This is a genomic window from Candidatus Poriferisocius sp. (genome assembly GCF_965204145.1).
In the GTDB taxonomy this organism is placed as follows: Bacteria; Actinomycetota; Acidimicrobiia; order Acidimicrobiales; family Bin134; genus Poriferisocius.
Window position 1 is genome coordinate 2,337,026 of the sequence record NZ_OZ241977.1, and the last position, 115,343, is coordinate 2,452,368.

100 protein-coding genes and 1 pseudogene (2 of these 101 running past the window's edge) are annotated in these 115,343 nt (G+C 63.1%); 38 read left to right on the forward strand and 63 right to left on the reverse strand.

Features of this window, described 5'->3' with window-relative positions:
- The 3 genes in view from ACOGI7_RS10815 to ACOGI7_RS10825 are tightly spaced (at most 36 nt apart) and all read right to left on the reverse strand, a layout consistent with a single transcriptional unit that may run on beyond the window.
- Positions 1–283, reverse strand: partial view of an acyl-CoA dehydrogenase family protein gene (locus tag ACOGI7_RS10815; protein ID WP_419848770.1) — the beginning only. Its footprint begins 950 nt before the window's first position; only the first 283 of its 1,233 coding nucleotides appear in the window; the start codon lies at positions 281–283; its stop codon lies beyond the left edge, outside the window.
- An 11-nt stretch (positions 284–294) separates the two neighbouring features.
- Positions 295–1,446 (reverse strand): acyl-CoA dehydrogenase family protein, encoded by a 1,152-nt coding sequence (locus tag ACOGI7_RS10820; protein WP_419848771.1) that lies wholly within the window; start codon positions 1,444–1,446, stop codon positions 295–297.
- Between the two features lie 36 nt (positions 1,447–1,482).
- Complete coding sequence (locus tag ACOGI7_RS10825; protein ID WP_419848772.1) at positions 1,483–2,658, reverse strand: steroid 3-ketoacyl-CoA thiolase; 1,176 nt, start codon at positions 2,656–2,658, stop codon at positions 1,483–1,485.
- Between the two features lie 80 nt (positions 2,659–2,738).
- On the opposite strand from ACOGI7_RS10825, the gene ACOGI7_RS10830 reads away from it, so the two are divergent.
- Complete coding sequence (locus tag ACOGI7_RS10830; protein ID WP_419848773.1) at positions 2,739–4,406, forward strand: class I adenylate-forming enzyme family protein; 1,668 nt, start codon at positions 2,739–2,741, stop codon at positions 4,404–4,406.
- A gap of 12 nt (positions 4,407–4,418) precedes the next feature.
- On the opposite strand, the gene ACOGI7_RS10835 is transcribed toward ACOGI7_RS10830, so the two are convergent.
- Genes ACOGI7_RS10835 through ACOGI7_RS10865 form a run of 7 tightly spaced genes read right to left on the reverse strand, consistent with a single transcriptional unit; the run spans position 4,419 to position 12,750 of the window.
- Positions 4,419–5,807, reverse strand: coding sequence for an amidohydrolase family protein (locus ACOGI7_RS10835; protein WP_419848774.1), 1,389 nt, complete (start codon positions 5,805–5,807; stop codon positions 4,419–4,421).
- Positions 5,804–6,916, reverse strand: a complete 1,113-nt coding sequence (locus ACOGI7_RS10840; protein WP_419848775.1) for a methyltransferase — start codon at positions 6,914–6,916, stop codon at positions 5,804–5,806. The genes ACOGI7_RS10835 and ACOGI7_RS10840 overlap by 4 nt, the downstream gene beginning before the upstream one ends.
- 20 nt (positions 6,917–6,936) lie before the next feature.
- The gene (locus tag ACOGI7_RS10845) at positions 6,937–7,971 is read right to left on the reverse strand and encodes a zinc-binding dehydrogenase (RefSeq protein ID WP_419848776.1); all 1,035 of its coding nucleotides are present in this window, start codon (positions 7,969–7,971) and stop codon (positions 6,937–6,939) included.
- A gap of 26 nt (positions 7,972–7,997) precedes the next feature.
- Positions 7,998–8,936 carry an ABC transporter permease gene (locus ACOGI7_RS10850; protein ID WP_419848777.1) on the reverse strand — a complete coding sequence of 313 codons (939 nt, stop codon included), beginning with the start codon at positions 8,934–8,936 and terminating at the stop codon, positions 7,998–8,000.
- A gap of 51 nt (positions 8,937–8,987) precedes the next feature.
- Entirely contained in the window at positions 8,988–10,079 is a 1,092-nt protein-coding gene (locus ACOGI7_RS10855) for an ABC transporter permease (protein WP_419848778.1), read from the reverse strand.
- Complete coding sequence (locus tag ACOGI7_RS10860) at positions 10,076–11,686, reverse strand: ABC transporter ATP-binding protein (protein ID WP_419848779.1); 1,611 nt, start codon at positions 11,684–11,686, stop codon at positions 10,076–10,078. The genes ACOGI7_RS10855 and ACOGI7_RS10860 overlap by 4 nt, the downstream gene beginning before the upstream one ends.
- The gene (locus tag ACOGI7_RS10865; RefSeq protein WP_419848780.1) at positions 11,683–12,750 is read right to left on the reverse strand and encodes a BMP family ABC transporter substrate-binding protein; all 1,068 of its coding nucleotides are present in this window, start codon (positions 12,748–12,750) and stop codon (positions 11,683–11,685) included. The genes ACOGI7_RS10860 and ACOGI7_RS10865 overlap by 4 nt, the downstream gene beginning before the upstream one ends.
- Before the next feature lie 179 nt (positions 12,751–12,929).
- On the opposite strand from ACOGI7_RS10865, the gene ACOGI7_RS10870 reads away from it, so the two are divergent.
- On the forward strand, positions 12,930–13,196 hold the full coding sequence (locus tag ACOGI7_RS10870; protein ID WP_419848781.1) for a hypothetical protein: 267 nt from the start codon (positions 12,930–12,932) through the stop codon (positions 13,194–13,196).
- Between the two features lie 35 nt (positions 13,197–13,231).
- On the opposite strand, the gene ACOGI7_RS10875 is transcribed toward ACOGI7_RS10870, so the two are convergent.
- From ACOGI7_RS10875 to ACOGI7_RS10900, 6 genes are read right to left on the reverse strand one after another with little or no spacing between them, the layout of a single operon-like run.
- Complete coding sequence (locus ACOGI7_RS10875) at positions 13,232–14,401, reverse strand: aromatic ring-hydroxylating oxygenase subunit alpha (RefSeq protein ID WP_419848782.1); 1,170 nt, start codon at positions 14,399–14,401, stop codon at positions 13,232–13,234.
- A 4-nt stretch (positions 14,402–14,405) separates the two neighbouring features.
- On the reverse strand, positions 14,406–15,905 hold the full coding sequence (locus ACOGI7_RS10880; RefSeq protein ID WP_419848783.1) for a class I adenylate-forming enzyme family protein: 1,500 nt from the start codon (positions 15,903–15,905) through the stop codon (positions 14,406–14,408).
- Positions 15,898–17,493: a hydantoinase B/oxoprolinase family protein gene (locus tag ACOGI7_RS10885; RefSeq protein WP_419848784.1), complete on the reverse strand. Its 1,596-nt coding sequence runs from the start codon at positions 17,491–17,493 to the stop codon at positions 15,898–15,900. The genes ACOGI7_RS10880 and ACOGI7_RS10885 overlap by 8 nt, the downstream gene beginning before the upstream one ends.
- Positions 17,490–19,577, reverse strand: a complete 2,088-nt coding sequence (locus tag ACOGI7_RS10890; RefSeq protein WP_419848785.1) for a hydantoinase/oxoprolinase family protein — start codon at positions 19,575–19,577, stop codon at positions 17,490–17,492. Before ACOGI7_RS10890 ends, ACOGI7_RS10885 begins: the two co-directional genes overlap by 4 nt.
- A 42-nt stretch (positions 19,578–19,619) precedes the next feature.
- A complete protein-coding gene (locus ACOGI7_RS10895; RefSeq protein ID WP_419848786.1) occupies positions 19,620–20,003 on the reverse strand; it encodes a cupin domain-containing protein in 384 nt (127 codons plus the stop codon).
- Between the two features lie 14 nt (positions 20,004–20,017).
- A complete protein-coding gene (locus tag ACOGI7_RS10900; RefSeq protein WP_419848787.1) occupies positions 20,018–20,500 on the reverse strand; it encodes a VOC family protein in 483 nt (160 codons plus the stop codon).
- 156 nt (positions 20,501–20,656) lie between these two features.
- Here ACOGI7_RS10900 and ACOGI7_RS10905 point away from each other — a divergent pair, with 156 nt between their 5' ends.
- Positions 20,657–20,863: a type II toxin-antitoxin system VapB family antitoxin gene (locus ACOGI7_RS10905; RefSeq protein ID WP_419848788.1), complete on the forward strand. Its 207-nt coding sequence runs from the start codon at positions 20,657–20,659 to the stop codon at positions 20,861–20,863.
- Positions 20,854–21,273 carry a PIN domain nuclease gene (locus tag ACOGI7_RS10910; RefSeq protein ID WP_419848789.1) on the forward strand — a complete coding sequence of 140 codons (420 nt, stop codon included), beginning with the start codon at positions 20,854–20,856 and terminating at the stop codon, positions 21,271–21,273. The genes ACOGI7_RS10905 and ACOGI7_RS10910 overlap by 10 nt, the downstream gene beginning before the upstream one ends.
- 58 nt (positions 21,274–21,331) lie before the next feature.
- Here ACOGI7_RS10910 and ACOGI7_RS10915 read toward each other — a convergent pair whose 3' ends face one another.
- From ACOGI7_RS10915 to ACOGI7_RS10925, 3 genes are all read right to left on the reverse strand, one after another.
- Entirely contained in the window at positions 21,332–21,760 is a 429-nt protein-coding gene (locus tag ACOGI7_RS10915) for a type II toxin-antitoxin system HicB family antitoxin (protein ID WP_419848790.1), read from the reverse strand.
- Between the two features lie 3 nt (positions 21,761–21,763).
- Entirely contained in the window at positions 21,764–21,988 is a 225-nt protein-coding gene (locus tag ACOGI7_RS10920) for a hypothetical protein (RefSeq protein ID WP_419848791.1), read from the reverse strand.
- A 403-nt stretch (positions 21,989–22,391) separates the two neighbouring features.
- Positions 22,392–22,724, reverse strand: coding sequence for a hypothetical protein (locus ACOGI7_RS10925; RefSeq protein ID WP_419848792.1), 333 nt, complete (start codon positions 22,722–22,724; stop codon positions 22,392–22,394).
- A gap of 834 nt (positions 22,725–23,558) precedes the next feature.
- Between ACOGI7_RS10925 and ACOGI7_RS10930 the strand changes: the two genes are divergently transcribed.
- Positions 23,559–25,403, forward strand: coding sequence for a hypothetical protein (locus ACOGI7_RS10930; protein ID WP_419848793.1), 1,845 nt, complete (start codon positions 23,559–23,561; stop codon positions 25,401–25,403).
- 134 nt (positions 25,404–25,537) lie between these two features.
- Positions 25,538–30,238, forward strand: a complete 4,701-nt coding sequence (locus ACOGI7_RS10935; RefSeq protein WP_419848794.1) for a DEAD/DEAH box helicase — start codon at positions 25,538–25,540, stop codon at positions 30,236–30,238.
- A gap of 50 nt (positions 30,239–30,288) precedes the next feature.
- On the opposite strand, the gene ACOGI7_RS10940 is transcribed toward ACOGI7_RS10935, so the two are convergent.
- From ACOGI7_RS10940 to ACOGI7_RS10960, 5 genes are read right to left on the reverse strand one after another with little or no spacing between them, the layout of a single operon-like run.
- Positions 30,289–31,554 (reverse strand): amidohydrolase family protein, encoded by a 1,266-nt coding sequence (locus tag ACOGI7_RS10940; RefSeq protein WP_419848795.1) that lies wholly within the window; start codon positions 31,552–31,554, stop codon positions 30,289–30,291.
- Between the two features lie 51 nt (positions 31,555–31,605).
- Entirely contained in the window at positions 31,606–32,562 is a 957-nt protein-coding gene (locus tag ACOGI7_RS10945; RefSeq protein WP_419848796.1) for an SDR family NAD(P)-dependent oxidoreductase, read from the reverse strand.
- Between the two features lie 44 nt (positions 32,563–32,606).
- Positions 32,607–33,011, reverse strand: a complete 405-nt coding sequence (locus ACOGI7_RS10950; protein ID WP_419848797.1) for a cupin domain-containing protein — start codon at positions 33,009–33,011, stop codon at positions 32,607–32,609.
- Positions 33,012–33,021: 10 nt separating this feature from the next.
- Positions 33,022–33,999 (reverse strand): carbon-nitrogen hydrolase family protein, encoded by a 978-nt coding sequence (locus ACOGI7_RS10955; RefSeq protein ID WP_419848798.1) that lies wholly within the window; start codon positions 33,997–33,999, stop codon positions 33,022–33,024.
- Between the two features lie 28 nt (positions 34,000–34,027).
- Positions 34,028–34,948 carry an enoyl-CoA hydratase gene (locus ACOGI7_RS10960; RefSeq protein WP_419848799.1) on the reverse strand — a complete coding sequence of 307 codons (921 nt, stop codon included), beginning with the start codon at positions 34,946–34,948 and terminating at the stop codon, positions 34,028–34,030.
- An 86-nt stretch (positions 34,949–35,034) separates the two neighbouring features.
- Between ACOGI7_RS10960 and ACOGI7_RS10965 the strand changes: the two genes are divergently transcribed.
- Positions 35,035–36,114, forward strand: a complete 1,080-nt coding sequence (locus tag ACOGI7_RS10965) for an alpha/beta fold hydrolase (RefSeq protein WP_419848800.1) — start codon at positions 35,035–35,037, stop codon at positions 36,112–36,114.
- An 11-nt stretch (positions 36,115–36,125) separates the two neighbouring features.
- Here ACOGI7_RS10965 and ACOGI7_RS10970 read toward each other — a convergent pair whose 3' ends face one another.
- Genes ACOGI7_RS10970 through ACOGI7_RS10985 form a run of 4 tightly spaced genes read right to left on the reverse strand, consistent with a single transcriptional unit; the run spans position 36,126 to position 40,416 of the window.
- On the reverse strand, positions 36,126–38,255 hold the full coding sequence (locus ACOGI7_RS10970; protein WP_419848801.1) for a heavy metal translocating P-type ATPase: 2,130 nt from the start codon (positions 38,253–38,255) through the stop codon (positions 36,126–36,128).
- Positions 38,256–38,284: 29 nt separating this feature from the next.
- Positions 38,285–38,686, reverse strand: a complete 402-nt coding sequence (gene mce / locus ACOGI7_RS10975; protein WP_419848802.1) for a methylmalonyl-CoA epimerase — start codon at positions 38,684–38,686, stop codon at positions 38,285–38,287.
- Positions 38,687–38,741: 55 nt separating this feature from the next.
- Complete coding sequence (locus ACOGI7_RS10980) at positions 38,742–39,140, reverse strand: hypothetical protein (RefSeq protein ID WP_419848803.1); 399 nt, start codon at positions 39,138–39,140, stop codon at positions 38,742–38,744.
- 43 nt (positions 39,141–39,183) lie between these two features.
- Positions 39,184–40,416: an MFS transporter gene (locus ACOGI7_RS10985; protein WP_419848804.1), complete on the reverse strand. Its 1,233-nt coding sequence runs from the start codon at positions 40,414–40,416 to the stop codon at positions 39,184–39,186.
- Positions 40,417–40,453: 37 nt separating this feature from the next.
- On the opposite strand from ACOGI7_RS10985, the gene ACOGI7_RS10990 reads away from it, so the two are divergent.
- The gene (locus tag ACOGI7_RS10990; protein WP_419848805.1) at positions 40,454–41,212 is read left to right on the forward strand and encodes an enoyl-CoA hydratase-related protein; all 759 of its coding nucleotides are present in this window, start codon (positions 40,454–40,456) and stop codon (positions 41,210–41,212) included.
- A 3-nt stretch (positions 41,213–41,215) separates the two neighbouring features.
- Here ACOGI7_RS10990 and ACOGI7_RS10995 read toward each other — a convergent pair whose 3' ends face one another.
- From ACOGI7_RS10995 to ACOGI7_RS11050, 12 genes are all read right to left on the reverse strand, one after another.
- Complete coding sequence (locus ACOGI7_RS10995; protein ID WP_419848806.1) at positions 41,216–41,782, reverse strand: GNAT family N-acetyltransferase; 567 nt, start codon at positions 41,780–41,782, stop codon at positions 41,216–41,218.
- A 103-nt stretch (positions 41,783–41,885) separates the two neighbouring features.
- Positions 41,886–42,800, reverse strand: coding sequence for an exopolyphosphatase (locus ACOGI7_RS11000; RefSeq protein WP_419848807.1), 915 nt, complete (start codon positions 42,798–42,800; stop codon positions 41,886–41,888).
- On the reverse strand, positions 42,797–43,300 hold the full coding sequence (locus ACOGI7_RS11005; RefSeq protein ID WP_419848808.1) for a DUF501 domain-containing protein: 504 nt from the start codon (positions 43,298–43,300) through the stop codon (positions 42,797–42,799). Before ACOGI7_RS11005 ends, ACOGI7_RS11000 begins: the two co-directional genes overlap by 4 nt.
- Positions 43,252–43,902, reverse strand: coding sequence for an SRPBCC family protein (locus ACOGI7_RS11010; RefSeq protein ID WP_419848809.1), 651 nt, complete (start codon positions 43,900–43,902; stop codon positions 43,252–43,254). The genes ACOGI7_RS11005 and ACOGI7_RS11010 overlap by 49 nt, the downstream gene beginning before the upstream one ends.
- On the reverse strand, positions 43,893–44,450 hold the full coding sequence (locus tag ACOGI7_RS11015; RefSeq protein ID WP_419848810.1) for a nucleotidyltransferase family protein: 558 nt from the start codon (positions 44,448–44,450) through the stop codon (positions 43,893–43,895). The genes ACOGI7_RS11010 and ACOGI7_RS11015 overlap by 10 nt, the downstream gene beginning before the upstream one ends.
- A 34-nt stretch (positions 44,451–44,484) precedes the next feature.
- The gene (locus ACOGI7_RS11020) at positions 44,485–45,639 is read right to left on the reverse strand and encodes a DUF3179 domain-containing protein (protein ID WP_419848811.1); all 1,155 of its coding nucleotides are present in this window, start codon (positions 45,637–45,639) and stop codon (positions 44,485–44,487) included.
- Positions 45,636–46,436, reverse strand: a complete 801-nt coding sequence (locus tag ACOGI7_RS11025; RefSeq protein WP_419848812.1) for an XdhC family protein — start codon at positions 46,434–46,436, stop codon at positions 45,636–45,638. The genes ACOGI7_RS11020 and ACOGI7_RS11025 overlap by 4 nt, the downstream gene beginning before the upstream one ends.
- Before the next feature lie 2 nt (positions 46,437–46,438).
- Complete coding sequence (locus ACOGI7_RS11030) at positions 46,439–46,753, reverse strand: XdhC family protein (RefSeq protein ID WP_419848813.1); 315 nt, start codon at positions 46,751–46,753, stop codon at positions 46,439–46,441.
- Entirely contained in the window at positions 46,750–47,907 is a 1,158-nt protein-coding gene (locus ACOGI7_RS11035) for a vWA domain-containing protein (RefSeq protein ID WP_419848814.1), read from the reverse strand. The genes ACOGI7_RS11030 and ACOGI7_RS11035 overlap by 4 nt, the downstream gene beginning before the upstream one ends.
- Positions 47,897–48,781 (reverse strand): AAA family ATPase, encoded by an 885-nt coding sequence (locus ACOGI7_RS11040; RefSeq protein WP_419848815.1) that lies wholly within the window; start codon positions 48,779–48,781, stop codon positions 47,897–47,899. Before ACOGI7_RS11040 ends, ACOGI7_RS11035 begins: the two co-directional genes overlap by 11 nt.
- A 40-nt stretch (positions 48,782–48,821) precedes the next feature.
- On the reverse strand, positions 48,822–49,646 hold the full coding sequence (locus ACOGI7_RS11045) for an FAD binding domain-containing protein (RefSeq protein WP_419848816.1): 825 nt from the start codon (positions 49,644–49,646) through the stop codon (positions 48,822–48,824).
- Positions 49,643–50,104: a (2Fe-2S)-binding protein gene (locus ACOGI7_RS11050; protein WP_419847487.1), complete on the reverse strand. Its 462-nt coding sequence runs from the start codon at positions 50,102–50,104 to the stop codon at positions 49,643–49,645. Before ACOGI7_RS11050 ends, ACOGI7_RS11045 begins: the two co-directional genes overlap by 4 nt.
- 282 nt (positions 50,105–50,386) lie before the next feature.
- On the opposite strand from ACOGI7_RS11050, the gene ACOGI7_RS11055 reads away from it, so the two are divergent.
- The 3 genes from ACOGI7_RS11055 to ACOGI7_RS11065 all read left to right on the forward strand — a co-directional run bounded on the left by ACOGI7_RS11055 (position 50,387) and on the right by ACOGI7_RS11065 (position 59,515).
- Positions 50,387–52,114 (forward strand): hypothetical protein, encoded by a 1,728-nt coding sequence (locus tag ACOGI7_RS11055; protein ID WP_419848817.1) that lies wholly within the window; start codon positions 50,387–50,389, stop codon positions 52,112–52,114.
- Between the two features lie 70 nt (positions 52,115–52,184).
- The gene (drmD, locus tag ACOGI7_RS11060) at positions 52,185–55,388 is read left to right on the forward strand and encodes a DISARM system SNF2-like helicase DrmD (RefSeq protein ID WP_419848818.1); all 3,204 of its coding nucleotides are present in this window, start codon (positions 52,185–52,187) and stop codon (positions 55,386–55,388) included.
- A complete protein-coding gene (locus tag ACOGI7_RS11065; protein WP_419848819.1) occupies positions 55,388–59,515 on the forward strand; it encodes an Eco57I restriction-modification methylase domain-containing protein in 4,128 nt (1,375 codons plus the stop codon). The genes drmD and ACOGI7_RS11065 overlap by 1 nt, the downstream gene beginning before the upstream one ends.
- Positions 59,516–59,559: 44 nt before the next feature.
- Here the strand turns inward: ACOGI7_RS11065 and ACOGI7_RS11070 are convergent, their stop codons facing one another.
- The 8 genes from ACOGI7_RS11070 to ACOGI7_RS11105 all read right to left on the reverse strand — a co-directional run bounded on the left by ACOGI7_RS11070 (position 59,560) and on the right by ACOGI7_RS11105 (position 67,595).
- Positions 59,560–59,979: a DUF6527 family protein gene (locus tag ACOGI7_RS11070; protein WP_419848820.1), complete on the reverse strand. Its 420-nt coding sequence runs from the start codon at positions 59,977–59,979 to the stop codon at positions 59,560–59,562.
- On the reverse strand, positions 59,976–61,205 hold the full coding sequence (locus ACOGI7_RS11075) for a ThiF family adenylyltransferase (protein WP_419848821.1): 1,230 nt from the start codon (positions 61,203–61,205) through the stop codon (positions 59,976–59,978). The genes ACOGI7_RS11070 and ACOGI7_RS11075 overlap by 4 nt, the downstream gene beginning before the upstream one ends.
- Positions 61,180–61,464 carry a multiubiquitin domain-containing protein gene (locus ACOGI7_RS11080; RefSeq protein WP_419848822.1) on the reverse strand — a complete coding sequence of 95 codons (285 nt, stop codon included), beginning with the start codon at positions 61,462–61,464 and terminating at the stop codon, positions 61,180–61,182. The genes ACOGI7_RS11075 and ACOGI7_RS11080 overlap by 26 nt, the downstream gene beginning before the upstream one ends.
- An 81-nt stretch (positions 61,465–61,545) precedes the next feature.
- Complete coding sequence (locus tag ACOGI7_RS11085) at positions 61,546–62,544, reverse strand: ImmA/IrrE family metallo-endopeptidase (RefSeq protein WP_419848823.1); 999 nt, start codon at positions 62,542–62,544, stop codon at positions 61,546–61,548.
- Positions 62,534–63,415, reverse strand: coding sequence for a helix-turn-helix domain-containing protein (locus ACOGI7_RS11090; protein WP_419848824.1), 882 nt, complete (start codon positions 63,413–63,415; stop codon positions 62,534–62,536). Before ACOGI7_RS11090 ends, ACOGI7_RS11085 begins: the two co-directional genes overlap by 11 nt.
- A 40-nt stretch (positions 63,416–63,455) precedes the next feature.
- The gene (locus ACOGI7_RS11095) at positions 63,456–64,430 is read right to left on the reverse strand and encodes a hypothetical protein (RefSeq protein ID WP_419848825.1); all 975 of its coding nucleotides are present in this window, start codon (positions 64,428–64,430) and stop codon (positions 63,456–63,458) included.
- 16 nt (positions 64,431–64,446) lie between these two features.
- Positions 64,447–65,934, reverse strand: coding sequence for a S8 family peptidase (locus ACOGI7_RS11100; RefSeq protein ID WP_419848826.1), 1,488 nt, complete (start codon positions 65,932–65,934; stop codon positions 64,447–64,449).
- Between the two features lie 830 nt (positions 65,935–66,764).
- Positions 66,765–67,595: an AAA family ATPase gene (locus ACOGI7_RS11105; protein WP_419848827.1), complete on the reverse strand. Its 831-nt coding sequence runs from the start codon at positions 67,593–67,595 to the stop codon at positions 66,765–66,767.
- 652 nt (positions 67,596–68,247) lie between these two features.
- On the opposite strand from ACOGI7_RS11105, the gene ACOGI7_RS11110 reads away from it, so the two are divergent.
- From ACOGI7_RS11110 to ACOGI7_RS11125, 4 genes are all read left to right on the forward strand, one after another.
- Entirely contained in the window at positions 68,248–68,529 is a 282-nt protein-coding gene (locus ACOGI7_RS11110; RefSeq protein ID WP_419848828.1) for a hypothetical protein, read from the forward strand.
- Positions 68,530–68,562: 33 nt separating this feature from the next.
- Positions 68,563–72,198, forward strand: a complete 3,636-nt coding sequence (gene drmA, locus ACOGI7_RS11115) for a DISARM system helicase DrmA (protein WP_419848829.1) — start codon at positions 68,563–68,565, stop codon at positions 72,196–72,198.
- Positions 72,195–74,084 (forward strand): DrmB family protein, encoded by a 1,890-nt coding sequence (gene drmB / locus ACOGI7_RS11120; protein WP_419848830.1) that lies wholly within the window; start codon positions 72,195–72,197, stop codon positions 74,082–74,084. Before drmA ends, drmB begins: the two co-directional genes overlap by 4 nt.
- 68 nt (positions 74,085–74,152) lie before the next feature.
- The gene (locus ACOGI7_RS11125; protein ID WP_419848831.1) at positions 74,153–74,749 is read left to right on the forward strand and encodes a TMEM165/GDT1 family protein; all 597 of its coding nucleotides are present in this window, start codon (positions 74,153–74,155) and stop codon (positions 74,747–74,749) included.
- A gap of 80 nt (positions 74,750–74,829) precedes the next feature.
- Here ACOGI7_RS11125 and ACOGI7_RS11130 read toward each other — a convergent pair whose 3' ends face one another.
- The gene (locus ACOGI7_RS11130) at positions 74,830–75,261 is read right to left on the reverse strand and encodes a Zn-ribbon domain-containing OB-fold protein (RefSeq protein WP_419848832.1); all 432 of its coding nucleotides are present in this window, start codon (positions 75,259–75,261) and stop codon (positions 74,830–74,832) included.
- Between the two features lie 123 nt (positions 75,262–75,384).
- Between ACOGI7_RS11130 and ACOGI7_RS11135 the strand changes: the two genes are divergently transcribed.
- Entirely contained in the window at positions 75,385–76,641 is a 1,257-nt protein-coding gene (locus ACOGI7_RS11135) for an MFS transporter (protein WP_419848833.1), read from the forward strand.
- Positions 76,642–76,664: 23 nt separating this feature from the next.
- Here the strand turns inward: ACOGI7_RS11135 and ACOGI7_RS11140 are convergent, their stop codons facing one another.
- The gene (locus ACOGI7_RS11140) at positions 76,665–77,834 is read right to left on the reverse strand and encodes a thiolase C-terminal domain-containing protein (RefSeq protein WP_419848834.1); all 1,170 of its coding nucleotides are present in this window, start codon (positions 77,832–77,834) and stop codon (positions 76,665–76,667) included.
- 38 nt (positions 77,835–77,872) lie between these two features.
- Here ACOGI7_RS11140 and ACOGI7_RS11145 point away from each other — a divergent pair, with 38 nt between their 5' ends.
- Complete coding sequence (locus ACOGI7_RS11145) at positions 77,873–78,667, forward strand: hypothetical protein (protein ID WP_419848835.1); 795 nt, start codon at positions 77,873–77,875, stop codon at positions 78,665–78,667.
- A gap of 5 nt (positions 78,668–78,672) precedes the next feature.
- Here ACOGI7_RS11145 and ACOGI7_RS11150 read toward each other — a convergent pair whose 3' ends face one another.
- From ACOGI7_RS11150 to rpmB, 4 genes are all read right to left on the reverse strand, one after another.
- Positions 78,673–79,983 (reverse strand): hypothetical protein, encoded by a 1,311-nt coding sequence (locus ACOGI7_RS11150; protein ID WP_419848836.1) that lies wholly within the window; start codon positions 79,981–79,983, stop codon positions 78,673–78,675.
- A gap of 440 nt (positions 79,984–80,423) precedes the next feature.
- Positions 80,424–81,155 (reverse strand): HDIG domain-containing metalloprotein, encoded by a 732-nt coding sequence (locus ACOGI7_RS11155; RefSeq protein WP_419848837.1) that lies wholly within the window; start codon positions 81,153–81,155, stop codon positions 80,424–80,426.
- Positions 81,156–81,199: 44 nt separating this feature from the next.
- Complete coding sequence (gene rpmG / locus ACOGI7_RS11160; RefSeq protein ID WP_419847506.1) at positions 81,200–81,361, reverse strand: 50S ribosomal protein L33; 162 nt, start codon at positions 81,359–81,361, stop codon at positions 81,200–81,202.
- A gap of 64 nt (positions 81,362–81,425) precedes the next feature.
- A complete protein-coding gene (rpmB, locus tag ACOGI7_RS11165) occupies positions 81,426–81,662 on the reverse strand; it encodes a 50S ribosomal protein L28 (protein ID WP_419848838.1) in 237 nt (78 codons plus the stop codon).
- A gap of 107 nt (positions 81,663–81,769) precedes the next feature.
- Here rpmB and ACOGI7_RS11170 point away from each other — a divergent pair, with 107 nt between their 5' ends.
- From ACOGI7_RS11170 to ACOGI7_RS11195, 6 genes and pseudogenes are all read left to right on the forward strand, one after another.
- Positions 81,770–82,792 (forward strand): LLM class F420-dependent oxidoreductase, encoded by a 1,023-nt coding sequence (locus ACOGI7_RS11170; protein ID WP_419848839.1) that lies wholly within the window; start codon positions 81,770–81,772, stop codon positions 82,790–82,792.
- Positions 82,793–82,856: 64 nt separating this feature from the next.
- A pseudogene (locus ACOGI7_RS11175) lies at positions 82,857–83,447 on the forward strand (hypothetical protein); the annotation flags it as partial.
- Positions 83,431–83,937 (forward strand): hypothetical protein, encoded by a 507-nt coding sequence (locus ACOGI7_RS11180; RefSeq protein ID WP_419848840.1) that lies wholly within the window; start codon positions 83,431–83,433, stop codon positions 83,935–83,937. The pseudogene ACOGI7_RS11175 and the gene ACOGI7_RS11180, both read left to right, overlap by 17 nt.
- Positions 83,934–85,016 carry an HTTM domain-containing protein gene (locus tag ACOGI7_RS11185; protein WP_419848841.1) on the forward strand — a complete coding sequence of 361 codons (1,083 nt, stop codon included), beginning with the start codon at positions 83,934–83,936 and terminating at the stop codon, positions 85,014–85,016. The genes ACOGI7_RS11180 and ACOGI7_RS11185 overlap by 4 nt, the downstream gene beginning before the upstream one ends.
- Positions 85,013–86,197: a hypothetical protein gene (locus ACOGI7_RS11190; RefSeq protein ID WP_419848842.1), complete on the forward strand. Its 1,185-nt coding sequence runs from the start codon at positions 85,013–85,015 to the stop codon at positions 86,195–86,197. Before ACOGI7_RS11185 ends, ACOGI7_RS11190 begins: the two co-directional genes overlap by 4 nt.
- Positions 86,198–86,210: 13 nt before the next feature.
- The gene (locus ACOGI7_RS11195; protein ID WP_419848843.1) at positions 86,211–86,762 is read left to right on the forward strand and encodes a hypothetical protein; all 552 of its coding nucleotides are present in this window, start codon (positions 86,211–86,213) and stop codon (positions 86,760–86,762) included.
- A 33-nt stretch (positions 86,763–86,795) separates the two neighbouring features.
- Here ACOGI7_RS11195 and ACOGI7_RS11200 read toward each other — a convergent pair whose 3' ends face one another.
- Both ACOGI7_RS11200 and ACOGI7_RS11205 read right to left on the reverse strand, forming a co-directional pair.
- Complete coding sequence (locus tag ACOGI7_RS11200; RefSeq protein ID WP_419848844.1) at positions 86,796–87,401, reverse strand: hypothetical protein; 606 nt, start codon at positions 87,399–87,401, stop codon at positions 86,796–86,798.
- Positions 87,402–87,404: 3 nt separating this feature from the next.
- Positions 87,405–87,872 (reverse strand): TIR domain-containing protein, encoded by a 468-nt coding sequence (locus ACOGI7_RS11205; RefSeq protein ID WP_419848845.1) that lies wholly within the window; start codon positions 87,870–87,872, stop codon positions 87,405–87,407.
- 72 nt (positions 87,873–87,944) lie between these two features.
- Here ACOGI7_RS11205 and ACOGI7_RS11210 point away from each other — a divergent pair, with 72 nt between their 5' ends.
- From ACOGI7_RS11210 to ACOGI7_RS11220, 3 genes are read left to right on the forward strand one after another with little or no spacing between them, the layout of a single operon-like run.
- Entirely contained in the window at positions 87,945–89,162 is a 1,218-nt protein-coding gene (locus tag ACOGI7_RS11210; protein WP_419848846.1) for a toll/interleukin-1 receptor domain-containing protein, read from the forward strand.
- Positions 89,162–90,010 carry a hypothetical protein gene (locus tag ACOGI7_RS11215; RefSeq protein WP_419848847.1) on the forward strand — a complete coding sequence of 283 codons (849 nt, stop codon included), beginning with the start codon at positions 89,162–89,164 and terminating at the stop codon, positions 90,008–90,010. Before ACOGI7_RS11210 ends, ACOGI7_RS11215 begins: the two co-directional genes overlap by 1 nt.
- Positions 90,011–90,065: 55 nt before the next feature.
- Positions 90,066–91,124: a nucleotide kinase domain-containing protein gene (locus ACOGI7_RS11220; RefSeq protein ID WP_419848848.1), complete on the forward strand. Its 1,059-nt coding sequence runs from the start codon at positions 90,066–90,068 to the stop codon at positions 91,122–91,124.
- Here the strand turns inward: ACOGI7_RS11220 and ACOGI7_RS11225 are convergent.
- Positions 91,074–91,997, reverse strand: a complete 924-nt coding sequence (locus ACOGI7_RS11225) for a MazG nucleotide pyrophosphohydrolase domain-containing protein (protein ID WP_419848849.1) — start codon at positions 91,995–91,997, stop codon at positions 91,074–91,076. The two genes, ACOGI7_RS11220 and ACOGI7_RS11225, sit on opposite strands and share 51 nt — an antisense overlap.
- A gap of 58 nt (positions 91,998–92,055) precedes the next feature.
- Entirely contained in the window at positions 92,056–95,508 is a 3,453-nt protein-coding gene (locus ACOGI7_RS11230) for a type I restriction endonuclease (RefSeq protein ID WP_419848850.1), read from the reverse strand.
- A 182-nt stretch (positions 95,509–95,690) separates the two neighbouring features.
- Here ACOGI7_RS11230 and ACOGI7_RS11235 point away from each other — a divergent pair, with 182 nt between their 5' ends.
- The 3 genes from ACOGI7_RS11235 to ACOGI7_RS11245 are packed head-to-tail and all read left to right on the forward strand — an operon-like array spanning position 95,691 to position 96,894.
- On the forward strand, positions 95,691–96,005 hold the full coding sequence (locus ACOGI7_RS11235; protein ID WP_419848851.1) for a hypothetical protein: 315 nt from the start codon (positions 95,691–95,693) through the stop codon (positions 96,003–96,005).
- 18 nt (positions 96,006–96,023) lie between these two features.
- Positions 96,024–96,413: a hypothetical protein gene (locus tag ACOGI7_RS11240; protein ID WP_419848852.1), complete on the forward strand. Its 390-nt coding sequence runs from the start codon at positions 96,024–96,026 to the stop codon at positions 96,411–96,413.
- Positions 96,400–96,894, forward strand: a complete 495-nt coding sequence (locus ACOGI7_RS11245; RefSeq protein WP_419848853.1) for a hypothetical protein — start codon at positions 96,400–96,402, stop codon at positions 96,892–96,894. Before ACOGI7_RS11240 ends, ACOGI7_RS11245 begins: the two co-directional genes overlap by 14 nt.
- Before the next feature lie 368 nt (positions 96,895–97,262).
- Here the strand turns inward: ACOGI7_RS11245 and ACOGI7_RS11250 are convergent, their stop codons facing one another.
- Positions 97,263–97,535 carry a HigA family addiction module antitoxin gene (locus tag ACOGI7_RS11250; RefSeq protein ID WP_419848854.1) on the reverse strand — a complete coding sequence of 91 codons (273 nt, stop codon included), beginning with the start codon at positions 97,533–97,535 and terminating at the stop codon, positions 97,263–97,265.
- A gap of 112 nt (positions 97,536–97,647) precedes the next feature.
- Here ACOGI7_RS11250 and ACOGI7_RS11255 point away from each other — a divergent pair, with 112 nt between their 5' ends.
- A complete protein-coding gene (locus tag ACOGI7_RS11255) occupies positions 97,648–98,055 on the forward strand; it encodes a hypothetical protein (protein ID WP_419848855.1) in 408 nt (135 codons plus the stop codon).
- 986 nt (positions 98,056–99,041) lie between these two features.
- Here ACOGI7_RS11255 and ACOGI7_RS11260 read toward each other — a convergent pair.
- The 4 genes from ACOGI7_RS11260 to ACOGI7_RS11275 form a co-directional block, all read right to left on the reverse strand.
- Positions 99,042–100,304: a restriction endonuclease subunit S gene (locus ACOGI7_RS11260; protein ID WP_419848856.1), complete on the reverse strand. Its 1,263-nt coding sequence runs from the start codon at positions 100,302–100,304 to the stop codon at positions 99,042–99,044.
- On the reverse strand, positions 100,301–102,319 hold the full coding sequence (locus tag ACOGI7_RS11265; RefSeq protein WP_419848857.1) for a type I restriction-modification system subunit M: 2,019 nt from the start codon (positions 102,317–102,319) through the stop codon (positions 100,301–100,303). The genes ACOGI7_RS11260 and ACOGI7_RS11265 overlap by 4 nt, the downstream gene beginning before the upstream one ends.
- 72 nt (positions 102,320–102,391) lie before the next feature.
- The gene (locus ACOGI7_RS11270) at positions 102,392–102,880 is read right to left on the reverse strand and encodes a pyridoxamine 5'-phosphate oxidase family protein (protein WP_419848858.1); all 489 of its coding nucleotides are present in this window, start codon (positions 102,878–102,880) and stop codon (positions 102,392–102,394) included.
- A 13-nt stretch (positions 102,881–102,893) separates the two neighbouring features.
- Complete coding sequence (locus tag ACOGI7_RS11275; protein WP_419848859.1) at positions 102,894–103,079, reverse strand: DUF433 domain-containing protein; 186 nt, start codon at positions 103,077–103,079, stop codon at positions 102,894–102,896.
- Between the two features lie 320 nt (positions 103,080–103,399).
- On the opposite strand from ACOGI7_RS11275, the gene ACOGI7_RS11280 reads away from it, so the two are divergent.
- The 8 genes in view from ACOGI7_RS11280 to ACOGI7_RS11315 are tightly spaced (at most 55 nt apart) and all read left to right on the forward strand, a layout consistent with a single transcriptional unit that may run on beyond the window.
- On the forward strand, positions 103,400–104,836 hold the full coding sequence (locus tag ACOGI7_RS11280; protein WP_419848860.1) for a DNA polymerase Y family protein: 1,437 nt from the start codon (positions 103,400–103,402) through the stop codon (positions 104,834–104,836).
- A gap of 53 nt (positions 104,837–104,889) precedes the next feature.
- A complete protein-coding gene (locus tag ACOGI7_RS11285) occupies positions 104,890–108,033 on the forward strand; it encodes a DNA polymerase III subunit alpha (RefSeq protein WP_419848861.1) in 3,144 nt (1,047 codons plus the stop codon).
- A 55-nt stretch (positions 108,034–108,088) separates the two neighbouring features.
- Positions 108,089–108,751: an SOS response-associated peptidase gene (locus ACOGI7_RS11290; RefSeq protein WP_419848862.1), complete on the forward strand. Its 663-nt coding sequence runs from the start codon at positions 108,089–108,091 to the stop codon at positions 108,749–108,751.
- Between the two features lie 27 nt (positions 108,752–108,778).
- On the forward strand, positions 108,779–109,156 hold the full coding sequence (locus ACOGI7_RS11295; protein ID WP_419848863.1) for a hypothetical protein: 378 nt from the start codon (positions 108,779–108,781) through the stop codon (positions 109,154–109,156).
- A complete protein-coding gene (locus ACOGI7_RS11300; protein ID WP_419848864.1) occupies positions 109,153–110,490 on the forward strand; it encodes a hypothetical protein in 1,338 nt (445 codons plus the stop codon). The genes ACOGI7_RS11295 and ACOGI7_RS11300 overlap by 4 nt, the downstream gene beginning before the upstream one ends.
- 26 nt (positions 110,491–110,516) lie before the next feature.
- Complete coding sequence (locus ACOGI7_RS11305) at positions 110,517–111,377, forward strand: phytanoyl-CoA dioxygenase family protein (RefSeq protein WP_419848865.1); 861 nt, start codon at positions 110,517–110,519, stop codon at positions 111,375–111,377.
- Between the two features lie 40 nt (positions 111,378–111,417).
- Positions 111,418–111,894 (forward strand): hypothetical protein, encoded by a 477-nt coding sequence (locus tag ACOGI7_RS11310; RefSeq protein ID WP_419848866.1) that lies wholly within the window; start codon positions 111,418–111,420, stop codon positions 111,892–111,894.
- A protein-coding gene (locus ACOGI7_RS11315; RefSeq protein WP_419848867.1) for an ABC transporter permease subunit crosses the window boundary here: on the forward strand, positions 111,891–115,343 show its 5' portion. It continues 414 nt past the right edge of the window; only the first 3,453 of its 3,867 coding nucleotides appear in the window; its start codon is at positions 111,891–111,893; its stop codon lies beyond the right edge, outside the window. Before ACOGI7_RS11310 ends, ACOGI7_RS11315 begins: the two co-directional genes overlap by 4 nt.

The window sequence follows — 115,343 nt, forward strand, 5'->3', positions numbered from 1 at the left end:
CGCTGCCGTGGGCCAGCACGGTGGGCGCGCCCATGCCGATGCCGATGGGGTTGACGTGCAGATCGTGCCAGTACCGACTGCCCTTGCGAAGCTCCTCGTCCACCACGGTCTGGGCCTTGGGAGACAGCCCGAGTCCCCCTTTGCCCTCGGGAAAGTCCACCCGGGAAAGGCCCCGGTCGAATTGAGCGCCCCGAAACTCGTACTGCGTTGCCTCCGCGGGATCGACGTCAGTCAGGAGACCTTGCACTTTCTGGCGAAGCTGATCCTCAGAAATCTCGGCCATCACCTGTCCTCTCAGGAATACCGATCACGCAGTTGGCGGGCGATCACCATCTTTTGGATTTCGCTGGTTCCCTCACCGATGATCATGAGGGGCGTGTCGCGGAAGTAACGCTCCACCGGGTACTCCTCGGTGTAGCCGTTGCCCCCGTGGATGCGCAGCGCGTCGGAGGCGATCTCGAAGGCGGACTCGGACGCGAACAGCTTGGCCATGCCCGCTTCCAAGTCGATGCGCTCCCCGGAGTCGTAGCGGCGGGCCGCGTCGTAGGTCATCAGGCGGGCGGCGTGGAGCTTGGTGGCCATCTCGGCCAGCTTGAACCCGATGGCCTGGTGGTCGTAGATGGGCCGGCCGAACGTTTGCCGCTCCTGGGCGTACTTCATGGCCGCCTCGAAGGCGGCTTGGGCCACCCCGACCGCCCGGGCGGCGATGTTGATCCGGCCCAGCTCCAAGGCCGACAGGGCGTAGCGCAGCCCGTGGCCCACGCCGTCGGAGCCGCCGAGCACGTTGGCGTCGGGCACCCGGAAGTCGGCATAGGCCATTTCCACGGTCTCCACACCCTTGTAGCCCAGCTTGGGGATGGTGCGCGACACGGTGAGGCCGTCGGCGCCCGATCCCGGCTCCTTCTCCACGATGAAACAGGTGATGCGGTCGTCGGGGGTTCGGGCCAACAGCATCACCATCTGGGCTCGCATGCCGTTGGTCACCCACATCTTGGTGCCGTTCACGATCCACTCATCGCCGTCGGGCACCGCTCGGCAGCGGATGTTGCGGGTGTCGCTGCCCGCGTCGGGCTCTGACAACGAGAAGGCCGATCGAAACGAGCCATCGCACATACGGGGCAAGAAGCGATCCCGCTGCTCGTCGGTGCCGTAGCGCCCGATCATGGTGGCGGCGATCTTGTGGGTGTTGAGGATGCCGGCCAGCGACATCCATCCCCGGGAGAGCTCCTCGATGATGCGGGCATAGGTGGTGGCGTCCAGTCCCAACCCGCCGTAGGCCTCGGGAATGGTGGCCCCGAACAGGCCGAACTCGCACATCTGGGCGAACATCGCCTCGGGGAACTCGTCGGCATGCTCAAGTTCGGAGGCATTGGGGATGACCTCGCGATCCACCCAAGTGCGGATCGCGCCGACCAGCTCGTCGGCTAAACCGGCATCGGTGGCCATTCGGTCAGCCTTTTCCGCAACGCGACAAGGTGGCCATCAGAGCCTTTCGATCAGGGTCCCGGTGCCCAAGCCGCCTCCGCAGCACATGGTGATCAGGCCCCACTGGCCGTCGGTGCGCTCCAGCTCGTGCAGCGCCTTGGTGACCAAGATCGACCCGGTTCCGCCGAGCGGATGGCCCAGCGCGATGGCCCCTCCGTTGGGATTCACCCGCTCCATGTCGGGTGTCAGCTCCGCGGCCCAGCACAGCACGACCGAAGCGAACGCCTCGTTGATCTCCACCACGTCTATGTCGTCTATCGCCAGCCCGGTCCGCTCCAGCAGCCTATGGGTGGCCGGGATCGGCCCCTCCAGCATGAGCACCGGATCGCACCCCACCAAGCAGGTCTCGGCTATCCGCGCCCTCGGGGTCAGCCCGAGCTGCTCAGCCCGATCCGCGGTCATCATGAGCACTGCTCCGGCGCCGTCGGATATCTGGGACGACGACCCCGCGGTGTGCACGCCGTCGGGCCGGGCCACGGGCTTGAGATTGGCCAGCCCTTCCAGAGTGGTCTCCCGGAGGCCTTCGTCGGCGCTGACGGTGGCCGTCTCATCGGTCTTCTTTCCGTCCTCGTCCAGCACCGGAGCCTCGATGGGAACGATCTGGGTCTCGAAGCGGCCCTCGGCCCAGGCCCGGGCCGCCCGCTGCTGGGAAGCCAGACCGAAGCGGTCGCAGTCTTCCCGGGTGATGCCCCATTTGTCGGCCATGCGCTCGGCACCCTCGAACTGGGAGGTGAACTCGTAGTTGGCGAAGTAGTCGCGGGTCACCGGCCGGCCCACTCCTTCGGCGGTGGCGTTCGACCCGATGGGCACGATGCTCATGCTCTCCACCCCGCAGGCCATCACCGTGTCTTCTACGCCGGACTTCACCAGGCTGTAGGCCAGGTTCACCGCATGCTGCGACGAGCCGCACTGGGAGTCCACCGTGCTGCACGCCGTTTCCTCCGGCAGGCCGGCGGTGAGCCACGCGGTGCGGGTGACGTTCATGGCCTGGGCCCCGACCTGGTCGACACAGCCGCCCACTACTTGGCCGATGACGGCGGGATCGATCCCCGACCGCTCGACCGCGGCAGACTGCACCTGGCTGAGCAGAGAAGTGGGATGGACAGGGGACAGACCGCCGTTTCGCTTGCCGACTGGGGAGCGAACGGCTTCGACGATGACGACTTCAGTCATGGCCCCACGATAGAGCCTCAACTCCCAAGTCAGCCCGTCGAAGCCGGTCCGCTCGCTGGAAATGATTAGGGTGCAGGGCCGTGGGTATTCGAGAGGATGTGATCCAAGAGCTGACCGGCCCGGGTGGGTTGTTCGAGCTGACCACCGAAGAGGTCTTGGGGCAACAGTCGGCAGTTTTTGCCGCTCGGATGCGATCACTGCGGGAGATGGTGGCCAATACCGCCAACTTCGGTGATCGGGAGTTCTTGGTCCTGGAAAAACAGCGGCACACCTTCGACGACTTCATCTCCCAGATGGCGGCGGGGGCCACCGCGTTGCGGCAGCGGGGCATCGGCCACGGCGACCGAGTGGCCATCTTCGCGGCCAACTGCCCCGAGTGGGTGGTGTCGTTCTTCGCCGCTACCAGCATCGGCGCCATCGTGTCGGCCTACAACGGCTGGTGGACCGCCGATGAGGTGGACTTCGCCAGCGCATTGAGCGAGCCCGCGCTGGTGATCGCCGACCGCCCTCGTCTGGAGCGCTCTGGTTCGGGGAGCACCGGTGCACCGTGCTTGGTGATCGAGGACGACTGGGCCGATTTCATTGCTGCTGGCGCCGGAGCGACCCTCGATGACATCGACGTCCCTCTGGCCGAGGACGACCCCGCGGTCATCCTGTTCACCAGCGGCACCACCGGGCGCCCCAAGGGGGCAGTGGGCTCGCATCGGGGGCTAATCGGCTTCGTGCAGTCCACCATGATGAACGGGGCGGTTCGGGTGTTCACCGAGATGCGCACCAACCCTCCTGTCGAAGATGGCTCGGCCCCCAGCCCGCCAACCCAGTCGGTGACCTTGGGCACTTCGCCGCTGTTCCACGTGTCGGGGCTGTACGGAACCACGCTCATCGGCATGGTCACCGGGGGCAAGATTGTGTACCGCCAGGGGCGCTTCGACCCCGAGGCGGTGCTCCAGCTCATCCAAGACGAAGGCGTCACCGCATTCGCTGCTCTGGGCAGCATCGGCTCGCGCCTGGTGAACCATCCCCGTTTCGGGGAGTTCGACACCTCCAGCGTGGTCAACGTGGGCTTCGGCGGCGCGCCGGCCAGTCCGGCCGTGCAAGACCTGATGCGCCAGGCCTTTCCCAATGCCGCGCCCGCGGTGGGCATGGGTTACGGCTCGTCGGAGTCGGTGGCGGTCATCGCGGGCATCGGCGGTGGCGAGTACCGGGAGCGTCCCACCTCGTGCGGCCAGGTGGCCATCGGCTTCGAAGCCGAGATCCGCGGTCCCGACGGCCAGCCGCTGCCCACCGGACAAGAGGGCGAGATCTGGTGTCGCAGCGCCTACACCATGCTCGAGTACTGGAACGACCCCGATGCCACCGCGGCCACCATCGATGAGGACCGGTGGCTCAACACCGGCGACATCGGCTGCTTCGACGACGACGGCTACCTCTACATCAACTCCCGGGCCCGGGACATGATCCTGCGCAACGCCGAGAACATCTACCCCATCGAGATCGAGTACCGCCTCGACGCCCACCCGGCGGTGGCCGAGTCGGCGGTGTTCGGCGTCGAACACCCTGAGATGGGCCAAGAGGTCAAGGCTGTGGTGGTACCGGCTGGCGATGCCCCGGTCGATCCCGACGATCTTGCCCAGTGGTGCCAAGAAGTGCTGGCCCCCTACAAGGTTCCCACCCTTTGGGAGATCCGCCCCTCTCCCCTGCCCCGCAATCCAGCAGGCAAAGTGGTCAAGCGGGAGTTGTACGCGTAGGCGGATCCCCTCCTACCAAATGGGGAACTTGGCCTTGTCGGGGAGGCCCGAGCGCCCCACGACGGCTTCTCCGGCTTGCTGGCAGCGGCTGTAGAAAGACTCCTCGTCGATGGTGGTCATGCGGCCATCCTCCACCACTTTCTGGCCGCCCACGAACACGGTGTGAACGCCCCTGCCGTCGGCCGACCACACCAGTTGGTTCATCACGTTGAGCAGCGGCCGCCACTCGGGGCGGTCGGTGTCGTGCAGCACCACATCGGCCAGCTTGCCGGGCTCCAGCGAGCCGATCTCGTCTTGCATCAGCATGGTACGGGCCCCGTCCAAGGTGGCCATCTCGTAGGCCTTCTCGGCGGGGAACATCTGGGGGTCCATGCGGGCGTCCTTGAACAGGCCGGCCACCAGATAGGTGGCCCGCATCAGGTCGGAGTAGTTGGAGGCGTTGTTGCCGTCGGTGCCCAGGCTCACGTTCGCCCCGGCGGTGACCATCTCGGGGATCTTGCCGATCTGAGTCACGCCGTAGCTCACCTTCAGCGCGGTGGTGGGACAGTGGACCACCGACGTTCCGGCCTCGGCCAACAGCGCGATCTCCTGGTCGTCGACGTGGACGCAGTGGGTGATGGCGGTGTCGTCGCCCAGCACGCCCAGTTCTCCCAGGTGCACCATCGGGCGCTGGCCGAACGCGGCAATGAAGGTGTCGGGGTCCAACGTGGCAGGAGACATGTGGAAGCTGAGACCCACGCCGTACTCATCGGCAGTGGCCCGAGCGGCCTGCCACAGGGGGTCGGAGCAGGTGGTGTGGCCCACCACCATCGACCATGCCCCCAACCGCCCGTCGGCGGTGCCTTGAAACCGCTCGACGGTGTCGCGCAGGTTGGCGATGGCCTCGTCGGTGTCTTGGCGGTAGACGCTGGGCTCGGGGGGCAGATCCCAGACCCACTTGCCAATCCGGCCCCGTATGCCGGACTCGACCAGGCCGTCCATCACTTTGTCGACAAATCGAATGGTGCCCGCCTCCAAGAAACAGGTGGTGCCCGACTTCAGCATCTCCACTGCGGCCAGCTGGCCAGACAGGCGCTCCTCCTCCGCGGTGTACACCGAGTAGAGGGGGCACAGCCACTGGAACACGTTCTCCTCAAACGGGGTGTCGTCGGGCACGTAGCCCCGGGTGAGGGGCTCGCCGGTGATGTGAATGTGGGTGTTGACCAGGCCGGGTGTGACCACAAAACGGTCGCCGCCCACCGTCTCCGCGGCCTGGTAGCGGGACTCGAGGTCGGACGCTTTGCCCACGTCGACGATCTGATTGCCTCGGATGGCTACTGCGCCGTGGCGAATGATGTCGCGGGTCGGGTTCATGGTGACGACGTACCAGCCCTTGATCAGCGTGTCGATCTGTTCGGTCATTGTTCTCCTCCTGGTGAATTTCGAGGCTTCGTTGCGGTGTAGGCGTATTGGTGGCCTATGGGTTCTATTAGGCGGAGGTGCTCGAAGCCGGCTTCTTGGAGCCAATCGGCGACCTGCGAGGCGGTGATTCCGAATCCGTTTGTGGTGCTGGCCATCATGGTCATGCCCATGAGCGTGCTGTGGGGGCTCCATTGGGGTTCGGGGGCTATGAAGTAGTCGGCGAGTAGGAGGCGGCCTTCGGGGCGTAGGGCCTTGTGGGCTCGGGCGATGAGGTGTTGGGAGCCTTCGGGGCCTTCGGTGCGGCAGACGTGGCCCAGCACTGCGATGTCGTAGGCCTCGGACTCGATGTCGATGGCGTGGAAGTTGCCGGGGCGGAACTCGCAGCGATCGGCTACGCCGTGCTCGACGGTGGTGCGCTGGGCCACTTCGATTACGCCGTCGAGGTCGTTGATCACTGCGGTGGCTTCGGGGCAGGCCTTGAGCACGGCGATGGCCCAGGGGGCTCCGCCAGCTCCCAGGTCAAGTACTCGGGGGGCGGTCATGGCGCTGTAGCGCAGCTGGAGGTCGGCCCGGGTGGCGGCTCGGAGCATGGTGGTGAAGGTGCCCTCGACCAGAGGGCGGTAGAACTCGGCCGGGTCGTCGTCAATGGGCTCGGCGGGCCGCCCGGCCCGAATGGTGTCGGCCAGTCGCGACCAGTTGTCCAGCGGACCGGGGGCCACCGGCACTAGCGAGGCCATCGACGCCGCCCCGTCGGTGGTGAGATAGCGGGCTGCGGTGTCGTTCAGGCCGTAGCGACCACCCACTCGCTCTAGCAGCCCGAGTACCGCCAGGGAGTCGAGCAGCGCCCCCAGGTGGGGAGCCGATACCCCGAGCCCGTCAGCCAGGTCTGCGGCTGTCGCTTCTGGGGGGATGCCAGGGTTGGCGCCTCGCTTGGCTAGGGCGTCAAACACGCCTAGCTCTAGGGCGGCCACCAGCACGTGGAACGAGCCGAAACCGCTAATCACCGCCCACACTGGGGATGACGGCGGGGGTTTGTGGTCGGTCCAGGGGCGGCCTACCCGTTCGGGGACGTGGGATTTCTTCAGTTCGGGATACGGGGAATCAGCCACTTGTTCTCCCGAAATCCGTGTCAGGGCTTCAACAGGATCTTGCCGAAGAAGTCGCTGGCCAGCATCTTGGCCTGGGCGTCGGCGGCGTCGGCCAAGTCGAAAGCCGAGTCGACTGCGGCGGTGAATCCGTCGCCGCAGAAGGTGTCCCAGGCCGGGCCGAACTCCTCGGGGCGGTAGGGATCGGACCCCAAGATCTTGATGCCGGAGTGGAACACGTAGCCCAGCGACGGAATCACCGCCTCGTCGCCTGAGGAATTGCCGCAGTTCACCAGTCGCCCGCCGATGCCCAGGGCGAACAGCGACGGCCCGAACAGGGCGGTGCCCACGTGGTCGAACACCATGTCCACCCCCGCTCCGGCAGTCAGCTCCCGGGCCCATGCGGCCACGTCGCCGGTTCGATTGTTGAGCGCATGGGATGCCCCTAGTTCCAGCGCCCTCTGACACTTCTCGTCGGTGCCCGCGGTGGCCAATACGGTGGCCCCGGCGTTCACGGCGAATTGGATTCCGGCCACCGACACCCCCGAGCCGGCGGCGTGGATCATCACCGTCTCTCCCGCGGTGAGCCCGCCCACTTCGAACAGGGCGTGGGCTGCGGTCAGGTAGCAGGTGGGGAAGGTGGCCGCCGTCTCCAGCGACATGGCATGGGGCACCGCATAGACGTGCGAGGCCGGCACCAGGCACCGCTCTGCGTAACCGCCGTCGGCGGTGGCGCCGATGATGCCCAACTCCCCGTAGAGGTCGCCCCGGCCTCCCAGCTTGGAGCGGTCGTCCACCCCGGCCAGCGACGGGTCCACCACCACCCGGTTGCCCACGGCCACCCCGTCGACCTCGTCACCGACCTCAGACACCACCCCGGCCACGTCCATGCCCGCGATGTGGGGCAAAGTGAAGCCGGGCATGGCGAACCAGCCGTTGCGCTGCACCACGTCCAACCGGTTCAGCGCGGTGGCCACCACGTCGACCACCACATCCACCGGGCCGGGCTCGGGATCGGGCACCTCCTCGTAGCGAAGCACGTCAGGGCCGCCGGGCTCGTGGTATCGCATCGCCTTCATCGCCGCACTCCTTCGTCTCAGACTGACTATTTCAGACCGCGGATGAACGGCTGAGCCAAAGCGGCGGGAGGTCGAACCCGTTTGGCGAAGATGGCCATGGCCCCGATGGTCACCAGATAGGGCAGAGCCTGCAGCAGCTCGGTGTTGAGGTCGTAGCCCAGCCCTTGCAGCGACAGCTGGAACGAGAGGGCCCCGGCGAACAGGACGCAGCCCCCCATGGTGCCCCACAGGGTCCAGCCGCCGAAGATGACCGCGGCGATGGCGATGAATCCCTGACCGCCGATGACGGAGTCGTCGAATGTGGCCAGTCGGGCGAACAGGAAGTAGGCACCCCCCAGCCCGGAGGTCAGCCCGGCGTAGTAGATGGACTGGCGACGGCGGAGGTTCACGTCGATGCCGCTCACGTCGGCCGACTGGGGGTTCTCCCCCGCGGCCCGCAACTCCAGCCCCCAACGGGTTCGGTACACCAGCCACCACGACAGCGGCACGAGGCCGTACAGGAGATAGAACGGCCAGGGCTCTCCGAACAGCGCCTGACCGAACAGGGGGATGTCCACCAGGATGGGGATCTCCACTTCGGAGGCGTAGTCGGCCCGAGGATCAATCTCCCGGTCCAAGAACCCGGTGAGGCCCACAACCAAGATGTTGAGGGTAAGGCCGACCACGAACTGATCGGCGGTCAGGCGATGGCTCATCTGGGCTTGCACGACCGAGATGATCAGGCCGCCGAATGCACCGAACACCAAGCCCACCACCACTGAATCGGCCAGGTGATAGCCGAGCGCACCGGCAAAGGCCCCGCTCAACAGCATGCCCTCCACCGAGATGTTCAGCGTGCCCGACCTCTCGGCCACCCATTCCCCGGTGGCGGCGAAGGCCAGCAGCGCGGCGAACAGCGCACCGTTGATGTAGGTGGACTCGCTGGACAGCACATCGCCCACCGCGGAGAAGAAGTCGATCAGCACTATGATCGGCCTTTCCCATTAGCGGTTGGCGTTCCTTCGATCAGCACGCCATCACACCCTCTCTGTGGCCATCGCCCGGGCCCGACGGCGATCTCGTAGGAAGACCACTGCGGGTGGAACCAGCAGGGCCAGCACCAAGAGCCCCTGCACCACGTCGGTGATTCGGCTTTCCACTCCGGTGCTGTTCACGAAGCCGGCTCCGGTGCGCAGCATGGCGAACACGAATGCGGCCACCACGGCGGGTAGCGCCCGCTCTCGGGCCATCAAAGCCACCAAGAGACCGGTCCAGCCGATGTTGTCGGAGAAGCCGGGCACCAGCCGGTAGGTGCCGAAGGAGAATCCCCCGCCGGCGAACATGGCCGCCCCCGCCAAGCCAGCGAAGGCTCCGCCGATAGCCAGCGCGGTGGCTCCGTAGACGGTGGACGACACCCCGGATCGCTGGGCGGCCCGAGGGTTGTGGCCCAGCATCCGCAACCGGAAACCCCACACCGTGCGGGCCAGCACGTAGGCCACCGCCAAGGCCAGGGCCAGGGCCACATAGACGGTGATGGGAAATTCGTTGCCGAATATGTCGGGGCGGGGAATCCGGTTGTCCTTGGCCAGTTGCTCGCTCACCAAGTTGCGGTTACCGCGACTGGCCTCGTCGGCCAACAGCAGCCATTGCCACTTCAAGCCGTAGCCCACGGCCTGAATGGACACGAACACCAATAGCAGGGTGCTCAGCACCTCAGGCACTCCCCGCCAATAGCGCAACAGTCCGGCCGCCGAAGCCCACACCGCCCCTCCCAGAGCACCGAACAGCAACAACAGCACCACATTGAGCGGGCCGGGGCCGCCGATGCGGAAGCTAAAGAACACCGCAAACGCCGCTCCCATCAACAGCTGGCCCTCTTGGCCGATGTTGATCAAGCCGGCTTTGGCCGAGATCACGGTGCCCAGCGCCACCAGCAGCAGAGGTGCGGCTATTCCCAGTGTCTCCCCCCAGCGCCCGGGGGCCTTGAGACTGCCGTCTACCAACGCCTCTAGCACCGGCCACCAGTCACCGCCGGTGGCCTCTACGATCACGCTGGAGATGGCCAGGGCCACGACGATGCTGAGGGAATACAGCACCACCCACTCGGCTGCCCGGGAACCTCGAGTCATGCTTCGCTGCCGCCCATGAGCAATCCGAGGGTTTCGAGGTTGGCGTCGTCGTGGGAGAGTTCGCCGACAATCCGGCCCCGGGACATCACCACGATCCGGTCGGACAGTTCCAGGATCTCCTCCAATTCGCTGGAGATCAACAGCACAGCCACACCATCGACCGCCGTCTGTCGCAGCCGGTCGGTCATGTACTCGATTGCCCCCACGTCCAATCCCCGGGTGGGCTGGGCGGCCACCAGCACATCGGGCTCGGCGGCCAGCTCGCGGGCCAGCACCACCCGCTGCTGGTTGCCGCCCGACAGCGACCACAGCGGGGCGTCGGGCCCAGAGCAGCCGATGTCGAACTCCTCGATCATCTGCTGGGCCGTCTCGGTCACCTGCCCCTTGTCCATGACCCCGTGGCGGGCCACTCGATGGGGGTCCACCATGAGCAGGTTCTCGGCCACCGTCATATCCAGCACCACGCCGGAGTCGTGGCGGTCTTCGGGGATGACGCCTATGCCAGCCTTGGCCATGGCACCGGGAGAGCCGGCGGGTACCGGCGCGTTGTTCACCATCACTCGCCCGGCGTCCAGCGGAACCAGGCTGGACAGCAGATCGCCCAGGGTCCGCTGGCCGTTTCCCTCCACCCCCGCCACACCCACGATCTCGCCCGCTCGAAGCTCCAGGCTGATGTCGTCCAGAAGCCGCGCCCCGCCTCGCCGCCCCCGTACCGTGACTCCTTCGATCCGCAGCACCGGCTCATCCGAGATCACCGTCTCCGCGGGCGGGCGGTCTTCGGGGTCGGCATCGACTGCCTCCTCGACATCGGCGATGCCAAAGGCCGCCCGCTCCGAGCGCAGCGACACCTCCCGCCCCACCATGGCCCGGGCCAGGCTGCGGGCGTCAGCCTCTTGAGTGGGCCGGTGATCCACCACGTGACCTTGGCGCATGATGGTGATCTCGTCGGTGGCGTGGAGCACCTCGTCGAGCTTGTGGCTGACCAGCACCACCGCCCGGCCTTCGGCGGCGACCACCTCCCGCAGCGTGCTGAAGAGCTGCTCCGACTCCTCGGGGGTGAGCACCGAAGTGGGCTCGTCGAACACCAGGATGTGGGGGTCGCGGCGCAGGCACTTGATGATCTCCACCCGTTGGCGCAGCCCGGCGGTGAGGTCGCCCACCCGGGCATCGGGATCGATCTCCAGCCCGTATTGGCGGCTGATGGCCGCCACCCGGTCGCGCACCCCAGCCGACTTCAGCCGCCCCTCCTCACCCAGGGCGACGTTCTCCCACACGGTGAGCTGGTCCACCAGGCTGAAATGCTGGTGGACCATGGCGATGCCCAGGTCAGCGGCAGCCAGCGGGTCGTGGATGGTGCGGGGCTGGCCGTCGATGCGGATAGAACCTGCATCAGGCAACACCAGCCCGATGAGCACCTTCATCAGGGTCGACTTGCCGGCGCCGTTCTCGCCCAGGATTCCGTGGACGCGGCCTCGGTGCAGGGTCAGGTCGACCTGATCGCAGGCGACGATCCCCCCGAAGCGCTTGGTTATCCCAGTGAGCTCGACCGCAGGCGCCGAGGGGTCAGGCCCCCCGGCGCCTGTCATTTCGGTCGTCGCGTCGGTCACCCGCCGCCGTAGGCCTCGCCGGAGATCCCGCCGAGTACGCCGAGCAACTCGCCGTCGGTCGCAATGGCTTCAAAAGCTTCGGCCAGCAGTGCTTCCGCTTCTGCCGACGGGTCGCATAGCTCGGCGCCGTTGAGCCCTCGCTCGGTCGGGAACTGATAGGTAGCTCCCTCAGTAAGCTCTCCAGAGATGATGCGGGGAACCACCTGTAGGGCGTATCGCCCGCCGTCGAATACGATGCTTCCCGTCCAGTTGATCCCGTCGTCGCGGGAACAGATGTCGGCGGGTCCAGCGGCAAACACCGCAATCCCCTCATCGGTGGCCAACTGGCCAACCGGGTTGAGTGCCCCGCCCAAATAGGCATAGGCCAAGGTAGCGCCTTCGGCGATGGCGTTGGTCAGCGCGGCAGTGGCGTTGGCCGAGTTGTCGAAGTCAAACGGGAAGGCGCCGGTGGCCACATATTCCATGGTGAATGACGGGTCAACCGACTGGAGGCCATGCACAGTGGCGTTGTACGCCTCCTTCTCGAAGCCGAGATCGCAACAACCCAAGAACACCGCGGTATCGCCGCCGTGCTCCTGCAACGCCGCGCCCATAGCCACGCCCGCGGTGTAATGGATGGGAGAGCCCCAGTCGGTGGCCTGGGCAAATCCAGAAGTCTCCCCCTCGAACCCGGCGCCGCAATTGCAGTACCAGAAGATGTCGGGGTACTGCGCGGTGAGGTCCGGCAGGGGCTCGGCAATCTCGCTGGCCCCGACCAGAATGATGTCCACCCCCTGCTCGGCAAGATCGGACATAGCCTGGGCAGCCTCGGCCGCGCCGATATTGTCGCTCACGATTGGCGGGGCGAACCCGTTCTCAGCCGAGAACTCCTCCGCGAAATCCACGAGCGCCTGGTAGTAACCCTGATCGTCCCGGGGTCCGGCGGCTGCTACCCCGATGGTGAGAGTGTCGTCACCATCAGCGTCAAAGGCGTCCAAAAGGGCCGGATCCGCCGTTGGCCCGTCATCATCGTCGTTTCCGCAGGCAGCTGCCACCAAGGACACCAATGACAGCAGCACCGCCATCAACCACAGCTTCCGTACCCATCGCCTTTGCATTGTTCCCCTCCTCAGGCTGATGTGCGGGACCGTCCGTCCCGGCAATCGCTTAGCAGCCTAACCCATTCGTTGTTACCCGTACTTGGCCTCGGTAAGCTGGCTCTGCTTCCCCCAGCAATCCCGTCTGAAGAAGACAGGAGAACCTCATGGAACAAGCCATCATCGCCCTGCTGGGGGTCAGCATTACCCTGACGCTCTACCTCGACCGCGGCCGGCGAGCTGACCTCGCCCAGCTTCGGACAGAAATGAGAGCCGACCTCGCCCAACTCCGGGAAGAAACCCAGGCTGGTTTCGCCCAGCTCCACGGGCGGATCGACAAGCTCACCAAAGTCGTCATGGACCTTTGCCGCCGGGTGGGTCGGCTGGAAGGTCGGGCAGAAACCGCAGAATCACCGACCCAAGCTTCCCCATAGGCACTCTTGGCCAAGGTAACCGCGGAAACAGCCAGCTAGCGGCCCGCGGGCCAGTGCTGGCGGTAGCGCTGCACCAACCAGCGGTTGAATTGCACGTGGGTTTCCTCCTGCCAGGAGTACCGTCCCCGTACCGCGAAGCGGGACCGCAGGCCTCGCTGAACCTTGGTGGTGGCGTCTTGGTCTTGGGCCACGAACACTTGCACTCCCTCGTCGCTGGCCTGGAACAGGTGGTCGAACATGGGGTGCTCAAGCGCGCTGGGGTGCAGCAGGTAGCCGATCTCCACGTCGATGGTCTCCGCTGATGTGGGCCGCACGATGAAGAAGAACGCCTGGTCGGGAGCGGTGCCGAAGCACAGGGTGGGCGGGATGAGCGCGAATGTGGAGCGCCACCGCTCCTCTTCGGTGAGCTGGGGGAAAACCGGCAACAAGGCCTTGCGGGTGGCGTTGAACCCGCCGTCGATGTGGGTGTAGCCGTTCTCCCGGAAGATCACGTTGGAGTCGTCCGACCACGGCACCGGGAACCGGGCCATCTCTGAGGGGCAGAAGTCCTGGATCACCTGGTGGAGGCGGTTGGCGTGGTAGCCGTCGTTGAAGTTCTCGAACATGACCTTCCAGTTCCAGGGGAGGTCTTCGAGCGTGAAGGTGCCGGGACACACGCAGTTGTCGAGCTCGTAGTTGACGAGGTACGGCTCGTACCGCTCCAGGGTGGGGGCCAGCGGCGAAGCATCGGGATTGAAGTTGACGAATATGAACCCGTGCCAGAGCTCCACCGCCAGATTGGGCAGGCCCCAGTCGTCGTTGTCGAAGCCCTCGGTTTGCTCCATGGCCGGGGCGCCCATCAGTCGGCCGTCCAACCGGTAGCTCCAGTGGTGGTAGGGACATCGGAAAGAGCGGCTGTTGCCCTCCCCCTCCACAACCTGCATGCCCCGGTGGCGGCAGATGGCTGAGAACGCCGCGATGCTGCCGTCTCGCTGGCGGGCCACGATGATGGGCTCGGTGCTCACCGTGGCGGTGAACCAGTCGCCGGTCTCCGGGATGCGGCTGGCCACCCCAACGCAGCACCACTCGTGCTCGAACAACGCCCGGCGCTCGAAGGCCAGGAACTCCTCGGAGGTGTAGATCTCGGGGGGAAGGGTCACCGCCGTGGCCACGTCGGTGATGGAATCGTCGAACGATGCCAGCAAATCGCTGGTCAACATGGTCATGTGATCACCCCCTTGTCGCCTCTGCCTCTTGTCGTAGCAGGAACTTGCGGATTTTGCCGACGCTGGTGCGCGGCAGCTCGTCCATAAGCGTAAACGAGCGGGGCAGCTTGGCCTTGGCCAGCCGCTCTTGGCACCACGCCGACAGCTCTTCATCGGTTGGGGGTGTGGCGGAATCGGCGGGGACCACGAAGGCCACCGGCACCTCGTCGCGCACCGGATCGGGTGCGCCCACCACCGCGGCCTCCAACACCGCGGGGTGGCTGGCCAGCACCGACTCCACCTCCACTATGGACACGTTCTCCCCCGCTACCTTGAGCACGTCGGAGTGGCGGCCATCGAAGTAATGGCGACCGTCTTCATCGAGTCGAGCCCGATCGCCGGTGCGGAACCAGCCGTCGACGGTGAACGAGGCCGCGGTGGTGTTCGGATCGTCCAGGTAGCCGGAGAACAGCGTCGAGCCGGGCTGTCCCCCGACCAGCACCTCACCGTCGCGCACGATGACCTGGCAGCCGGGGGTGACCTGGCCCATAGATGACGGCACGGGATTATCAGCCGGCTCGGTGAGCACGGCGGGAATGGTCTCGGTCATGCCGTAGAGCTGGCGGGGCCGGCACCCGAGCCAGTCGGCCAGGGTTTCGTACTGGTCGTCGGCGATGTTCTGGGCGTACCAGCAGTGGCGCAGCCCCACACCTTTGACCGGGGCACCCCGGGCCAGGATCATCCGCATCGGGGCAGCGAACAGGCTGGCGCAGGTGGCCCGGTGCCGGGCGGCCTGGGCCAGGAAGCCGCTGGCGGAGAAGGCGGGCATCAGCGCCACCGAGGCCCCGGTCCAAATGGCCGAGGCGAACGAGTAGTACTGGGCGTTGGCGTGAAACAGAGGCAGCACCACGAGCTGGCGATCATCGGGGGCCAGATCGGCCCGCTCGGCCATGACCTGACCGCAGAAGGCGTAGTTGGCCTGGGTGATCTCCACCCCCTTTGGGCGCCCGGTGGTTCCCGAAGTAAACATCACCGCCGCCCGGTCCCGAGGATCCACTGCGGGCCAGTCCACCCGGGCATTCCCCATCAGCGCATTGAGGCTGCCGCTGGCTTCGTCCAGTTCGGTGATGGCCACATCGGGGTTTGCCTCCGCGGCCTGGCGGTAGATACCGGCCCGATCCGCAGCGCAAAATCCGGCCTTCGGCTGTGTGCGCTCGATGTGGTCGGCGAGCTCTGGCACCTTGCCCATAGGGTCCGACGGCACGATCCACGCACCCAGCCGGTTGGCGGCCAGCCACAGGGCCACAAACGCCGGAGTGTTGGTCAGTGCCAAGTGCACCGAGTCGCCGGGGGTCACCCCCCGCTGGATCAGGCCAGCGGCAACATCGGCGATGACGGCGTCGAGCTGCTCGTAGGTCCAGGTTGCGGCGGTCCCGTCGGGCCGCTCAAAGATCAAGAAGACAGAATCGCAGTTACGCTCGACCGCTCGCTCCCAAACGGACGAGAACGCGACCGGATCAGCCATCAGGCTCTTCAAGTGCCCCGTAGCCTCCGCCGCCAGGCAGTTCGAGGCGCACCACATCATCGGGGTCGAGGGTGATGCGGCTCTGGGTGGTGACCGGCTCGCCGTTGACTTGGAAGGAGCCCGCCTCCCCGGCACCGCCGCCAAAGATGCCCTGCGGCGGATCGGACAGGCGGCTGGTGACGGCGTTAAGCAGCCACGGGCGAGAGGTGTCCACGCTGAACTCGATGGTCTGTCCCTTGCCGCCGGGTTGGGCTCCCGGCCCCTCCGAGCCGGGGCGCAGCGCCTTGCGGGTGAAACGCACCGGCGCAGAGGCCTCCACCACCTCGATGGGCACGGCGCTCACCCCAGTGGGATAGGAGCAGGCGTCCAAGCCCGGCTTGGAGGCCCGGGCACCCACCCCTCCGGCGTAGGTGAACATGGCGGTGATGAACGGGGTGCCGTCGTCGTGGTTGCCGCTCACCTGCATGGTCCACACTGCGCCTGCCCCTTCGGCCATTGATTCCTCCGGCTTGACCTGGGCGAGGGCTTTGAGCAGGGCGTTGGGCAAGAACATCCCCACCACGTGGCGGGCGGTGCCCGGCTGGGGCAGCACCGCGTTCACGATGGACCCCTCGGGGGCGGCCATCTTGATCGGGGCCAGGCTGCCGTGGTTGTTGGGAATCTCCGGGTTCAGCACCGAGCGCACGGTGAAGGTGGTGTAGGCGTGGGTGTAGTTGCGGACCACGTTGATGCCCCACGGGCTGGCCTCCGACGTGCCGGCGTAGTCCACCAGGATTTCCCCGGCATCAGGGTCCACCCGCAAAGAGCACACAATGTCGATGCGGCTGCCGTCGGCCAGGTCGAGCACCGCATCGGCCTGGTACTCGCCGGCGGGCAGTTCGGCGATGCTGGCCCGGGTGGCGGCTTCGGAACGGTCGATGACCTCGTCGGCCAACTCCTCGATATCGTCGAGGTCGTAGGCGTCGCAGAGGGCGGCCAGCCGCTGGGCGCCCACCTCGCCCGATGCCATCTGGGCGTGCAGGTCGCCGGCCATGTGGTCGGGCTGGCGGACGTTGGACAAGATGAACTTCCACACGTCCTCGTTGCGCTCGCCGCGCCTCATGAGCTTGCAGATAGGGATCCACAGGCCCTCTTCAAAGCAGTCCCGGGCCCCCGCCCCGATGCCGTAGCCCCCCACGTCGGTGTGGTGGATGGTGGAGCCGAAATAGGCGATGGGCACGGGGTCGCCCCCGGCAGCCGGGGCGCGCCACACCGGTACCAGCACGGTCACGTCCAGCAACTGGCCCGCGGTGAGATAGGGGTCGTTGGTAACCAACACGTCGCCGGGCTCGAGAGCCTCGGGGGGGAATTCGTCCAGCATGTTGGCCGCGCCGATGGCCAGGGAGTTGATGTGGCCGGGAGTGCCGGTCACCGCCTGGGCCACCATGCGGCCCCGCTTGTCGAACACCGCGTTGGCCAGGTCGCCGGCCTCGCGCACAATGGGGCTGAACGCGGCCCGCTGAAGGGCCCGAGCCTGCTCGTTCACCACCGAGATGAGCGACTGCCACAGGATTTCCAGTTGAATAGGGTCGTAGGTGGTTTGGGTCACTGCTCCTCCCGAACGGCAACAAGGCTGGCGTCACCGGCAACCGTCACTTGCCAACCAGGGCGAATAATCGACGTAGTCTCCCGCTCTTCCACCAGTGCAGGCCCAGAGAAGGCCGCGCCAATGGCCAGGTCGGCCCGGCGGTAAACCGGGACTTCGATCGCGTCTTCCTCTCGACCGAATACCGCGGTGCGGACGGATGCTGGCTGGGGAGAGAGGTCGACGGCGGCTGGCGGCAATTCGGCATCGGCTATCTCGGCCGGGTCGGCTCGGGCTGACAGGCGCCAAGTGACTACCTCAATAGGCACATCATCAATCGTCATGCCGTAGATCTGGCGGTACTCAGCCTCGAACGCTTCGACCACCGCTTCGTCGGAGGCCTCCCAGGCATTACCTTCGCCCACCCAGACGGTGATCTCGTTTCCCTGGCCGGTGTAGCGGGCGTCGATGCCGTAGCGGAATCTGATGTCGGCCTCGGGCACACCGGCGCTGAGCAGCACCCGGCGGCCCTCCTCCCGCAGCTCGTCCAGCAAGCCTTCTCGTCCGGCAGGGTTGACCTCGGCCAGTTTCACCGGCATGGAGCGGGCCAGATCGATCCGTACGGGCGACACCAGGGTTCCGAAGGCCGACAGCACACTGGCGTTGACCGGGAATACCACCCGATCCGAGTCCAACAGCTCGGCCACCCGGCAGGCATGGGGCGGTCCAGCCCCGCCGAAGGCCAACACGGTGACACCTCGCAGGTCCACCCCCCGTTCCACGGCGTGCATGCGAGCGGCGGCGGCCATGTTCTGGCTGACCACCTCGTACATCCCCGCCGCGGTGTCGGTGTTCGACAGGCCCAGGCCGTCGGCCAAGGGCTCGATGGCCGCTTGGGCAAGGCCGGCGTCCAAGGGCATGTCACCGCCTAGGAAGGCATCGGGGTCCAACAGCCCGAGCACCACGTCGGCGTCGGTCACCGCGGGCTGGTCGCCGCCCTGTCCGTAGCACGCCGGACCGGGGTCGGCCCCCGACGACTCAGGCCCCACCTTGAGCAGGCCGAACTGGTCGAGGTGGGCCAGGCTGCCGCCCCCAGCGCCGATCTCCACCAAGTCGACTGAGGGCACCGACACCGGAAAGCCCGACCCCTTCTTGAACCGATAGCGCCGGGCCACCTCGAAGGTAGTGGTCAGCGCCGGCTCGCCTTCCTCCACCAGGGTGGCCTTGGCGGTGGTGCCCCCCATGTCGAAGGCCAGCAACCGGTGCTCCCCCATGCGGCGGGCGAACCACCGGGCGGCCAGAGCGCCCGCAGCCGGGCCTGACTCCACCAGCCGGATCGGCGCGGCGGCCGCGTCGTCGGCCGACACCACCCCGCCGTTGGACAGCATCATTAGCACCGACCCGCCGAATCCCTCGGCCGACAGCCACTTCTGAAGCTCATCCAGGTATGGCCCGATGACGGGCATGGTGGCCGCGTTGCAGGCCGCGGTGATCATGCGGGGGTACTCCCTGATCTGCGGCGAGATGTCGGCCGATGCGCACACTGGCACTCCCAGCTCCCGGCGCAGCTCATCAGCCAGCAGCCGCTCGTTGGCCGGGTTGACGTATGAGTTGAGCAGGCAAACCGCTACCGATTCGACGCCGGCCGCCTCCAGCTCTCGCACCAGCGCGGCCATGCTGGCCGCCGACGGCACCACCAGCACCTCCCCGGTGGCCGCGATGCGCTCGTCGATCTCGAAGGTGAGCTCCCGGCTGATGGGCGGATCGGGAAACTCGATCTGGAGGTCGTACATGTCGTAGCGGTGCTCGTCGCGGATCAACAGGGTGTCGCCGAAACCGGTGGTGGTAACCAGGGCGGCCCTGCCCGTCTTGTTCTCGATGAGGGCGTTGGTGATCAGCGTGGTGGCGTGGACGATGGGAGCAGTGATCTCACCGGGAGCCACCTCAGCTCGCCGCAAGAGCTGGCCCACCGCGGCCTGCACCCCTTCGAGGGGGGCGGCCGGAGTGGTGAGGGCCTTATTGACGGTTACCTCACCGGTGGCAGCGTCCAACAGCACCGCATCGGTGAACGTGCCTCCGATGTCAACCGCCAGCCGCCAGTCGGACATGGGCTAGCTCTCTACTGGTCCGGAGCGGGAATCGGACATGGCCTAACCGGCGAGTAGATCGTCACGGGGTGGAGCGAACACGTCGAGGATCCAGCACTCCCCATACTCGTCGTCGCCGATGAACACCGAGTCGCCGTGCCACACCCCCTTGGGCGCGATATATGCCTCGCCCTCGCCCAGCACCACCCGCTCGGTGCTGTCGGGATCGTCGTTGATGCGGAAGTCGAGCTTGCCCCGCACGACGATGCCGAGTTGCTCGTGGTGCTCGTGGCGGTGCAGGAACGATCCGGTGGCACCTCCGGCGATGCGCCAGAAGCAGAGCTGGAGCCCGTCGCCGGTGATGACCCGGCGGCGGAAGCCTTCCCGATCGGTGTCTGTGAACAGGTCGTCGTCGTAGAAGTAGCAGTACTGGTTGGTGAGATCCATGGCGATGGCCTTGATTATTCGTCAGCAGCGAGAGAGGCAAACCGCTGCTGCTCCTGAGCGAGATCTAGGGGCCGGATGATGGCCTGGTTCTCCTCGTCACCCCAGTGCTCGGCGGGAACCAGCCACATCACCTCGAACTCCAAGCCGTCGGGGTCTTTGGCATACAGGCTCTTGTTGGCCCCGTGGTCGCTCTCGCCGTACAAGGCACCCGCCTCCACCAGCCGCTGACGGATGGCGGCCAACTCCTCCAGGGTAGGAACCTCCCAGGCAATGTGGTACATCCCCACCGACCGGCGGCCAGCCGCCGACGGCTCGGCCCCGTCGCCGATGGAGAAGAAGGCGATGTCGTGGTGGTTCTCCGAGGCTGGCGCCCTCATGAAAACGAACTGCCCCGGCTCGTCGATAATGGTCTCAAACCCCAGCACATCGGCATAGAACTGCTGCTGGCGCCGGGCATCCCGCACATACAGCACCGCATGGTTCATCCCCGTGATCATGAACTAGCCCTTCTCATCGACCCCAGCGTAGCCAACGCCATCAGCTCTCTCAGCAGGAAGACATGACCTCGGACATCCCCATGCTGCGAGGTCTGGAGTGCTTCTGGCTGAACTGAATATATTCATTTGAACTACTTATGGATATACTCACGGACTGTGACGAAGCGTCTGGTTGACATTGATGACGCCCTCCTGGCTGAGGTACGAGAGCTGATCGGTGTAGCCACGATGAAAGAGGCCGTCAACACCGCTTTGCAGCAATTGCTCGACACCGAACTCCGCCGACAGCACTTGCGCCGACTTGAAACTGGCCGGGGAACAGACCTCGGCGATGACGAGATCATGCAGGGCGCATGGCGCTAAATCCCCTGTACCTTGCCGACAAGAGTGCCCTCGCCCGATTCGATCATCCGCCAGTAGGCCACCGCCTCGGCCCGCTCCTGGTTGACGGCATGATCGCCACCTGCCCGATCATCGACCTTGAAATCCTCTACAGCGCCCGGTCCCTCGCCGATTACGAGGCCATCCTCGCCGAGCGCCGCTCACTGGTGTCCTACCCCATCTCCGAGCATGTGACTGATCGGGCCATCGAAGTCCAGCACCAGCTAGCCCATCTCGGCCAGCACCGAATACCCCTACCCGATCTCCTCATCGCCGCCGTGGCCGAACTCAACGAGGTCACCGTCCTGCACTATGACGCCGACTACGACCGCATCGCCTCCATAACCCGGCAACCCAGCGAATGGATAGCCCCCCGAGGCTCAATCCCATAATCCGCTCACCCAGCAAGGGCAGCAGGCCATTTCCCGGCAATCATCGCGTCTGCCCCAATCAGACAGGCACTACTTCAACTACCAGGCTGCATCCCACGGCTGCCAGAGCCTTGTTGACCTGTCCGATGTGCGAACGGTGGTCTGGATTCACCAAGCGTCGCACTGCTGCCTCGCTGATACTCAAGCGACGGGCCAGTTCCACTTTGGTTACTTCCTGCTCTCTCATCGCTGAGTAGAGAGCTAGCTTGGCGGCAACCACGGTTGGCACCGCCACTAGCTCCTGCTGCTCCACCGGCGTCCCCGGCGGCGGAACATCCCTACCGCTTTGCAGATACCCCGAAAGGGCAACGGCAAGAGCATCAGCGGCCATCTTCATGGCCTCAGCCCGATCTGGCCCGCCAGTGACAGCTTCAGGCACATCAGGAAAAGTAGCCACAAACCATCCATCGGCATCAGGGGTGAGGTCACAGGGATAGGCGTAGATCACGGTTCAGAACTCCTTTGGATCGATCCCCAATTGACGCAGCATCGCAGCCACCATGCCCTTTGAAAGCTCGCCCCGCTGAACGGTGGTAAACCGTTCTCCAATGTAGAGTCGCCCATGGCTGCCCTTCCCGTGTGCTGCATCAAAATGGAATTCCTGTCCGGTCTTGCGGGCATGCCTTCGGACCCTTCTGACGAACTCGCTGCCGTTGATGCTAGCAGTATCGTACATAAATGTACGATTTTCAAATGGATACGACAGATTGATACGAATTGCCCTTAGGAGTGCAGGAGAATAAGTGGAGCCAGTTAGCCAAGACCGTTGGACAGGCATCAACCCGGCAAGGCTTGATGAAGAACTCCGTCCCAGCTTGAGGAACGTCGGGCTAGTGGGTGAACTCAACCTTTCCCTCGACGGAGACCTCTACGGCAAAGCCAGAAGCGCCAGTCGGCGACTGATCTCACACGAGAGTTGGCAAATAATGGCTGATTGTTCGGCCGCAACCGTCATATTCATGGTTGCTGAGGGCATACATCGGTATGACGGCGGCACCTTCTGGCCAAACATCTCGGTCGACGGCATCGACCGAAATAGAGTCGCAAGGGCGTTCTTCGAGTCCCTCAGTTCCCTGGGCTTAGAGACATTTCAGGCTGTCGTAGATGAAGAACGCGGACTCCGAAATGTCACACCGATACTTCTTCACGGTGGCATTCCGGCCTACTGTGCCAAAGATGTCTGGCGGCAGCTGCTCGGTGCCATGCGAAGCGAGACAGGTGATGTCACCCACATGCTCTCGATCTGGCGGACCAGAGGATATCCCGGCCTGGACAAGCCAGTGGAACGGTTCCTCCGACACGGCGGAGCGTTTGCCGAGGATCTTCTGGCCCGAATGTGGCAGTGCGCCGAAGATGTTGCCGACATAGGCATTGAAGCCGCTCGCGAACTCGGCGGACAATTGCTTGCGCATGACGCCGGGCTACCCAACTACCTCGTTGAGAAACTCCTTGAGGAAAGGAGCATCGACATCCGGCGCGGCCCACGGCTGCCGAGACCACGAGTGCGCATTGACCCCTATTCCAGCAGCGGACCCGAACTGGAGCTTCCGCCTGCCCCCGGCCACGATGGCTGTTGGATCCTGTCGGACACCCAAGGGCGTCCACGTCGCTTCAGCATCTCGCGTCATGAGACGAGGGTCATACCCCTCAGCCGACCTACTACCTGGGACGTTTCATTTCAAGCAGAAGACACGGAGCGGATGTGGACTCTTGCGGGGATGCCTGAAGCGCCGGCCTTCTTATTCTCAGATAACTGCGAGCTGGCAGGCAATCAGGCCAGCCTGCGTGGCACGTCGGTGTTGGTCCTCTGCCCCGCAACCACACGGTTTCTGAGAGACACTGACGAAACCCCAATACCAGAACTGGAGGACCTGCCGCCCCTCACTGGAAACTGGTCAAAGTGGCATGTGCGTTCCCTAGATCTAACTGATCTGGATGCCCTCGTTGTCGTCTGGCCCGCTCAACCAGAGCTCGGACAGGAGGAGATCAGGCAGAGAGTGTCGGTCGCTTCTTCCGTGGCGCGACCTCACATTTGCTCCGAACCATTGCGCGGTGTGCTGGCCTCCGGCGGCCGCCCGGTCTTCTCCCAACCGCCCCTACTACATGTAGTCTTAGGCCGGACTGCTCCGGGGGCATGGCGTGTTCGCTTTCGCCCACTCAACGGCCAACCCAAAGCTGTGCCTCTTTCAGATCTCACGCAGCACAGCGACGGATTTGACACCGCTCCTTTGTTCTCTGACCAGGTGGTGAGCACAGGAACGCTTGAAGTCGTAGGTCCGTTGGGTTCTGACCTTCGGGAGGAACTTGCCGTTGTTCCTGGACTGCACTTTGGGTCCCCCGACCGTGTGGTTGATCCCTTCGAGCATGTAGAAGTGGAAGTTGCGGCCAGTGTGGCTCTAGATTCCAGGGAACAATTGCGGGCCATCCTTACTTTTCCGCCGGGATGCGACTCGCAAGAATTGCTCGCCAATCCAACCGGTGGTGGTGTGGATCTACACCACTCGATTCCGCGGCTCCTTTGGATGGTACGCCGGAGTGACTCCACCCATGGTTCGTTCGGGCACGAGGCCGTTCGGATCAGCCTTGATGAACTAGAGATGGGCAAAATCGAAGCCATTGATGTCCGGGTCCGTAGGGAGGAGCCTCTCGTTCTCGAACTTTGGGCATCCGATGAGACGATTCAGACTGCCAAAGCAAATGCCAAGGGGCCAGAGGGCCGCTGGTCATTCCCTTTGGCAGAATTTTTGGATACGGCGCGCCATGCAAACGTCAATCGCCTCTACTTCAAACTACGGGCCGGTTCCGTGGTCGCGAATGCGGCGGTCATCGAAACCGCCTTCGAAGTCTCCAATCTCAGATGCGAGAGTGAGGTTGACTCCTCAGAAGACACCACCTTTTGCGCTTTGAACTGGACCGAGAATCGCAACTTCAGCAATCGTGAAATTCGGATGTGGTCACAACATCGACTGTGGGCACCCCCAATTTGTATTCCGATAGACGACTACGCAGCAGGGCAATTCGACTTTTTGTGTCAGTCGAAACTTCCCGCTGGCCCGTATCTCCTAGAGTTAACAATCAGGGACACGTGGGGCCCTCTGCCGATTCGACCGACGCTTGACGCCCCTCATGTCATAGAAGTGGACATCGGCGACGACATCAATCATGCCCAACATCTCAACCAGCTCAACCGTGCCGAGCCTCTGAACGTCTTAGAGTTGGCCGTTGCCGGTCAGATCCAATCCTTGAACAATTTGGAAACAGAAGAGATCTACAGCGAACTCAATATGACTCTAGATGTCCTCTACTCATCGGGGAACAACACCGCTTCAATAAGAACACTCCGTGGACCATTACTCGCTCTTGAATTCAGCAACCCTAGTCGTCTCGCGGAACATTTGTCAGAGAGTTGGGGAGAATATGACTCAGGATCAAACGAACACCTCTTTGCGTTATTGCCTGGAATTCTAAACCAGCCTCCTGGAGACGAAGATCGGCTCCATGGCATCCACAATAGACTGTGGAGAACTAATCCATTAGCTGCTGCGGCTTTCGACCGTCTCGTGTCCGGCGACATAGAGACAGCCCAACGCTGGGAACAACACACCGGATGGAACCCGTTTGGAAACACGGACAGCAATGAGCTATTCCCCGGAGGGCCAATTCCCCAACCTCTAGGCGACCGATCTCCAGAACACCTTACAGAACTGGAGCAAGCAATACCGATCTCTGGAAGCGGACGGCTGCTGTATCACGGGTTCTTGTCGGCGATCTTTGACTTTCTTGCGGGAACATGGCATAACCGCGACCTGATTACCGAATGGCGTTCACCACTCGGATTAGTGCTGAATAACGATCACTGGATGACTGAAGGCCAGCGCGGTATATTGGCTTGCCTCCAGCCAGATTCCTCCTCACCTGCGTGGTACCGCTTTCCTCAAGACCTCCAAGCGGTCTCGTTCCATTTGTTGGATTTTCCAGCTAGTCATGAGCTAGCAGCTAGAACGTTAGCAGAAGCTATGGAATTCGCTCCTCAGCTGACATTGCGCTGTCTAATCCTCGCAATAGCTCTCCATCACTCCGCAAATTTCTAGGCTATTCTATCAATCAAAGGAGCAACGCCTTGCAAGCTAAAGTGTCACTAAATCCTCTAGGGGCTTCAGATGCTATTCATAAGTCTTACAGACGCTACCTCCTGTCTAGACACGCGCCAAATAGTGCCAACCTCATGGATGATTTTCAAAAGGCACTTGATGGTTCTTTCCCTTTAACAAAGGGACCACTTCTGCAGGCCTCAGCACCGTTTGAACCAGGCGTTAGCATAAGAGAACTCGTTGATTCCGGAACCCTGAATCATGAGTTTGTGAAACTTGGATCCGATGCATTTCCCATTGAACGACCTCTCCACCATCATCAAGAAGAGGCCATTAGAAAAATCATAGCTGGTCGCAACCTGGTTGTGGCAACTGGTACAGGGTCCGGAAAAACAGAATGCTACCTATTCCCAATTCTAGACCATCTGCTACAAGAACAAGCAGATGGAACGCTAAAGGAATCCGGTGTCAGGGCAATGCTTCTATATCCCATGAATGCTCTTGCTAACGATCAAATGAAACGTCTAAGAAGTATTCTAAGTTTTTTCCCTGACGTGACCTTTGGCCGTTTTGTTGGTGACACAAGAGAGCGCCATCAAGAAGCACTTGAAATCTATAAACAGCGTTTTGGAGCAGATCCACTATCAAACGAGTATATTTCGCGTGAGCAAATTCGGGAGACACCACCCCATATATTGCTGACCAACTACGCAATGCTTGAACGCTTACTTCTGTATCCATCGGATACTTCTTTGTTTGATGGATCAACTGGAAGACATTGGAAGTTTGTCGTCCTAGACGAAGTGCATGTCTATAACGGTGCCCAAGCTGCGGAAATTGCGATGCTCTTGCGCCGGGTACGAGATCGAGTTCATCAAAGCGAGAAAGGCCGTATCCAATACATTGGCACATCGGCCACACTTGCTAGCAGTGATGATGACTTTCCTCGATTGGCAAAGTTTGCCGAGATTCTCTTTGATGAAACACTTGAATATGACAAGGCCGACTCTTCTCGCCAAGATATCGTGCTTGCTCGTCACCAGCCCTTAGTTCAAAAACCTGCCACTTGGAGTGCAGAAGCCGAAGACTTTTCTACTCTATTGGCTGCCCTAGATCAATCCTCTTCACCTCAAGAAATGCAGCAACTTTTGAGCACCCGCGGTGCGCCAGTAGGTCAGGCCGACACTCCAACGCTGATGCTCCTTGGGGATATGCTGACATCCGAACACCATGTTGTCCTCTTACAGGATCTATTGGGAAGAGGGTCCATCGATCTTGATTCAGCTGCTAGACAAGTCTTTGGGCATGCTGCCGAGAGGAATCGCCATCTTGTAGAACTTGTTGACATCTGTAGCCGTGTTCAATCGCCCTCTACAGATATGCCGCTTATTCCCGCCCGCTACCACTTTTTTGTGCGGGCACTTGAGGGCGCTTTCGTCTGCCAGTCACCTTCGCATCCAGAGGGGGAATCTCACCTCCTGCTAACCAGACACGAACAGTGTCCAGCCTGCAACGAAGAGGGGAGGCAATCGAAAATGTTCGAGTCAGGAGTATGTGTAAAGTGCGGCGCCACCTACATCCTCGGAATCACCGAAGAAGATGAAGAGGGCAATACTTATTTGCGCTGGCCCGGTCCCAATGACCTCGATCTCCGTTATCTCCTCGTCTCCGAAGGCAGCTTGGAGGCCGAGGATGATGAAGATGAGCAAGCGGTAGTGCAGGATCAAGACGTTGACGTGAACATTGACGTACGCAGGCTTTGCACAAGCTGCGGATCTCTCGCCGAAGGAACAACGTCATCCTGCAATTGCGGCCAGCATCTGGCCATACCTGTCACCGCCGCCCATCCGACCCGACGTGGCGAACCTCTGCGCCGGTGCATCGCCTGCACAGGCCGCAGCCCTGCTCCCATCGTGCTCCGATTTGAGACAGGGCAAGATGCCCCTGTCTCCGTCATCGCCACAGCCCTGCACCAGGCCTTACCCCCCAGCCAAGATGACAAGTCAGCAACACTCATAGGCGAGGGGCGTAAGTTGCTTTCGTTTTCAGACTCCCGCCAAGACGCCGCGTTTTTCGCTCCCTACCTTGATCGTACCTACTCTCAGGCGATCCAGCGTCGACTTATCTGGATGACTGCCGAGCGACTCGCTGACCAAGAACCTCGATTTGATGATCTGGTGATCCCCATCCGCAAAGAGGCTGAGCGCCAGTTCGTCCTTGACGAGGACGACGGTGCCATGCGCAATAGTAATCGGGTACGGACGTGGCTCATGCGGGAGATCTTGGCCGTGGACCGCCGCCAAAGCCTCGATGGTGTCGGCCTCGCCGAGATCTCCTTTGCCCTGCCAAGTGGTACCCAGGTTCCTGAACCACTTCTCAATCTCGGCTTCTCACAAGACGAGGCCCTCGATTTGGCCCGAGTCCTGATTGAGACTTTGCGGCTACAGGCAGCTGTACACCTTCCAGAAGGAGTTGACATAGAGGATCCTGCCTTTGCGCCCCGAAATGTCGTGACAAACGTGCGTGGTGAACAATCAGGCCGACGCATACTTTCCTGGCTCCCTACTAGAGGGCTCAATCGTCGCCTGGACTACTTGAACAAACTACTGGCACGAAAGTCGGTTACCGCCGACTCCACAGAGTTGCTGAAGAACATATGGTTTGAGTGGCTGAGCGCCCCTGGTAGCCCCTGGTTGAAGGTCCTGAGACCAGAAGCCGACAGGCGCCATGGTCAGCTATACGCTATTGATCCTGAACGGATCATCATCCGACCAGCCTCACAAGAACGACCCGCCTTTAGGTGCGACACATGTCGCCAAGTTTGGTGGCGATCGGTCGACGGCGTCTGTCCGTCGTATCAGTGCACAGGAACTCTAAAGCCTACTCAGCCCGCAACTACAGACCACTACCACCACCTTTACACCTCTCTTCGTCCCATCGGCATGCAGGTGGAGGAGCACACCGGGCAATTGAGTGCAGATTTCGCCGCGGAGCTCCAGCAGAAGTTCGTCGATGGCGAGGTCAATGTCTTGAGCTGTTCGACGACCTTCGAACTAGGGGTCGATGTAGGAGAGGTTCAGGGCATTCTCATGCGCAACGTGCCTCCTTCGCCAGCAAACTACATCCAGAGAGCTGGTCGGGCCGGGCGTCGCGCTGGCTCGCCAGCGTTGACCGTGGCCTTCGCCCAGCGGCGCAACCATGATCTGCATTATTTCCGCAATCCTGAAGATCTGGTCGACGGTCAGATGAGCGTTCCCATTATCTCGCTAGGCAACGACCGGATCATCCGCCGCCACATCCACGCTTTGGCCTTCTCTGCTTTCGAGCGCGCCCACGTCGATTCTGGCGGCGACTGGCACCGAACTGTTAACTCATTCTTCGCCGCTAAGGACTACACGGGCATAGCTCCGGTGGAGGCCTTCATCAATTGGCTCCGGTCACGCCCAACTGACATTGGAGATGCCATTGGACGCATCACCCCATCAGCCCAAGTGGCATCCGAACTCGGAATTGCCGACTGGGAATGGGTCGATGCGCTGGTGGAGCCAAGCGACGAGCATCCCGATCATGGCTGGCTTCAACGAGCCAAGAGAGAGGTTGTGGACGATCTTGAGGGAATCGGACGAGAACTCGACGAGGTCGAACAACAGATCAGCGAATACCGATCGGAAGGACAGAGCCAAAAGGCTGAGAATCTATCCGGATATCAAAGGGCCCTACTTCGCATGGAAAGGACGCTACGAGAGCGTCGCCTTATCGATTTCCTCGCCCAACGAGTTATCCTGCCGAAATACGGTTTCCCTGTCGATACCGTCTCACTTGATGTGTCGCGCGAGGGTAGCCCGCAAGCGGCAAAACTCGACCTCTCCCGCGATCTGCGCTTAGGCATCACAGACTACGCCCCTGGTTCACAGACCGTAGCCAACGGAGCCCTGTGGGAGACCGCCGGGCTGCGAATCCCACCAGGGGAAGCTCTTTTCAAACACAGATGGGCAACCTGCTCCAGTTGTGGAGCCTTCCGGACTCGCTGGTCGTCCGGAGGTGACGAACTAGATAATTGCGAAAACTGCCCAGTCCCCACACCTACCTCTGATGGTGGGATTTTTGTGATTCCCATGTTTGGCTTTATTGGCCAACGCTGTGACGAAAAGCCAGGCGAGTCCCGCCCGCCTAAGGCTGGCTTCTCCCAATTCCACTTCGACAACTACATGTCTGAAGAACCTCCTCCTTTTCAATCCGTGAACGTCAACGACTGGCAGGTTCGGTTTCGCACCAGCCCCCAAGGACGAATCACAGCTATAAACCAAGGACCAGGTGGACGCGGGTTTCGGATCTGCTTTTCCTGTGGATATGCCGAGTCCGCTCCCATACGAGGTGCAAGGCCAGACCGCGAGCACCCACGTCCAAACTCCCAACGAAATTGCAACGGTAACCTGACCCATGCATCGCTAGGCCACCAGTTCCTTACCGACGTAGTGGAAGTGCAGTTGTTGGTGCCAATGACACACCAACAGGCGCGCAGCACGCTTTATGCCCTGTTGGAAGGATGCCCAGCAATCGGAATATCCCGAAGCGATGTAAATGTCTCACTGCACCCTGGCCAAGATGGCCAATCCTCACTGGTACTGTTTGACGCCGTCCCAGGAGGGGCGGGCCACTCCAAACGAATTGCTGATCGACTGCCCGAACTTCTCCGTGCAGCTCGACGAGTCGTCGAGAACTGCGAGTGTGGTGAAGACTCCAGCTGCTACGGATGCCTACGCTCTTACGCCAATCAGCGTCACCACGATGAGCTAGTCCGCGGCGACGCGTTAGAAATCTTGTCCTTTTGTTGAGACAACGGAATAGCTAGCAAGACGCTTTGTTCTGCAACTTGCTGGAGCGTTTAGACGGTGATCACCGATTCGAGGGCGGGATCGGTGTTGAAGGAGAGGCTTTTGGAGGCGGGGAGTTCTTCTAGCGGGGTGTGGACTTCGGCGATTGGGGGGCCGATGCGGGCGGCGATGGGGGCGAGGGTGTCGGTGTCGAAGTTGTAGAGGTCGGCGGCCACGTCGGTGAGCATCTTCTGGCACTCGTCGGTGGGCACGTCCCACATGGTGGCGGCGAGGGCTTGGGTGGTGTAGCCGATAGAGCCCTCGTCGTGGGGGAAGTCGGCGCCCCACATGATGGTGTCCAGCCCTACTGCGTGGCGGTATTGGACCTCGGAGCGGGGCAGCATGGAAGCGCCGATGCGGCAGTTGCGCTGCCAGTACTCGATAGGCGACAGCGACAGGCTGTCCACCGTGTCGGACCCGAAGGTCGGGGCGTAGTTGAGGGTACGGGGGTCGCCGGCGTACTTGCTCTGGATGTTGCGGAGCCGCTGGTCGATGCGGTTCAGCTCTTCAAGGATCCACCGCATCCCCCACATCTCGGTCCACACCACCCGCAAGTCGGGGAAGCGCTCGAACACCCCGCCCAAGATGAGGTGGATGAGCGTGCGCTTGGGCCACAGCTCGTATTCGGTGAACGTCACTCCCCAGGCCACCGGATCGTCGCCCAAATCGGGGCAGCCCGAGCCCATGTGCTGATGGACCGGCATGGCCAGCGAGCTGCACACGTCCCACAGCGGGTCGTAGCGGGGGTGGAAGAACGGCTCAACGGTGTGGTTGGGTGGGATGGCGGGAATCATCACCCCGCCGATCACCCCGGTCTCGGCCGCCCAACGCACCTCGGCAATGGCGTCGTCAAGGTCGTTGGGCAAGAGCTGGATGAGGCCCTTGCGCCGCTTGGGCTCGTAGGAGCAGAACTCCACCAACCAGCGGTTGTGGGCTTGCAGGCCGGCCCACCGGCGGGCGTGGGCCGACGCAGTGTCGGGCACACCGGAAAGGTGGACCAGGATGTCATAGAACGGGGTAAGCGTGTTGGGGAACAGCACCTCGCCGGTGATGCCCTCGGCGTCGCAGGCCGCGGTGCGGGCATCGCTGTCCCAGTTGACCTTGGCCGCGTCCATGTCCCGCAGGTCGATCCACGGGTTTGTGATGGCCGCCTCCCAGGCGTCGAAGTCATCGTGCCAGGCGGGATCCAGGAATTCCCTGTAGGTGCGGGTCTGGGCGCCAGCGTGGGTGTCCGACGACAGGATCATGTACCGCTCGTCGGTCTGGTTTTGGGCCATGCCCCAGCCTATTGCACTCTCGGCCGGGGATTCCCGGCGTCAGACAGACCGCTAGGGCTCGAACACCTGGAGGTCGGGGCGGTCTTCTAGGAGGTAGTCGTTGGCCAGGTCCTCGGTGAGGTGGCGGCCGGAGAAGGCGTCGAGAGCATCAAGGGTGAGGCCGTCTTCCTGGTAGACGGCTACCTCCCGCTGGGGCTCGCTCAGGCGGCTCACGATGTCGCCGGAAATGTGGAAGGTGCGCCCGGTCACATGGCGGGCGGCGTCGGTACACAGCCACACCACCATTGGGGCGATCTTGCGGGGGGCATACGCCTCGTCGGTGTCGTCGGGCACCGGGGCAGCTCCTCCCCGAGGGGCCATAGTGATGGCCATGAGGTCGGTCCACCGGGCGGTGCGGATGGCGTACTCCGCGGTGGACGCCCCCACGGCCCGGGGCCGGATGGCGTTGCACCGCACCCCAAAGCGGCCCAGCTCCCGGGCGGCGGTGCGGGTCAGGCCGATCACGCCCTCTTTGGCCGCCGAGTAGGCGCAGTGCGACGGGTGGCCGAAGCCCGATCCCGAACTGGTGTTGATGATCACGCTGGTGTCCTGCTGCACCAGATGGGGCACGGCGTGTTTGATCATGGCGAAATAGCCCTTGAGGTTGACGTTCACGGTGAGATCCCACTCCTCCTCGGTGAAGCGCCAGATGTCGTTGTTGCGCCCGGCGGTGGCGTTGTTGATCAGGATGTCGAGGCGGCCGAAGGCGTCCACCGCCTGCTGCACGATCTCGGCTGCGCCGTCCCAGGTGGCCGAGGTGCTGCTGGCCGCCGCCTCGCCCCCGGCGTCGTTGATCTCACCGGCCACCCGCTCGGCGTTGGCGGCCACCCCGTCGGGGGTCTTGCGTATGCCCAGGTCGTTGACCAGCACTTTGGCCCCCTCGGAGGCCAGCAGGTGGGCATGCTCTCGCCCGATGCCACCCCCCGCCCCGGTCACGACTGCCACCTTGCCTTCTAAACGGTTTCCCATGGCGGGCACCCTAGTAGCCGGTTGCGGGTCGGCTCCTTTGGGGGTCAGAACTGGTTGAACGAGGCGGCGGCGTCGCCGGGGCGCATCACGAAGAACTCCATGCCGTCGGATCCGCAGGTGAAGGAGTACTCGTGGTTGGCGGCCAGGATGACCGAGTCCTTCGGCCCCAGCTCCATGGATGGCCCGTCGGCGCCGTTCGGCCACACCTCACACCCGCCCGACACCACAATCAGCAGCTCGTTCTGGTCGTGGCTGTGGGGAGGGACGTGGTAGCCGGCGGGCATGGTGGTGTACTGGCACCAGAATCCCCCCTCGCCTCGAGCCACGTGCTTGCGCCCGGCGCCCAGCTCCTTGGCTTTTTCGATCAGCTCTTTGGGGGCGTTGGGGTTCTTGGACTCATCGACCCAGTCGATGTCGTCGAATATCAGCACTCTTGGCTCCGTGCTCATTGTTCCTCCGTTACTGGGCCGGGGGCCCGTGGACGAGTTTGGCGAACTCGGTGGCGAACAGCTCCGAGGTGCCCGACTGGTGGGTGGCCCGCCATTGCCGCCACGGGCACACGTCGTCCCAGCGGTGCAACACCTCGAAGTCCAAGTCGGCGACCACCAGGCCCTCGGTGTCGCTTCCCTCGGCGTAGATGTGGCTGAAATCGGGGAAGTCGGGGCCGCAGATGAGGCTGTGCCCGGCGTAGTTGGCGGGCAGCGCCCCCTCGAAGCTGTCCTCCAAGCTCTCCCCGAGGTCGATGCCGCCTACCTGGTTCGCCGAGATGGTGAAGACGAAGTTCTCCTGCCCCCGGGTGGCGGCCACCCGGCGCATGGACTCCACCTTGTCGGGCCCGCCCGCGAAGGCGGCGGTGGGATTGACGATGATCCTGGCCCCTTGGAGGGCCAGAAGGCGGCTGCCCTCGGGGTTCAGCCAGAAGTCGTAGCAGATCTGCACCCCGATGGGGCCGTAGCGGGTTTCGAAGACGTCCAGGCTGGTGCCGGGTCGAAACGTCACCCCCTCAGTGACAAATGGGAGCGAGCCCAGGTGCAGCTTTCGATAGGTCCCGAGGATTCCCTCGGGTCCGATCACCGCGGCGGCGTTGTAGAGGACATCGGGATCGTCGGGATCCTGCTCGATCATGCCCACCACCAGATACATGTCGTGGTCGGCGGACAGCCGGGCCAGGGCTTCAGTCGACGGCCCGGGCACGGTCTCGGCCAGCTTCCGGTGCAAGTCGCAGGGCTCACCCAGACGCTCACAATCGTCGCAGTGGATCGCCCCGGTCAGCGCCTCTTCGGGAAATACCAGCAAGCCCACCCCCGCCTCGGCGGCCTCGGCAATCCAATCGGTGATCTTGTCCAGGTTGGCGGCCACGTCGGCGGGAACGGGGGTGAAGTCCACCGCTCCCGCCCGCAGCCGGGTCTCGTAGCCGGAATAGCGCTCAGGGATCACGGTCGTATTATCGCCTGTTTGAGCCGACTCAGCCTCCACCCGGTGAGGTCTTGGCTGCGGAGCGGACTTTGGGGGCGTTTTTCCAGTGGGGTACGCCGTGCTCCTCGGTGGCGATCCACCACTCGCCGTTGGTGATGGAGGCCCAGTGGGAGTGGTTGAGCTGGTGGAGGGTGAAGCACGCCGACAGGGCGGTGTTGAAGCCTTGGGCGTCCATGGTCTGGTTCACCGCCTCTTTGACCAGCAACGCGGCCATGGTGGGCACCGCGGCGATGCGCTGGGCGAACTCCAGGGTCTGCTCTGACAGGGTCTCGTTGGGGAACACCTTGGCCACCATGCCCAGTGCGTGGGCCTCGTGGACGTCGATGGAGTCGCCGGTGAGCAGCAGCTCCTTGGTCTTGCGGGGGCCGAATTCCCACGGGTGGGCGAAGTACTCCACACCCATCATGCCCAGCCGGGTGCCCACCACATCGGCGAAGGAGGCGTCCTCGGCACCCACGATCAGATCGCAACTCCACATGAGCATCAGCCCGGCGGCCAGCACCGGCCCCTGCACCTGGGCGATGGTGATCTTGCGGAGGTTGCGCCACCGCTTGGTGTTCTCGAAGAAGTAGTGCCACTCCTGGAGCATCAGCTTCTCCGACCCCCGGCGCTGCCCGCCGTTGATCTGCCAGGTGGGGTGCTGGTTGGGGCCGGGCATGCGCTCCTCGATGCTCTCCTTGGTGCCCATGTCGTGGCCGGCCGAGAACATCGGTCCCACTCCGCCCAGGATCACCACCCGCACGTCGTCGTCGGCCTCGGCCACCAGGAAGGCCTCGTTGAGCTCCACCAGCATCCCTCGGTTCTGGGCGTTGCGGGCCTCGGGGCGGTTCAGCATGATGCGGGCGACCTTGCCGTCGTCCAGCGTCTCGTAGGTCAGGTACTGGTAGTCCATTTCCCTAGTCTCGCCCATCAGAAGATGCGGTGCGCTGCCGGGCTCGGCTCTAGGGTCCCTGGTTCTATTGTCACTGTTGGCGTCCCCCAACCCGCGGAGCACCCATGACTGAGCAAACCAGCATCGAGTCCCACCACATCGACACCGCCGGTCTGCGGTTCCACTATCTGGCCGCAGGCGACGAGGAGGCCCCGCCGGTGGTGCTGTTGCACGGCTTCCCCCAGACCTCGCACATGTGGCGCCACCAGATCCCGGTGCTCGCCGAGCACTACCGGGTCTACGCCCCCGACACCCGAGGCTATGGCGGCACCGACAAGCCCCGCATTCGGGTCACCCGTGATCTTTTGGCCCGCGACATCGTGGACTTCATCGACGCCCTGGGCATTGAGCAGTGCTCGCTTGTGGGCCACGACTGGGGCGGGGTCATCGCCTTCAAGGCGGCTTTGGAATATCCCGACCGTTTCACGCGGCTGGGGCTGGTGGACACGCTGTGCACGGTGTGGATCCCGTGGGGCATCCACGGTTACTGGTTCAAGTGCGAGCCCGAGGCCGAGCAGTTCTGGGAGCGCTACGCCAGCGAGTTCATCAGCTCGATTTTCGGCGGCATCGAGGGCAGCTACGGCCCGCCGCCCCACTCACCGTGGAAGGCGCCCGTGGCCGACAGCGAGGCCCAAGACCCCGGCGGGGCCATGGCCGACTGGGACCCTTCCAAGCATTGGAATGCCGACGACGTGGAGCACTACCGGGCGGCCTTCGACCAGCCCGGAGCGCACTTCCACGCCATCTCGTACTACCGGGACGCCCTGCCGTTCCACTTCCCCGACGCCGACGGCAACCTGGTGTATCGAACCCCGGCCCAGGTGGCCGAGATGTGGAACCATCCCGGCCTGCTCTTCAGTCACCCCGACTTCGGCGTGTTTCCGGTGTACGGCCCCGAAGACCTCAGCCGCACCTACCCCCATCCCGCGCTGTACTTGTACTCGGCGTTCTTGATGCCCCAGGCCTTCGAAGACGGGTTTCCTGCCGACGACCACATCCCCCACGGCAACCCCTACGCCGACTCTTTCGTGGACCACTTCCCCGACTACCGGGCCCGCCCCGCCGCCAGCGGCCACTTCATCCCTGAAGAAGACCCAGAACGCACGAACGAAGTGCTCCTAGCCTTTTTGGCTGGCGAGATCTGACAAAGCCGGCGCTAAGCGCGATTGAATCGGCGCAGGCGGAGGCTGTTGGTGACTACGAACAGAGAGGAGCCGACCATGGCTGCGGCGGCGACAATCGGCTCCAGCACCCCGGCGACGGCTAGGGGTATGGCGGCGGTGTTGTAGACGAAGGCCCAGAAATAGTTGCCCCGGATGGTGTTCATGGTCCGGCGGCTCAGAGCGATGGCGTCGGCCACCACGCTCAGATCGGACGACATGATGGTGATGTCGGCGGCCTCGGCGGCCACGTCGGCCCCGGTGCCGATGGCGATGCCGATGTCGGCCTGGCTGAGGGCAGGAGCGTCGTTGATGCCGTCGCCCACCATGGCCACCCGGCGGCCCTCGGCTTGGAGGCGGGCGATCTCGGCGGCCTTGCCGTCGGGTCCCACGCCGGCCACCACCCGGTCGATGCCCAGCTCGTCGCCCGCGGCCTGGGCCCGGCGGGGATGATCGCCGGTCAACAGCACAGTGTCGAGTCCCAGGGACTTGAGCGCGGCCACCGCCGGCGGGGCGGTGGCCCGCAGTCGGTCGTCTACGGTGATCACCGCCTCGGCCACTGAGTCCCGGCCCACCAGCACCGCCACCCGGCCCATGGCCTCCACCTCGGCGGCGGCTCCGTCCACGGCCTCAGGCACTTGATGGAAAAGGGCCCGCTTGCCCACCCGGACCTCGCTGCCGTCCACCGTGGCGACCGCCCCGGTGCCGGGGTGATTCTCAAAGCCGGTTATCGGCTGTCCGTTGTCTGCCGCCGAGGCAATAGCCCGACCGATGGGGTGCTCCGAGCGGGACTCCACCGCGGCGGCCAAGGCCAGCAGCGCGTCGGGGTCGCCGCCGGGGGCGACGATCTCCACCACCTCCATGCGGGCCTCGGTGACGGTGCCGGTCTTGTCGAACACCACGGTGTCGAGCTGTCGGGTGTCTTCCAGCATCTCGCCGCCCTTGACGATGATCCCGAGCTGCGATCCCCGCCCGGTGCCCACCATCACCGCCAACGGCGTGGCCAGCCCCAACGCGCAGGGGCAGGCCACGATCAGCACTGCCACCGCGGCGGTGAACGCCTCCGATGCCGGCTGTCCGGCGGCCAACCAGCCGATCAGCGTGCCCACCGCGATCACCACCGCGACGGGCACAAACACCGCGGAGATCCGGTCGGCCAGGCGCTGGATGCGGGTGCGGTTGGTCTGGGCCTGCTCCACCAGCCGCATGATCCGGGCCAGCACGGTGTCGGCCCCCACGCTGGTGGCCTCCACCACCAGCGATCCGTTGGCGTTGACCGAGGCCCCCAGCACGGCGTCGCCCGGCCCGACCTCTTCGGGGACCGGCTCGCCAGTGACCATGGAGATGTCCACCGCGGAGGCACCGTCGACCACCACTCCGTCAGTGGCGATCCTCTCCCCCGGGCGCACCACGAACCTGCTGCCCACCTGGAGGCTGGCCACCGGCACGTCGGATCCATCCTCCAACCGGGCCACCGGGGCCACCAGCACGGCCAATGCCCGCAGGGCGTCTCCCGACCGGCGCCGGGCCCGTTCTTCCAGATAGCGGCCGAGCAGGATCAGCACCACGATCACTGCTCCGGTCTCGAAATAGAGGTGGCCGTCGCCGATCTGGGCGGCCAGCACCACCGTCGACCAAATCCACGCTGCGGCGGTGCCCAACGCCACCAACGTGTCCATGGTGGCGGTCCGGTGCTTGAGCTGGGCCCACGCCCGTTGGTGGAACCCCCAGCCCGACCCGAATACCACTCCGGCAGCCAGTACCGCGGCCAGCCAGTCCGATGCCTGAAAACCCAGGTCGAAGGCCAAGGCGTCCACCATCGTCAGCAGTGCCACGAGGGCACCAATCACTGCTGCGACAATCAGCCGATGCACTCGGGTGGGCTCCACTGAGTGCCCATCGCTGAAGCCCTCGGGCAAGCGGGCGCCGTATCCGGCGGCAATGACCGCGCCCTGCAATTCGGCATCGTCGACGCTGTCGCGACAAGCCACCGAGGCCCGGCCCGAGGCGTAATTCACGCGGGCTTCGATCACGCCTTCTACGCCAGCCAGGCTGCGCTCAATCTGCGCGACGCACGACGAGCAGGTCATGCCGTCTACCAGAAGCGTCGCCCGGCGCATCGCCATGCATCAAGCTTACGGTTTAGAGGGGAGGATTATTCCTGAACCAGCTCGATGAGGGTGCCCAAGGCCCCCTTGGGGTGGATGAAGGCCACGGTGGTCCCCCGGGACCCGGGGCGGGGTTCGGCATCGATCGGGGTGGCTCCAGCGGCAACCATGGCCTCAAGGGCGGCCGCGCAATCGTCGACGCGATAGCCGACGTGGTGAATGCCCTCACCCCGCTTTTCCAGAAACTTGGCGATGGGTGAATCCTCGCGGGTGGCCGTGGTGAGCTGGACATAGGAGTCGGCCACCTTGATCAGGGCTTCCTCCACACCGTCGTTCTCGACGATCTCGCGGTGCACCACGGAAGCCCCGAATGCCGTCTCATAGAACGAGATGGCCCGCTCTAGGTCGTGGACCGCGATGGCGACGTGATCGATCTCAGTGAGAAGCATGGCCTGGTCAGTCTAGGCCCACCCTCGGTCTATTCCTGCTGTTCAAGCCCGCTGGTCAGGCCGCTTCGCGCTGAGCGGTCTCGCCCTCCAGGGCCTCCCAAAGATGGTCGCGCAGGACTTCGGCATCGATGCCGTCCATCTGGTTGGCCGCCACCACACCCTCGATCATGTCGGCCAGCACCGCTTCCCAGACACGGTTTCGAACCATCACCGAAACGGTCACCGAACCGTCGTCATGGCGGGCCAGCGTGCGGCGGCGACCAACCTCCCGAGGCGGGCTGCGAAAGCTGGGCATGACCATCTCTTGGCCCCGCACTGCCATACCCAGCAGCCGGGCCGCTTCGGCAAAGGCCAGACACCGTCCGGTGGTGCTCTCCTGTCGCTGATTGCCGCCGCGGATGACCCGCATCCCCTGGGGCTCTCCCTCCTGGCTTTTCTCATTGATTTCTCTCATGCACCCAGTATCCCGATAGGAGTGACAGTTTCTCCATCGGGCGCTAATTCAGATCGAGGACCTTGGTGCGGCCGCTTGTCACCCACCACAGAGCGGTGGCAGCCAAGAGAACACCGGCCCCGCCCACGGCGATGCGGGGGCCGATCACATCGGCCAGAAAACCTTGAAGCTGGGCGCCGAGGGGAAGCCCGGCCAACAGGGTCATGAGGTAGAGAGCCAGCACTTTGGCTCGAATCGCCTCCTCTACTTGGAGCTGGATAACGGTATTGAGGGAAGACGCGGTGGCGATGTGGGATGCGCCCAGAACTGCCAAAGCAACCACAGCCAGCCAGTAGTAGGGAGACAAAGCGAACCCCAGTAGAGCCAAACCGTACACCGGCCAGCCCAAACCCACGAGGCGACTACGGGGGATTTGGCTGCCCTTTATGGCGACGAACGGGGTGTTGAGCACTGCCCCGACCCCGCTGGCTGCGGCCAGGATGCCGTACTTGAATTCACCGACATGGAAGACGTCGTCGGCGAAGATCACCACCAAGTGGATAATGGGCTGCCCAAAAAAGGCCACCACCCCGGCAATCAATATGGCCCGCCGGATTCCCGCGTGGGTAGTTGCATAGCGCACCGCAGCTGCGGCGTCTTTGAATATGTTCGGACGACCATCTTCAGTAGAGGCCAGGCGCGGTACCCGGATCAGTGCCAAGACCAGCACCGCAGGCACGTACGTCAGGGAATTGACCAGAAACGACCATCCCGGTCCGCCAAACGCCAGCACCATTCCACCGATTGCGGGCCCGACCGCCCGCGAGGCGTTGAACTGGGCTGAGTTCAGGGTGACCGCGTTCAACAAGGCTCCGCGGGGCACCAGCTCGCTGACAAACGCCTGCCAGGCCGGCAGCTGGATGCCGTTGACGCACCCGTTCACCACTCCGAGGGCGATGTACGCCAGCGGCCGGTCCACTCCGCCGGCCCACATCGCCGCGAACCCCAGCGCGATCAGCGATTGGGCCGAGTTGGTGAATATCAGCATGACGCGTCGGGGGAACCTGTCGGCCAGCGCCCCTCCCACCATTCCCAAACCCACCGCGGGCAGCGTCTGCATCATGGCACCCAGCCCCACCCACGTGCCGCTGTCGGTCAGCTCCTTGATCACGAAAGCAAGCGCGATCATCTGAACCCATACCCCGGAGTTGGACACGATGGCACCGGAGAGAAACAGACGGTAGTTGCGGTAGGACAGTGCCCGGCTGGCGCGTCGAGGCTGCCGGGAATCGGTCACTGCGCCAACTTATTCGCTGCACCCCTATTGTCGTGGCATGGCTCTTGTGCTCTGCGAGATCGACGACGGCGTTGCCACCGTGACCCTCAACCACCCTGAGGTGCGAAATGCGGTCAGCTTGGAGATGAACGGAGAGCTCGACGCGGTATTCGACCGCCTGGAGGCCGATGAGTCGGTAGGAGCGGTGGTGCTCACCGGCACGCCTCCGGCGTTCTCGGCGGGGGCCAACTTGGACGAGCTGCTGGCCGCGGACGACCCCGGCAGCCTGAGTTCCATCTACGCCGGGTTCTTGCGAGTGGCCCACACCCCGTTGCCCACAGTGGCCGCGGTGAACGGTGCGGCGGTGGGTGCGGGCATGAACTTCGCGCTGGCCTGCGATGTGATCCTGGCCGGGCAAAATGCGATGTTCGAGAGCCGATTTCTCCAGATCGCCATCCACCCCGGCGGCGGCCACACCTGGCGGCTGCGAAACATCTGCGATCGTCAGACGGCCATGGCCATGGTGCTGTTCGGCGAGAGGCTCGACGGACCGCGAGCCGCGGAGATCGGACTGGCCTGGAAATGCGTGGACGACGATGCGCTGTTGGAGGAGGCCCATCGCATGGCCCGCCGTCCAGCCCGCGCCCCGAGAGAGCTGACCAAGGCAATGAAGCAGACGGTCATCGACATGGGCGGGGTGGCCGACAGCGCGGCCGCGGTGGCTCGAGAGGTGGAGCCTCAGGTGTGGTCGATGAAGCAGCCGGAATTCAAACAGCGGGTGGCCGCCCTCAAGGAGGCCATCAGCAAGTCCAGCTAGCGGCTAGCTCATCCAGCCGGCCACCAACTCCGGTCCCCGCACCTGCCACTCCTCTGCGGTGATGCCGTAGCGGACGTGGTCTTCCCAGCAGCCGTTGATCTCCAGGTAGCGCAGAGCGATGCCCTCGTTACGGATGCCCAGCTTCTCCACCACCCGGCGGCTGGCCTGGTTGCGGGGGATGATGTTGATCTGCACCCGGTGCAGCCCCAGCGTCTCGAAGGCGTAGTCCAATACCACGACCAGGGCTTCGGGGGCATACTCCCGCCCGGCGTGACGGTGGTCGATCCAGTACCCCACATGGCCGCTTTGGAACGGGCCCCGCTGCACCCCCGACAAGTTCATCTCCCCTACCAGGCAGCCCTCCGCGAACACGCCGAACCCATAGCCCGCGTCCATCTGACGCTCCCGGTCTCGGGCACTGCACCGGGCGGCGAACGCCAAGCGGTCTTCCACTACATCGGGCTGAGTGCTGGGCGGCTTCGGCTCCCACGGAGTAAGCCATTCCCGGTTGGCCCGGCGCACCGCCTGCCACTCAACGAAGTCACTCTCCACCAGTGGACGCAACTCCACCCGAGACCCGCGCAGCACCTGCCCATCCCGAGTACCCCGAAACCGAGACCAAGTCCGCACTCCCCGCAAACCTAATCGCCCGACCCGCTGCCCTGCCGGGGGCTCAGTCCAGCAAGCTCAGCACCATCCCGTCGAGAATGTCCGACTCAGAGACCAAGCACGACTCGAACCCGAAGTGCCGCATGATCTTCACCAGAACGGTCATCCCCCCCACAATCACATCCACCCTGCCGGGCTCCAGGCCCGGATTGAAGGCCCGGTCAGCCCGAGACTCGGTGGCCAGGGTGCGGAACACGTCCTCGGCTGCGGCCTTGGTCAGCTCGAAGTGGTGGATCTTGTCCCGGTCGTAGTCATGGAGTCCCTGTTCGACGGCCGCCGCGGTGGAGATGGTGCCCGCCAGCCCCACGAACGTCCGGGCCTGGCGGGCGGCGGGCATTTCCCGGTCGACGTCGTCGAGGTGGTCACCGGTCACCGACAAGCAAGCGTGCAGCTCCTCGGGAAGCGGCGGGTCGCCGTGGAGGAATTTCTCGGTGAGGCGGACACAGCCCACGTCTAGCGACATGGACGCCTCGCACTCCGAGGTGCCCACGCTCAGCTCAGTGGAGCCTCCCCCCAAGTCCACCACCAAGAACGGCCCCTTCGCCGGATCGAGTTCGGCGGTGGCCCCCCGGAACGACAGCTGCCCCTCAGCCAGCCCGCTCAGCAGCTCGGGACGAGTGCCCACCACCGCCTCGGCGGCGTCAAACAGCTCGTCGCGGTTGGCCGCATCCCGGGCCGCCGAAGTGGCGGTGATCCGCACGGCCTCCACGCCGTGGCCATCCATCACCTCCCGGTAGCGGCGCAGGCAGTCCAGCGTGCGCTCGATGGCTCCCGGTGCCAGCCGGCCAGTGTGATCCACCCCCTCCCCCAGGCGGGTAATGGTCATCAACCGGTCCAGCGTCTCGGTGCCGCCCCGGCTGACCAGCAAACGAGTGGAGTTCGTGCCGCAGTCGATGGCGGCCACAACTGGCGGGCTCACGTCGGATCTTCGGCTTCCAGATTCTCAGCCACCCAGCGTCCGACCGGGTCGTCGCCCCCGGCCAGGAACCAGGCGTAGTGGGCGTGGAGGCACTTGACCCCTTGGCGGGTGCCGCCCACACCGGCGGAAGGGCGGTGCCCCCCATAGCCGTCGGGGATGGCGGCGTCCCGCTCGGCGGCGTAACGGCGGTGGGCGGCGGCCAGATCATGGGGATCGACGGCGGCTTCGGCCCGGCGCACTCCTCCGGCCGATTCCAACCGGCTCACCCGCAGCACATCGTCGGGGCCGACCAACCAGTAGCGCGTGGGCATGGGAGTGCCGTCATCCAGAATAGGAGCGTTCCTCAGCACCCGAGGAGTGCCGTCATCGGCTCTGACCACTACCTCGTAGGGGGCCCGGGGGGCGCGGCCCAGCAGGGCCTCGACTTGCTCGTCGTTTCCCAAGCGAAGGGTCAGCCCTTCTTTTTCTTCCTTCTCTTGAAGATTCTCCGGATGATCCACAATGCGGCGATGATCCCGGCAATGGGGCCGAACTTCTTGGCTGCCGGCGGGCCGGCCACTTCCAAGAGGTCTACCGCTTCGGGCTCGGGGCTGGACACTGCTCTGACGCCTGAGTCGTCAGCAGAAGCGTCATCACCGGAGGAAGAATCATCGGTGGAGGCTGAAAGCATGGCCTCCAGATTATCGGCAAACTGGTCCATGATCTTCGCACTCACGTCCGGGATGAGATTTCGGCCGATCTGAGCCACCTTGCCGGTGATCTTGAGGTCGGTGGTGACTCCGACTTTGGTCCGGTTGTCGTCCAGCGCCTCCAGTGTGGCGGTGATGTTGGCGCTGGCGTTGCCCTGTCCCCGGGTCTCACGGCCCTCGGCCAAAATGACCACCCTGAGGGCGTCTTGGTCTCGCTCGACGAAGGTGGCCTTGCCCTTGTACTGGGCGTTGACCGGTCCGACCTTGACTTTGACCACGCCCAGATACTCTTCTCCCTCGATCTCAGTGAGCTGGGCACCCGGCAGACAAGGTGCAATGCGCTCCACATCGTTGAAGGCGGCCCACACATCGCTGGCCGAGGCGTTTACTTCGATCTCGTTGGTCATTTCCATGATTGAAGGTCCTCCAGGGTGTCAAAATCCACCGGCTCTCCCAAACAGGATACTTCCGTAACCTGCTCGGGCCTCATTTGCATCAGCATTCTGGCCCCCACATCTCCGCTGGTGGGAAGCAATGGCCAGACCGCCGCTCCCAGCTTCACCGGGGGGCTGCGGCGGCCCCGATAGACGGCGGTCACCAAGTCGCCCTCGGTCTCCGCCACCGCTCGCCACGATTCGGCGCCCACCAAGGGCTGATCGCCCAGCCCGATCACCACCGCGTCGTGACCGTCATTCTCTGCGGTGAACACCCCAGCCCGCAGCGAGGTGGCTTGGCCCAGTTCCCAGGAGTGGTTCTCCACCAGCACCACCCCGTCGGGGATCAGGTCGCGCAACTCCACCGCCCCGGTCACGATATACACCGCGTCGAGCCCGGCCTCCAGCGCGGCATCGAGGGCGTGTTGCACCACGGTCTTGCCCCGAAACGGGGCTCGTAGCTTGTGGGTGTCTCCCCCGAATCGGGTGCCGGCGCCCGCGGCCAACACGATGGCGGCGGTGGTCATTGCTGCGCCCACTCGATCGGTTTGGTCTTGGCCGTCATGGCCCGAACACCTCGCCATTGGGGTGGAACGCCGACCAGGCGAACCAGAACTCGTTGGTGTGGACCACCGGCTCGAGCCGGCTGCCGGCCAACTCGCCGTCGACGGCCTGGCCGAGCACGTTCCAGGTCGAGCCGGTGCGGTCGTCGGTGAACCGCCCATCGACAGCCGGGGAGAACTCCAACGGCTCGCCGTCCACCCGCCGGTCGAAGGCCAAGGCGGCCCCCACATCCGTGCCGTCCGCAGTGACGGGGGAATCCAGCGCATCGGCGGTGCCCGGCGACCACAGCACCACCACCGGAACTCCGGCCACAGTGTCGTTCACCACTCTGTTGGCCTGTACCACGCTGAACGGGTAGGCCTTGTCATGGTCGTTCACCGTGACCCCAACAGTGCGCTCCAGGGCGGGATAGCGCTCATCCAGGATGGTGGAGTCGAAGAAACCGGGAATGGGCGCCAACCGGGAGGTGTACCGCACATAGGGATTGCGGCCATAGCTGCTGGCCGGAAGACCAGGCGGCGCCAGCACTACCCCGTCGGGATAGCCGGCCTTGAAGTCCCCCCAAGACACGATGGCCGACGGGATCACGTCTAGACGATGACCGGCGTAGGCCCCCACCAGGCCCTCGCCGCCGATCTGCTGCCACAGAGACTCAGTGGCGTCGTCCCACATCACCAGATCGCTGTTGCGGAGCAGACCCGATGTGCCGAATCGCAGCTGCTGGCCGTCGACCACCGGATCGAACACCAGGGCGCTGTTGCGCATCGGGCGGCCTTCGATCTCGTCATTGACGATCTCATGGACGATGAGCATGGCCAGTGGATAGAAGCGAGCGGTATCACCCACCACCAGGAGCAGGCCGGGTTCGGGGTCTGTCCAGCCGGCGTCCGATGCCGGGGCGAACTCGGGGTTGTCGATGGGCCGGATGCGGTCGCGGATGGGGATCACCTGGATGCCGATGCGCAGCTCGTCGAGTTCGATGGTGCGGGTGGACCAGTCGGTGGCCCAACCACCCGAGACGAACGCCAGATCCCCGGTGGGCGCCTCGCCCCCGGTGATCACCTGTGGGGTGGGCGGGGCAGGAATCGGATCAGAGCTGCCACAGGACGAGAGCACCAGCGCCACCGCTACCAGCGGGGCGAGGCGCTTCATCCCTCGGCCGGCGGGCGGTGGATGGGGCCTTCGCTGTCGCGCAGCGAAGGAGCGGCGTGGCCAGTGCGATTGGCGATGATCTCGGCGCACACCGAGATGGCGGTCTCCTCCGGCGTGCGGGAGCCGATGTCCAGCCCGATAGGGGCCATGAGCCGGTCAATTCCCTTCTGGTCTACCCCCACTTCGTGCAACCGCTCCAGGCGGGTGGCGTGGGTGCGACGGCTCCCCATCACCCCGATATAGCCCACATCGGTGGCCACCGCCCGCTGCACGGCGGGCACGTCGAACTTGGGATCGTGGGTGAGGATGCACACCGCGTCGTGGGGGCCGAGCCGCCCGCCGTAGTGGTCGAACACCTCATCGGGCCAGGCCACCATCACCCGGTCGGCCATGGGGAACCGCTTGACGGTGGCGAACACCGAGCGGGCGTCGGCCACGATCACGTTGAACCCCAGCAGCTTGCCGGCCCGGGCCAGGGCGGCGGTGAAGTCCACCGCTCCGAAGACGAGCATGATCGGCGGCGGCGAGAACGACTCGATGAATACCGACACGTCGGTCTCCCGAGCCTGCCCCTCGGCGCCGTAGTGGCGCACGCCGGTGCGGCCGGCGGCCAGCTCCCCCACTGCGTCGCGGCTTACAATCCGGTCCAGCTCGGGATGGCCCAAGGTGCCGAGAATGTCGCCGTCGGGCTCCACCACCAGCTTGGCCCCGGCGTTGTGTCCCTCGATGACGGTAGCCAGCGCCACCGGCCGCTCGTCCAGGATGGCTTCTCGCAGCCGTTCGTAGAGTTCGGTCACCGCTACCAGTCCAGGGGCTCGATGAACAGGTGGATGGTGCCCCCGCAGGTGAGCCCCACCGCGAAGGCCTCGTCGTCGCTGTAGCCGAAGCTGACCATGCGACGCTCCCCGCTTTCGAGGATGTCGAGAGCTTCGCCCACGACTGCGCCCTCCACGCAGCCGCCTGACACCGATCCGATCACATCGCCGGTGTCGCTGACGGCCATGGCCGCGCCGGGGTCACGGGGGCCGGAGCCCTCGACATTGACCACTCGGGCCAGCGCCACCCGTCGGCCCTCGGCCCGCCAAGCGTCCAAGTCGGCCAAGATCTCTTTCATACCGCCTGTGCTCCGATCATCGAAATGGACTCGGCTGGGGCCCGGTCGTCGGCCAGCACCTCAGCCAGCAGCTCCAACGAGTGCAGCGAATGGCCCTCGATGAAATCGTCCACATGGGGCAGCGCGGCGGCCATGCCCTGGGCCAGGGGCTGGTAGCCGGGGGTGGCCTTCAGCGGATTCACCCACACGAGTCTATGGGTCACCCGGTGCAATCGGGCCATCTGCTCGGCCATCACCTCGGGGCTGCCCCGATCCCAGCCGTCGCTCAAGATGACTACGGTCGCTCCCCGGGCCATGCCCCGAATGCCCCACAGTTCGTTGAATTCGGCCAGGGTGTCGCCCAGGCGGGTGCCGCCCGACCAGTCGCTCACCGCATCAGCCGCCTCGCTTATCGCCCGGTCGGGGTCCCGCGACGACAGCTCCCGGGTGATGCGGGTCAGCCGGGTGCCGATGGTGAACACCTCCACTCGGCGGCGGCCCACCACCGCGGCATGGACGAAGCGGATGAGCGCTCGGGCGTACGACTCCATCGACCCGGAGATGTCCAGCAGCAGCACCACCCGGCGAAGCCGCTCACCGGGCTCGGTGTACCAGCGCCGCACTGGCTCCCCGCCGCTGCGGATGGCGGCCCGCACCGTGCGGCGCAGCTCGGGATGCCCGGCGGTACGGTGGGTGCGGCGTCGGCGTCGGGACCGGCGGGTGCCGCCGAGGCGGGCCATGGCGGCCATCAGCCGATGGGCCTCGTCGAGCTCGTCGTCGCTGTAGTCGGCGAAGTCCTTGTCGCGCAGCACCTCGTGGCGGCTCCACCGCAGTGTGAGGGACGGATCGCCGGGGTCTTCGTCGCCGCCGCCGTCTTCACCCTCATCGTCGCCGTCGTCGTCCACCACCAAGGTGATGGGCTGGGTGACCTCCACCACCGGCGTGGCCACCAGCTGCTGCCCGCCGTAGTAAGCGTCGAAGATCTTGTCGTAGATCTCGATGTCGTCGGGCTCGGTCACCAGGGTGGCTCGGCCAGCCCAGTACACCGAACTGCGCTGCTCTAGCCCTACCGCACCGAGGGCCTGGTAGTAGTTCACCGACGACCCCACGGCCACGTCGATGCCCGCGCCTCGAAGGGCGTTCACGAAACCAACGGCGACTTCGTCAGCCCGCACGGGCTATGGCCTGCTCGATCAGGCCGCCGATGCCCTGGTCGACCACCCGCTGCTGGTCTTCCCGGTACTTGAGCACCGAGCCCAGGCTGGCCTGGGTGATCTCGGGGGTCAGCTCGGTCGCCCCGAGCCGTCCCAACGCCAGGCTCCAGTCGATGCTCTCGGCCACGCCGGGCGGCTTGTACAGGCCCAGTTCCCGGAAGGCGCCCACCGCAGCGGCCACCTGGCGGGCCAGCGGCTCGCTCACCCCGGGGGCCCGGCGGCCGATGATGGCCACCTCCCGCTCATAGCTGGGGTGCTCCACCCAGTGGTACAGGCAGCGCCGCTTGAGGGCGTCGTGGACGTCACGGGTGCGGTTCGAGGTGATGATCACCCGGGGCGGGGTGGTGGCCGCGAACCGGCCGATCTCGGGCACGGTCACCGCGTAGTCCGACAAGATCTCCAGCAGGAACGCCTCGAACTCGTCGTCGGCCCGGTCCACCTCATCGATCAACAGCACCGGGGGCGGTCCCTCGGAGCCGGAGATTGCCCGCAGTAGCGGACGCCTGATCAAGAAGCGCTCGGAGTAGAGCTCATCTTCCAGGGCGTCGGCCGTCTCCCGAGTGGCACCGCCGGTGGCCTCGGCAGTGCGCAGGTGCAGGAGCTGGCGGGAGTAGTCCCACTCGTACACCGCCTGGGCCACGTCGATGCCCTCATAGCACTGGAGGCGGATCAGCTCGCCGCCGGTCCAGGCGGCCAGGGCGTTGGCCGTCTCGGTCTTGCCCACGCCGGGCTCGCCCTCGAGGAGCAGGGGGCGGTTCAGGGTCATGGCCAAGAACACGGCCGTGGCTAACCCCTCGTCGGCCAGGTAGTCGCAGGTCTTTAGCCCGTCGGCCACTTCAGCGGCCGAAGAAGGCTGAGGGCCCAAAGGCTGGGCGTTAGCGTCCAGCGGCTTCGAGCGCCCGGCGGGTGAGCACCCGGGCGAGGTGCTCGCGGTACTCGGGTCCGGCGTTCAGGTCGGATGGCGGGTTGGTGCCCTCGGCGGCTGCTTCGGCCGCGTCGGAAGCCGACGCGCCTCCGGCGAGGGCGGCCTCCACACCAGCGGCCCGCACGGGGGTGCTGTCCATGTTCACCAAGCCCACGCCGGAGTTGCCGTTGGCCACGATGGCCGACACGCCCACGATGGCCCAGTCTTGGGCCCGGCGGTTGAACTTCTGGAAGCCCCACGTGGCATCGGGCATCTTGGGCACCCGGATCTCGGTGAGCAGTTCGTCGTCGCCCAGAGCGGTCTCGAGGAAACCGGTGAAGAAGTCGTCCACCGCGATCTCACGCTCGCCGCCCGGTCCCCGGGCCACCAGGGTGGCCCGCATGGCCAGCATCACCGACGGCAGGTCGGACGCGGGATCGCCGTGGGCGATCGAGCCGCCGATGGTGCCCCGGTGGCGCACCTGGGGATCGCCGACGTGGCTGGTGGCCTCGGCCAGCAGCCCAGCCTGCGACTGCACCAGCGCGCTGGTCTCCACGTCGCGGTGGCGGGTGAGGGCGCCGATGGCCAGGTGGTCGCCAGCGTCGTTGATGTAGCTGAGGTCGTCGAGGCGGCCGATGTCCACCAGCACGGCGGGGGTGGCCAGCCGCAGCTTCATGAGCGGCAGCAGGGAGTGGCCCCCGGCCAGCAGCTTGGCCTCGTCGCCGTGCTCGGCCAGCGCGGCCAGCGCCTCTTCAGCCGATCCGGCCCGGATGTAGTCGAATGCCGCAGGAATCATGACGAGGCCTCCGCACAGTGCAATACAGCTTTGACGATGTTGTGGTACCCGGTGCAGCGGCACAGGTTGCCCTCGAGGCCGATGCGGACTTCTCGCTCGGTGGGGTCGGGGTTCTCATCCAGCAGCGAGACCGCGGCCATGACCATGCCCGGCGTGCAGTAGCCACACTGGAGGGCGTGGCACTGGCGGAACGACTCCTGCATGGGATGGAGCACATCGCCGTCGGCCAGCCCCTCGATGGTCAAGAGGTCTTGCCCGTCGGCCTGCACGGCCAGCATGGTGCAGGATTTCACCGACTCGCCGTTCACATGAATGGTGCAGGCGCCGCACGAGGAGGTGTCGCACCCGATGTTGGTGCCGGTGAGGCCAACCACGTCGCGGATGTAGTGAACCAGCAGCGTGCGCGGCTCCACGTCATGCGAGTGGCTGTCCCCGTTAATCGTTACCGTTACTTCCACGGCACCTCCCTATTCGTCATCCGGGTCCGCGAGGAAATCTAGTACACCCACCCCCCCTCAGGTCACCCCGTAGGCCGTGCCGACCTATCCTTCCTTCTGCTCCTGCTAAGCCGGATCGTGCAACGATGCCATGACCACGCGGCAGTAACTAGTTGTCACTAGGCTTACTTGCCGTGACGGAGCCGTTTGGCAACCTTTCCCTGGAAACTTGGCATGCCTGCGCCAGTCGAGTGCTATAGCCAGCGGGGAGGGCTTTGTGGGGCCAAAGCCAAGTTGAATCTGGTGGGGCTGATTCTGGCACTGGTGGTCCTCTTGTTCGCCGAGTCCGCTACGGCTCAGGATCAGACTCTTACCGCTGATCCTGCTTCTGTACCCGAAGCAGGCACCTACGAAATCACGTTGACGCCTTCCGGCTTCACCTCTACTGCCACGAATCTTGTTGTCTGCAACACCGGCAACGAGTCGGTGGAGTGGAGCGCTGCAACCTTGATGCAGCACTGTGGCGGCTTCGGTGATCCGGTCAACGCTACTGATGGGCCTATCACAGTGTCAGATGTCGAAATTACCGAAGATGGAGTCACCTTCTTGATTTTTGAGCTCCGTGAGGACGGCGAAGCCGCCCTAGTACGAGTAATTGTCAGTATGGACGACACGGACATCAATGCCAGAAGATCAGAGGTTCGTACCAGAGACAGCCTGATCGCAGCACAGGAGTCCCTGCTCAACGTTTACAGATGCCGATTTGACATCGACACTCAGGTCGTACCCGGCGGATGCCGGGGTGGCCAACCGGCTAGGCCCCCCGCTGAGTCCTCCCCGTTCTTGGGGACGCCTACATCTCACGAAATCGGGGTGCGCGACGAGTTGGTGGCCTCCCAAGAAGCCCTCTTGAACGTTTACAGATGCCGATTTGGCATCGACACCCATATCGTTCCTGGCAGCTGTTCTGACGGTGTTCCATCCAACACTAAGGGACGCATATCGGTGCTGCAGGCACCCCCGTCGGGGCGCTGTGCTCACTCAATCGCCGACGGAACCTATGACTGGGAGGAGTGCGCCTGGGACGGATATTGGGATGACCGAAACTACAACCACTCACTCTCTGACTCTGAAGGTCAATCCCTGATAGAGCGAATTTGGGTGGAAGTCAACGTAGAGGGGAAGCCAGCACAACCGCCGACCAGTGAGTTGGTGCCAGCGGGCTCCACCTGCGCCACGGCGGTTGAGGGAGGAATCATCATTGCTTGCTACCAGCACAGCAGGCATCACATACGGAGGCTTGACTCATTTCTGCAGACTCTCCTCCACGAGACCGCTCATGCACTCGTTGCCCTCCATCCTTCAATCCAGGCGTGTCAGGTCCATTCAGATCCATACGACTACAACACTTGTGTACACAACGACATTTTCCGCTGTGTGTCCGATCACCTAAATGTCCACTACGCCGGGATTCCCTCGGCAGGTGTGTGCGGCAAGGCAGAGCAGCCGCCAAAGGCTCCTGACGACACGCACGAGTGGGATAGCTACAGCCTGGATGGTGGTGGCCGCATGGCAGGAACGTCTTCCTACGTCCATTCGCGGGGATTCCCGTATGAGGACAGCGACGACTGGCTGTTCGTTAGATGCGACGAGGGGCATTTGGATGTATACCTCTCATTTGAGCACGGCTACCTGGCTGGGCAATACCTCAGGAACGATGGCATCCCGGTGGCTTACGTGTTCTTGCCCGGCGATTTCTTCTCATGGGACGACACGCGGCAAAGCGACTTCGTCGCCTCAAACCGACAATGGGGTCTATGGGGAGAATCTATCGACAACCGCGCAGCCTTCCTGCCAAATAGTCGGGAAGAAGACTTCATAAACGCCGCGGTCAGCTCCCAGAGCGACTGGCTTCTAGTTTCTGTCGAGAACTGGGATAGCAGCGACTTCGGCGTTTTCATTTTCAGCTTGGGCGACGCCTACACCCACATTCGCCCCGTTACTGAGGAATGCGGATGGGTATGGCAATAGCACACCTGAACAGCGACCATCACGCCAGCTCCAAGACCCATACGAAACGGCAACTACTCTGCCGAGCACCATGACAGCCGTTGAGACAAGGACGAGTGCGGGCATCCCTGAGCAGGGCAACCTGGTCCGAGTACGTGACCGGTTTTGGGTGGTGGAGTCGGTAATTCCGTCTCGGCTGCTCCCCACTACCGGAAACGCAGACAGCACGGCAGCGCATAACGCAGTGCGGTTGGTGCCGGTGGACGACAAGGGCAGCCCCGATCCGCTAACCGTGTACTGGGAACTCGAGCCCGGCACCGAGATCCGACCCCAAGCCTCACTGCCAGATCCTGCCGATGGCCTCGACGACAGCGAAACCTTCGGCGCGTTCCTAGATGCCGCCCGCTGGGGCGCGGTGGCCGCCGCCGACCCGACCGCGTTCCAGTCGCCGTTCCGAGCGGGCATCGACATCAAGGACTACCAGCTGCTGCCGCTGGTCAAGGCGCTGGCCATGCCCCGGGTCAGCCTGCTGATCGCCGACGATGTGGGGCTGGGCAAAACCATCGAAGCCGGCCTTATCGCTGAGGAGCTCGTGTTGCGTGGCCAAGCCCGCAAGATCATGGTGGTTTGCCCGCCCAGCCTTTGCGGGAAGTGGCAGCGGGAGATGCGAGACAAGTTTGGCCTGGCATTTGAGGTAGTCAACAGGGAGTACGTCAGCAAACTCCGCCGGGAGCGAGGCGTCGGCGTCAATCCGTTCCGGTCGCATCCCCGGCTCATCGTGTCGCTGGAGTGGCTGAAGCTAGAACCTCAACTCCGCCGATTCGACGAGTTCCTCCCGCCCGACTCCAATACCTACCCCCGAGCCTTCGACCTGCTCATCGTGGACGAGGCCCACCTGATCGCCCCCGCTGCGGTGGGCAACTACGCCCAACCGTCCCTACGCACTGCGGCGCTGCGGAAACTGGCCCCCCACTTCGAGCATCGGCTGTTCCTCACTGCCACCCCGCACAACGGCTACCGCAACTCGTTCGAGTCGCTGATGGAGACACTCGACCCCAACCGCTTCGCCACCGGGGTGCCAGTGTCGGACGGGGACCGCGATGCGGTAATGGTGCGGCGACTGAAGTCACACCTGCGAGAACTGCTCGACAAAGACCAGGCCGACTTCCCTACTCGGAATATCCAAGCCATCGAAGTCGCCTTCGGCGATGCCGAGCGGGAGATGTTCCAACTGTTGGACGAGTATGCCGCCGCCCGTCGGTCCACCGCTTCCACTCCCGCCGAGCAAGCCGCTGCCCGGTTCATCACCCTTCTGCTGAAGAAGCGGCTGCTGTCGTCGCCCGCGGCGTTCAAGCTCACTCTCGACCGGCACATCAAGACCCTGGACGAGGCATCCTCGCGAGCCGCCTCAGTCGAGGCAGTGGAAGAGGCCGCCGCCACGCTGGACGCGGAGGTGGACGACGACGCCACGCTGGAGGAATTGGAGCAAGAGGCGCTTGATATTGCCGCAACCGCCCTGCCCGATACCGAGATTCGCGACCAGGAGCTACTGGCCCGGCTGCGGGCCCGAACGCTGCCTTACGGATCGCCAAGGCAGATACTGGACAAGCTGAGCCAGCACGCTGACCGCAACTGGCGGCGCCCCGACGCCAAAACTCAGAGGCTGATCGACTGGATCGCAGAGACCTGCTTCCCCGAAGGCACCTGGAACAACGAGCGGGTCATCGTCTTTACCGAGTACCGGGCCACGCTCAACTATCTCCACGAGATGCTGACCACCCCCCACACCGACCGGCCGCCCATGCGCGACCGGGTGGAGGTTTTCCACGGCGGAACCGACCTGGACGACCGGGATCGGATCATTCGGGAGTTCAACTACGACCCCGAGGTCACCAAAGTACGGGTACTGCTGGCCACCGACGCCGCCTCCGAAGGGATCGACCTTCACGGAGCCTGCCATCGGCTGGTCCATGTCGAGGTCCCGTTCAACCCCAATCGAATGGAACAGCGCAACGGACGGGTTGATCGACACGGCCAGAAATCTCCCCATGTGGACATCTTCCACTTCACCTCCCCTGCCAATGACGATGACTCAATCGGTTACGACCACGCTTTCTTGCTCCGGGTAGCCCAGAAGGTGGACGAGATACGCGACGACCTGGGCACGGTGTCATCGGTGTTAGCCGAGCGGATTGAGGCCCGGATGCTGCGCTCCGGTGATGACAGCCTCGACTTGGATGCCGTCTTAGCTGCCCGCCGGGACAGGGCCTTGACCGATCTGGCCAAGCTCAAGCGGGATTTCACCGAGCAGCTCGGCCAAGTCCGGCAGCGCTACCGCGACAGCGTGGCCGAGTTGGAGCTGTCGCCTGAGAGCGTGGAGCGGGCCGTGCGGGTGGGGCTGCGGATATCCAATCAGCCCCAGCCCATTCCGAAAGTCCTACAGAGGCCCAACGGCCCCGCGACGGTGTTCAAGATACCCGACCTGTCGGGCACATGGCCTGAGACGCTGGTCGGCCTCCACGATGAGGTAGCCGACCGGCGTCTTCCAGTCACTTTCGACGCCGAAATTGCCTCCGGGCGTGATGACATCGCCTATCTCCACTTGGGGCATCCACTGGTGGCCCGATGCCTGCGGACTCTGCGATCTCAGGTATGGGGGGCATCCGTAGACCGCTCCATCAATCGTGCCGCTATCCGCTACGCCGACGTAGACGAGGCAGTAGCCGTGGCCCATATCCGTATCGTGGTCAACGGCGCTGACGGCTCGACCCTGGACGAGGTCATCGAACCGGCCGCTGTTCGGGTGAGCGGTCGCCAAGGCCGGCTCAACGTGGGCGAGACCCAAGCGGTGGTGGCCGCGGGCCGCGGCGACACCCCGCCCCCTGGGTATATCTCCAATAAGTACGTTGATCAGTGGGAACGAGTGAGGCCCGCATTGGAACAGGCCCTCGCCGCTCGCGCCAACGAAGTCCGCGACCAGCGAGAACGGCGCCTGGACGCCAAGCGCGACCGGGAGGCCACTCGGCTCCAAGGAACGTTGACCGACCTCAAGGCCTCCATTCAGAGGCGGCTTGACGAGCTGGAGTCCAGCCCCGACACCGAACAGCTCCGCCTGTTCGACGCTGAGGAGCGGGAGCAATTCGAGGCTGACATCGCCGCGCTTCGCCGTCGGATCGACCAGATCGACGACGACATTGCCACAGAAATCAAGAACCTTGAGGAACGCTACAGAGTGCGGGACATCCACTGGTTTCCGGTGGCGGTCGAGGTCGTCGTCCCGCTCGGAGAGGTGTGATGGCTGTTTCCCGGCAAGTTGCCATCACCCACGAAGACTGGCTGAACCTGTGCGACCCCGAACCACCCTGGTTCACCCTGCCGGTGATGAAGCAGGCATTCCCAGAGGGGCTGCACCCGGTGTCCAGCGCCATCAGAGCCGAGCAGAAGGTCCGGTGGGACGAGGTTTACGACACCGACGACCGCACTGAATATGTCGGCTGGCTGCTGCGGAACGTGCTGGGTTGGGTAGGTCACTTCCGCACCGGCGACGACCTCCCAGAAGACTTGGCCGCCGGGGTCGCCGAGCAGGGCGTGACGGTGGCACCCACCGGGGCGTATGTTCCCCCAGCTCCGGCACCCGTCGGCCTATTCGGCGACACCGACTCCGATCAATCCGAGCCTGCCCCGCAAGTGCTGGTGTTCGTCCTGGCCGCGGGCACCGACCCGGCTAGTCGTCCCAGAGACGGCTGGTCCGCCAACCACATCCAGCGGGCGGCCAAATGCTGTCGCCACTTCAAGATTCCATTGGCCCTAGTCACCGACGGCGACCATCTCACGCTGATCCACGCCAGCCCAGACCATGCCACCGGCTGGGGCACATGGCGTGCATCGGTGTTCGCCACCGAGCCGGTGCTGCTGGACTCCTTCTCAACGATGCTGGGGGCTCGCCGTTTCACCGCGGTGACAGAAGACGACAGCCCATCTGCCCTGTTGGCCAAATCGGTTGGATCGCAAGCGGAGGTGACCGATCAGCTCGGCTTCCAAGTCCGCCGAGCAGTCGAACTGCTGGTGAGCGCCATCTCCCGAGCCGACCGCAGCCGAAACGGCACCCTGCTGGCCGATGTCGAGCCGGAACAGGTGTACGAGGCCGCGGTCACCGTGGTGATGCGGTTGGTGATCTTGCTGGTGGCCGAGGAGAACGACCTGCTGCCCACCGATGACGAGCAGTACCGCCAACTCTACGCCGTCCACACCTTGCACGAGAGCTTGCAACGCGAGCAGAGCGAGAACCCCGAGGCCATGGAGGCCCGGCACTCGGCCTGGCACCGGCTGCTGTCTACCGCTCGAGCAGTACACTCCGGAGTCCAGCACCATCACCTGTCGGTTCCGGCATATGGCAGCTCGTTGTTCGACCCCGACCGATTCGGATTCTTGGAAGGTCGAACTCCTGGGCAAGGCTGGCGCGAAAGCACCGGCCACCCCATCGAAGTCACTGACTCCGATGTGCTCGCCATCCTCAACGCTCTCCTGATGCTGCGGTTCCGCTCTGCCTCCAGCGGTACCGACACTCGCCGCCTGTCCTACCGCCAAGTGGAGGTGGAGCAGGTGGGCCACGTCTACGAAAAGCTGCTGGACCACAGCGTTCTGGTGGCCGACGGCCCGGTGCTGGGCTGCGAGGGCAGGCGGGGCGACGAACCAGAGGTGCCCCTGCGCGACTTGGAAGAAGCCCAGATGGACAGCGAGGACGCGCTGCTCGCGTTCCTCACCGACAAGAAGGGCAGCGACGGTCACTACGTGGGAACCCGCGCCCGGGTCAAGAAAATGCTGGAAGACGAGGTGCCCGCCTCTCGGCTGGCCGAGTTGCGGGCAGCCTGCGGCGGTGACGCCGATCTGGTGGAGAGAATCAAGCCGTTCGCCAACCTGTTGCGGCTCGACCTGCGGGACCGCCCGGTGGTATTCCTGCCCGGCGCGGTGTATGTGACTGAGACTGGAAGCAACCGGGCCTCAGGCACGGCCTACACCACTAGAGAACTGGCCGAAGAAGTGGCCAAGTACGCCCTTCAACCGCTGTGCTACTCCCCCGGCCCCCAAGACACCACGGATGCCAACCAGTGGCGGCTGCGTTCCTCCCAGGAACTACTGAAGCTGAAGGTATGCGATCCCGCGGTGGGATCAGGGGCCATCCTGGTGGCCGCTTGCCGATACTTAGCCGATCGGGTGGTGGAGGCGTGGGCCATCGAGGGTGATCCCCGAGCGGCTCAGCAAACGACCGCCGACGACCCCAACCGCCAAGCCGTAGTGGTTGATGCCCGACGACTGGTGGCTGAGCGGTGCTGCTACGGCGTGGACCGCAACCCGATGGCCGTAGAGATGGCCAAGCTCTCCATGTGGCTCACCACTCTGGCCAAAGACCGCCCGTTCACCTTCTTAGACCACGCCATCAAATCCGGCGACAGCCTTCTGGGCATCTGGGACTGGGATCAACTCCGCTACCTCCACATGGACCCTGACGCCGGCCGCCAGAGGGATCGCGCCTTCAGTTGGATGGTTGGTGAACGTGATGCGTTGGAGCTATTGCAAGACCGATTAGATGAAGCCGCCCTTCTGCGGATGGAACTTCAGAGCGGCACAACTGACTCAATCGCAGACTTGGACCGCAAGGCTGACCAAAATGCCCGGAGTGAGCGGTTGCTCCACAGCTTGGGAGCAGCAGCCGACCTGGTTGTCGGAGCGGCTTTGGCCTCATCACAAGACCGCAACTCGTCCGATGCACTGAATCAGATCATCGAAGCCGACCTGCCAGTGCTGCAAGGCCTGCTAACTGCTCTTGACTCCACAGAAGAACAATCCGCGCTCAAAGCCGCCGGGCAACGGGCAATGACGCGACTTGACGCTGGATGTCCTGAGGATGCTCCAAGTCGACGGCCCCTTCACTGGCCCATCGCATTCCCCGAGGTGTTCGCCGACGAAGGCCGATTCGACGCCATGATCGGCAATCCACCGTTTATTGGCGGCCAACGCCTGTCAGGAGCTACCGGTGGTGACTATCGAGAGCACCTCGTCCAATGGACAGCAGAAGGTGCCAAAGGCTCTGCCGACTTGGTCGCCTACTTCTTTCTCCACGCCGAGAAAGTGAGTCGATCTCTGGGCTATCTGGCAACCAACACCATTGCCCAGGGCGATACAAGCGAGGTGGGTCTCGCTCGACTGATAGACCGACGTTGGACAATTCATCGAGCAGTGTCTTCAACCCCATGGCCAGGCCATGCGTCACTTGAGATCGCGAAACTCTGGATGTCAGCAGCAAGCTGGCAAGGGCAGAAGCATCTTGACGGCCGCTGGGTCGGTGGAATTGACGAAATGCTCTACCCGGCCAGCCGGTCGAATTGGCGCAAGAAGCCGTTGGCCGCTAACTCAGAACACTCTTTTCAGGGAACAATAATTCTCGGTAATGGGTTTACGGTGACTCCTGAGGAAGCTCAAAACCTTATCGAATTAGATCAAAACAATCGTGAAGTACTATTTCCGTTCCTTAACGGGGAAGATCTCAATCAGTCGTCCACTCAAACAGCTTCCCGTTGGGTGATCAACTTTTTCGATTGGACAGAGGAGCATGCACGAATATATCACGATTGCTTTTCTTTGGTAGAAGAAAGAGTAAAGCCTGAACGAATGAGCAAACAGGGCCGAGACTATGAATCTGCACGCAAGTTTTGGTGGAAGTATCTCCGGCGTAGAGAAAATTTATATCGAGCTATCGCGGAGCTAGATCGTGTTCTAGCAATTGCTTTGACGAGCAAAGCAGTCATGCCTATAACTGTATCTTCCAAACAAGTGTTCTCGAATACAACAGGAATATTTGCCTATGATGGTTGGTTCCACCTTGGTGTGCTATCCAGCGGATTCCATTCCCGCTGGGCAACTCGGTACGCTTCTTCCCTCAGAACAGATACCCGCTACACCCCTACTGATGTATTCGAGACTCTGCCCCAGCCCTACCCAACCGATACGGTAGGGAGTGCTGCTGAAGCTCTTGACAACCACCGTCGACCGCTCATGGTGGCCCAGCAGATTGGCTTGACCTCTCTTTACAACCGGGTTCACAATCCCGACGACCATGACCCAACCATTGGGGAGATGCGCCGTCTGCACCGCAACCTCGACTTCGCCGTGCGAGATGCCTACGGCTGGCACGACATCGAGCTTGACCACGGATTCCACGATGTCCGGGGCGCAGGACTCCGGTTCACATTCGCTCCCGAAGCCGCCGACGAGATTCTGGAGCGCCTACTGGAACTCAACCGCGACCGCTTCCTCGCCGAAGTAGAAGCCGGACTCCACGGTAGGGCCAATACCAACGACCTCGCATCCCTCGGCGGCCTCTTCCAAGACCCCGACCCGGAGGATGAAGAGGCCACCGCATAGCCGCACTCCACTTCACAGCCCTGAAACAAGGGTGTCTGCCAGGGCTAACGCGCCGCACGCGCTCGAGTTACCCATTTCAGGAAGCGGCGCCATGGTGAGCCAGCCTCACCCGGTTTCCGATCATCAGCGCCAATTGCACCTCGGTCGACGAGTGTTTGTCTCCGTCCAGCCTCAATCTGTCGGCCGCTCCACGCCTTCGCCCAGATAATCCTGCTCTCACGAATCCAGTAGTGCGACTTGCATTCGAAGGTCCAATTCCCGATCGATGGACTCATGGAGATGGAGTCGCCGTTGTAAGTCAGCGCCCATGCCGATGGTCGGAGAGGAAGAACCACTGAATTGCCGCAGCCACAAGCACAACGATGCATGGTTGTTCTGAATTCGATTGACACATACAAGACATCGTCTTCGAGATCGGTTGGAATGGTCTCCACGAACGCGTGCGCGAAGCGCTTTCCTGTCATGCTGCCTTGCTCTCGTTGCCCTCGGTTTCCGGACTTAGGGCGTATTCGTCGTTCACTATCCGATTAGAGGCGATGCTGTACATGATGTGATGCGGAAGATCCCAGTCAGCGTAGAACCCTCGGTACTTCTTCCAGGCGATGACGGCCTGTGCCGCGTTTGTCATGTTCAGCTCGGCAATCTGGATATTGCTCCGGTAGTCATCATCGTCACGGTGAACGCTCACGGTTGAGATGCGGTCATATGCGTGGCTGGACTGATCGGGGGTGACCAGAGTCGTGCGGAGACTGCCAGTAAGACGGCCATTGACCACTTCGACGCCCATTCCAACGTCGATGAAGGGGATACCGGATTTGATGAGATAGTCAATGATTGGAGCTTTCGCTACCGCGTCGTCGATGGCGATGAACACAAAGGTCATATCAGAGAGCTCGCTGACCTGGGATTCAGTCACCGGGTATGGGTGCCGGATGATCCCCACTCGCATCTGGTCGTAGATGTCCCCAAAGTGGTCAACCTTGGCCGGTCGTGCGTTGAGCTGTTCGATGCTTGGTGCACCCGGCGCACGAAACGCGTTATGGGTGAGAAACTCGTCCCCGTCGAAGATGTGAATCTCGGCGACATGGGATTTGGCGACTGCGTCGAGAAGGAACTCTCCGGTTCCGCCGAGTCCCAAAATTCCGATCCGCTCCTCGCCGAGAATTTCATTCAGTGCCGTGATTCCGGCCCTAGACGACGCCGTGTCGATGTATTTGAAGGGACTTTGATCTTCGGAATCGACCTCGACCGGTCGATAGCGACGGGCGGTCGATTCCGGGTCAAGGGCATGGGCCTGACCAGCAATCTGCGCTACGTAAGTTGTCACCTTGTGGTAGTAGTCATCGTACTGGCCACTGCCGTGTGGCTTTGCCGACAGGTAACACGTGGCGACAAGTCCATTGCCGAGATCTTCTGCCTGTGTCTGGTTGATGATGCGCGATAGCGGTCGACCTTCGGTGTCGCATGGCACGCCGCCAATGAAGTGGGCGGTATGGTCGGGCGGTTGAGCCGCTACGTGACCAGCAACCGTCAGCGCGACAGTGAGGGCACCGTCGGCGTGTACGGCACCCTCACTGTCGACGAATGGCACATCGCCAACGACCAAATGGCCGCCCATGATGCAGATCGTGTAGCCGTCGTTACGGAGACGGATCAGATCCGCGCTATGAGCGATCGGTTGCTGTGACATCGAATCGCATGTGTTGCTTGACCTCTACCGTCTTTCCGGCGATGAGCGTGCCCCCCTGTCCGCCTTGGCTGTACTCGTACATAACCGAGTACCCCGTGTTGTCCCCGTAAGGAGCAGTCGGATAGGCCAGCTTGACCACATCTTCGAAGGAGACTGCGCCCCTATCGATTTCATAGGGTTGGGTGTTGATATAGATGGTCACTGTCTTCAACCCCCCTTTTCTGTCGGGCAGATCCTTGGTCTCTGCAAAGTCACTCATGATGGTTTCTCCTAACTGGGCCGCACTTCGGCCCTCACCATCGTTCAATGCCGAACCGCGACCAAGTGTCCGGGCTGCGACCTAGCCACACAGATCGCAGAGGGTGACCTCGGCTGAAGCTCCGCTCGGTAGCTCGACGTTGCATTCATGACAGCGGCGAGCCTCATTGGCACGTTGCCAGGTGTTGCATGAGCAACCGTGGTCGGGACAGGGACGGTCGCCACAGACCCGGCATTCGGCTTTGTAGGTGATACGGATTCGGTCGCACTGCCGGCAGTCGATCTCGTGCCCGATTGGCCCTGAGGGGGTCGAGGTCAACGCCACCCATGGCGCAACGCCCTGCATAAGAACAGAGAACGTGTAGCCCTGGGCATCGGTCACGGCGTCGGCCTCAAGAGTGCTCGACTCGACTCCGGATTGAGGGAATCGAAGGCGGATGTCCGAGCGACGAAGGGAGGGCTTTTGAGAAGCCTCATAAAAGAAGCTGTCGCTACCCATATCTGTCTCGCGTCGGATCGCAAACGGGAGGCTGCGGTTAATGGCGAGTTGGACCATTCCGCCGCGGGACAGAACGACCATGCCCGGGGCCCGGAGCGATTGCGACGCCCGGACGCAGGCGGCCTCACGACTAGCGAACGACATCTCAGCGAGCTGCTGGACATCCCGCGCACATGGGCCGTTTTCGGGGATGTGTTCTGAGACGAGATGGTCGGGTAGCAAGATCAGACTGGCAAAGGCGTTGGCGACGCGCTCCTCCTCATTGCGGCCGGCTGCGTCGAACTGGAAAAGCCAGTCCTGAAATTCTCCATCGTCGTGACCGAGCGCATGACAGAGTTCATGCAGAATCGTGAATCGGCGGCGACTCTCCACGGCTGCTGCATCGACAGTAATGATGCCCCGCTCGTGGTCGTAGCTACCGTTGAAGTCGCAGTCGCTCTGGCTGTCATGGTGATACCGAACCTCAATCCCAAAAGCGAGACCAACTGCGGACTCTGGATCCTCCCGAAAGGGTGTCTCGTCACCTAGCAATGCGACGAGGCGTCTCGCATGAGCGTCGATCTGTCTTGGGTCAGCACTCATCAAGGTAGGTCTCAATGAGCCCCATCCACCGACTGCGCTCATTGGCAGAGCGAGTCGCGCGTGCAGCGAGCGGGAGTTCGCTCGTAGCTACCTTGAACCGCCATTTTGCCTCGTTTGGTTCGCCTTCAGCGAGACCACGCTCGGCCAAACGCCGACGGAACTGGGGCCGATCGAGTGCCCAAACGAGATCCTGGTCAAGACGTACCAGTTGGAGCCGATCAGCTTCCACATTGAGGAGAGACGACAGGATCTCTGCCTGTTCGCTCGAAGGAACGCGCTCACCACGGGCGATGGCGGTTACCTCTCCGGGGGCGACACCGAGCTCGCTGGCAAGCTTGCTCGGAGATAAGCCGTGCTCATGAAACATGACAGCAAAGTCAACCGCATCAGCATTCGACGGAAACCAGGTCGCCGCGGCGAGTTCAGCCATGCGGTCGGCTATTGCCTTCCAAAGCTGAGCGCGCTCGTCGAGCAAGCTAGTGATCGAAGGGCCATCACCCTCACCACGATCAACGGCTTCAAGCTCAGAAGGATCGACCGTTGCGATGCACACGTCAAGCACTCGAATAGGCAGACGCCGTCGCAGACCACACCAAGCGCCAAGTGGATGGTCCAGCGGACTACCAGGGTCGACACGAACCGTCTCATCATCACCGAGGTCCATATCGGGGCTCACTGGAACGGTGTCGATGTCCGCATCACCGACTTCGACAACCAAGACGAGCTGGATACACGAACCCCAAGCTGCCCGCCAGATCTCGCCTTGATGCGGATCTGTCACCGACGCACTAAAGGCTGCTGATAGCGCGTCCAACGATGGCGGCTCAACCCGCCCCTGGACCTGTTGCCCGTTTCCTTCCTTCTGATTCATCGATTTGGACCCTCTGATACGTCCAAATGCCGCATCTTGCTCAACTGTCCGATGTCACGGACGCAAGAGCCAACAGCTTGCTTAGAACCATGAGCTGATCGTCCTCGCCAGAATCCCTGAGCACAGTGCGGAACTTACTCTTTAGCCGATTCATTGCATCATTCACCGCACTCTTGCCACCGCCAATCGCCGTAGCGGCTTGCCGAGCACTCGATGACAGGTGGGGAACGAGCTGCCGCTCGCGGGGACTGAGTTGGTCCCACAACACATTTGCCGTGTCGGCGGCATCGAGTTCTCTGTATTGTTCGCACACCTGCTCAGCCGGGTCCGACTCCCAATCGGCGGTATAGCGGTCATCAGCCATGTCGAGGCTCTCGATTGCAGCGACCGGGCCAACCCCCAGACGCTGACCGATTACTTCAACAAGAGTGTCGATATGCACAGCGCCTCCGGCTTGGTCATACACCGCGTCCAAGAGCGCCAAGAGGGACGATTTCTCGGCAACCGGACTGTGGCGTTTGGCGTCTGGACGCCACTTCACAACCTCAACCTCAACCTGCCAGGCAGCCTCAAGTAGATCGGACGCTGCAACAGCCCGCACGCTGGGCGGATCATCCCTTCGCCGCCAGAATTTGGTCGGCCACTCGACGTAGCCCTCAGGCGAGATGACTTCCTTTAGGCGGCGTTGCAATCGCGCGCGATCAGTGCGCCGCAACTTGGCACGAACGAGATTCACGAGACCCGTGTACACCAGCTTCCGGAGGCTCTCGTCGTCATGAGCGTTCAGAATGGAGTGCTCGTATGCGGCTGACGAATAGAACTCCGAGGTCAGATCCTCCACGTCCTCGGAGGTCCAAGACGTCCCATCGGGTTTTGGGAACCGGCCTGCAACAGACACAGCCAGCTTCTCAACGACCGCGACATAGGCCGCTGCGCCACCGGACCGAATCGCCCTCAGCACATCGTCGTTTGCAGCAGACCTGTTCTGGTGAGAGGTCAGTGAGGAGCGGTCCATCGGTCGCCTTTGGTCGTCAAGCTTTGATCCGAGCGAGCGGCGCGGGGACCGCAACGAGGCTGGGATACGCCGCTACGACGCGGTCGTATAGGTCGTCGCTGCCATCCTCTGTGACAGAGATAACGAGCGCGAAGTCCACCGGATCGGATGACACTTCAAGGGCACCAGCACGACGCGCCAAATAGGAGATGTCAATTCGGGGATCAAAGACATCATCTGGCTGGAGCTTGCATCGATAGGTCCGAAGCGTCTCCCACTTGCCCTGGTCCCTGGCTAGGTCTTCAGGCTTGGCATAAGCACTGAAGCCCTTTGCGGCAGCAGGCTCGTGGCTTTGGCGGTAGCCGCCAGCCAATAGCTCAGAAACTCGGGCGGTATCGGCGAGCTGTGCAATTTCACTGCCTCTCGGGTCGGTGCGAGTGAAGGTGAACCGGTGCGCGTTTGGGCGCAAGGTCAATTCAACGGAAGAGCGGGTGTATTCGGTGACCTGCGTTAGTTCTACGGGGGAAGTAACAGCCAGCGTGACAGTGACCGTGAGGGCACCTGTTGCCCCATGGGGGATCGGTACTTCGTAGGCAAGGATTTCATCGCGGTCGATCGTGTCCTGATAGACCAGACTGACCGCGCCAGGTTCGCAGTCAAGGACCTCATCGAAGGTGAGGGGAAAGCGGCCGTAGCCGAACTCATTGCGGCGTTTGCGATGGTGCCGATGACGTTCGGCAAAATGGACTGCGAGGGCCCGCAATAACGCTGGCGTGACGTGATCACCGAACCGCACCGCCAGCCCGGTGAGGGCGTGGGTCACAAGGGGCGCCGCAAAGCTTGTCCCTTCATCAGAGGCGAGATACCCATCGGCTGTCATGGCGAGAAAGGGGTCTTCATCCAGAACGCCACCGAATTGCACCCCGGTTGGCTGGATTCGCGCACCTGGTCGTCCGGGACCAACAGCGGAGTACGGGGCCTTGGACCAACGGACTCCGTCGGGACTGTCGCACGCTCCAACCGACAGCACGTTGGCGCCGTCGGCCGGTACTTGGACCCGATTGAGTTCGAGTTGATCTGATTCCTGCCCATTATTGCCCGCTGCGACAACAAAGAGGACGTCTCGTTCATAGGCGATGCGGTCCAACACATGGGTCCAGCGATGTGGTTCGAGTCCTGCCTCGACTGCTTGGTCGGGGCCGTAAGACAGATTGATGATCGCGTAGTCCTGTTCTTTCGCTACGCGTTCGATCTCGTCGAGAATCCAGACGAGGGCCAATTCGTCTGGCCAGTGGTCCGGCGGATGAATGCGATAGTGATCGAGACGGGCCACTGGTTGGGGCAACTGTGAGCCCGGGACCATCAACCCGTAGGTCGCAGCCGCTGTTACCGCAGTGCCGTGGCTGACAACATCAGGATCGGGGTCGGCCTTGGCCAACGTGACTTCCTCAGATTGGAAGAAGGGTGGATCTGCGGAGTTGTCCAGGCCGCCGTCAAAGACTGCCACCGCGTGGACCTCATCCACTGGGGATAGCTCATCGGGAGGATGCACGCGTGGCCTCGTACCTCGGGGCCCTACTGCAGGCAACGGCCTCATTGTCGGCATAGGTCGTACCGCTCGGAGGGGATTGAACCGGGCTAGTTCATGAACATTGGCGGGATTGACCCGAGCAGGAGCGAAAGTCAGTCCGCCTGCGGTTCGGACGAAATCGAAGTGTGGGGTTCCGTCTAACGATTCAACAAGCAATCCCCACTTTTCGATGATGTCATCGCCAGCCGGGGTAGGGTCGCCGGCGGCATTGATGCCTGTTGGGTGCAGCACGCATTCGACAGTCACGGACTCGTCATCCCCGAATTCCGTCGTCAATAGAACTGAGTCCGGTTTGGGCAAGCCAAAATCACTGAGGGTCCGGATCTCCTTGAACGCACGCCGTTCCGACTTTGTCGCTCCACCTCGGTTCGTTACGAGCGTCTGAAGCATCTCAAGTCCGTCGTCGGTCACTGCCAGAATCAGCCTTCGAGTAGGTGATTGCTTGGTCTTGGTGTTGGTTTCGAGGAGACCCTCGGCGTAGCGGGATCCGACGCTTTGCGCCTCCCCAAACGCCAGCAGCCTCGAGGGGTGATAGGACGCGGCAAGGTAGTTGGGCAACAACGTAGTCTCGACAACGACTCGCTCACCCCTGAATTGGTCTGGGATTAAGGCGGCCTCAATGCGGGTAGTTTCGATTTGGGGAAGAAGGATCTCACGGGCTTGTTCCGCGGTTTGCGGCTCGTACTTATCGCCAGCCCCACGCCAGCGCCGTAGGTCCAAATCCTGGCGAAGCGATTCACCGTTGAGAAGGAGAGGGCGAGGACTCATATCGCCTCACGCGCCCTTCGTATGGCGGCTCCAACCGTTGGGTGGCTCACGTCGAGGAGTCTGGCGATCTCGCGCTGCGTCATACCCAATGACTCGTGCGCGACCAAACAGAACGCGTCGCGGTCAAGATCGCTCGGATCAAATGCATCAAGAAGCCTCGCAGTGAGCTCTTCCCGGAGCGGCGCTCCATGGATGATTGCGTTTCTCGCCGCGTTGGTCACGGCGCGCTCGATATGTGAGCCAGTCGCGTCATGAGTCAGTGCGGCTGCTCCAACAAGTACATCCTCAGACAGAGGTTCGATCTGGCCGCTGAATGTTCGGAAGAGTTCAATGCGCTCCCGCGGGCCTGGCAGCGGAATGTCAATGATCCGGTCGAACCGGCGTTCTACGGCGCGGTCCAGAAGCTCGGGGTGATTGGTTGCTGCAACGAGCAAACAGTCATTCGGCCAGCGCTCCAACTCCAAGAGCAGTACGTTCACGATGCGCTTGAGCTCGCCAACGTCGGAGTCGTCGTCACGGCGCTTGGCCAGCGCGTCGAACTCATCGAGGAGCAGGACACACGGTTGCTCTTTCGCGAAGTCCAACACGCGGCGAAGGTTCCGGCCGGTGCTTCCCAGATAGCTCGAAACCACTCCAGCAAGATCGGCAACGATCAAGGGCAAGTCGAGCTGTTCGGCCAGCCAACTTGCGGCGTGTGTCTTTCCGACACCTGGAGGTCCGGTGATTAGCAGGGTGAGTGTGGGCATCACACCAGTCGCGATAAGTTCCTCCCGCGCCGACCACTCCTGAATTACCGCCTGAAGTTGGTCGTCGACATCTTCGGGCACAACAAGCACAGTCCCTGCCGGGGGTGGGCGGACATCGACCAAGTCAATGCGCGAGTCACGGTCTGCTGGAGGGCGTGATGCGCGTCGCGGAGCAAGTGCCCCCGTGTCCGCGATCGCGGCGGTCAGCTCATTGCAGAACCGATCGGGGTCACCGACCTCTGGGGGGATGGCGCGTAAGACCCGTGCCGCGAGCTGTCGCACACCGCTTACGTTGCCTCTAGCAGCAACGCTGCATATGTCCACGAGCGCCTGCTCAAGCCCACCCTCAAATTGGTAAGAAGTTCGTGATTTGGAAGACATCACTTACCACAATAACATAAATTCCTGGACAGATAGGGTTCCTCTGTGGCAATTATTTATTCTATAGATACCGAATCTTTCCATCTACCACCGATTGAGGCTCCACCAGCCTCATCGTCAGCGGCCAGCGACGATAAGTAAGTGAGCAGCAGCTCGAAATTGCTCTCTCGATGCGACGGTTGCAACCCACGGGGCACTTCGGTCATACCGATGACCCTTCGGTTGCGATCTATATTGGACCCTCTATGAACGTTCAACCCCTCGAGATCGTCGTGGTTCAGGACGCCGATGGCGCAGTGATCATCCATGCCATGCCAGCCCGGCGGAAGTTTCTGCAATGAAGGAGGAGCAGATGGACCAAGATCGCGAAGAGTGGCTCGCAGAGAAGCTGGCCGCGTTCGAGAAGTGGGCTGACGAGGTCGACCCGGCAGACCTCAAGCCCGCACCGTTGGAGTCGATGGGTGTGGTTGCAGCATGGACCAACCAACAGGAAGGGGTCAACGAAGCTCTGGCCCGAGCGGTTACCGATGCCCGCACGCGAGGGGTCACCTGGTCGCAGATCGGGGAGATGCTGGGGGTCTCAAAGCAGGCTGCCCGCCAAAAGTACGGCACCAGAGTCGCGGCTCAGTCCTAGTTGTAGGGCCGAATTCAATTGCCAGAGTCCCCGGTGAACGCCACCGCCCTGCCTGATTGGGCACAGCAGCCAGCGGCTATCCGCACCGAGTTGGTACGGCGAGTCAGCGCCGACCTCCGTGGCCCGCTGGACGGGGCAGACGAGATAATTCGCGGCTTCCAGCGGGAAGACGGCACTTGGGCGCCGCCCGGACGAGTGAATGACCGCTACTTGGTGGGAAAGCTGGCCCCACAGGGAACAGTGGCCCGCGATCCCGAACGCACCGACGACCCCGGCACTGGCGACGAGGACCCGGCCCGGGGCAGCCACGACGGCCGAGTGGCCCAGCGAGTGCTGGCCCAGTCCTCCATTGGGCTCACCGCGGTTGTGCCCGCCGACACGAATGAACTGTTAGCCCGATGTCGGTGGGGGCAGTACACGCGAGAGGAAGAACTTCGAGACGATGGCACCGCCGCCCGGGTGTGGCAGCGGTTGCCAATCGACCTCACGGTGTCGGTCTCCATGCAGGAGGGCAGTATCGACCCGATCCCCGTGAACGACGACGGGGTGGTGCTGCGGGGCCGGATCGCTCCTGCTGCCAACCGAGAACTGCTGCTGGTGACAGTGTTCTTGTGCAATGAGCAGGAACCCGTCCGCACTAACAAGGACGAGCGTTGGCTGTTTCAGGTCAGCCTCGACCTCACCGCTCCCGACAACTCGGCGGTGTTCTGCGGGCGGGAGGCTCTGCACGTGGCATCCGCGGTGCCGGAGGCCGAGCGGGAGGAGACCGCCCAGCTTGACATGGCCTATCGCCACGAGGTGGAGCTGGCTGTTGGCCACGGGGTGGGCGTCGGCTGGCACCGCGAGCCAGGTACCCGTAGAGGCACCCGTGTGGGAACGGCAACGCTGCCGCGCCACGAAGTAGGCCGCACAGAAGCCCCCGCCGCGCACAGCACGCCTCAGCTCTCTGGGCTCATTACCGACATGAAGACGCTGTCAGAACTGGATGTCGACGATTTGGCCAACGGACTCATGCCTCTGGCCGACGGCTATCGGGCTTGGCTGGACGACGAGATCAACCGAGCTGAGAACTTGGACGGCCACCATGATGCCGCCGCGGCAGCAATCGCCGAGGCGACAAGAGTGGCCGACGCCATCCGGGACGGAATCACGCTGCTGCAAGACAACCCCGACGCATTGGACGCATTCCGGTTCGCCAATCAGGCGATGTCGCGTCAACGAGTACACAGCGTGGCCGTTGGCGTGCGGCGCAATGACCTTGAATTGTCGCTGCGGGAGGCGCTAGCCGGCGCGGACATTCCGGCTAACCGGTCGTGGCGGCCCTTCCAGCTCGCATTCGTCTTGCTGTGCCTGCCTTCGCTCACCGACCCCGGCCATCCCGAGCGCAGCGGCGACACTGCGCTCGCCGATCTTCTCTTCTTCCCCACCGGAGGCGGCAAGACCGAGGCCTACCTGGGGCTGGTGGCCTACACCTTGGCCATCCGACGACTTCAGGGGGTGGTGGGCGAAGGGGAAGACGCAGTGGACGGACGCGACGGCGTGGCCGTGATTATGCGCTACACGCTTCGGCTGCTTACCGCCCAGCAGTTCCAGCGAGCCGCCACGCTGGTCTGCGCGGCTGAATTGCTGCGTCAACACCGAGCGGTGTCCGACAGCCGATACGAGGGTGTGCCGTTCCGTTTGGGCATGTGGGTGGGCGGCGGGGTCACGCCAAACCAGGATGGGGAAGCCAAGGAATGGGTAGAGGCACAGCGCAACCGGAGCAGGGGTTTTAGCGGTGCCGGTACCCCGCTCCAGCTCACCGAGTGCCCGTGGTGTGGCTACGCGCTCAGCGGTGGCCAAGACTGCCGCTACGACGAGCCCCACCAGCGCTTTCTGGTGTTCTGCGGTGATCCGGAATGCTCGTTCACCGCTAAGCAAGCACCGGGCGAGGGCATTCCGGTAGTGACCGTGGACACTCAGGTATACCGGCTGCTGCCCGCATTCGTGATCGCCACCATCGATAAGTTCGCACAGCTTCCCTGGAACGGGGCACTAGCCACTCTGTTCGGCCGAGTGGAGCAGCGATGCGAGCGTCACGGCTATCGCAACCCCGACCTCGACCAGCGCCACCGGAATCACTGGCAAGAAAGCAACAAGCACGTGGCCCGCGGGGAATTGCCCGCGGCGTCGACCGTCGATGTCTCACCCCGCTTGCGACCCCCGGACTTGATCCTCCAAGACGAGATGCACCTGGTGACAGGGCCGCTGGGCACGATGGCCGGGCTGTATGAGGCTGCAATCGACCGTTTGGCTACTTGGAAATACAAAGGCCAGCAGGTCCGACCCAAGGTGGTGGCGTCTACCGCCACCGTCCGGAGGGCCGGCCAACAAGCCTGGGCACTGTTTTGGCGGAAGCTGCGGGTGTTCCCACCTCCGGTGCTCGATGTCCGGCGGTCATTCTTCGCCGAGCAGATCGACCCCACCGATGAGGCACCGGGACGGCTGTATCTGGGCGTAATGGCCCACGGGGAGCGGCTCAAGCAGGTGGAGTTGCGAGTCTTCGCCTCGCTTATGGCCGCAGCCCAGGCCATGTACGAAGAACTGGACGATGAGGGTGAACGGGTGGATCCGTGGATGACCACCGTCGGTTACTTCAACGCCGTACGAGAACTGGCCGGAATGCGCCGAATGGCCGAAGACGAATTGCGGTCGAAGCTGCGGCGAACCCGATTTACCCCCGGCTTGGCTGATCGCACCCGGGTCATCTTGGAGGAGTTGACCTCTCGGGTTTCATCAGAGGACATCAAGCAAATCCTCCGCCGACTGTTCAACACGTTTGATCCCGGGCGGGAGGACGAAGAGTATGCCCAGCGCCCGCTCGACCTGTTGCTGGCTACCAACATGGTGTCGGTCGGCGTGGATGTGCCTCGGCTGGGCTCGATGGTGGTTGTGGGCCAGCCCAAGGCCACCGCCGAGTACATCCAGGCCACCTCTCGGGTTGGCCGCAGCGACGACGGCCCGGGCCTGGTCATAACCCTGTACAACTGGGCTCGGCCGCGAGACCTATCCCACTACGAGACATTTTCCCACTATCACGCCACCTTCTATCGCCATGTGGAGCCGCTGTCGGTGACCCCGTTCTCCGAGCGAGCCTTGGACAAAGGCCTGACCGGTGTGCTGGTGGCATCTATCCGTCAACACGACACGGTGTGGAACCCCAACGACACCGCCCGCTTACTCGAACCAAACGACCCCCGCATCTCCTCCCATGTCGCCGACTTGTCCGAGCGAGCCGAGGCAGTGGCCAATAGCCCAAGCGCCGGCGAGTTGGTACGGGTGATGGCCAGCCAGCGTCTCGGCGAGTGGGAGCGGGAGAAATCGCTTCGCCCGTACCTGGCTTATCAGGCTCGCCTCCGCGACGAAGTGTCGCTGCTGAAGGGGCCAGAGTCCGGCGGTTGGACCATGTGGACCTGCCCTAATTCACTGCGGGACACCGAGTCCCAGATCAATCTTCAAATCGAGACTGAAGACCCCACCTACGAGTCGATAAGCCAGCCGGAGATCATTCTCGGCCAGCCCGAGCCCACAGCTCTTCAAGTCCACAGCCCAGTGGCCGAAGATGATGAAGTAGACGAGTCGATAGCCGCGGCGCAGCCCTTCGACGAATCCGCCGAGGCATCCTTATGAGCCAAACCCGCTCATCGTCGGGACGTGCGCCGGAACCCACTCGGATCGGTGGCCTGCGTCCCTCCCAGATGATCCACACCTTCGGCCCCGGTGCTGTGGTGGATCTTCCCTCCATGTCTGTTGTGGTTGGTGGAATCGACGGCTGGAACATCCACGACACCGCCCTCATCGCCGAAGCCCGGTTGCTGGACAGCGTCCGATCGTTGCCGGGGTGCGCCCGAGTGAGCGAGTTGCGGAGCCCGCCGTGGATGGAGGAGTCGCCGAATCCCTATCAGCAGTGGGCATGGGTCGGGGTACCGGTTTTCCCGTTCCCCCGCTGGATGCGATGCACCGGGTGCAGCCGACTGGCCCCAGTGGACTATCGACTCTTCTCGCTGGAAGTAAACCGCTACCGGCCCGACCGCTCGTACTGGTACCACGACATGTGCCAGGGGCGCCGCCCCCATGTCGTGCCCACTCGGTTCATGGTGGCCTGCGCTAATGGGCATCTCGACGACTTCCCCTGGGTCGAATATGTCCATCAAGGCGGGTCGTGTCCTAACGGCCCACCTGTGTTGGAATTGCGGGAGGCCGGACAGGCCAACCGGGCCGCCGATGTGCGGGTTATCTGCAAGTCCTGCGGCGCCCAGCGGATGGCCCATGAGGCCTTCGGAGACCAAGCCTGGCGGAACCTCCCCCGATGCCGGGGCCGCCACCCCCACCTCCACCAGTTTGAGGACGGCTGCCAGGAGTCGCCCCGAGCGCTCTTGCTGGGCGCGTCCAACTCGTGGTTCTCAATTTCCCGCTCCGCACTCACCATTCCTACCGATGCCAGTCGAACCGACGAGATAGACCAAAAGGTAGAGGAGCGCTGGGACGATTTACTCGACATAGAAGAACGAGTAGTGCTCGACTACGTGTTCAACCGCCTCCGAGCGGGCCGAGGCGAGGAGCAGCGCCTCTGGCTGCTGGACTACGACCCCGACGACATCTGGGAGACCATTGAGCGTCGCCGCATTCGTATACCCGGCACCGAGGACAATGAGAACGAAGCCGAGGAGACAGACTTGCGGGGGCCGGAATGGCGCGCCTTCGCTAACCCGGAACCCTTGCAAACAGATGATTTCAAGGTTCGCCACCTTCCGGTACCCGAAGGGTTTGAGAACACCTTGGACACGCCTATAGCGGTAGACCGACTGCGGGAAGTGATCGCCTTGTGCGGATTTACCCGGATCGACGGCCCCGATGACGCTGGAGTGGCAACTCGCATTGCACCGCTGTGGACCGAGTCTCCGACATGGCTTCCGGCTGCTGAAACCAGGGGGGAAGGGCTGCTGATCCGATTATCTGAGCCGCAAGTTCAAGCCTGGGAAACCAGTTTTGAAAGGGATCCCCGCTACCAGCAGATTGTGGAGGCTCACCGGGGCTGGCGGACTCGTCGGGGGCTGGAACCCCAGCTAGCCGAGCCCCGGGCCCGCTTCCTACTACTGCACTCGCTGGCCCACATGCTGATCCACCAGGTTGCGCTGGACTGCGGCTACTCCACCGCCTCGCTCCGCGAACGGCTCTACAGCCGCACGCCCGACGAGGGCGACCCAATGGCCGGCGTGCTGCTGTACACCGCCTCCCCCGACAGCGAGGGCACTTTGGGCGGGCTGGTGGCACTAGCCGAACCCGACCGCCTGGCCTCCACTTTGCGCGACGCCCTCAACCGAGCCGGGCTCTGCTCCACCGACCCAATGTGCGCCGACCATCTAGCTGACGAAGCCCAAGACACCCTCCACCACGCCGCCTGCCACGCCTGTATGTTCGTCCCCGAGACATCCTGCGAACACGGCAACCGCTACCTCGACCGCGCCACCGTCGTCCCCACCCTCAGCACTCCGGATCTCGCATACTTCATATAGAGCGCGCTCAGATAGGTATCCCTAATGTTCGTGCCGTCTATGAGTCAAAGAACCGGGGGGGCCGATAGATGATCGACCTTCTCAGTGCATTCGGGATTGTCTTCGTCGCCGAACTGGGCGACAAGACTCAGCTCGCGGCCGCGGGATTCGCTACCCGTTTCCGCGCTGCACCGGTGGTGGTCGGTATGTGTGCCGGATACATCGTGGTAAGCACGATTTCCGCTCTGATCGGCGGGGCGGCGGGTAATGCGCTGCCCACCCGTGGAATTAATCTGGCGGCCGGGATTCTGTTCATCGTGGTTGGGGCATTCGGGATTTGGTCGGCAGGACGCACCGATGACTCCCCGGCTGCCCAGTCATCGCACGACGGAGAATCCGAGAGGAAGGGGCGATTCGCGACCCTCAGCGTCGCCGCCACCGTGGCCAGCGCCATCATTGTGGCCGAGTTGGGGGACAAGACGATGTTGGCCACCATTGCACTGGCTGCTCGAAGTGATGCCCTGATGGTGTGGATCGGGGCCACGCTCGGGATCAGCGCGGCGGGGTTGCTCGGTGTGGCACTGGGCCGAGTACTCGCTCGCAAGCTGGACAGTGCGGTGATTCGCCGGGTGGGCGGACTCATCTTCGTTGTGGCTGGCATAACGGTTCTCGTTGCCGGGGTTTGATCACCCCGAAGAATCGGAAAGCCAGCGCCCTCTTGGAACTGACGCTCAGGCTTGATGGCTAGCTGATAGCCCCCGGCGGATCAGGCGGGGTGCCAGGCGAGAAGGGTGAAGGGGCCTTCGTCGTCAATGTGATCTTCGAAGGCCACTTCGATGGGCTGGCCGGCGACGGGCTCGGCGTCGCCTTGCCAGGTGGCGGGCAGGCACAGGTCGTCTTGTTCGTCGAGGCGGCCCAGCACCACGGTGTAGGGGGAGGCGAATCCAGGGAGGAAGGCGTGATGGTTCACCACCCAGCTCTCCACCGTGGCCCGACCTGACAGCGGCGTCCACGTGTACTCGAAGGAGCCGCAGCGCCCGCACATCGACCGAGCCGGCCACCGCCACGCCCCGCACCGGTCGCAGCGCTGCAATTCGAAGCGGTGCTGGTTGACTCGCTCCCACCACGGTGCCGAGTCCCGCTCGGGGTAGGGCCGGGGCTTGGGGGCCCGGTCGGCCGGGCGGTCAACGGCGGTCATCGTTCCCAGACTGCCACAGTCCCGACCTAGAGTGGGCCGAGCCCAGCCAAGATCGCTGGACACCGAAAGAACCTGAACAGACCAGTTGCCCCGACATGACGGTAGAGCGATGACGGCAAAGCCATGACGGCAGAGCGAACAGTGGCCTATCGGCGGGCATCCCGGACGCTGATGGCCTCGGTGATCCCCACCTCCGCGGCCATGGCCTCGGGATTCGCGGCCGCCGCGGTCTTGGCCAAAGAGATCACCGGCAGCGAGACGCTGGCCACCGTGGCGGCCGCCATGATGCAGGTGGGCAGCGTCTCGGCGACGGTGCCCCTGGCTCGCCGAATGGCCCGGCTCGGTCGGCGTCGAGGTCTGGTCGCGGGGTGGTCTATCGGCACAGCGGGGGCCACCCTCGCCTTCTTGGCCGCGGTAGCCGACATCTATCCGCTGCTGATCGTGGGCATTTGCGGCATCGGTGCGGGCAATGCCACCAATTTGGCGGCCCGATTCGCATCCGCTGACTTGGCCTCTGAAGACCGCAAAGCCCGGGCAATCGGGATGCTGGTGTGGGCCACAACCTTTGGGGCGGCACTGGGGCCGACAATCGCGCTGGACCAGGCGGCGGACATCGCCCAGTACATGGGGCTTCCCGAATTGTCCGGCCCCTACCTGCTCGGCATGATTCTCTTCGTCATCGGGCTCACGGTCACCCACACATGGCTGCGCCCCGACCCACTGGAAGTGCTGGGCACAATAGGCGAGGCTGCCGCACGACCGGCATCACTGCGGGTGGTGGGACGTCGAATCGCCGCTTCGCCCGCCGCCCGACTAGCGGTGATCGCCATGCTCACCGGCCAAGCGGTGATGGTGGGGGTTATGACCATAACCCCGCTGCACATGGACAACGGCGATCACGAATTCAGAGTGATCGGCTGGGTGATCTCCGTACACGTCATCGGAATGTTCGCCTTCTCGCCCATCGTGGGCTGGCTCGTCGACCGCATCGGCCCCTATTTGATGGTGGCACTAGGCGGGGTGATCCTGTGCATCGGCGCGGAGACCGCGGCCCACAACAGCGCCGAGGACAGTGCCGGGATGTTCGCCGGCCTCCTGCTGGTGGGCTTGGGCTGGAGTTTCGGGCTGATCGCGGGGAGCGCGCTGCTCACCTCGGCGTTCCCGGTGGCCCAGCGGGTGGAAATGCAGGGAGGCGCCGACCTGTTGATGACCGGTGGCGGAGCGGTCGCCGGTTTGTCCTCGGGGGTGATCATGGAGCACTTCGGCTTTCACTCGTTCAGCCACTACGCCGGGCTAGCCGCCTTGCTGTTGGTGGCCGCCGCGGCGACCGCCTGGTACACCGCCCGCCAGGAGCGAGCCGAGCCGGTTCCCACTGGGTAGCCGACGACCTTGCTGGCAGTCAATCAGCTATCGCGGCGCAGGATGATGGCCGAGGAATTGCCGGCCACGTAGCCGGGCTGGCCGGTGGACAGGGCCAACTCGGCACCGGGGACTTGGAAGCGCCCGGCGGTGCCTCTCACTTGGCGCACGGCCTCGTGCAGGTTGTTGAGGCCGTGGACGTAGCCCTCCGACAAGAACCCGCCGTGGGTGTTCACCGGGACCCGTCCTCCAGGGGCGGTTCCCCCGTCGGAGATGAAAGCGGCCGCCTCCCCCTTGGGGGCGAACCCGTAGTCCTCCACCTGCACCAGCACGAGATGGGTGAAGGCGTCGTACAGCGAGGCGTACTGGATGTCGTCGGGGCCGACCCCGGCCATCTCGTACAGCCGACGGGCCATTTTCGCCGCGACAGAGGTGGTCCAGTCGGCCTGCACCCGATTGCTGTGCATCATATGGCCGCCGCCCCAGGTCATACCCGAGATCAGCACCGGGGTCTGGCGCAGGTCTCGAGCCCGTTCGGCGGTGGTGATCACCACTGCGGCAGCCGCGTCGGTCTCCAAACAGCAGTCGAACAGCCGGAACGGCTCTACGATCCAGCGGGAGGCGAAGTAGTCGTCCATGGTCATGGGGGCTCGCATCATGGCCCGCTCGTTGTGGACAGCGTTGGCCCGCTGTTGGACGGCGATGCGCCCAAGATCTTCCGAGGTGGTGCCCCAACGGGCCATGTGGGAGCGGGCGAACATGGCATACCACTGCGGGGGGGTCACCCAGCCGATGGGATGCTGGTACTGGGTTTCCACGATGGCCGGGGGCGGGCGCCCGGTGCCGCCCATGCGGTGCTCGGAGCGGGCGTTGATCGATCGCCACACCACGATGTGGCGGGCATGGCCCAAAGCGGCGGCGTTGGCGGCATGGCCCACCACCGAGTGTGAGGTGGAGCCGCCGCCGAACTGGTCGCAGTACCACGACAGGTCGTCCACTCCCAGGCACTGGGCCACGATGGAGGCGGTGATGGAGTCCTGCACCTGGTGGCAGGCCACCCCGTCGATGTCCTCCCGGCGCAACCCGGCGTCCTCGATGGCGGCCATGATCGCCCGCAACGCCAGCGTGAGGGTGCTCACCCCCGAGTTCTTGGACAGCTCGGTGATGCCGATGCCCGCGATGGCGGCCTTGTCGCGGAAGGGGTGTTGGCTCACTGTGACGACACTAGAGCGCAGCGGCTATGTTCAGCGGCGTGAACGACTATCCCATCCACGTTGGCAGCATGCTCTTCACTCTGGTGGACCCCAACCCGGGCCACGAGAAGGAGTACAACCGCTGGTACGAGCGAGACCATTTCTACGCCGGGTGCATGATCGGGCCCTGGATGTTCGCCGGGTCCCGCTGGGTGGCCCCCCGGGCACTCAAGGATCTGCGCCTCACCGACGGCAGCGGCGAGGTGTCGCAAGCCGGCCAAGGCTCGTTCCTGGCGGTGTACTGGGTGCTTGACGGCCACGATGAGGAGCATTGGCAGTGGGCCAGCGACCAGGTCCACTGGCTGTACACCAACGACCGGGGATTTGCCGAGCGCACCCACCGCCACACCATTTTGGCCGACGTCGCCTGGGCCGCCTACCGCGACGACGACCCGGTGCCCCTCGAGCTGGCCCTCGACCACGGCTACGCCGGCATCGGGGTGGTGGCCATGGACCGGGCCGACGGGGTGAGCGAAGACGAGTTGCACGCCTTCTTGCGCGACAAGGCCATGCCCGAGATGATGGCCGGCTCGCCGGTGGCCATCGGCTCCACCTGGAAACCCCGTCAACGCGACGACATCACCTCGAACTCGCCCATGGACCTCGGCTCGGGCACTGGCACCGAGGCCCGAACCCTTCAGATCTTCTTCAGCGAGAAGCAGCCCGACGGCTGCTGGGATGCCTTCCGGTCGTACGTGGACGCGGTGAACGGCTCAGGTCTGGCCAACGTGTGCTGGGCGGGCCCCTTCTACAAGACGGTGGTGGGCACCGACACCTACGTCGACCAGCTCTAGCTGCCCTACTGGAACGAGACGAACACCGGGCTCGGGGTAACTATCAGCACTTGCTCCGGGTTGGCGGTGGGGATGTCCTCGTCGTAGAAGTTCTTCCAACCCCAGTAGAACTGGTCGGCATCGGGCTGGCGGGTCAGCAAGTTCCAAGTGTTGTACTTGTCGCGAAGCGGACCCTGGCCGTCCATATGGACTAACACCGCTAGTTCCGACGGAGTCTCAACCTGATGGCGGTTGGTAATCATCTGCAACCGGAACTGGTGAAGGATCAGCAGTTTCTGGGGAAGGGCTTCCTCACGGACGATCCCGGCCAGCCACTCGACGACCTCGTTGATCTCGGCTGCGTCCACCGTGCCTATCTGGCGCAAGTGGACTTCGTCGGGCTTGAGCCTCCACTCGGGATCCAGCGCAAGCCCGACATGGGGAAGGCGCAGGAACTCCTCATAAATCCTGGCCTGCGTGAGGTAGTCGGTTCGCCCCGGCTGTAGATCCAGCACTACGTACACGTCGTTGGCGGCCGCTAGCTCGATCCAGGGCCTGATCTCATCGCGGGTGGTCTCAGCCGAATAGTCCCCGTCCTCGCCAGCGCCGGCTGAGGCAACGGTGGCGATGATCTCGAAGGTGGGCAACACCACTGAGCCGTCCGCGTCGTAGCCCTCGGCGATGGATCGGAGGCGCTCAATGCCATCCTCGGGGCCCTGCTCTCCCAGCACTCCAAGCCCTGGCCCCGACGGATGGCCGTACATAGCCACCAAGCGGCGGCTGAAGCCGGCATCAAACAGGAGCAGGCCGCCGCCGGGCAGTTCATCGCCACGGCGGACCACATTCAATTGCCAGGCCGTGTCCTCTCCAAAGTCTGAGAGCAGTTCTACCTGGGAAGCGCTGGAGATCGTCCGCCGGGTCTCTGGGGACAAGGCTCGAAGATCGCCCGACACAGCAAACACCCCAACACCGATTTGGTGGCCGAGGGCGGCCAATGGCGCGGTTTGCTCAGCACTGTCGACAAGCCACACACTGCCATAGGACAATCCAGTGGGCGAAAAGGTCGCCTGCTGACTGACAGCGATCTGCTCGAAGGCGAAGTCGGCCAGGGCATACCGAAGAACCTGAGCGTCGAATCCGGCCGTCACGATGCGCTCTGGAGCGAGACGCCCAAGCTCACCCATCAATGGGATGTCAAACCAAGGATCAACCAGCAGCAACGGGCCTCGAATCCCACGGGACATCAGCGTGGTGATCGCCGCGTGATCCTCGGCGAACGCCAGTCCGACTTCGTGAGCGCAGCCATACAGAGCCTTCGATATCTCAATACTGGTCACCGCAAGAGACGTGTGGGATATCTGAAGATCATCCGGGACCAAAGGAGAACAATCGCGCTCGGGCTGGGCAGTTTCTGTGGGTTCAGGGGCCGCGGTGGGTTCGGGGACCGCGGTCGGCTCAGGGGCCGCGGTCGGTTCGAGCACTGCGGTCGGTTCAGGGGCCGCGGTGGGTTCGGGAACTGCGGTGGGTGTTGGGATCTCCGGCGTTGGTGCGACCGCGCTGTCGATTGCGGTGGGAGCAGGACTCAGAAGGGGGGGATCAAGGGTCTCAACGGTGTCGGGCGGGGACGATACCGGTGGAACCGTTTCACCGGAGGAGCAGGACGACACCAGCAGCAAGACCGCTATGAGGACAACGAATCGACAGGGCAATTTGCAACTCCCGGTGGGAGGCTAGCCCGACCACCACCTGCATTGGTGTCAGTGTCTGACCTGGGCTTTTACCCCTGCTCAGCCCACCAGGCGTCGAGTCGGGCCTCGGTGGCGGCCCGGTCTAGGTCGGGCTCGGCCCGCTTCAGCTCCAACAGGAACTTGAGCGCCGCGCCCACCTCGGGACCGGGGCCGATGCCGTAGCGCTCCATAACCTCGTTGCCGTCGATCAGCGGCCGCTCGGCCGCCCGGCGCTCTTCTTCGGCCAAGCGGGCGATTCGGGCCTCCAGGTGGTCCACATGGTGTTGGAGATCGGCGGCCTTCTGGACGTTCCTAGTGGTGCAGTCGGCCCTCACCAGCTCGTTCAAATAGCCCAGCAACGGCCCAGCCTCTCGGGCGTAGCGGCGCACGGCCGCGTCGCTCCAGCCGTCGGCGTAGCCCTTGAACCGGCCCGACAAACGCACCAGTTCGCTCACGTCGTCCACCACCTGCTTGGAATAGCCCAGCTCGGTGAGCCGCTTGCGGGTCATACGAGCCCCCACCGCCTCGTGGTGGTAGAAGGTGACCGTCCCCCGCTCATAAGAGCGGGTGCGGGGCTTGCCCACGTCGTGGAACAGCGTGGCCAGCCGCAGAACCAGATCAGCCCGGGTCTTGGCCACAACCGCGATGGTGTGGGCCAGCACGTCCTTGTGGCGGTGGATCGGGTCTTGCTCCAAACGAAGCGCGGGAAGTTCGGGAACGATCTCGTCGGCGAGGCCGGAGTCAACCAGATGCCACAGCGGCGGGGCAGGGTCTTCGGCCAACAGTGCGGCCGTCAGGAGCTCCCTGCGCTCGGCGACGTTGGTGGCTACCGCTCCTCCTTGAACACAACGTGCTTGCGAGCCACCGGGTCGTACTTCTTCAGTTCGATCCGCTCCCGGTCGTTGATGCGGTTCTTGGTGGTCACGTAGGTGTAGCCGGTGCCCGCAGTGGACTTCAGCTTGATGATGGGGCGCTTGTCACTAGCCATGGAAATCAGACTCTCTCCGGATTCGACTGTGGCAATTGGCCGCTTCTTTGGATAGCCATCGCAATCAGAACTTCTCCCCGCGCTGGCGCATTTGGGCCACCACTTTGTCGATGCCGTGCTTGTTGATGGTCTTGAGGCCTTTTGCCGACACGTTGAGGGTGATCCACTGCTTCTCCGACGGCACCCAGAAACGGTGCTTGTGGACGTTCGGGTTCCACCGGCGCCGCGTCTTGCGGTGCGAGTGGGACACGTTATTGCCGAACGACGGGCGACGACCGGTCACCTGGCAGACCTTGGACATAGGGAACCATGTTACCGGCCCCGCCACCGGCACCGGCAAGCGGATAGCCGCAGACGCGCCCAATCTCGACAACAATCTCCATTAGCAGGCGGGATAGGGTCGCCGCCATGAAACTCGGACTGGTCTGGGGATATTGGAGCCGCGGGATGCCCGAGGGCTTCGTGCCGCTCACCCAGGAGGCAGAGCGGCTGGGCTACGACTCGGTTTGGACGGCGGAGTCGTGGGGCTCCGACGCCTTCTCTCCGCTGGTGTGGCTGGCGGCCCACACCGAGCGCATTCGTTTGGGCACCGGAATCGTGCAACTTGCCGCCCGAACTCCCACCGCCACCGCCATGCACGCGGTGACCGCCGATCACCTGTCCAACCAGCGCCTCATTCTGGGGTTGGGTGTATCCGGCCCCCAGGTGGTGGAGGGGTGGTACGGCCAGCCCGGAAACCGCCCGCTGGCCCGCACCCGGGAGTACGTGGAGATCCTGCGGCGGGTGTTCGCCCGAGACGGGTACCTCACCTTCGAGGGCGACTACTACAACCACCCTTATAAGGGCGAGGGCGACACCGGCCTGGGCAAGCCGCTCAAGATCATGACCCATCCCCCCCGGGCCGACATCCCCATCTTCATCGGCGCCGAGGGCCCCAAGAACATCGCCCAGACGGTGGAGATCGCCGACGGCTGGCTGCCGCTGTACTACTCCCCGTTCCGCCCTGAGGTGTACGCCGAGTCGATCGCCGGGCGCTCCGACGACTTCGAGATCACCGTCCACACCACCATCAAGGTCACCGGCGACTCAGACGAGGAGTTGGCCGAGGCGCTGTTTCCCACCAAGGCCTCCCTGGGCTTCTACATCGGGGGGATGGGGGCCAAAGGCCAGAACTACCACACCAAGCTCATGGCCCGGATGGGCTTCGAGGAGGAGGCCTACCACATCCAAGACCTGTTCTTCGAAGGCCGCCGGGAGGAGGCCATCGCCGCGGTGCCCGATCAGTTCGCCGATGAGATCTCGCTGGTGGGATCGCCGGAGCGGATACGCGACCGGCTGGCCGCCTGGGAGGAGAGCCCGATCACCGGCATCAACGTGGGCGCCCGAAGCGCTGAGGAACTGCGCACAATCGCCGAGGTCATCCTGGGTTAGGGATAATGAACTCATGAGCGAACCTATCACTTTCTATTTCGACCCGCTTTGACCATGGTGCTGGCAGACAGCCCGTTGGGTTCGTCAGATCGAAGACGCCGGTGAGGTGAGCGTCACCTGGGGATTGTTCTCGTTGGCCATCGTCAACTGGGACAAGCCCATGGACGAGTTCGACCCCGACCGGGGCGTGGGGGTGCGCTCGCTGCGCACTGCGGTGAAGGCCCGCGAGATGGGCGGCAACGACGGCATCGGCGCCTACTACCAGGCCATCGGCCGGCGGGCGTTCGACTTGGTGGAGTCGGTGGACGAGCTCGACACCATCCGAGCCGCCGCAGTGGACGCCGGTTTCGACGCCAGCCTGGTGGACGACGCCCTAGCCGACGACAGCACCTGGGAGACGCTGAAGTCCGAGCACACCATCTTGTGCGACGAGACCCGCAGCTTCGGCGTGCCCACCATCCGCCTGGACGGCGGCCAAGGCCCGGCGCTGTTTGGCCCGGTGATCAGCAACCCGCCCGAGTCCACCGAGGAGGCGGTGGAGCTGTGGCGCCACGTGCGCTGGCTCACCGCCTACGACAACTTCGCCGAACTCAAGCGCGACCGCCTGCCGCCCGATCTGGAGGCCTACAAGCGAAGGTATGGCGACGACGGCTGACGCTGTCGCCGAATCGACTGCCCCTCAATCCGGGGCGCATCGGCCCCTGTGGCGTCGGCGGGGGGCCAGGTGGTTTGCCGCCGCGGTGGTGGTCGCTCAGCTCGCGCTGGTGGCCAACGGCTACCGCGACCCGCACAACTACTTCGCCTTCCAGCCGTTCAATGAGTCGAGCACCTATGCGGTGGAGCTGGTGCGGGTGTTGGACGACGGCCAGCGAGTGGCGGTGCCCAACGGCCGCTGGGAGGGCTACGACTGGAACGAGCTGATCGATTGGGGGCCGCTGCGGTCCCCGTGGCGCCAGCGCCACGCCTTCTCCGGGGTGGACGCGGTGGTGGACTTCTTGGACCACGCCCTGGACTGGATGGCCGACAACACCCCCGGCGACACCGAAACCCGTTATTGGGAGGCCACCGTCACCTACTACCGCAATGCCCGCGGCCCCCACGTCACGGTGATCCGCAGCCACGACCGGGAAGTGGGCGACCCATGACGGCCACGGCTTCTTCGGCTTCGGCCACCGCCCACTGGAGGGACCGGTTCCACCGGTGGTTGAGCGAGGTGTTCGACGAACCGGCCAGCGTGCGGGGCGCAGCCGTGCTGCGCATCGTGCTGGGTCCGTGCGTGATCTGGCACCTGCGGCCGTTTCTGGCCGACGCTCTGGATGGCATCACCTACCACGACCGCTTCCAGCAGCCGTGGTGGGCGTGGTATCCCAATGCGCCCGAAGGGCTGTACGTAGCGCTGCTGTGGATCGGGGTGGCTGCCGCCGTGCTGATGACCGTGGGCTGGTGGTCGCGCATCGCCACCGGGGCTGCCTTCGCGGTGGTGGCCTACAACCTCTTCTTGTCGCAGACCCACTTCCACCACAACCGGGCGTTCCTGGTGATCCTTTTGGCCGGGGTGGCCCTGTGCGACAACGGCCGGGCGATGTCGCTGGACGCCCTTCGCCGACCTCCGCCCGATGACCGAGCCTTGGTGTGGCCGATATGGCTGCTTCGGTTCGAGGCGGCGGTCGTCTACTTCGCCTCGGGGTTCTCCAAGCTGATCGACCCCGACTGGGTGGGCGGCCGGGTACTCCACGACCGCTCTGTCCGATACCAGAACGATGTGCGCGACGCTTTGGGCGACACGCTGGCCGATCCGGTGCTGGAGGTGGTGACCACCCGGGCGTTCCACTGGGTGCTGTCTCCCGCCGCGGTAGCCACCGAGCTGTTCATCGCCTTCGGTCTGTGGTTCCGCCGCACCCGCCTGGTGGCGATATGGGTGGCGGTGGCCTTCCACGTGGGCATTGAGGTGACCTCCCACGTGCAGGTGTTCAGCGTGATCGCCATCGGCGCTTTGGCCCTGTGGGCGGTACCGTCCACCCGCGACCGCACCCTGGTCACCCCCAGCCGCTGGGTGGGGTGGCTGGACTGGATGGCCCGGTTCGACATCACCGTGGCACCGGGGGCATCGTGGTGCATGGTGAATCGCGACGGCACGGTGCTGGAGGGGCGAGAGGCCCGCCGGTTCGTGCGGACCCGACTGCCGGCCACCTTCCTGTTCTCCCGGTTCTGGCGGTATCCGTGAGCACGCTGTCGTCGTTGCGGCGGCTCTCGTCTAGTCGAGCCTCGCGTCGGCTCATCGCCTGGGCGGTGGCATGGGTGGTGATCGCCGGGCTCCTGCGGATCACGTTGGCCGCACCCGAGGTGTGCCCGGCGTATGACCCCGGCGACGGACAAACCGCCATCGACGCCGGAGCCGACTGGATCGTCCGCACCCAGGAACCCAGCGGGCGATACCTGTACGAGTACGACCGGCGCACCGAGTCGGCGGTGCCGGGCTACAACCTGGTCCGCCACGCCGGGGGCACCATGTCGCTCTACCAGCTGGCCATCGCGCAACAGGGCCAAAACCACCAGATAGTAGAGGCCGCTGACCGGGGCATGAACTACCTGTTGGAGCGGGCGGTGGACACCGACAATGGGGGTATGGGGCCAGCGCTGTCGCCCCGAGGGCCGGTGAAGACGGGGACGGCATCGCTGACGCTGGTCTCACTGGCCCATCGGCGCATCCTCACCGGCGACCCGCGATACGACGGCGAGATGCGGGCGCTGGGCCGGTTCCTGATGGGCCAGCAGCTTCCCGACGGCGGGATGCTCAACTTCTGGGATCCCAAGACGGGCGCACCGGTGCCCGGAGAGCGGTCCCGGTTCGCCACCGGGGAGGCCGCCTGGGGCCTGGCCCTGATGCACGAGGCCTTCCCCGGCGAGGGCTGGGATGCCCCGGTGTGGGCCATCATGGACTACCTGTCCACCGAGCGCGACGAGCTGGAAGAGCTGTGGCCCCCGCCCTGGCCCGACCAATGGGCGGCCTACACCCTGGGCGAGATGGCCGAGTGGGGCTTGGAGGACCATCACCTGGAATATGCCCAGCGTTTGGCCGGGCGATTCGGGCAGATGATTCGCTGGGACGCTCAGCGGGAGGGCGTGGCCGAGCTGTCCCACCTGCCCATGCCCCGCGGCGGCGGCTACGGGACCATTCTGGAGGGCCTGGGCGCGCTGGAATGGCTATGGCTCAACGAGCCCCGCCTCGCCGACGCTCCGCTGCGGGATCGGCTGGAGTGCGGGGCAGCCCGCCTGGCCGAAGCCCAGGATGCCGACGGCGCTTGGTACTACGACGACCTAACCAGGGTGGACGACCAGCAACACGCCGTCTCCGGCATATTGATGGCCGATGTCAGTTTCAACCTCGGAGGAAACAAGCCATGAAAGCAGGAACACCATGAGCGGACTCGGACCAGTGATGTTGATGGTGCTGGCCGCGGCCAACCCGGCCGCGGGCGCGCTGAGCGTGGCCTGGCGGCCATCGAATAGGGATCAGTGGCGCCCCCGGGTGGTGCTGGCCGTCGCCGCCCCGGTAGCCGCATTATGGGTGATCGCCGCCCTGGCCGACCCCATCCTCGACGGCCTGTCGGTGACCACCGGCACCTGGCGTTTGGCCACCGCCGTGCCCTTCGCAGTGGCCGGACTCCGCTGGATGTTATGGCCCGCCCGCCCCATCCATGACGAACCCCGAGCCGGTACCCAAGTAGCGCTCATCGCCCTCACCGTCCTGTTCACCCCCCAGCTAGTAGCCGTCGTCCTAGCCACCGCCGCCCACGACGGCACCCTGCGCACCATGGCCGGCGTAGTCCTAGCCGCCGCCCTCACCGCCACCCTCCTATGGTTCCGCGCCACCCCCACCCCCCTGCTATCAGTGATCGCCCGCCTCCTAGGCGGCATCGCCATAGTCCTAGCCATAGCCCTAGGAGTAGACGGCACCCAAACCCTCTGAGCGCCTCCACTGCCACAGGACACTCAACTTTGGCTACCAGTCGAGTGGCTCACCCCTTATGCCACCGTCATCGCAGAGAACTTCAATCCACTCGATAAATGCGTCTTTCACGTCATCAGGAAAGTTACGATGAAAATCTCGCATACCAACAAACAGGCGACGGTTTTTTGGCGATACAAATTGCTCTGGAAGATCTACTGCCCGATTCCCAAAATATACGAAATTACGAGAAATTAGAACTCTCGGAGGGTTCGTGTCCTTCCTTATGTGACTAAAGTTCGGACTGCCATCTTCAAGACTATGTCGCCCATCTTCTTGAATCCATTCAGCTCTATCAGTTTCACGATGGTAAATGTTGTCCCCATAGCGCTGCTTAATGCTGCCAGGTCTAAATGGACGCTTTTGCAAAAAACGTGAGTCATTCCAATATTCGTTGAAGCACATGGCCTCTTCCACCTGCATGGCATAGACCAATTTTCCACCTTGACGCTTCTGTACCGACCCAACACCAGCAACCCAGTCACCCAACTGAGCCGCTTTGCGTATTTTGGGCTTGCAGGTAGCTAGTGTGCAATACCCGTAAAAGGGATTGGGAGCAAATCCGATATCATGGCGCACAACGTATACAAAGAGATTCAAGTTTCAGCAATCAATCCGCTTGACCAACTGATTTTCTCGTGGAGTGCCAGAAGGGTCTTCGCTAATTCGCTCACCGTTTAGCGCTTGAATGATCTTATCTGCGTTCCATCCAACTACCGCATCAGCAAACTTCTTCAGCGGGTCGGGCAGTTCGCACTCCGCATGCCCGTGCGCCCAAACCCCAATTATCAACTTGTCAGCTTTCTGAGCATACTCAATTTCCCAGTCGACCCATTCATGGTTCTTGGTGTCAGGCGTAATCAGTACAATCACCTTTCCAGCCCATTTGATGTTCGGGGCAAGGATCTGTTGCTTGATGTAGTCCGGATTGCTTGCCCGATTTGGTTTGTCGTCAGTGATCGACGCATCTCGCACCTCTACCCCTCTCCCCTCCAACAGGGACTTGAGGTCGCCCACAAGGCCATCGTCCTCGTGCCGGTGCGCTACAAATACGTTGTGAATGCTGCTCATTCGCTTCTCCCTATGCCTGCCGCCAGATGCTGGCCTTGTCATATGGCATGAAAAGTATTATAAAGTGCCTTAATGCTGCCGCCCGTGCTTGACATCTATGTCATCTGGCACCCTGATGACGTCGACGGCGACAAGATTGCCCGTCAGGTTATCGAGCACTTTCATGGTACCCCCTATGTCGGTCTAATCGGCGGTTCTGTGGAGGTCTACACACGATCTGCGTCCTGGATGCATGGGTCCGATGCCCCGCGACCCATTCCAGCCACCGAGCCGCAGCCCCATGGCTTGCCCAGCCCATTGCTCACGGCAGTAGTGCCGCTAGTAGGAATCGAGCTCTGCAGGGCCGTCGAGGACTCTTCATCAGGATGGGGCGAATACCTGACTGCAATCGTTGCCGCCGGAAGCCAGTCCGACAATGTTGGGATTTTCCCGGCTCTGATGGAGGAATGGGATAGAAATGATCACCTCGGCGAAGTGCTTGCGGGCATCCAGGCGCTGCCGCCCCACGTCACTAATGACAACGCGGTCCTGTGTCGCGACATCTCCCAACAGGCCACTCATATGATCGGCGCTCCCCTAAGCAAGCCGCTCACAGTTTTCATCAGCCACACCAAGAGGCCCTCCCAGGACGAAGAGGCCGACTGGGTAGACGACTTCATCACTCGAGTGCGCATCAGAATAAGCAAAACGCACCTCCAGGAGTTCTTCGACGAATCAGACCTGCAGCCTGGCTCTTCCTTCGCTGATGAACTCGATCGCAACGCTGCCTCCAACAGCCTGCTGGCCCTTCGGACCGATCTCTACGCAAGCCGCGATTGGTGCCAGCGAGAGTTTCGGAAGGCGAAGGAAGCCGGAATGCCGGTCGTCACGCTGAGCGCCATTCGCCGTGCGGAGGAACGCGGATCTTTCCTTATGGACCATGTCCCCGTGGTGGGCTACCAAGACGGGGACGAGGATACAAGAGACAGAAGCATTGATACGGCTCTCAACTTGCTAGTGGATAGGGCACTGCGTTACTCGCTCTGGGCCCTTCAGCAGGATGGGCTGCTCTCGCTCGGGATCGATTGGGCCCCTCCTGAGGCACCCGAGCCTGCAACCCTGATTCCCTGGCTGATCCAGCACGGAAGCACAGCCGGTGATGGCCAATTTACGATCATGCATCCCGACCCGCCTCTTGGACCCCAAGAAGAAGAGTTGATCCGAATGTTGTTCACCCTGGTAAGCACAAATGCTACCGTTGAAATTGTGACGCCTCGCACCTACGCGGATCGCGGCGGTAGGGGCCTCTGATGGGGGACCTGAAGCTTAGGCCGACTAACGCATTGGACGGCCTACGGCTTGGTATCTCGGTATCGGACAGCGCAGATTTGCCCATGTTGGGCCTCCACCCACACCATGCTGAATTGGCGCTGGCCGAGATAGCACGATCTGTTCTCCTCCTTAGCGGACGCCTTGTGTACGGGGGTCGGATCAAGCCACCTGGCTACACCCAGTTCCTCCTAAGCGAACTCGAACGCTATGGCGCCCATCCCGACTCTCTAACCCTTTGCCTAGCCGCCCCCGAGCACGAAACGCTCACAGTCAAGGAACTCAAGGGTCTCAATAACAAGTTGCAAACTCGTGGGAGAGTCGTTTGCCTTTCTCCAAGTGGTCTTCCAATGGAGATGAGATCTATATCTGAACTTCCAGAAAAACAACCTAGTAACTCTTCAAGCTACAGCGCAATGAGGCAATACCTCTGTGAAAATACTGACGCGCAAGTCATCTTGGGCGGTCAACTCGAACAATTTCAGGGCAGTATGCCTGGAGTAATCGAGGAAGCAATAAACTCCATCAAAGCCGAGCAACCTTTATATATCGTAGGAGGATTTGGCGGTGCCGCCGCCCTAGTTGCAAAGACACTCGAGATTGACGGCTTTGACTGGGCACCATCCAATTTTCCAATACAACCAGATGACAAGAGAATAGAAGACTCACTCTACGAACTAAGGTCAGTCGCGGACAAAAGCGAAGCATCAATCCGGTGTTCTGGTCTAAATGAACTGGACCTGCGGAAGCTCTCCGCAACACATAGACCCAAAGAAATCGCCTCGATAATAGTTAATGGACTCGCAGCAGTTCATAGCAACAGCCATTGATTTTGTGAAGACTCTACCACCTCAAGTTTGTTGTCTTGCCAGAGGAGTTCAATAGATGACTACAATTTTGTTGAAGACGCGTCCCCAGACTACTGCTGGTTATGACGCATTTTGGCAATTTGCTTCTAGACGCCAAGAAATCTATTTCCACAAACTGTCGGGGACACTAGAGGACAACCCGCCAGAAGATCCCATCCTAGCTGTCAATCGTTTCACAAATACTTACAGGGCATCCGACCGCGTAAGTCAATATCTGATCTCCTGTATTCAATACAATCAAGAGTGGAACTGGATAGACACCTTCGTACGCACTCTAGTATTCAAGATATTTAATCGAATTGATACTTGGAACCACTTATTAACATCAATTGGGGAGCCTGACACTAATGCATTATTTGACCGAACAATTGATCATGCACTCGAAGTTTTAGCTGAAAGACAACCAATTTATTCGGCAGCATACATCATGCCGCCACCTAGGTCCGCGTCTGGTCCCAAGTACAGTAGGCATTTAGATCTCCTCCGGCGCATGATCATTGAAGAAGCACACGTAGAAGTTCAAGATTGCGAGACCATGGAGCAAGCATTCGGCACACTCCGTCGATATGAATCCATCGGTGATTTCTTGGCCTATCAATTCATCACTGATCTCAATTACTCGAGCTACCTAGATTTCTCAGAGCAAGAATTTGTCGTGCCTGGACCAGGGGCTATTCGTGGAATCAAGAAGTGCTTCCACGGAACAAATGACTTGTCTTACGAAGAAATAATTCGATGGACACTTGAGCAACAGCATGACGAATTCAAGACACGTGAATTGCTTTGGCATGGACTTTGGGGACGTGATCTACAATTAATTGACATTCAAAACCTATTCTGTGAGGTAGACAAGTACACTCGGGTTGCGATGCCAGAATTGAGTGAATTTGCATCTGGCACACGTATAAAGCAGCGTTATCGACCGGATCCATCCCCTATGACGGCTTGGTTCCCTCCAAAATGGGGCATAAACGAGAACATCATGCTTGCACACAAATATGGAGACATCGGAACTCAGGAGTCCTTATTCAGTGACCTGGAGTTCATTGAAGAAGGCCAGTTGACGCTTGTCTAAATCACATTTCACTTGACCTCCTCGATTGTTCTTCAATTGAAGAAAGATGGTGAAGGCCTGCTCGTAAGCATGTCGCCAAACTGCGAGCGGTTGGCTTGACACTTCTAGATCCATCACAGTACGTCTAACGTGCTTAAGCAGAGTCCAGTCGATGTGCTTAACATCATAGTCGTATGGCTCAAGATAATTGAAAACAAAAGCTGCGAGTCCCTCTTCAATCGCTTTTGCTCTTGCCCCATCCTCCACACGATCCTTTTCCCCCACCTCCCGACGCTGTGCGCCCATCAACGCCCGCAACACAGGAGACCACCCTAGAACAGTGGCATGCGCCAGATGAATAATGTCATGATAGCGATATCCATCATCCATTATCGAATTATCATCCAGGTCATCGCCGAGTTGAGCCTTCTTGTGTTTCCTCTGCTCTTCTTCTTGTGCTCTGCTAGCCAACTCTCCCAAAGGCTCCATTCTCACAATAGTCATTTGACCTGAATGATCTTCTACAAAACGCACTTCCATATTTCTCAGAAATTTTTGTCTTGGAAAATTATGGTCATCATAGTCAGGAAGTGGTCCCATATCTGAAGACCAAAACTCTCTTGTCTTCTGCAGATTTGCCTCGAGGACTTGGTTAAGATCCATTTTGAGCCTGCGAGCCAGTGAAGCTACATACCACAGAAGGTCGCCCAGCTCTTCTCTTACGTTTTCTTCAAGGCCTTGCGACAGTTTGTTGTCCCTAAACCATTTTTTACCCTCCGACACCACTGATCCAGCTTCTCCAGCGATTCCAAGTAATGCTAACTTGACGGCTTCCTCTTGATTGCCCATCTGGTCAGTTTCGGCTGACCGCCGCATGTATTCGTTGAGATCCATGTCCATTCCTCCGTAGTCAGGGTTATCGCCACCTACGTTGGGAGTCGGATGGCAGATGTCAATTACTTCCCCAACGGCCAGCGAGGACTTTAGCTCTGTCTTCGGGATCAGTTACAGAAATGGTGGAGGTTGGGGTTCTAATCCAAAGAGTGTCCTCTTGACCCTTGCGTTCCATGACTGGGAAATCTGAGGGGTCGATGCTGATCCGAGCCAGTTGGCCGCCATTGACGGTGTGGAACTCCCAGGAGATGAGGGAGAGGACCGCATCTCCTAGGCGGTTGCGGATGAGGTTCTGGAGGTGTTGGCCCCATAGGTCCTGACCACCTCGCTGGCCGCGCTTTGAGAAGGTGGCGTAGTCGTCCTCTAGGCCCCGAACTGAGCCGTTGTCGGCTACGCCGACAAGGAGGGTGCCGCCGTACTCGGAGTTGGCGAAGCCGGCGATTGTCTTGATCACGGCATCCTCTGGGACACCACCTTTGCGCTGCTCCCGGATGTCCCAGCGTAGGGTGGACTTGTACTCTAGGAACTGCGATTCGCGATCTGGTCCGAGCAGGTCACCGATGGGGCAGGTTCGCTGGCGAGCTACTGAAGCACGTTTCTGGACGTTGACTGCAAAGATGTCCAGCACTTCGGTTTGGAGCTGCTCACTGTCGAGATAGGCGTAGATGAGCTCGCTGTTTCGGTCGATGCGCGACAGCAGGGCCTTTTCGTAGCGAGATGGGAAGACGTGGGTGCGGAAGGTGTCCTCGTCGTTGTTCACCGCCTGGTTCTGGATCTCGGCATCCGCAATGAGGTCGCCGGCCGCGGCCTCGAAAACCAGGCGGTCCTCTTCGGTCCAGTCGGTCCCGAAGCGCTCGTTGATGCGAGCGATGATCTGAGAGAGCCGCTCTGCCTCGGGATCACTCAGCGGGCCCGTCCCCGAGTAGATGGTGGCCACCTCACCCTCTTCATTCTCAAGCGAGATCGAGCCCTCAAATGAGACCTCGTGCCGAAGATGAGTGAGTTCGACCTCCGACCCTAAATCGATGCTCTGACCAGGATCACGATCTCGGACATGGGCAGCCAGAGCCCGACAGAAGAGGTAGTCGCGCTCAAGCTCGGGATTTCGGAACTCCACAACCAGCGACAGGAACCCATACACGCGCACAAACCGAGCCAAGGTGTCTCGGAATGCCTCCTGGTCATCATCGCCCAATCCCCTGAAACGGTCGACCGCGGGCTGGAGGGCAGCGTCGATCTGAGCGTGATTGCCGTCTACCAACAGCAGCTTGGCAACCCGTTCAATTTCACTTGCATCGAGAACGCCAAAGACATCGAGGTCGCGACGGGTATCGAACAGAAGGTTCGGGTCGGTCGGCGGTGCAACGGTCTTGCCGTGGTACACCGCGAACGCCTCGCCGATCTCCTCAGCGTTGTTCACAAAGTCGATTACGTAAGTGCCGGACTTGTCGGGATGGATGCGGTTGAGTCGGGACAAGGTCTGCACAGCTGCCAAACCCGTGAGCGTCTTGTCCACGTACATGGCCGCCAGCTTCGGCTGGTCGAACCCAGTCTGGAACTTCTCCGCCACCACCATGATCTGCCACTCGTCGGTGTCAAACCGCTCAGCGGTCTGGGAGTCTCCAAAACCGTTGGCTTTGGCCTCGGTCATCCCGTCAACCTCACCCGAGAACGCCACCAGCACCCCGAGCTCGTAGCCCAAGTTGTTGGCATAACCACGCAATGCGTCCCACATCCGCACCGCATGGCGCCTCGACGGGCACACCACCATCGCCTTGGCCTGGCCGCCCACCTGCCTAGCGATCTTGGTGCGGAAATGTTCGATGATAATCTGAGCCTTCTGCGAGAGGTTTTCGGGGTGCCAAGACACGAACTTGGCTATTGCCGCTCGAGCCTTGCTTGTGTCGTACTCAGGGTCATCGAGAATCGACTTCTCTAGGCGGGAGTACTGGTTGTAGGTGAGGTAGCCGGCCAGCACATCTTCGATGAAGCCTTCCTCGATGGCTTGGCGCATTGGATACAGGTGGAATGGTTCGTGTCTCCCACTAGCGCCAATCTCGCCGAATAGTTCCAGGGTACGGCCCTTGGGCGTAGCGGTGAATGCGAAGAACGAGAGGTTGGGCTGGCGGCCGCGAGCTGCCACAGCCTCAGCTAGCAAGGTGTCGACTTCACTCGCCTCCAAGTCCTCATCAAGCTCAATCGCCGCTGAACCCAGCGCCTGGCGAAGTTCTTTGGCTGCATCGCCGGTCTGCGACGAATGGGCCTCGTCCACGATCACCGCATAGTTGCGCTCGGGCAATGACTCAATCTTGTCGAAGATGTAGGGGAACTTCTGCAAGGTGGTCACGATGATCCGGGCCTGCTCGCCCTCAAGGGCCGCAGCGAGCTGCGCTGAGTTCTCGTCGATGCGCTCAACCACGCCGATGGCGTGCTCGAACTGGCTGATCGTGTCTTGAAGCTGCCGGTCGAGCACGACCCGGTCGGTGATCACCACCACCTTGTCGAACACTTGAACGTCGTCGTCGGTGTGCAGTGACGACAGCCGATACGCCAGCCAGGCAATCGAGTTCGATTTTCCCGACCCCGCCGAGTGCTGCACGAGGTAGCTGCGGCCCGCTCCAGACTCCCTGGCATCGGCCTCCAATTGCCGTACCGCATCCCACTGGTGGAACCTCGGGAAGATCACCTGCGGGCGGGCCCTTGAACCGCGAGAAGGCTTCTCCACATGGATGAAGCGGTGCAAGATGTCCATCCAGGCATTCCGCGACCACACCTGCTCCCACAGGTATGCGGTGCGGTGACCTTCCGGGTTAGGCGGGTTTCCCGCACCAAGCTGGTGGCCTCGGTTGAACGGCAGGAACCGGGTCTGCTTGCCTGCGAGACGCGTCGTCATGGCTACCGACGAGGGATCTACTGCGAAGTGCACCATTCCTACCCGCCCCAGAGTTCTGTTGTTGTGAGGCCGGTCAGTCCGATACTGGGCAATGGCGTTCTCGACCGTCTGCCCAGTGAGGGGGTTCTTCAACTCCGCCGTAGCGACTGGTATCCCGTTGACAAACAGACCCAGATCAATAGTTCGAGCGCTGTCGGGCTCAAACGGCAATTGCCGAGTAACCGACAACACGTTCGCCTCGTATCGTTCCACGAGTTCCTGCGTCAGCCCCTGGGCGGGCTTGAAGAACGCCAGCTGGATCGTGACGTTCCGATCTACGACCCCACGGCGAAGAACGTCCACCGTTCCCCGATTGTCCAACTCCGACGCCAACCGCTGTACAAACCCCGCCTGCGCCTGGTTCGGGTTGCCGCCATAGGCCGAGTCGACAAGACGCTCCCATTTGTCCGCCTGCGTCGCCCCGATGAACTCAAACAAATCAGCCGTGTCCACACCCGCCCGAACATCGAAATCCCGAGGCTCATCCCCGGAATTGCCAACTTTGACTCGCTGATAGCCCCCATGCTCGACCAGCCAAGAGGCGATGTGCTCCTCGAATGCCGCCTCGTCAGCAGGCATCAGCCACTACCTTCCATTGGGCCCGACATCCAGAACACCCTAGGCCGCTTCGACTTCAGCATCTCCACACTGCGCTAAGGCATGATGCTGTGATCTGCGAAACGTGGTCATGGGCCAGAGCGTGTGGCCATGCATACAGCCGGTTAGGATTGATGCCGAACAAGAACACTTAGGAGGACCTGTTGGGCGCGGCTGAACCGCTCCTCGATCAAATCTGTGCAGGCGACTACAGGCTGCTGAACGAGCTTGTCGAAGCTGTTGAGGAGGCTGCTGCAATTGAGTACAGCGCAGCTTGCGAGAAGAGTCCTGCCCACGAGCCGATTCCTGAACGAGTCAGTATCGAGACCCGTATGGTGCAGGACTTCGTGGAGTTTGTCATCGCACGGTTGGCTCAGCAGGCAGGCTGCACCAGTCCCCGCCTCGACTCGATGGACGGCTACATTCGCAGTGAACGCTCCCGAGAGTTGCTGGACCGGGTGCTCCCGGCCCAGCCCTAGTTCGTAGGAGGTCACCTCTTGGATTTCGAGCAGCTCGAACTCCCAGGCGTCAACGACGCTCCCGTTCCGTTCCCAGCGCTCAGCGAAGTGCAGGGGACCTCCCGGTATCATCGCCACGGCCACGCGGTGCATGCGCTGTGGGTGATGACGCATACTTTCAACGTGAGAAAACCGCTGCGGACTCGGCTGTCATACAGGCTGCCGCCACTGCCACCTCTCGACTTGAATATACCCCCGTATGCCCTCTCTCGAGACAGGTTCAGCTACAAGCTGCCCGCAAACAGCTTCGCCGACCTGTGTTCGACCCTGGCGTTCGACAACGCCAGGGTGGTGGAACAGATCACTGCTGGGTTCAGCGCGGCCATCGAGCAGCACCTAGAAACTGCTGACAGCTATGGCCGAGGATAAAGGCTCCAGCAACGACGCCGAATTGGTGGCGCCTCACGACGTCTCCCCGGCAGAGCCTCAGGATGCCTCCCCGGCAGAACTGCCGTCTAGGGGTAGTGAGGAGGTTGAGTTCACTGCCACCTTGTCGCAAGCGCCTCTTCCTCACCCAGAGATCTACGGTGAGTTCGAGAGACAAGTCCCGGGCACAGCGGAATGGCTGCGAGAGACGGCCGGCAAGGGGATTGCGAGCGAAAGAGAGAACCGCCACCAACTGCAAATGGAAGATCTTCGACTGGAGCATAAAGGGCAAAGGCTCACCACCTTGGTGAACAATCTGACTAGCGCTCTTGTCCACATTTTCATGTTCTCGGCGTATGTGGCCATCGGCTACTTCGGAACAGCTTGGTTCGGCCTCTTCCTTGGCGTGCTGCATCTCCTATTGAGCAATGGGGTCGACGTGGTGAAGCGCCTAGCCAAACGGGTGCCAGACGACGCCAGCTAGCCCTAATCCGGCCCACCGACGGGTGCCGTGAGCCTTAGGGCGGAGTGCGGATGAATCCTCACCTCATCTCTCATGTGTCCCTCCCTAGGGAACAGCTGTTCACAACCGGCCCTCTCCGACTCCTTGATGAAGACCAAGCCGAGTTTGCTATCGCCCACTAAGCGAGCGATCTAGAGGTTTAACCACTTCGGCGCAGCCGGATCGTCGCCAAGAGTGCTTCGTCGCTGTAGTACCGCACAGCGATCTCATCCTCAGGCACCTCAGGACCGCTGCCAACGCTGGCGTCAAGCTCCGCAATCGCCACAGGCTGCGTAGCGTTGCCCTCGCCGTTGCTGATTCCGGGTGTGGCGGTCATTGAGTCGGCTCTCTCAGCTCAAGCTCTCGATTGCGCGCCGCTGGTGCAGGCGATGTGCGGTCTGGAGGTTCAGCCAAAGCTCAGGGGTGGTGCCGAAGGCCTGAGAGATGGCAGCAGAAGTCTCGGGGGTGATCTCCTTCGTCCCGCTCAGAATCTCCGATACAACCTGAATCGGCTGGCCGATGATCTCTGCGAACTCTGTCACCGTCCACTCACGCTCGCTCAGTTCGTCGCTGAGATATTTGCCAACGGGAAACGCCTCGGCAGGAGTGCAAGTTCTATCCATAGTCGCGATAGCGGGGATCCAGCCCCAGTAGCCAAGTAGCCCCGCCACACCCTAGTTCCGTCCTCCACTTGCCCCATCCCCAATTGTCATCGAGGCCCGTAGAATTACAAGCATGTCGTACGTCTTTGGACCACCAAGGCTGTGGGGACGGCCCGTAGACATCCCGGCGGTAGCCGGATTTTCGCTGGCCTGTGCCGGAGCGGGAATGCTGGCAATCGAGGTGGCGGTCCGAGGCTGGTGGGGGTTCGTCACATCACCGGTAGACCTGATCGTCGTCCTGGGACTGCTCGCCCTGTCAGCTTGGCTTTCCGTCTGGGCCTTCGGGCGCACCGATGGGTGGTGGCGGGCACTGGCCGTCGTAGGCATCGTGGTTTCGATGGTCGCGTTGGTGTTTCTGCTCATCCTCCTCCTTCTCTGGGTGCTTGATGAGGAGCCAGATGCCTTCACCGGAGACTCAAACCGGAGGCACAGGCACAGGCGCAGACGCAGTAGTCGAAGGCGCAGACGGTCGTCGTGGTAGCAAACCATCAGCACCGCCTCGAGATACAGACTCTCCGCAGGATGCGGGATGGAAGCGCAGACATGGAGCCCCGCAAGGATCCACCAAGACCATTTTGCAAAATAGGAGACGCACCATATGAAGCAAACAAAAGACTACAGCGATGTACGAAATCGCGGTGCGTGCATTCATTGTGGTGAAGACCTTAAATCCCGCAGCAAGAACAAGGATCACGTTCCCACTAAGTGCTTACTTGATCGCCCACTACCTGACAACCTACCCACCATAACCATCTGTGAACAATGCAATACATCGTTTTCCAAAGATGAAGAGTACCTATGCATATTCTTGACAACGGTGCTTACCGGTCATCTTGACCCAGATCCTAACCAGTTTCCCAAAGCAGCTGCCTCTCTCAAGAATAACTTTGGCCTGCGGACGCGAATCTCGCGGGCGCGGAGAGAGCACAATGAAGGGACTGAGGTATCCTGGCAGCCAGAAATAGATCGTGTGCATCACGTGATTGCAAAGAATGCACGAGGGCATGTGTTCTTTGAACTAGGAGAACCTCTTGCTTACCCACCCTCCTTAGTTGAATGTTTGCCTGTAAGTCAAATGACAGTCGAACAACGAGATGCATTCGAACGCATTTCACCGGGGTCGTTTTGGCCAGAGGTTGGGAGCAGATTGTTCCAACGAGTTGTGGGCACCGAACCGATCGTAGATGGTTGGATTTCGGTTCAAGAGGGTGTCTACCGATACGCCATAGTTCAGAACCCTGGTGAAGTAGTAGTCCGCACCATGATTCGAGACTATCTCGCGACTGAAGTTGCTTGGGAGTATTAGACGCGCATACAAGGAGCACCATATGTCTACTTCAGGCTGTGCTCTGAACGGTTCCAACGGTCAACACTTCGCTTATTTTTGACCATTCCAAGGCGGTCCTGAGATTGACACAGCGTGGTTTCAACGGAGAGGCATCTGAGGCCCAGCCTCAGCACCACCACCTAAGCCGATACACCAGGCACTGGCATCTCACCCGTCACCACTGCCGTTATCAGGGCTTGACGGCGTTCTGCGAGAAGTGTGATTTGCTCATTCAGCTTTGAGACTGCTTCCTCGTGACGTCGAACCTCCCTCCGGACTTGAGCCAGTATCTGTTGCTGCTCATCCTTGTCAGGGACTGCGATGGGGATGTCGTGTATGTCGGACATGTTGAGATGGGCAACCGTCGTCGCATTCGACAAGGTTTCAATGAATCGCTGCGCTGGTCCCGAGTAGATGGAGTGAACTATCCACTCTCCACAAGCAACTGCCGGATTCACTCGAAACAAAACCATTCGCTGCCCAATGCAGAGTGGCACCCCTGCAGGAACAACACACGCTTCTCCAGCGGGTGCCTCACGAGTAAACATGACGTCGCCCGGACACGGCTCGCCTCGTCGGTTCCACTCGATCCAACTCGCTCTGTCTGTGTAGCGCGCATCATCGAAAACGAGGCGACCCGTCTTGACATTGGCCGTCCGCACCACCAGGTACTCCTTGTCGTCAACAACAGGAGCAGTCTTGTGGGGCGTGTCGATGATCTCTTCGACGACGTGACGCAACCGCATCAATCGCCAACCACTCGGGAGTTGAGGCACATGATGATTCCCCGTCTCCACTAGATCATCCCGATTGTCAAGTCCTATCACTACGGCCGAACCCACATAGGCCGCACGACGCTCGTCGAGGAGTTCGGTCAAGCGGCGCTTCTTGGAGATGAGAGCTTCGATTCGGGTAGTTTCGATATCAAGATAGTCGGCAATCTTCCGCTGTTGCGATAAGTCGGTTATTGGCACAAGGAAGTTGCGAAGCCATTCATCGGGTACTCGCTTCTGCCCCGCCACACCAATCATTTCGCTCGCTCCACCCTCCAAAAATGGGCGGGAGGAGAGCAGATAATCCAGATACCTCGGATCAAGCTTCCCACCAGGACGGACGACATGAAGCTCGGTTGTGCCTGTCAAGACAGTCGTCGGGGAACCTCTAATCCAAGTAGAGCGATCTGCCTCGAACGTTGGCGTGATCTTCGGAACGACGACATCCCCCTCCATAAGCCGCGTGTACCCAGTGGATGTCTCCGATTTGGTCTTAGCTCTTGTGAAGTCCACCTGACGTGGCCATACAGCTTCCAAAGGAATGAAGGTAAGCAAGCAATCATCAGAAATCTGCTCCCATTCTGGGACAGGCGGATTGATCGCCGCCAGGTGTCGAAGTCGTATGGTCACTCGGCTATTTCAAGTAGAAGCGATTGGATCTCGGATTCCAACATGTTGATCTCGGCGTCGATCTCCCGAAGCGAGCGAGGCGGCACATAAGTGAAGAAATGCCGTGCCAGAGGGATCTCGTAGCCGATTTTGGCCTTGTCGGGATCGTGCCAGGCATCGGGGACGTAGGGGTGGACTTCGGCTTGGATGTAGTCGTCGACTGCTGAGCTGTACTCGATGGCTTGGAGGCGGGCGGCGGGGTCGGGTTCGAAGGGCACGGCCATCGGGGGTAGGGGGACGTTTTCGTAGTCGCGTAGGTCGGGGTCGGGTTTGGGAGTGCCTGACCGGTCAGTGATGATGGGAGCATCGGGGTCGCGGATTGCGAGAGCCTCGGTTACTGCCTTGACGATGGCGGCAGGCTTATCCGCGGCGGCTGTCTGCAAGGCCTCCTGCGCAGCCTGCTGGGCGGCGCGCTCGGTTGAGTAGACGTCACCGCGGCGGGCGCGAAGCTGGGTGAGTAGGGACTCGCGCCGGTCGTAGTCGAGTTTGGCCACCTTTTTGTCGGTTCCGACAACAGAGAGGGTGTCATCGGTGATCTCCCAGCGGAGTCTGAGGGGGCGCTCTACGGTGATGTGGAGGAAGCCGAAGCTCTCGTTGGGGAAGATCTTGACTTGGGGGCCTTCTTCGAATGATCCGTATAGGCGAGCGATCTCGTCGATCTGGTCAGGCGAGAGTTCTTTACGCTTTTGGCCGAGGCTCTTGCCCGTTTTGGTGAATTGGTCCCGGGCGTCGACCAACTGGACCTTGCCGCGGCGGGGCGGGGCCTTGCGGTTGGTGACCACCCAGATGTAGGTGGCGATGCCGGTGTTGTAGAAGAGCTGGTCGGGGAGGGCGACGACTGCTTCGAGCATGTCGCTCTCTATGATCCAGCGGCGAATCTCCGACTCACCCGAACCGGCGCCGCCGGTGAACAGCGGCGATCCGTTGAACACGATGGCCAGTCGGGCACCGCCCTCGTCACGGCGCTTCATCTTGTCAATCATGTGCTGCAAGAACAGGAAGCTGCCGTCGTTGATGCGAGGTAGCCCGGCACCAAAGCGGCCAGCGAAGCCTTGAATGGCGTGCTCGTCCTTGACCTTGTCGGCCACCATCTTCCACTCGACTCCGAACGGAGGATTAGCCAGCAGGTAGTCGAACCGCTCGCCCTGGTGCTGGTCGTCGTCGAAGCTGTTGCCGAATTTGATGTTGGAGGCCTCCTGGCCCTTGATCAGCATGTCGGCGCGACAGGTGGCGTAGGTCTCGGCATTCACCTCTTGGCCGAATACCATCAGACGGGCCTCTGGATTGAGCTGGCGGAGGTAGTCCTCGGCAACCGACAGCATCCCGCCGGTGCCGCAGGCCGGGTCGAGCAGCGTTTTCACAATGCCCGGCTTCGTGAGCAACTCGTCGTCCTCGCGAAATAGGAGATTCACCATGAGCCGAATCACCTCTCGAGGGGTGAAGTGCTCGCCGGCGGTTTCATTGGACAACTCGGAGAACCTCCGGATCAGCTCCTCGTAGAGGTAGCCCATGTCCAGGTCGGACACCGTTTCGGGGCTCAGGTCGAGGTCGGCGAACTTGGACACCACGAGGTACAGCAAGTTGTGGTCGTTTAGCCGGTCGATCTGCCCGTCGAAGTTGAACTTGTCGACGATGTCGCGGGCCGACTCGGAGAACCCCGCGATGTAGTTGCGCAAATTCCCGGCCACGTTGTCGGGATCGCCTAGCAGAGTGGCGAAGGTGTGCCTGGAGGTGTTGAAGAACGACTGACCCGCAAATTTGGCTAACAACGGATCGCGGTTCTGGAGAGTGTCGGGCAATCGCCCAACAGCGGCCAGCACCTCTTCCTTGGTCGGCTCCAGTACGCAGTCCAACCGACGCAGCACCGTCAGTGGAAGGATTACCCGGCCGTACTCCGACTGCTTGTACACGCCTCGCAGCAGGTCGGCCACCGACCAGATGAACGCCGCGTGATTGTTGATTTTCTCGCTTTCCATCTGACTCCAACCGGACCCGCACAGGGACCGGCAGCTCAATCCGTTCTGATCGCGAGTGGAGTGTAGGCCATCTCAGCTTCGGCGAATCTCTTGGAGGCCGTCGGTTGGGGCCCAGGTGTCGATCACCAATTCCTGGCCCTTGACGCGGGTCAGGGTGGCACGAGAGATGCAGGCAGTGAACAGCACCATGGCTTTGGGATCATCGATGGGCATTCGGTGGCCGGCTATGAATAGATCCACCTCAGCAGGAGTGGCCGCCACTGCTCGGCCGTCAATGCGGGCATCACCAAGTAGCAGTTCTTCGGTATCCGGTGAGCTGTACAGCGAGAACCTCGGGTCGCGTTGCAGATCGGCCACTTTGAGCGAGTCCGGCATCATTCCCAGCCACAGATGTCCATCGCGGATCGGCGCCTCCATCCCGGACAGCCGGGGTGACCCATCTCGACGCAGCGTGGCCATCACCGCATGCATATGGATCTCAAACCGCGACCGAATCCGCTCGGCCAGTTCAGGAGCCCGCTCCTCAAACTGCCCCCAAGAGATCGCTGTCGAATTGCTCACCGATGCAACAAGCTCAACCGGCAACAGCAGCGAGGACATGCTGCTCGCTCAACTCGGGAAAGTCACCAGCTATCTCCGACGGCGTCATACCCGCAGTCAGATAGTCCAGCACGTCATTGACCGTTATCCGCGTGCCAACGAAGCAAGGCTTGCCACTGCGAACACCAGGCCGCGTCTCAATCATCGTGGTGAGCTCCACAGGGAGGAGCTTATTCAGCAGGCCCAATGCAACGAAGCGACATCTTTCGCCTCTGGCCATCTCATCTCCGGCGAATCTCTCGGAAGCCTCAGACTAGCGCCAGTACAAGGACTTTTAGCCCCTCAAACTCCACTTTGCAGCAGTTTTGCACTCCACTTTGCAGCGATTTCAAACTCCACTTTGCAGAGCCCTACACCAGGAATCTGACGGCCTGGAGCGCAACGCGCAGCGGCTCGGGTCGAATGTGTCATAGGCGTCAATAAGGTGGTCCTGTGTAGTTGCAGCGACCTCCGCACGGGTGTCCCATGAGGGTTGGGTGTGTGCTGGTTACCCATTTGCGGGCGAAGGTGGAGATGGGGCGGCATGGCCATCTGAAGGACAGTCCTGTGTTGATTGTCGATGGCAATGCGTCGAAGTCGAGGGCTCTCATCGTGGATCGTTTCCCCGCCGCTCGCGAGGTGAGGGAGGGCATGAGCTTGGCGGAGGCGATGTCGCACCATGAGGACGCCGTGGTGCTGGATGCCGACGAGCCTTACTATCGCCAGGTTTTCGCCCGCGTGCTCACCGCCTTGCAGGAAGTCAGCAACCGCGTGGAGGGGGCTGATCTGGGCATGGCCTACGTACGATTGGATGGACTGGAGGGGCTCTACGGCGGCGAAGAGGGCGCTGTCTCCGCGCTGTTGGACGCGGTTCCCGCCTTCCTGAGCCCCCGTGTCGGGGTGGCAGACGCCAAGTTTCCCGCCTTCGTCGCCGCCCGGGCGCGCTCGGGTCCAGGTGCCTCCCAGGTTGACGACGATGTGGGGGCCTTCCTCGCCCCGCACAGCATCGACCTGCTTCCGGTCTCGGCCAGCGCGAGAAGCGAAATGCACCGCTTCGGCCTGCACACCATGGGTGCCGTCGCCTCGATGAGCAGGCATGTGCTGGCCGACAGGTTCGGTCCCGAGGGCCAGCGGGCGTGGTCGCTGTGCCACGGCATCGACGACACCCCCGTGGTGCCCCTGGCCTCTGAGGAACCGGTGGTGGAGCGCATCTCGCTGTCGCTGCACTCCTCCTCCATCGAGGCCCTGCTGGTGGCGGTGGACGCCCTTCTGCGACGGGCATTCACACGGCCCGAGGTGAAGGGCCGGCACGCCGGGGTGGCACATCTGCTGGGCACGGCGCCGGGCTGGCCGACGTGGGAGCGAAGTGTCCGGTTCAAGCAGCCCGTCAACGCGTGGGAGAGGGCCGCCGAAATCGTCCGGAACCGGTTGGAGGCCGACCCGCCGTCCCATCCCGTCGAGGACGTGACGCTCACCCTGGCGGACTTCACCGGCCAGTCGATCGCTCAGTTAGCACTGCTGAAGGACGCTCGGCGCGACCGGCTTCAGCGGCTCGTCGAGGCCGACCGCAGGCTGCGGCCGCTGATGGGAGGCAGACACGCCCTGTACCGAATCGCCGGCGTCGCACCCTGGCACCCCGTCCCGGAGATGCGATTCCTCCAGACGCCCATCGACCCGTCGGGACAGGACACCATCAGGCCATTGCTGGCCCCGAACCCCGTGGACGTGCGCGAGGACGCGGCGGGCGAGCCGCGGTCAGTTTGTGCGGGCAAGCGCTGGATGGAGGTGGCCCGCATCGACGACCGGTGGACAATCGACCTGTGGTGGCTCCCAAAGCCCATCACCCGCTCCTACTACCGGATCGATCCCGGCGACGGCAGGCTGATCACCCTGTTCCGAGACTGCGTTGACCACCGCTGGTACCGACAAAGCGCCTGATAGCGGACTCTGATGGGAACTACTAGAGGCGAACTGCTGACGACAGGCTTCTGATGGCTGCCTGGGTGGAGCTTCGAGCCAAGAGCTTCTACTCCTTCGGGGAGGGGGCGTCGCATGTCCACGAGCTGCTGGCGCAGGCCAAGCAGTACGGCTATCCGGCGCTGGCCCTGACCGATACCAACCTGTGCGGCGCGCTGGAGTTCGCCCGGCTGGCCAAGAGCCTGGGCACCCAGCCCATCACCGGCGCAGAGCTGACGCTGACCGACGGCTCGAGGCTCGCCCTGCTGGCGAAGACACGGGCGGGGTACTCCAACATCTCGCGCCTGTTCACCCTGGCCAATGCCTGCGACCGCCGGGATCCCAAGCTCGATCCTTCCCACCTGCCCGATCACTGCGAAGGCGTGGTTCTGCTGACCGGCGGGCGCGACGGGCCGCTCTCGCGGTTGGCGACCGACGACCGTGCCAGTGAGGCCCACGGCCTGCTGAAGCAATACTTCGACTGGTACGGGCCCGGCTCGGTGTATGTCGAGTTTCAGCAGAACTTCTTGCCCGGCGACACCGACCGCAACCGCAAGCTGGCCGGGATCGCCGCCGACGCCGGCGCCCAGGTCGTCGCCACCAACGACGTCCACTACCACACCCCGGACCGTGCCCGGCTCCAACACGCGCTGGTGGCCGCCAAGCTCAACACCACCATCGATCAGGCTCTGCCGCACCTGCGGCCCAACCATCATCTGCACCTGAAACCCCCCGCAGAGATGGAGCACCTCTTCAGCGATTGCCCACAGGCCGTGTCCAACACCCTTCGCGTCGCCGAGCAGTGCTCCTTCGACCTCAGCACCGACCTCGGCTATGCCCTGCCCGATGCCGCGGTGCCCCCCGGCTGCACGCCTCAGAGCTACCTGGAACAGCTCTGCCGCGAGGCGGCCGTCCGGCGCTACGGCGGCATCACCTCAGAGGTGGAGCAGCGCCTAGACGAGGAGTTCTGCTTGATCGAGCGCCTCAACCTCGCCGGCTTTTTGCTGCTGTACCGGCAGATCGCGCTGTTGGCCCAGCGGATCCTCGTGGAGCGGGGTGCAGTCGGCCCAGAGACGCCGGTGGAGGAGAGGCCGCCGGGGCGGGGGCGCGGCTCGTCGGTGTCCCTGCTCGTCGGATACCTCATCGGCATCAGCCACGTCGATCCCCTGAAGTGGAACCTCACCCTGGAGCGCTTCATCTCCGAGGACATGACCACGCTTCCCGACATCGACCTCGACTTCCCCCGGGAGCTGAGAGACGAGCTGATCGAGCGGGTCCACCGCCACTTCGGACCCGAGCACGCCGTTTTGGCCGGAGCCGTCACCACCTACAAGATCAAGGGTGTCATCCAAGCCCTGGGCAGGGCCCTGGGACTGCCCCAAGAGCGCCTCGGGCTGCTGTCGAAGCGGCTGCACTCCCGCCACGCCGCCGACCTCCGCAGTGAGATGACCCAGATGGCGGACTTCAAAGACAAGGTGGACGCTCCCCGATGGCGCGACCTGCTCGATCTCGCCCCGCAGCTCATGGGCGCTCCCCGGGGGCTGAGCCAGCACGTGGGCGGCATGGTGCTTAGCAGTTCGCCCATCTCGGAGATGGTCCCCATACGAGCCGGGGCCACCGAGGGCCGCTACATCATGGACTGGGACAAAGACAGCGTGGCCGACGCCAACTTCGCCAAGATCGACCTCCTCTCGCTGCCGGTGCTCGACCAGATCGAGGAGGCTCTCGACCTCGTGGGAGAGCGGGAGGGGCACCGGCCCGACCTGGGCAGGATCGACCTGGAGGATCCCGGCGTCTACGACATGATCAACGCCGGCCTGTGCAAGGGGGTGTTCTTGCTCCAGTCCCCCGCGCAGTTGAAGATGGCCCAGCGGCTGAAGTCGCGCGACCTGCTCGACCTCGCCTATCAGGTGGCCCTCATCCGTCCCGGCGTGGGCACCCAGGGCAGCGCCGTCTCCCGGTTCGTGGAGCGCTACCGCCACGGCGCGGAGTGGGAGTACGACCACCCGTTGGAGAAGCGCGCCCTGGAGCGGGGGTACGGCATCATCGTCTGGCAGGAGCAGGTGGTGCAGCTCATCGAGGATGTGGCGGGCATGACGGCGGCCGAGGCCGACGAGGTGCGCCGCGCCTTTGCCCGGCCCAACAGCGAGCACCTGATCGAGGTGTGGTGGAAGAAATTCGCCGAGGGCGCCCGGCAGAACGGCGTCCCGGAAGAGGCCGCCGAGAAGATCTTCTCCAAGATCAACGGCCACTACATGTTCCCGGAGTCGCACTCCCACGCCTTCGCCGTGACCGCGTACCAGGCCGCCTGGCTCAAGCGCTACCACCCGGTGGAGTTCTTCACAGCGCTGATGAACAACCAGCCGATGGGCTTCTACCCCATGGAGACGCTGAAGCAGGATGCCTGGCGCTTCGGCGCGCGGTTTCTGAACCCGTGCGTCAACCGGAGCCGAGCGGTGTGCTCGCCAGAAGGCGGTTCGGTGCGGCTGGGGCTTCAGCTCATCACCGACGTGGGGGCGGAGTCGGCCAGGCTCATCGTGGCCGAGAGACAGCGCCAAGGCCCCTACACCACCGCCGGCGACCTGGTGCGCCGCACGGGATTGAAACCCCAGGCAGTGCTCTCGCTGGTGCTGGGCGGGGCGTTCGACGCCATCACCGCCAATCGCAGGGAGGCGCTGTGGGAGTCGGGGCTGCAAACCCGACCCTCGGGCCGCAACCAAACCGCCCTGTCGCTGCCCACGGACGAGCGCGTGCCCCCGCTTTCAGACTTCTCGGAGCGGGAGAAGATGATGGGCGAGTATCGGGCCATGGGCATCTACCCCGCTGGCCACCTCATGGAGTTCATCAGACCCGATCTCGGACCCAGGGTGCTGCCCACCGCCGAGGTTGAGAAGCTCGACGACGACGAAACGGTCAAAGTGGCGGGCTGGCCGGTGGCCCGACAGCATCCGCAGGGGCGCAACGGCACCGTGTTCGTGACCATCGAGGACGAGACGGGCGACACCCAGGTGATCGTCGGGGCCGACGTGTTCGCCCGGCGGCACCGGGAGCTGCGCAGTCAGGTGATCGCGGTCACCGGGCGGGTTTCCACCTGGGACGGGACCGTGAACGTGATCGCCACCGACCTGCGCGCCATCGACTCGGGGGTCGCCATGCCGCCGTCGCACGACTGGCACTGAGACAGCACTCGGGGGGTTGGTGGGATGCCCTGTTCAGGCTCATAATGGGATCGAGATGTGTGGCCGGTACAGCCTGACCGCCAGCCTGGATGAGCTGGCCCGGCGGTTCGACTTCGACAGCAACCGGGATGACTTCGAGCCGAGATACAACATCGCCCCCACCCAGCAAGTGCTGGCCGTGGTCGGCGGCGACGCCCGTCGAGCCGGCTTCATACGCTGGGGGCTGATCCCCCAGTGGTCCAAGAGCGACTCGGCGGGCCCACCCATCATCAACGCCCGGGCGGAAACGGTGGCTGAGAAGCCCACCTTCCGTGACTCGCTGCGGCGCAGGCGGTGCCTGATCCTGGCCGACGGCTTCTACGAGTGGCAGAAGGCGGGCGACGCCAAGCGCCCCATGCGGGTCGCCTTGCGATCCGGCGAGCCATTCGCCTTCGCCGGGCTCTGGTCGATGAGCAGCGACCCAGAGGGCAACCGGATCTCGACATGCGCCATCATCACCACCGCGGCCAACGACCTGCTCAGGCCGATTCACCATCGGATGCCGGTAATCTTGTCGGAGGAAGTGGAGGACCTCTGGCTGGACAACGCCCTTGACGACTCCCAGACGTTGACCCAGCTCCTCGAGCCCTATCCTGACGATGCCCTGGAGGCCTACGAAGTGTCTGCCCTGGTCAACTCCGCTTCCAACGACCGCCCCGAAGTCGCCACACCCCTATAGACAGACCGCGAGCGCAAGGTGCCCCAAATGAGAATTGCCCGAATCGGAATGGTCTGCCTGTTTGGTTTGGCCGTGTTGATCGCTCTCACCATTGCCGCGTGCGGCAACGATAACGACGCCGTGCCCACGCCGACTGCGGTGGACAACGTCGCCATCGAGGTGGAGGTGGCGGGGGGCAAGCCGGTGGATGGGGTGCAGCGCTTTCAGATCGACGCCCGAGACACCATCACCATCATCGTGAACGGCGACACCGCCGATGAGCTCCACATCCACGGCTATGACCTGGTGGTGGGTTTCGCCCCCGGCCAGCCCGGCACCATCATCTTCGAAGCCGACATCCCCGGCATCTTCGAAGCGGAGACCCACCACAACGGTAATCTGGTGATGGAGCTCGAGGTGCGGTGACCGCTGAGCTGCACTCTGTTTTGGCCCACGGGGTGGGGGCCCGGGGCGACCTGCCCCTGCCGTTCATTCTCTTCGGCATCGGGGCCGCCGTCGCCCTGATGGCCACATTTATCAGCCTGAGCTTCTTTTGGCATCGGCCCTGGCTGCCTGCGGCCGCCTCAGGCCGGAGCTTCGGGACAGCGGCTGGCCGGGTGCTGGATGTGGTGGCGGTTCCCGCCCGATTGGCCTCGCTGGCGTTGTTCGTGCTGGCCCTGGCCAGCAGCGTGGGCGGCGCCGCGGTGGGAAGCCAGCGGTTCGGACCGCTCACGGTGTACGTGGCGCTGTGGGTAGGGATGGCGATGGTGGCCGCGGTGTTCGGCGATGTGTGGCGGGTGCTCAACCCGTTCGAGACCATCGCCGCAGCCATTGAGTGGACCGCAAAAAAGCTGGGGCTGCCCCCGATTGACGACACCGGCGAGATTCCCGGCGGCTACTGGCCTGCGGTGGTGGCGCTGTTCTGGTTCCTGTTGTTCGAGCTCTGCTACCACGAGGGCACCACCAACGAGGCGGTTGGCGGGGCCATGATCGCCTACACGGTGGGAATGGTGGGTGGATCGGCGGTGTACGGGCGACGCTGGCTGCGCCAGGCCGACGGTTTCGGGGTGCTGTTCTCGCTGCTGGCCAAGATGTCGCCGCTGTACCGAGACGACACCGGCGCGGTACGGCTGCGGGCACCGCTCTCGGGGCTGACCACCGTCGCCCCCCGCATCGACCTGCTGGCCGTGCTGCTGGTGGTGCTGGGCGGCACCACGTTCGACTCGCTGGCCGGCAGCACCCTGTGGCCCGCCATAGTGGGAAATCCCCGGGGCTGGACCGCCACCGGGATCAACACCGCGGGGATGATCATCGTCATCGCCATCATGGCCTTCCTCTACTACCTGGGGTCGTTGGCCGTGGGCTGGTTCACCGAGCAGAGCGCCTCCGAGGTCGCCCGGCGCTTCGCCCACTCCCTGGTGCCCATCGTGCTGGGCTACACCGTGGCCCACTACTTCTCGCTGCTCGTCCTTGACGGCGGGCAGAATTTCCTGCGCCTGCTGTCGAACCCGTTCGGCCGCGGGTCCAACTGGTTCGGGACCGCCGATTGGGCGGTGAACTTCTTCCTGGTATCCACCGACGCCATCGCCTGGGTGCAGTTCTCAGCCATCGTGCTCGGCCACATCGCCGCGGTGCTGGTGGCCCACGACCGCGCCGTGGAGACCAGCGATGCCAGCGAGGCCACCTGGGCCCAGCGCCCCATGCTCCTCGTCATGGTGTTCTACAGCGTGGTCGGCCTCTGGCTCCTCCAAAAGGCCTAGCTGAACAACTCGGAATACAGTGGGACATGGCATCGCAAGCCGAGCTGGTCCACCTGAAAGACGACGAACCGCTCGAGCACGTGCTGGAGGTGCTCGACGCCGACGGGGCGGTGATCGTGGAGGAGTGCTTCAGCGACGAGGTGATCGACCAGATCCTCACCGAGCTGATGCCCTATGCGGAGAAGCCCGACTCCAACCGGACCTACATCAGCCCCACGATCGCCGCCTTCTTCGGCGAGCACACGCGCCACGTGACCGGTCTGGCCTCCAAGTCGCCCACGTTCGTGGCCGAGGTGCTGCTGCACCCGCTGATGCTGGGCATCGCCGACGCGGTGCTGGGGCCCAACTGCGCCGGCATCCAGGTGAACGTGGCCCACATGCTGGTAGTGGGGCCGGGGGCCCAAGCCCAGTTCCCCCACCGCGACGAGGGCGTGTGGGTGCACATGCCCCAGCCCAGTCCCGAGATGGAGCTGTCGTCGGTGACCGCGCTGTGCGACTTCACCAAAGAGCTGGGCGCCACCCGGGTGGTGCCCGGCAGCCACCGCTGGGAACCCGACCGCCAGCCCGAGCCCCACGAGTTCGCCGATGCCGAGATGCCCGCCGGCTCCAGGGTGATCTATCTGGGGTCGACCATCCACGGCGCGGGCACCAACAGCACCGAAGACCAGCACCGGCCCGCCTTCCACCTCAGCTACATGCTGGGCTGGCTGCGCTCCGAGGAGAACAACTGCCTGGCCACCCCGCCCGACATCGCCCGCACCCTCCCCCGCCGGGCCCAAGAACTGCTCGGCTACGACATCCACTACGCCGTCGACGACGGCGGCGGCTACCTGGGCGCCCTCGACATGAAGATCCCCGCCGACATGCTCGCCTCCGGCGAGCTCTAGCCCCCCAATAGGGGGCGGTGCGCCGGGCGAGTATCCGCTCGTGGCCGCGACCATGACCATCCGCGCAGGGGGTCGGCGCGCCCCCTTCTTGGTGATCGTCGCCCTCCTTGCGCTAATCCTCGCCGCGTGCGCGGGTCCGTCGATCGACGTCGCCGAATGCGACGTTGCACTCACCGTTACCATGGAGACGCTGGAGGCGCGCCTCACCGGAGACGGGACGCTGCGCCACGGTCGGGCCCACGAGCGGGCCGGCGGCGAGTTCTTCGTAAGCGCCGAGTTCCTTCCCGCCGATAAGGACGACGACTTCGACGGCGACATCCTCACCTGGTTCACCCACGATCCCGAGGGGTCTGACTTCTTGTCGGTGGACGAGCACGCCCGCGACCAGTCCGGCTGGGCCGGGGCCGACTTCGGCGTGAGCGAAGACGGCGCGGTCACCTCCCGCGGGTGCGTCCTCGTGGTTCGCGGCGAACCGGAAAGCGACGAGTGCGAAGAGCGCCGGGAGGAGTTCTGTTGAACTCGCTCACCCTCGTTCGCCCCCACACCCTGGTTCGCTTCGCGCGCCAGGCGCTGATCTGGGGCGCCGCACTCGGCGCGCTCCAGTTCATCTGGCCCACGCCGCCGGGGGTGATCGTCCAGGGCGTGGTCGTGGGCTCGCTCACCGCGCTGCTGGCGTTCGGCCTGTCGCTGGTGTACAAGACCAACGGAATCATCAACTTCGCCCAGGCCGACCTGGGCGTGGTGCCGGCCACGGTTGGGCTGTCATTGCTGAGGGACTGGGACTGGCCGTACTTCGTCGTACTCCCGGTCACGATCGTGGTCGCCATGGCCCTGGGCTCGGCAGTGGAGTTCCTTGTGATCCGCCGGTTCTGGAAGGCACCGCGGATCATCCTCAGCGTCGCCACCATCGGGCTCGCCCAGCTTCTGCTCGGCATCGGCTTCTACATCCCGACGCTGTTCAGCGACGAGGACGGACTGGCGCTCCTGCGCTTCCCGAGATTCAACCCGCCCATCGACTTCACCTTCGAGATCGATCCGATCGTGTTCACGGTCAACGACCTGTTAGCGATGATCATCGTGCCCGTTGTCATCTTCGGCCTCATGGCGTTCCTCAACCGGACCGGTGTGGGCACCGCGGTGAGAGCCAGTGCCCAGAGTCGGGACCGCGCCTCGCTGGTGGGCATCGACGTGCGGGGAACCCAGAACGTGGTGTGGATCATTGCCGCGGTGCTGGCCGCGGTGGCCATGGTGCTGCGGGCGGGAATGTTCGGGCTCCCGCTCGGACCCGCCTTTGGACCCGCCATCCTCCTGCGGGCGCTGGCCGTGGCGGTGATGGGGCGGATGGAGAACTACTCGGTGATGTTCGTGGGCGCCACGTTTCTTGGCGTGCTGGAGACGGCCATCATCTGGAACGAGGACACCGCGGCGCTGATCGACCCGGCGCTGTTCGTGATCGTTGTCGTCGTGCTCTTGTTCCAGCGGCGCGCCCGGGGCCGAGCCGAAGCCCAGGCCGAGGGGTCGTGGGTGGAGACCGCGTCGGTGAAGAAGATCCCCCGCAAGCTGGCCTCTCTGCCGGAGGTGCAATGGGGCGGATGGCTGGCCAAGCTGGCGATGGTCCTCGTCTTGCTGTGGCTGCCGCTCGCCCTCGGCGACTCCGACACCAACTTCGCGGCGGCGGTCATGATCTACGGGATCATCGCCGTGAGCATGGTGATCCTCACCGGCTGGTCCGGAGAGATCAGCCTCGGCCATATGGGCTTTGTCGCCATCGGCGCGGCCACAGGGGCGGTGGTGAACGTGCACTATCAGTGGGACCTCACCCTCACGCTGGTGCTGGCCGGGGTATTCGGGGCGGTGGCGTCGGTAATCGTCGGACTGCCAGCCCTGCGCATTCGAGGGCTGTTCCTGGCGGTGACCACCCTCGCCTTCTCGGTGGCGACGGCGTCGTTCCTCCTCGACGAGGACCGGTTTACCTTTTTGCCCGACAACATCGGCGAACGAGTCACCCGGTTGCCTCTCTTGAGGCGGATCGACGTGTCGAGCGAGCACGCCTTCTATTACGTGTGCCTTGCCGCGCTCATCGCGGTGATCTGGACGGTGGGGCGGCTGGAGGCAACCCGCACGGCGCGTGTGTTGCGGGCGGCGCGCGACAACGAGAACAACGCCCAGGCGTTCGGCGTGAACCTGACCCGGACCAAGCTGATGGCGTTCGCCATCTCGGGTTTCTACGCCTCGTTGGCCGGGGGGCTGTTCACGCTGCACCAGCAGGCGCTCGGCCAGGGCTCGTTCTCGCCCGCGGAGAGCATCCGGATCCTCACCATGGTGGTGATCGGCGGCCTCGGGTCGGTGCCGGGCGCCATTCTCGGCGCGGTTTTCCTCCAAGGCACCGAGTTCTTCAGCGACGACATCCCCGCCGACATCCGGCCGCTGTGGCTGTTCGCCAGCAGTGGCGTCGGCCTGCTGGTGGTGCTGATGTTCTTGCGCGAGGGCCTCGGCGGGCTGTTATATGAGGTCCGTCGGCGCCTGCTGGCCATCGTGGCCTTCCGCCGCCAGATCCCGGTCCCCAATCTGTTGGCCGACCAGCGCATCGACGATTACCCGGCCACCGAGGAAGCCGCCGGGATCGGGCCCTCGGAGCCGGTTGCCGTGTCGAGGTCGCCTCGCCGCGACGCCGAGGGCGTGTTCCGCTATCTGCCGAGCAAGCCAGCGCCGCCCACTGACTACTTCTCGTTCCCCGACATCCTCATGGGCGACGATCACGACGGGTCGCTGTTGAGCGTGAGGTCGATCGACGTGTCGTACGGACCGGTGCAGGTGTTGTTCGGCGTCAACATCGAGGTGGCCGAGGGCGATTTCGTGGCGCTGCTGGGTACCAACGGCGCAGGGAAGTCCACCGTGTTGCGGGCAGTGTCCGGGCTGTCGGTGGCCAGCGGCGGGTCGGTGTCGTTCGAGGGGGCCGACATCACCACGATGGCGCCGCACCGGATCGCCGCGTTGGGAATCGCCCAGGTCCCCGGCGGCCGAGCCGTGTTCGGCTCCCTCACCGTGGCCGAGAATCTCGCGTTGGGCGGGTGGCTGCACCGCCGGGACAAACAGCACATGGAGCGGGAGACCGGCCGCGTGCTCCAGATATTCCCGGGACTCCGGGAGAAGCTGAACGAGCCAGCCGCCAACCTGTCCGGCGGCCAACAGCACATGCTCGGCGTGGCCATGGCGCTTGTGGCCAAGCCCCGGATCCTGCTCATCGACGAACTGTCGCTGGGCCTTGCCCCCGTGGTGGTGGAGCAGCTCCTCGACGTCGTGCGGGCCTTGAACGACGACGGGGTCACGATCGTGGTGGTGGAGCAGTCAGTGAACGTGGCCCTCGCGGTCGCTGACACTGCGTTCTTCATGGAGAAGGGCGAAGTCCGCTTCCGGGGACCCACAAGCGACCTGCTGGAGCGCGACGACGTTGTCCGATCGGTGTTCTTGGGCGGGGCTGCGGCCCGCGCCTCCCAGCGGCGGCCGGCTGGCGCCCCCATCGGGACCACCACCGCGCCGAGGCTCGAGGTCCAGGGCTTGTCAAAGTCGTTCGCCGGAAACCGGGCGGTGGATCGTGTGTCGCTTCGAGTGAGCGAGGGGGAGATAGTCGGCCTCATTGGGCCGAACGGTGCGGGAAAGACCACGGTGTTCGAGCTCATCACGGGCCTCCAGACCCCCGATGAGGGACAGGTCTTGCTCGACGGGCGCGACATCACCCACCTCTCGCCCGACCGCCGGTCCCGGCTGGGGCTCGGGCACTCGTTCCAGGATTCCCGGCTGTTCGGATCGCTCACTGTGGAGGACGTATTGAAGGTGGCCCTCGACCAGACCATGGCCACCCGCGACCCGGTGGCGGCCGCCCTCGGCTTTCCCGACGTCCGCCGGGCCGAGGACCGCCTCCAGCGCCAGGTGGACGAGCTGATCGAGGGACTCGGGCTCGACACC

What these genes read in the sequence shown, in the direction of transcription:
- ACOGI7_RS10820 (WP_419848771.1), bottom strand. Translation starts at nt 1,446, where the DNA reads ATGGCCACCGATGCCGGTTTAGCCGACGAGCTGGTCGGCGCGATCCGC.
- ACOGI7_RS10825 (WP_419848772.1), bottom strand. Translation starts at nt 2,658, where the DNA reads ATGACTGAAGTCGTCATCGTCGAAGCCGTTCGCTCCCCAGTCGGCAAG.
- ACOGI7_RS10835 (WP_419848774.1), bottom strand. Translation starts at nt 5,807, where the DNA reads ATGACCGAACAGATCGACACGCTGATCAAGGGCTGGTACGTCGTCACC.
- ACOGI7_RS10845 (WP_419848776.1), bottom strand. Translation starts at nt 7,971, where the DNA reads ATGAAGGCGATGCGATACCACGAGCCCGGCGGCCCTGACGTGCTTCGC.
- ACOGI7_RS10855 (WP_419848778.1), bottom strand. Translation starts at nt 10,079, where the DNA reads ATGACTCGAGGTTCCCGGGCAGCCGAGTGGGTGGTGCTGTATTCCCTC.
- ACOGI7_RS10865 (WP_419848780.1), bottom strand. Translation starts at nt 12,750, where the DNA reads ATGGCGGTGCTGCTGTCATTGGTGTCCTTGGTGGCAGCTGCCTGCGGA.
- ACOGI7_RS10870 (WP_419848781.1), top strand. Translation starts at nt 12,930, where the DNA reads ATGGAACAAGCCATCATCGCCCTGCTGGGGGTCAGCATTACCCTGACG.
- ACOGI7_RS10875 (WP_419848782.1), bottom strand. Translation starts at nt 14,401, where the DNA reads ATGACCATGTTGACCAGCGATTTGCTGGCATCGTTCGACGATTCCATC.
- ACOGI7_RS10880 (WP_419848783.1), bottom strand. Translation starts at nt 15,905, where the DNA reads ATGGCTGATCCGGTCGCGTTCTCGTCCGTTTGGGAGCGAGCGGTCGAG.
- ACOGI7_RS10890 (WP_419848785.1), bottom strand. Translation starts at nt 19,577, where the DNA reads ATGTCCGACTGGCGGCTGGCGGTTGACATCGGAGGCACGTTCACCGAT.
- ACOGI7_RS10895 (WP_419848786.1), bottom strand. Translation starts at nt 20,003, where the DNA reads ATGGATCTCACCAACCAGTACTGCTACTTCTACGACGACGACCTGTTC.
- ACOGI7_RS10900 (WP_419848787.1), bottom strand. Translation starts at nt 20,500, where the DNA reads ATGATCACGGGGATGAACCATGCGGTGCTGTATGTGCGGGATGCCCGG.
- ACOGI7_RS10910 (WP_419848789.1), top strand. Translation starts at nt 20,854, where the DNA reads ATGGCGCTAAATCCCCTGTACCTTGCCGACAAGAGTGCCCTCGCCCGA.
- ACOGI7_RS10920 (WP_419848791.1), bottom strand. Translation starts at nt 21,988, where the DNA reads ATGTACGATACTGCTAGCATCAACGGCAGCGAGTTCGTCAGAAGGGTC.
- ACOGI7_RS10925 (WP_419848792.1), bottom strand. Translation starts at nt 22,724, where the DNA reads ATGCGCAAGCAATTGTCCGCCGAGTTCGCGAGCGGCTTCAATGCCTAT.
- ACOGI7_RS10935 (WP_419848794.1), top strand. Translation starts at nt 25,538, where the DNA reads ATGGATGATTTTCAAAAGGCACTTGATGGTTCTTTCCCTTTAACAAAG.
- ACOGI7_RS10940 (WP_419848795.1), bottom strand. Translation starts at nt 31,554, where the DNA reads ATGGCCCAAAACCAGACCGACGAGCGGTACATGATCCTGTCGTCGGAC.
- ACOGI7_RS10945 (WP_419848796.1), bottom strand. Translation starts at nt 32,562, where the DNA reads ATGGGAAACCGTTTAGAAGGCAAGGTGGCAGTCGTGACCGGGGCGGGG.
- ACOGI7_RS10950 (WP_419848797.1), bottom strand. Translation starts at nt 33,011, where the DNA reads ATGAGCACGGAGCCAAGAGTGCTGATATTCGACGACATCGACTGGGTC.
- ACOGI7_RS10960 (WP_419848799.1), bottom strand. Translation starts at nt 34,948, where the DNA reads ATGGGCGAGACTAGGGAAATGGACTACCAGTACCTGACCTACGAGACG.
- ACOGI7_RS10965 (WP_419848800.1), top strand. Translation starts at nt 35,035, where the DNA reads ATGACTGAGCAAACCAGCATCGAGTCCCACCACATCGACACCGCCGGT.
- ACOGI7_RS10970 (WP_419848801.1), bottom strand. Translation starts at nt 38,255, where the DNA reads ATGGCGATGCGCCGGGCGACGCTTCTGGTAGACGGCATGACCTGCTCG.
- mce (WP_419848802.1), bottom strand. Translation starts at nt 38,686, where the DNA reads ATGCTTCTCACTGAGATCGATCACGTCGCCATCGCGGTCCACGACCTA.
- ACOGI7_RS10980 (WP_419848803.1), bottom strand. Translation starts at nt 39,140, where the DNA reads ATGAGAGAAATCAATGAGAAAAGCCAGGAGGGAGAGCCCCAGGGGATG.
- ACOGI7_RS10990 (WP_419848805.1), top strand. Translation starts at nt 40,454, where the DNA reads ATGGCTCTTGTGCTCTGCGAGATCGACGACGGCGTTGCCACCGTGACC.
- ACOGI7_RS11010 (WP_419848809.1), bottom strand. Translation starts at nt 43,902, where the DNA reads ATGGAAATGACCAACGAGATCGAAGTAAACGCCTCGGCCAGCGATGTG.
- ACOGI7_RS11015 (WP_419848810.1), bottom strand. Translation starts at nt 44,450, where the DNA reads ATGACCACCGCCGCCATCGTGTTGGCCGCGGGCGCCGGCACCCGATTC.
- ACOGI7_RS11020 (WP_419848811.1), bottom strand. Translation starts at nt 45,639, where the DNA reads ATGAAGCGCCTCGCCCCGCTGGTAGCGGTGGCGCTGGTGCTCTCGTCC.
- ACOGI7_RS11030 (WP_419848813.1), bottom strand. Translation starts at nt 46,753, where the DNA reads ATGAAAGAGATCTTGGCCGACTTGGACGCTTGGCGGGCCGAGGGCCGA.
- ACOGI7_RS11045 (WP_419848816.1), bottom strand. Translation starts at nt 49,646, where the DNA reads ATGATTCCTGCGGCATTCGACTACATCCGGGCCGGATCGGCTGAAGAG.
- drmD (WP_419848818.1), top strand. Translation starts at nt 52,185, where the DNA reads ATGACAGCCGTTGAGACAAGGACGAGTGCGGGCATCCCTGAGCAGGGC.
- ACOGI7_RS11065 (WP_419848819.1), top strand. Translation starts at nt 55,388, where the DNA reads ATGGCTGTTTCCCGGCAAGTTGCCATCACCCACGAAGACTGGCTGAAC.
- ACOGI7_RS11070 (WP_419848820.1), bottom strand. Translation starts at nt 59,979, where the DNA reads ATGACAGGAAAGCGCTTCGCGCACGCGTTCGTGGAGACCATTCCAACC.
- ACOGI7_RS11075 (WP_419848821.1), bottom strand. Translation starts at nt 61,205, where the DNA reads ATGTCACAGCAACCGATCGCTCATAGCGCGGATCTGATCCGTCTCCGT.
- ACOGI7_RS11080 (WP_419848822.1), bottom strand. Translation starts at nt 61,464, where the DNA reads ATGAGTGACTTTGCAGAGACCAAGGATCTGCCCGACAGAAAAGGGGGG.
- ACOGI7_RS11085 (WP_419848823.1), bottom strand. Translation starts at nt 62,544, where the DNA reads ATGAGTGCTGACCCAAGACAGATCGACGCTCATGCGAGACGCCTCGTC.
- ACOGI7_RS11090 (WP_419848824.1), bottom strand. Translation starts at nt 63,415, where the DNA reads ATGAATCAGAAGGAAGGAAACGGGCAACAGGTCCAGGGGCGGGTTGAG.
- ACOGI7_RS11095 (WP_419848825.1), bottom strand. Translation starts at nt 64,430, where the DNA reads ATGGACCGCTCCTCACTGACCTCTCACCAGAACAGGTCTGCTGCAAAC.
- ACOGI7_RS11110 (WP_419848828.1), top strand. Translation starts at nt 68,248, where the DNA reads ATGGACCAAGATCGCGAAGAGTGGCTCGCAGAGAAGCTGGCCGCGTTC.
- drmB (WP_419848830.1), top strand. Translation starts at nt 72,195, where the DNA reads ATGAGCCAAACCCGCTCATCGTCGGGACGTGCGCCGGAACCCACTCGG.
- ACOGI7_RS11125 (WP_419848831.1), top strand. Translation starts at nt 74,153, where the DNA reads ATGATCGACCTTCTCAGTGCATTCGGGATTGTCTTCGTCGCCGAACTG.
- ACOGI7_RS11130 (WP_419848832.1), bottom strand. Translation starts at nt 75,261, where the DNA reads ATGACCGCCGTTGACCGCCCGGCCGACCGGGCCCCCAAGCCCCGGCCC.
- ACOGI7_RS11135 (WP_419848833.1), top strand. Translation starts at nt 75,385, where the DNA reads ATGACGGCAGAGCGAACAGTGGCCTATCGGCGGGCATCCCGGACGCTG.
- rpmG (WP_419847506.1), bottom strand. Translation starts at nt 81,361, where the DNA reads ATGGCTAGTGACAAGCGCCCCATCATCAAGCTGAAGTCCACTGCGGGC.
- rpmB (WP_419848838.1), bottom strand. Translation starts at nt 81,662, where the DNA reads ATGTCCAAGGTCTGCCAGGTGACCGGTCGTCGCCCGTCGTTCGGCAAT.
- ACOGI7_RS11170 (WP_419848839.1), top strand. Translation starts at nt 81,770, where the DNA reads ATGAAACTCGGACTGGTCTGGGGATATTGGAGCCGCGGGATGCCCGAG.
- ACOGI7_RS11180 (WP_419848840.1), top strand. Translation starts at nt 83,431, where the DNA reads ATGGCGACGACGGCTGACGCTGTCGCCGAATCGACTGCCCCTCAATCC.
- ACOGI7_RS11185 (WP_419848841.1), top strand. Translation starts at nt 83,934, where the DNA reads ATGACGGCCACGGCTTCTTCGGCTTCGGCCACCGCCCACTGGAGGGAC.
- ACOGI7_RS11195 (WP_419848843.1), top strand. Translation starts at nt 86,211, where the DNA reads ATGAGCGGACTCGGACCAGTGATGTTGATGGTGCTGGCCGCGGCCAAC.
- ACOGI7_RS11205 (WP_419848845.1), bottom strand. Translation starts at nt 87,872, where the DNA reads ATGAGCAGCATTCACAACGTATTTGTAGCGCACCGGCACGAGGACGAT.
- ACOGI7_RS11210 (WP_419848846.1), top strand. Translation starts at nt 87,945, where the DNA reads ATGCTGCCGCCCGTGCTTGACATCTATGTCATCTGGCACCCTGATGAC.
- ACOGI7_RS11215 (WP_419848847.1), top strand. Translation starts at nt 89,162, where the DNA reads ATGGGGGACCTGAAGCTTAGGCCGACTAACGCATTGGACGGCCTACGG.
- ACOGI7_RS11220 (WP_419848848.1), top strand. Translation starts at nt 90,066, where the DNA reads ATGACTACAATTTTGTTGAAGACGCGTCCCCAGACTACTGCTGGTTAT.
- ACOGI7_RS11225 (WP_419848849.1), bottom strand. Translation starts at nt 91,997, where the DNA reads ATGGATCTCAACGAATACATGCGGCGGTCAGCCGAAACTGACCAGATG.
- ACOGI7_RS11230 (WP_419848850.1), bottom strand. Translation starts at nt 95,508, where the DNA reads ATGCCTGCTGACGAGGCGGCATTCGAGGAGCACATCGCCTCTTGGCTG.
- ACOGI7_RS11245 (WP_419848853.1), top strand. Translation starts at nt 96,400, where the DNA reads ATGGCCGAGGATAAAGGCTCCAGCAACGACGCCGAATTGGTGGCGCCT.
- ACOGI7_RS11250 (WP_419848854.1), bottom strand. Translation starts at nt 97,535, where the DNA reads ATGGATAGAACTTGCACTCCTGCCGAGGCGTTTCCCGTTGGCAAATAT.
- ACOGI7_RS11255 (WP_419848855.1), top strand. Translation starts at nt 97,648, where the DNA reads ATGTCGTACGTCTTTGGACCACCAAGGCTGTGGGGACGGCCCGTAGAC.
- ACOGI7_RS11265 (WP_419848857.1), bottom strand. Translation starts at nt 102,319, where the DNA reads ATGGAAAGCGAGAAAATCAACAATCACGCGGCGTTCATCTGGTCGGTG.
- ACOGI7_RS11285 (WP_419848861.1), top strand. Translation starts at nt 104,890, where the DNA reads ATGGCTGCCTGGGTGGAGCTTCGAGCCAAGAGCTTCTACTCCTTCGGG.
- ACOGI7_RS11290 (WP_419848862.1), top strand. Translation starts at nt 108,089, where the DNA reads ATGTGTGGCCGGTACAGCCTGACCGCCAGCCTGGATGAGCTGGCCCGG.
- ACOGI7_RS11295 (WP_419848863.1), top strand. Translation starts at nt 108,779, where the DNA reads ATGAGAATTGCCCGAATCGGAATGGTCTGCCTGTTTGGTTTGGCCGTG.
- ACOGI7_RS11305 (WP_419848865.1), top strand. Translation starts at nt 110,517, where the DNA reads ATGGCATCGCAAGCCGAGCTGGTCCACCTGAAAGACGACGAACCGCTC.